At 72.2% G+C, this 113991-nt stretch carries 95 protein-coding genes, 1 tRNA gene and 1 pseudogene (2 of these 97 running past the window's edge); 54 read left to right on the forward strand and 43 right to left on the reverse strand.

The genetic code is table 11. The features are described from left to right. The 5 genes from ACXNSR_RS29330 to ACXNSR_RS29350 all read left to right on the forward strand — a co-directional run. A protein-coding gene (locus tag ACXNSR_RS29330) for a dihydrodipicolinate synthase family protein (protein WP_458638361.1) crosses the window boundary here: on the forward strand, positions 1-662 show its 3' portion. It extends 253 nt beyond the left edge of the window; 662 of the gene's 915 nt are visible here — the last part of the coding sequence; its start codon lies off the left edge, out of view; its stop codon occupies positions 660-662. 19 nt (positions 663-681) lie between these two features. Further along, positions 682-1686: a proline racemase family protein gene (locus ACXNSR_RS29335; RefSeq protein ID WP_458638362.1), complete on the forward strand. Its 1005-nt coding sequence runs from the start codon at positions 682-684 to the stop codon at positions 1684-1686. After that, positions 1686-2702: a proline racemase family protein gene (locus ACXNSR_RS29340; RefSeq protein WP_458638363.1), complete on the forward strand. Its 1017-nt coding sequence runs from the start codon at positions 1686-1688 to the stop codon at positions 2700-2702. Before ACXNSR_RS29335 ends, ACXNSR_RS29340 begins: the two co-directional genes overlap by 1 nt. Positions 2703-2731: 29 nt before the next feature. Next, a complete protein-coding gene (locus tag ACXNSR_RS29345; protein ID WP_458643427.1) occupies positions 2732-3640 on the forward strand; it encodes an ornithine cyclodeaminase family protein in 909 nt (302 codons plus the stop codon). Between the two features lie 71 nt (positions 3641-3711). Further along, positions 3712-4425, forward strand: a complete 714-nt coding sequence (locus ACXNSR_RS29350; RefSeq protein WP_030719658.1) for a GntR family transcriptional regulator — start codon at positions 3712-3714, stop codon at positions 4423-4425. Positions 4426-4455: 30 nt separating this feature from the next. Here the strand turns inward: ACXNSR_RS29350 and ACXNSR_RS29355 are convergent, their stop codons facing one another. After that, on the reverse strand, positions 4456-6378 hold the full coding sequence (locus tag ACXNSR_RS29355) for a bifunctional metallophosphatase/5'-nucleotidase (RefSeq protein WP_458643428.1): 1923 nt from the start codon (positions 6376-6378) through the stop codon (positions 4456-4458). A 255-nt stretch (positions 6379-6633) separates the two neighbouring features. On the opposite strand from ACXNSR_RS29355, the gene ACXNSR_RS29360 reads away from it, so the two are divergent. From ACXNSR_RS29360 to ACXNSR_RS29395, 8 genes are all read left to right on the forward strand, one after another. Next, positions 6634-8376: an ABC transporter substrate-binding protein gene (locus tag ACXNSR_RS29360; protein ID WP_458638364.1), complete on the forward strand. Its 1743-nt coding sequence runs from the start codon at positions 6634-6636 to the stop codon at positions 8374-8376. 23 nt (positions 8377-8399) lie between these two features. Beyond that, positions 8400-9404, forward strand: coding sequence for an ABC transporter permease (locus ACXNSR_RS29365; RefSeq protein ID WP_458638365.1), 1005 nt, complete (start codon positions 8400-8402; stop codon positions 9402-9404). Further along, positions 9401-10387 carry an ABC transporter permease gene (locus ACXNSR_RS29370; RefSeq protein WP_458638366.1) on the forward strand — a complete coding sequence of 329 codons (987 nt, stop codon included), beginning with the start codon at positions 9401-9403 and terminating at the stop codon, positions 10385-10387. Before ACXNSR_RS29365 ends, ACXNSR_RS29370 begins: the two co-directional genes overlap by 4 nt. After that, positions 10387-11448 carry an ABC transporter ATP-binding protein gene (locus tag ACXNSR_RS29375; protein ID WP_458638367.1) on the forward strand — a complete coding sequence of 354 codons (1062 nt, stop codon included), beginning with the start codon at positions 10387-10389 and terminating at the stop codon, positions 11446-11448. Before ACXNSR_RS29370 ends, ACXNSR_RS29375 begins: the two co-directional genes overlap by 1 nt. Before the next feature lie 107 nt (positions 11449-11555). Beyond that, the gene (locus ACXNSR_RS29380) at positions 11556-12491 is read left to right on the forward strand and encodes an ABC transporter ATP-binding protein (protein WP_458643429.1); all 936 of its coding nucleotides are present in this window, start codon (positions 11556-11558) and stop codon (positions 12489-12491) included. Between the two features lie 126 nt (positions 12492-12617). Next, complete coding sequence (locus ACXNSR_RS29385; RefSeq protein ID WP_458638368.1) at positions 12618-12959, forward strand: hypothetical protein; 342 nt, start codon at positions 12618-12620, stop codon at positions 12957-12959. A 5-nt stretch (positions 12960-12964) separates the two neighbouring features. Continuing rightward, positions 12965-14347, forward strand: coding sequence for a hypothetical protein (locus ACXNSR_RS29390; protein WP_458638369.1), 1383 nt, complete (start codon positions 12965-12967; stop codon positions 14345-14347). Then, positions 14340-14663, forward strand: a complete 324-nt coding sequence (locus tag ACXNSR_RS29395) for a hypothetical protein (RefSeq protein WP_458638370.1) — start codon at positions 14340-14342, stop codon at positions 14661-14663. The genes ACXNSR_RS29390 and ACXNSR_RS29395 overlap by 8 nt, the downstream gene beginning before the upstream one ends. A gap of 58 nt (positions 14664-14721) precedes the next feature. Here ACXNSR_RS29395 and ACXNSR_RS29400 read toward each other — a convergent pair whose 3' ends face one another. Beyond that, the gene (locus ACXNSR_RS29400; protein WP_458638371.1) at positions 14722-16797 is read right to left on the reverse strand and encodes a S9 family peptidase; all 2076 of its coding nucleotides are present in this window, start codon (positions 16795-16797) and stop codon (positions 14722-14724) included. Positions 16798-16880: 83 nt separating this feature from the next. Here ACXNSR_RS29400 and ACXNSR_RS29405 point away from each other — a divergent pair, with 83 nt between their 5' ends. Beyond that, a complete protein-coding gene (locus ACXNSR_RS29405) occupies positions 16881-18434 on the forward strand; it encodes an MFS transporter (protein WP_458638372.1) in 1554 nt (517 codons plus the stop codon). A 26-nt stretch (positions 18435-18460) separates the two neighbouring features. Here the strand turns inward: ACXNSR_RS29405 and ACXNSR_RS29410 are convergent, their stop codons facing one another. Beyond that, complete coding sequence (locus ACXNSR_RS29410) at positions 18461-18970, reverse strand: FBP domain-containing protein (protein WP_458638373.1); 510 nt, start codon at positions 18968-18970, stop codon at positions 18461-18463. Between the two features lie 228 nt (positions 18971-19198). Next, positions 19199-20614 carry a cytochrome P450 gene (locus ACXNSR_RS29415; protein WP_458638374.1) on the reverse strand — a complete coding sequence of 472 codons (1416 nt, stop codon included), beginning with the start codon at positions 20612-20614 and terminating at the stop codon, positions 19199-19201. Between the two features lie 196 nt (positions 20615-20810). On the opposite strand from ACXNSR_RS29415, the gene ACXNSR_RS29420 reads away from it, so the two are divergent. Continuing rightward, the gene (locus ACXNSR_RS29420) at positions 20811-21647 is read left to right on the forward strand and encodes a class II glutamine amidotransferase (RefSeq protein WP_458638375.1); all 837 of its coding nucleotides are present in this window, start codon (positions 20811-20813) and stop codon (positions 21645-21647) included. Between the two features lie 17 nt (positions 21648-21664). Here the strand turns inward: ACXNSR_RS29420 and ACXNSR_RS29425 are convergent, their stop codons facing one another. Continuing rightward, entirely contained in the window at positions 21665-22198 is a 534-nt protein-coding gene (locus ACXNSR_RS29425) for a hypothetical protein (protein WP_458638376.1), read from the reverse strand. Positions 22199-22460: 262 nt separating this feature from the next. On the opposite strand from ACXNSR_RS29425, the gene hisS reads away from it, so the two are divergent. Further along, the gene (gene hisS / locus ACXNSR_RS29430; protein ID WP_458638377.1) at positions 22461-23819 is read left to right on the forward strand and encodes a histidine--tRNA ligase; all 1359 of its coding nucleotides are present in this window, start codon (positions 22461-22463) and stop codon (positions 23817-23819) included. Between the two features lie 133 nt (positions 23820-23952). On the opposite strand, the gene ACXNSR_RS29435 is transcribed toward hisS, so the two are convergent. Beyond that, entirely contained in the window at positions 23953-24903 is a 951-nt protein-coding gene (locus ACXNSR_RS29435) for a hypothetical protein (protein ID WP_458638378.1), read from the reverse strand. Then, positions 24900-25238 (reverse strand): PadR family transcriptional regulator, encoded by a 339-nt coding sequence (locus ACXNSR_RS29440; protein WP_458638379.1) that lies wholly within the window; start codon positions 25236-25238, stop codon positions 24900-24902. The genes ACXNSR_RS29435 and ACXNSR_RS29440 overlap by 4 nt, the downstream gene beginning before the upstream one ends. A gap of 181 nt (positions 25239-25419) precedes the next feature. Between ACXNSR_RS29440 and ACXNSR_RS29445 the strand changes: the two genes are divergently transcribed. From ACXNSR_RS29445 to ACXNSR_RS29455, 3 genes are all read left to right on the forward strand, one after another. After that, positions 25420-26235 carry a S1 family peptidase gene (locus ACXNSR_RS29445; protein ID WP_458638380.1) on the forward strand — a complete coding sequence of 272 codons (816 nt, stop codon included), beginning with the start codon at positions 25420-25422 and terminating at the stop codon, positions 26233-26235. Positions 26236-26432: 197 nt separating this feature from the next. Beyond that, positions 26433-26783 carry a trypco2 family protein gene (locus tag ACXNSR_RS29450; protein WP_458638381.1) on the forward strand — a complete coding sequence of 117 codons (351 nt, stop codon included), beginning with the start codon at positions 26433-26435 and terminating at the stop codon, positions 26781-26783. Then, entirely contained in the window at positions 26780-29950 is a 3171-nt protein-coding gene (locus ACXNSR_RS29455; RefSeq protein ID WP_458638382.1) for a trypsin-like peptidase domain-containing protein, read from the forward strand. Before ACXNSR_RS29450 ends, ACXNSR_RS29455 begins: the two co-directional genes overlap by 4 nt. A gap of 462 nt (positions 29951-30412) precedes the next feature. On the opposite strand, the gene ACXNSR_RS29460 is transcribed toward ACXNSR_RS29455, so the two are convergent. Continuing rightward, on the reverse strand, positions 30413-31942 hold the full coding sequence (locus tag ACXNSR_RS29460; RefSeq protein ID WP_030008959.1) for a helix-turn-helix domain-containing protein: 1530 nt from the start codon (positions 31940-31942) through the stop codon (positions 30413-30415). 70 nt (positions 31943-32012) lie between these two features. Beyond that, the gene (locus ACXNSR_RS29465; protein WP_458638383.1) at positions 32013-32498 is read right to left on the reverse strand and encodes a MarR family winged helix-turn-helix transcriptional regulator; all 486 of its coding nucleotides are present in this window, start codon (positions 32496-32498) and stop codon (positions 32013-32015) included. Positions 32499-32594: 96 nt separating this feature from the next. On the opposite strand from ACXNSR_RS29465, the gene ACXNSR_RS29470 reads away from it, so the two are divergent. Beyond that, on the forward strand, positions 32595-33479 hold the full coding sequence (locus ACXNSR_RS29470; protein WP_458638384.1) for a haloalkane dehalogenase: 885 nt from the start codon (positions 32595-32597) through the stop codon (positions 33477-33479). A gap of 79 nt (positions 33480-33558) precedes the next feature. Here ACXNSR_RS29470 and ACXNSR_RS29475 read toward each other — a convergent pair whose 3' ends face one another. Beyond that, positions 33559-35484 (reverse strand): amidohydrolase, encoded by a 1926-nt coding sequence (locus ACXNSR_RS29475; RefSeq protein ID WP_458638385.1) that lies wholly within the window; start codon positions 35482-35484, stop codon positions 33559-33561. Positions 35485-35576: 92 nt separating this feature from the next. On the opposite strand from ACXNSR_RS29475, the gene ACXNSR_RS29480 reads away from it, so the two are divergent. From ACXNSR_RS29480 to ACXNSR_RS29500, 5 genes are all read left to right on the forward strand, one after another. Then, positions 35577-36641 carry a LacI family DNA-binding transcriptional regulator gene (locus ACXNSR_RS29480; RefSeq protein ID WP_458638386.1) on the forward strand — a complete coding sequence of 355 codons (1065 nt, stop codon included), beginning with the start codon at positions 35577-35579 and terminating at the stop codon, positions 36639-36641. A gap of 155 nt (positions 36642-36796) precedes the next feature. Next, the gene (gene acnA / locus ACXNSR_RS29485; protein WP_458638387.1) at positions 36797-39511 is read left to right on the forward strand and encodes an aconitate hydratase AcnA; all 2715 of its coding nucleotides are present in this window, start codon (positions 36797-36799) and stop codon (positions 39509-39511) included. A 293-nt stretch (positions 39512-39804) separates the two neighbouring features. After that, a complete protein-coding gene (gene ngcE, locus ACXNSR_RS29490) occupies positions 39805-41238 on the forward strand; it encodes an N-acetylglucosamine/diacetylchitobiose ABC transporter substrate-binding protein (RefSeq protein ID WP_458638388.1) in 1434 nt (477 codons plus the stop codon). A gap of 20 nt (positions 41239-41258) precedes the next feature. Continuing rightward, on the forward strand, positions 41259-42203 hold the full coding sequence (locus ACXNSR_RS29495; protein ID WP_458638389.1) for a carbohydrate ABC transporter permease: 945 nt from the start codon (positions 41259-41261) through the stop codon (positions 42201-42203). A gap of 13 nt (positions 42204-42216) precedes the next feature. Continuing rightward, complete coding sequence (locus ACXNSR_RS29500) at positions 42217-43152, forward strand: carbohydrate ABC transporter permease (RefSeq protein ID WP_458638390.1); 936 nt, start codon at positions 42217-42219, stop codon at positions 43150-43152. A 4-nt stretch (positions 43153-43156) separates the two neighbouring features. Here ACXNSR_RS29500 and ACXNSR_RS29505 read toward each other — a convergent pair whose 3' ends face one another. After that, positions 43157-44038, reverse strand: coding sequence for a hypothetical protein (locus tag ACXNSR_RS29505; RefSeq protein WP_458638391.1), 882 nt, complete (start codon positions 44036-44038; stop codon positions 43157-43159). Between the two features lie 116 nt (positions 44039-44154). Beyond that, positions 44155-46875 (reverse strand): magnesium-translocating P-type ATPase, encoded by a 2721-nt coding sequence (mgtA, locus tag ACXNSR_RS29510; RefSeq protein ID WP_458638392.1) that lies wholly within the window; start codon positions 46873-46875, stop codon positions 44155-44157. 594 nt (positions 46876-47469) lie between these two features. Here mgtA and ACXNSR_RS29515 point away from each other — a divergent pair. From ACXNSR_RS29515 to ACXNSR_RS29545, 7 genes are all read left to right on the forward strand, one after another. Continuing rightward, positions 47470-48684: an ROK family transcriptional regulator gene (locus tag ACXNSR_RS29515; RefSeq protein ID WP_458638393.1), complete on the forward strand. Its 1215-nt coding sequence runs from the start codon at positions 47470-47472 to the stop codon at positions 48682-48684. Positions 48685-48801: 117 nt separating this feature from the next. Beyond that, on the forward strand, positions 48802-49914 hold the full coding sequence (locus tag ACXNSR_RS29520) for a sugar ABC transporter substrate-binding protein (protein WP_458638394.1): 1113 nt from the start codon (positions 48802-48804) through the stop codon (positions 49912-49914). Positions 49915-50072: 158 nt separating this feature from the next. Continuing rightward, complete coding sequence (locus tag ACXNSR_RS29525) at positions 50073-50861, forward strand: ATP-binding cassette domain-containing protein (protein WP_030847635.1); 789 nt, start codon at positions 50073-50075, stop codon at positions 50859-50861. Between the two features lie 14 nt (positions 50862-50875). Further along, positions 50876-52165: a sugar ABC transporter permease gene (locus ACXNSR_RS29530; protein WP_458643430.1), complete on the forward strand. Its 1290-nt coding sequence runs from the start codon at positions 50876-50878 to the stop codon at positions 52163-52165. Positions 52166-52428: 263 nt separating this feature from the next. Beyond that, a complete protein-coding gene (dxs, locus tag ACXNSR_RS29535; RefSeq protein ID WP_458638395.1) occupies positions 52429-54345 on the forward strand; it encodes a 1-deoxy-D-xylulose-5-phosphate synthase in 1917 nt (638 codons plus the stop codon). Between the two features lie 123 nt (positions 54346-54468). Next, positions 54469-55968 (forward strand): amino acid permease, encoded by a 1500-nt coding sequence (locus ACXNSR_RS29540; protein WP_458638396.1) that lies wholly within the window; start codon positions 54469-54471, stop codon positions 55966-55968. Between the two features lie 87 nt (positions 55969-56055). Beyond that, a complete protein-coding gene (locus ACXNSR_RS29545) occupies positions 56056-56865 on the forward strand; it encodes a class I SAM-dependent methyltransferase (protein WP_458638397.1) in 810 nt (269 codons plus the stop codon). 67 nt (positions 56866-56932) lie between these two features. Here ACXNSR_RS29545 and ACXNSR_RS29550 read toward each other — a convergent pair whose 3' ends face one another. The 3 genes from ACXNSR_RS29550 to ACXNSR_RS29560 form a co-directional block, all read right to left on the reverse strand. Then, on the reverse strand, positions 56933-57970 hold the full coding sequence (locus tag ACXNSR_RS29550; protein WP_458638398.1) for an LCP family protein: 1038 nt from the start codon (positions 57968-57970) through the stop codon (positions 56933-56935). Positions 57971-58061: 91 nt separating this feature from the next. After that, complete coding sequence (locus ACXNSR_RS29555; RefSeq protein WP_458638399.1) at positions 58062-60200, reverse strand: 3-hydroxyacyl-CoA dehydrogenase NAD-binding domain-containing protein; 2139 nt, start codon at positions 60198-60200, stop codon at positions 58062-58064. After that, complete coding sequence (locus ACXNSR_RS29560) at positions 60197-61423, reverse strand: thiolase family protein (RefSeq protein ID WP_189739315.1); 1227 nt, start codon at positions 61421-61423, stop codon at positions 60197-60199. The genes ACXNSR_RS29555 and ACXNSR_RS29560 overlap by 4 nt, the downstream gene beginning before the upstream one ends. A gap of 338 nt (positions 61424-61761) precedes the next feature. Here ACXNSR_RS29560 and ACXNSR_RS29565 point away from each other — a divergent pair, with 338 nt between their 5' ends. Next, a complete protein-coding gene (locus ACXNSR_RS29565; protein ID WP_458638400.1) occupies positions 61762-62934 on the forward strand; it encodes an alpha/beta hydrolase in 1173 nt (390 codons plus the stop codon). A 52-nt stretch (positions 62935-62986) separates the two neighbouring features. Here ACXNSR_RS29565 and ACXNSR_RS29570 read toward each other — a convergent pair whose 3' ends face one another. From ACXNSR_RS29570 to ACXNSR_RS29580, 3 genes are all read right to left on the reverse strand, one after another. Next, positions 62987-64270: an HRDC domain-containing protein gene (locus ACXNSR_RS29570; protein ID WP_458638401.1), complete on the reverse strand. Its 1284-nt coding sequence runs from the start codon at positions 64268-64270 to the stop codon at positions 62987-62989. A gap of 173 nt (positions 64271-64443) precedes the next feature. Next, positions 64444-65106, reverse strand: a complete 663-nt coding sequence (locus tag ACXNSR_RS29575) for a helix-turn-helix transcriptional regulator (RefSeq protein ID WP_007267191.1) — start codon at positions 65104-65106, stop codon at positions 64444-64446. Between the two features lie 272 nt (positions 65107-65378). Continuing rightward, on the reverse strand, positions 65379-66035 hold the full coding sequence (locus ACXNSR_RS29580) for a DUF3000 domain-containing protein (RefSeq protein ID WP_458638402.1): 657 nt from the start codon (positions 66033-66035) through the stop codon (positions 65379-65381). A 91-nt stretch (positions 66036-66126) separates the two neighbouring features. Between ACXNSR_RS29580 and hemE the strand changes: the two genes are divergently transcribed. Then, entirely contained in the window at positions 66127-67191 is a 1065-nt protein-coding gene (gene hemE, locus ACXNSR_RS29585; protein WP_458638403.1) for a uroporphyrinogen decarboxylase, read from the forward strand. Positions 67192-67306: 115 nt separating this feature from the next. On the opposite strand, the gene ACXNSR_RS29590 is transcribed toward hemE, so the two are convergent. Then, positions 67307-68689, reverse strand: a complete 1383-nt coding sequence (locus ACXNSR_RS29590; protein ID WP_458638404.1) for an FAD-dependent oxidoreductase — start codon at positions 68687-68689, stop codon at positions 67307-67309. A 59-nt stretch (positions 68690-68748) separates the two neighbouring features. Further along, on the reverse strand, positions 68749-69759 hold the full coding sequence (locus tag ACXNSR_RS29595; protein WP_458638405.1) for a DUF4349 domain-containing protein: 1011 nt from the start codon (positions 69757-69759) through the stop codon (positions 68749-68751). A 139-nt stretch (positions 69760-69898) separates the two neighbouring features. Here ACXNSR_RS29595 and hemG point away from each other — a divergent pair, with 139 nt between their 5' ends. Together hemG and hemQ are read left to right on the forward strand one after the other, a co-directional pair. Continuing rightward, complete coding sequence (gene hemG, locus ACXNSR_RS29600; RefSeq protein ID WP_458638406.1) at positions 69899-71398, forward strand: protoporphyrinogen oxidase; 1500 nt, start codon at positions 69899-69901, stop codon at positions 71396-71398. Between the two features lie 4 nt (positions 71399-71402). Continuing rightward, positions 71403-72116, forward strand: a complete 714-nt coding sequence (hemQ, locus tag ACXNSR_RS29605) for a hydrogen peroxide-dependent heme synthase (RefSeq protein WP_189739334.1) — start codon at positions 71403-71405, stop codon at positions 72114-72116. Positions 72117-72246: 130 nt separating this feature from the next. Here hemQ and ACXNSR_RS29610 read toward each other — a convergent pair whose 3' ends face one another. From ACXNSR_RS29610 to ACXNSR_RS29625, 4 genes are all read right to left on the reverse strand, one after another. Further along, positions 72247-73911 (reverse strand): alpha/beta hydrolase, encoded by a 1665-nt coding sequence (locus ACXNSR_RS29610; RefSeq protein WP_458638407.1) that lies wholly within the window; start codon positions 73909-73911, stop codon positions 72247-72249. Positions 73912-74044: 133 nt separating this feature from the next. Further along, positions 74045-75115 (reverse strand): TIGR04222 domain-containing membrane protein, encoded by a 1071-nt coding sequence (locus ACXNSR_RS29615; RefSeq protein WP_458638408.1) that lies wholly within the window; start codon positions 75113-75115, stop codon positions 74045-74047. Beyond that, on the reverse strand, positions 75112-76434 hold the full coding sequence (locus tag ACXNSR_RS29620) for a DUF692 domain-containing protein (RefSeq protein ID WP_458643431.1): 1323 nt from the start codon (positions 76432-76434) through the stop codon (positions 75112-75114). The genes ACXNSR_RS29615 and ACXNSR_RS29620 overlap by 4 nt, the downstream gene beginning before the upstream one ends. A 211-nt stretch (positions 76435-76645) precedes the next feature. After that, complete coding sequence (locus ACXNSR_RS29625) at positions 76646-77398, reverse strand: peptidyl-tRNA hydrolase (protein ID WP_458638409.1); 753 nt, start codon at positions 77396-77398, stop codon at positions 76646-76648. A 71-nt stretch (positions 77399-77469) separates the two neighbouring features. Here ACXNSR_RS29625 and ACXNSR_RS29630 point away from each other — a divergent pair, with 71 nt between their 5' ends. From ACXNSR_RS29630 to ACXNSR_RS29645, 4 genes are all read left to right on the forward strand, one after another. Then, positions 77470-78144 (forward strand): AIM24 family protein, encoded by a 675-nt coding sequence (locus tag ACXNSR_RS29630; protein ID WP_458638410.1) that lies wholly within the window; start codon positions 77470-77472, stop codon positions 78142-78144. Further along, the gene (locus ACXNSR_RS29635) at positions 78141-78950 is read left to right on the forward strand and encodes an ABC transporter ATP-binding protein (protein ID WP_458643432.1); all 810 of its coding nucleotides are present in this window, start codon (positions 78141-78143) and stop codon (positions 78948-78950) included. The genes ACXNSR_RS29630 and ACXNSR_RS29635 overlap by 4 nt, the downstream gene beginning before the upstream one ends. Further along, complete coding sequence (locus ACXNSR_RS29640) at positions 78947-79597, forward strand: ABC transporter (RefSeq protein ID WP_458638411.1); 651 nt, start codon at positions 78947-78949, stop codon at positions 79595-79597. Before ACXNSR_RS29635 ends, ACXNSR_RS29640 begins: the two co-directional genes overlap by 4 nt. A 175-nt stretch (positions 79598-79772) precedes the next feature. Next, complete coding sequence (locus ACXNSR_RS29645; protein WP_458638412.1) at positions 79773-80273, forward strand: hypothetical protein; 501 nt, start codon at positions 79773-79775, stop codon at positions 80271-80273. Positions 80274-80323: 50 nt separating this feature from the next. Here ACXNSR_RS29645 and ACXNSR_RS29650 read toward each other — a convergent pair whose 3' ends face one another. The 4 genes from ACXNSR_RS29650 to ACXNSR_RS29665 form a co-directional block, all read right to left on the reverse strand. Continuing rightward, positions 80324-81310: a TolB family protein gene (locus tag ACXNSR_RS29650; protein WP_458638413.1), complete on the reverse strand. Its 987-nt coding sequence runs from the start codon at positions 81308-81310 to the stop codon at positions 80324-80326. Next, positions 81307-82593, reverse strand: coding sequence for an MFS transporter (locus ACXNSR_RS29655; protein ID WP_458638414.1), 1287 nt, complete (start codon positions 82591-82593; stop codon positions 81307-81309). The genes ACXNSR_RS29650 and ACXNSR_RS29655 overlap by 4 nt, the downstream gene beginning before the upstream one ends. Then, positions 82593-83960, reverse strand: a complete 1368-nt coding sequence (locus tag ACXNSR_RS29660; RefSeq protein WP_458638415.1) for a discoidin domain-containing protein — start codon at positions 83958-83960, stop codon at positions 82593-82595. The genes ACXNSR_RS29655 and ACXNSR_RS29660 overlap by 1 nt, the downstream gene beginning before the upstream one ends. Before the next feature lie 220 nt (positions 83961-84180). Next, entirely contained in the window at positions 84181-85047 is an 867-nt protein-coding gene (locus ACXNSR_RS29665) for a polysaccharide deacetylase family protein (protein WP_458643433.1), read from the reverse strand. A 260-nt stretch (positions 85048-85307) separates the two neighbouring features. Between ACXNSR_RS29665 and ACXNSR_RS29670 the strand changes: the two genes are divergently transcribed. After that, a complete protein-coding gene (locus ACXNSR_RS29670; RefSeq protein WP_458638416.1) occupies positions 85308-86117 on the forward strand; it encodes a hypothetical protein in 810 nt (269 codons plus the stop codon). Between the two features lie 19 nt (positions 86118-86136). On the opposite strand, the gene ACXNSR_RS29675 is transcribed toward ACXNSR_RS29670, so the two are convergent. Then, complete coding sequence (locus ACXNSR_RS29675; RefSeq protein ID WP_458638417.1) at positions 86137-87543, reverse strand: alkaline phosphatase PhoX; 1407 nt, start codon at positions 87541-87543, stop codon at positions 86137-86139. Further along, positions 87543-88103, reverse strand: coding sequence for a hypothetical protein (locus tag ACXNSR_RS29680; protein ID WP_458638418.1), 561 nt, complete (start codon positions 88101-88103; stop codon positions 87543-87545). The genes ACXNSR_RS29675 and ACXNSR_RS29680 overlap by 1 nt, the downstream gene beginning before the upstream one ends. A gap of 248 nt (positions 88104-88351) precedes the next feature. Here ACXNSR_RS29680 and ACXNSR_RS29685 point away from each other — a divergent pair, with 248 nt between their 5' ends. After that, entirely contained in the window at positions 88352-89665 is a 1314-nt protein-coding gene (locus ACXNSR_RS29685) for a cytochrome P450 family protein (RefSeq protein WP_458638419.1), read from the forward strand. Positions 89666-89704: 39 nt separating this feature from the next. Beyond that, positions 89705-90796 (forward strand): amidohydrolase family protein, encoded by a 1092-nt coding sequence (locus ACXNSR_RS29690; protein ID WP_458638420.1) that lies wholly within the window; start codon positions 89705-89707, stop codon positions 90794-90796. 70 nt (positions 90797-90866) lie between these two features. On the opposite strand, the gene ACXNSR_RS29695 is transcribed toward ACXNSR_RS29690, so the two are convergent. Beyond that, entirely contained in the window at positions 90867-91292 is a 426-nt protein-coding gene (locus tag ACXNSR_RS29695) for an OsmC family protein (protein WP_458638421.1), read from the reverse strand. Between the two features lie 62 nt (positions 91293-91354). Beyond that, on the reverse strand, positions 91355-92410 hold the full coding sequence (zapE, locus tag ACXNSR_RS29700; RefSeq protein WP_373038751.1) for a cell division protein ZapE: 1056 nt from the start codon (positions 92408-92410) through the stop codon (positions 91355-91357). A gap of 84 nt (positions 92411-92494) precedes the next feature. Between zapE and ACXNSR_RS29705 the strand changes: the two genes are divergently transcribed. The 4 genes from ACXNSR_RS29705 to msrB all read left to right on the forward strand — a co-directional run bounded on the left by ACXNSR_RS29705 (position 92495) and on the right by msrB (position 95784). Next, the gene (locus tag ACXNSR_RS29705) at positions 92495-93277 is read left to right on the forward strand and encodes a pyrimidine reductase family protein (protein WP_458638422.1); all 783 of its coding nucleotides are present in this window, start codon (positions 92495-92497) and stop codon (positions 93275-93277) included. Between the two features lie 148 nt (positions 93278-93425). After that, positions 93426-93893 (forward strand): indole-3-glycerol phosphate synthase, encoded by a 468-nt coding sequence (locus ACXNSR_RS29710; protein WP_458638423.1) that lies wholly within the window; start codon positions 93426-93428, stop codon positions 93891-93893. 62 nt (positions 93894-93955) lie between these two features. Further along, entirely contained in the window at positions 93956-95353 is a 1398-nt protein-coding gene (murC, locus tag ACXNSR_RS29715) for a UDP-N-acetylmuramate--L-alanine ligase (protein WP_458638424.1), read from the forward strand. A gap of 23 nt (positions 95354-95376) precedes the next feature. Continuing rightward, positions 95377-95784 carry a peptide-methionine (R)-S-oxide reductase MsrB gene (msrB, locus tag ACXNSR_RS29720; protein ID WP_458638425.1) on the forward strand — a complete coding sequence of 136 codons (408 nt, stop codon included), beginning with the start codon at positions 95377-95379 and terminating at the stop codon, positions 95782-95784. A gap of 61 nt (positions 95785-95845) precedes the next feature. Here msrB and ACXNSR_RS29725 read toward each other — a convergent pair. The 3 genes and pseudogenes from ACXNSR_RS29725 to ACXNSR_RS29735 all read right to left on the reverse strand — a co-directional run. Continuing rightward, positions 95846-96274 (reverse strand): annotated as a pseudogene (locus ACXNSR_RS29725) (nuclear transport factor 2 family protein); the annotation flags it as partial. Positions 96275-96387: 113 nt separating this feature from the next. Further along, on the reverse strand, positions 96388-97122 hold the full coding sequence (locus ACXNSR_RS29730) for a hypothetical protein (RefSeq protein WP_458638426.1): 735 nt from the start codon (positions 97120-97122) through the stop codon (positions 96388-96390). Between the two features lie 68 nt (positions 97123-97190). Next, a complete protein-coding gene (locus ACXNSR_RS29735; protein ID WP_458638427.1) occupies positions 97191-97739 on the reverse strand; it encodes a DUF1062 domain-containing protein in 549 nt (182 codons plus the stop codon). A 482-nt stretch (positions 97740-98221) separates the two neighbouring features. Here ACXNSR_RS29735 and ACXNSR_RS29740 point away from each other — a divergent pair, with 482 nt between their 5' ends. The 4 genes from ACXNSR_RS29740 to ACXNSR_RS29755 are packed head-to-tail and all read left to right on the forward strand — an operon-like array spanning position 98222 to position 101937. Then, positions 98222-100564, forward strand: a complete 2343-nt coding sequence (locus ACXNSR_RS29740) for a sensor histidine kinase (protein WP_458638428.1) — start codon at positions 98222-98224, stop codon at positions 100562-100564. Then, complete coding sequence (locus ACXNSR_RS29745; protein ID WP_202199133.1) at positions 100561-100977, forward strand: roadblock/LC7 domain-containing protein; 417 nt, start codon at positions 100561-100563, stop codon at positions 100975-100977. Before ACXNSR_RS29740 ends, ACXNSR_RS29745 begins: the two co-directional genes overlap by 4 nt. Then, the gene (locus ACXNSR_RS29750) at positions 100977-101351 is read left to right on the forward strand and encodes a DUF742 domain-containing protein (protein ID WP_458638429.1); all 375 of its coding nucleotides are present in this window, start codon (positions 100977-100979) and stop codon (positions 101349-101351) included. Before ACXNSR_RS29745 ends, ACXNSR_RS29750 begins: the two co-directional genes overlap by 1 nt. Then, the gene (locus ACXNSR_RS29755; protein ID WP_458638430.1) at positions 101338-101937 is read left to right on the forward strand and encodes a GTP-binding protein; all 600 of its coding nucleotides are present in this window, start codon (positions 101338-101340) and stop codon (positions 101935-101937) included. Before ACXNSR_RS29750 ends, ACXNSR_RS29755 begins: the two co-directional genes overlap by 14 nt. Here the strand turns inward: ACXNSR_RS29755 and ACXNSR_RS29760 are convergent. The 5 genes from ACXNSR_RS29760 to ACXNSR_RS29780 all read right to left on the reverse strand — a co-directional run bounded on the left by ACXNSR_RS29760 (position 101927) and on the right by ACXNSR_RS29780 (position 107391). Further along, positions 101927-102847 carry an NAD-dependent epimerase/dehydratase family protein gene (locus ACXNSR_RS29760; protein ID WP_458638431.1) on the reverse strand — a complete coding sequence of 307 codons (921 nt, stop codon included), beginning with the start codon at positions 102845-102847 and terminating at the stop codon, positions 101927-101929. The genes ACXNSR_RS29755 and ACXNSR_RS29760 overlap by 11 nt on opposite strands. After that, positions 102844-103977, reverse strand: a complete 1134-nt coding sequence (locus tag ACXNSR_RS29765; protein ID WP_458638432.1) for a cytochrome P450 — start codon at positions 103975-103977, stop codon at positions 102844-102846. The genes ACXNSR_RS29760 and ACXNSR_RS29765 overlap by 4 nt, the downstream gene beginning before the upstream one ends. 116 nt (positions 103978-104093) lie before the next feature. Then, positions 104094-105593, reverse strand: coding sequence for an AMP-binding protein (locus tag ACXNSR_RS29770; protein WP_458638433.1), 1500 nt, complete (start codon positions 105591-105593; stop codon positions 104094-104096). After that, on the reverse strand, positions 105593-106348 hold the full coding sequence (locus ACXNSR_RS29775) for a glycosyltransferase family 2 protein (RefSeq protein WP_458638434.1): 756 nt from the start codon (positions 106346-106348) through the stop codon (positions 105593-105595). Before ACXNSR_RS29775 ends, ACXNSR_RS29770 begins: the two co-directional genes overlap by 1 nt. After that, entirely contained in the window at positions 106345-107391 is a 1047-nt protein-coding gene (locus tag ACXNSR_RS29780) for a 3-oxoacyl-ACP synthase III family protein (RefSeq protein ID WP_458638435.1), read from the reverse strand. Before ACXNSR_RS29780 ends, ACXNSR_RS29775 begins: the two co-directional genes overlap by 4 nt. A 249-nt stretch (positions 107392-107640) precedes the next feature. On the opposite strand from ACXNSR_RS29780, the gene ACXNSR_RS29785 reads away from it, so the two are divergent. Further along, complete coding sequence (locus tag ACXNSR_RS29785; protein ID WP_458638436.1) at positions 107641-109701, forward strand: phosphocholine-specific phospholipase C; 2061 nt, start codon at positions 107641-107643, stop codon at positions 109699-109701. Here ACXNSR_RS29785 and ACXNSR_RS29790 read toward each other — a convergent pair. After that, entirely contained in the window at positions 109688-110392 is a 705-nt protein-coding gene (locus ACXNSR_RS29790; protein ID WP_458638437.1) for a hypothetical protein, read from the reverse strand. The two genes, ACXNSR_RS29785 and ACXNSR_RS29790, sit on opposite strands and share 14 nt — an antisense overlap. 72 nt (positions 110393-110464) lie before the next feature. On the opposite strand from ACXNSR_RS29790, the gene ACXNSR_RS29795 reads away from it, so the two are divergent. Next, positions 110465-111220: an alpha/beta fold hydrolase gene (locus ACXNSR_RS29795; RefSeq protein ID WP_458638438.1), complete on the forward strand. Its 756-nt coding sequence runs from the start codon at positions 110465-110467 to the stop codon at positions 111218-111220. A 71-nt stretch (positions 111221-111291) separates the two neighbouring features. On the opposite strand, the gene ACXNSR_RS29800 is transcribed toward ACXNSR_RS29795, so the two are convergent. After that, positions 111292-111364: transfer RNA gene (locus tag ACXNSR_RS29800), tRNA-His, on the reverse strand. Positions 111365-111569: 205 nt separating this feature from the next. Here ACXNSR_RS29800 and ACXNSR_RS29805 point away from each other — a divergent pair. Then, positions 111570-112694: a M24 family metallopeptidase gene (locus ACXNSR_RS29805; RefSeq protein ID WP_458638439.1), complete on the forward strand. Its 1125-nt coding sequence runs from the start codon at positions 111570-111572 to the stop codon at positions 112692-112694. 3 nt (positions 112695-112697) lie between these two features. Here the strand turns inward: ACXNSR_RS29805 and treZ are convergent, their stop codons facing one another. Further along, positions 112698-113991: the 3' portion of a malto-oligosyltrehalose trehalohydrolase gene (gene treZ / locus ACXNSR_RS29810; protein WP_458638440.1), read on the reverse strand. It continues 452 nt past the right edge of the window; 1294 of the gene's 1746 nt are visible here — the last part of the coding sequence; the start codon falls outside the window, past its right edge — the gene reads right to left on this strand; its stop codon occupies positions 112698-112700.

Below are 113991 nucleotides of genomic sequence, written 5' to 3' on the forward strand. Positions count from 1 at the left end.
TCATGCCCGGCGTCGCCGCCTACGGCAGCGCCGAGGCCCGCCGCTGGGCCGACCAGGCCGCCGAGGCCGGCGCCGGCTCCGTGCTCCTGCTGCCCCCCAACGCCTTCCGGGCCGACGAGGACGCCGTACGCGCCCACTACGCCGAGGTCGCCCGCGCCGGGCTGCCCGTGGTCGCGTACAACAACCCCATCGACACCAAGGTGGACCTGACCCCGGACCTGCTCGCCCGGCTGTACGCCGACGGGTCCATCGTCGCGGTCAAGGAGTTCAGCGGCGACGTGCGCCGCGCCTACGAGATCGCCGAGCTCGCCCCCGGCCTCGACCTGCTCATCGGCGCCGACGACGTCCTCCTCGAACTCGCCCTCGCGGGCGCCGTCGGCTGGATCGCCGGCTACCCCAACGCCCTGCCGCGCTCCTGCGCCCAGCTCTACCGGGCCGCCGTCGCCGGGGACCTCGACACCGCCCTGCCCCTCTACAAGTCCCTGCACTCGCTGCTGCGCTGGGACTCCAAGACCGAGTTCGTCCAGGCCATCAAGCTCTCCATGGACCTCGCCGGGCGCCCCGGCGGCGCCACCCGTCCGCCGCGCTTCCCGCTCACCGGCGAGACCGAGGCCGCCGTCCGCGCCGCCACCGAGAAGGCCCTCGCCGAGGGCCTCAACTAGTCATCCGGGGGAACCGCACATGCGCACGCGCCACGTCTACCACGCGGTGGACTCGCACACCGAGGGCATGCCGACCCGGGTCGTCACCGGGGGAGTCGGGGTGGTCCCCGGCGCCACCATGGCCGAGAAGCGGCTCCACTTCATCGAGCACATGGACCACGTCCGGACCCTGCTCATGTACGAGCCGCGCGGGCACTCCGCGATGAGCGGCGCCATCCTGCAGCCCCCGACCCGCCCGGACGCCGACTACGGGGTCCTCTACATCGAGGTGTCGGGCCTGCTCCCCATGTGCGGGCACGGCACCATCGGGGTCGCCACCGTCCTCGTCGAGACCGGCATGGTGCCGGTCGTCGAGCCGGTCACCACCGTCCGGCTCGACACCCCGGCCGGGCTGGTGAGCGTCGACGTCCGGGTCGAGGACGGGGCGGCGACCGCCGTCACCCTCACCAACGTGCCCTCCTTCAGCGTCGGTCTCGACCTCAAGGCCGAGGTCCCCGGCTTCGGCACGGTCACCTACGACCTGGCCTACGGCGGGAACTTCTACGCCTTCGTCGAACTCGACGCCCTGGGACTGCCCTTCGACCGGGCCCGCAAGGAGGACCTGCTCGCCGCCGGGCTGGCCGTGATGGACGCGATCAACGCGGGCCCGGACCGGCCCGTCCACCCCGAGAACCCCTCCATCGCCGGGGTCAAGCACGTCTACCTCGCCGCCCCCGGCTCCGACGCCCACCGCTCCCGGCACGCCATGGCCATCCACCCCGGCTGGTTCGACCGTTCGCCCTGCGGTACGGGCACCAGCGCGCGGATGGCCCAGCTGCACGCCCGTGGCCTGCTGGAACTCGACACGGACTTCGTCAACGAGTCCTTCATCGGTACCGAGTTCACCGGCCGGCTCGTCGGGCAGACCACCGTCGGCGGCCTCCCGGCCGTGGTCCCCACGGTCACCGGCCGGGCCTGGATCACCGGCACCGCCCAGTACTTCCTCGACCCGTCCGACCCCTTCCCCGGAGGCTTCCTCCTGTGATGACCGTCCGAACGGTGGACTACCACTCCGCCGGCGAGCCCTTCCGGATCGTCGACACCGCCGGCGCGGGCATGCCCTCCGTCCCGGGGGACACCGTCGCCGAGCGCTGCGCCACCGTCATCGGCCCGGGCGGATCGGGGACCGCGCCGCGCCGGGGCGAGCTGGACGACGTACGGCGCCTGCTCGTGCAGGAGCCGCGCGGCCACGCCGGGATGTACGGCGGGTTCGTGGTCCCGGCCGACGACGACGGCGCCCACTTCGGCGTGCTGTTCTGGCACAAGGACGGCTACTCCACCGCCTGCGGCCACGGCACCATGGCCCTCGGGGTCTGGGCGGTGGACACCGGCCGGGTCGCCGCCCCCGACGACGGGGACGCCACGGTGCGCATCGACGTGCCGTCCGGACGGGTCACCGCCACCGTCCACCGCGGCGGGGGCCGCACCACCGGGGTCACCTTCCGCAACGTCCCGGCCCGGGTCGGGGCCCGGAAGGTGCCCGTCGCCACCTCGTTCGGGCTCGCCGAGGTGGACATCGCGCACGCCGGGGCCTGTTACGCCGCCGTCCGCGCGCGCGACCTCGGACTGGACGTCACCCGGGCGGCGCTGCCCGCCCTGGTGCGGGCCGGACAGGAGATCCGGGCGGCGCTGGCCACCCACCCCGCCACCTGGCACCCGGACGGCGCGCTGCTCTCCGGGGTCTACGGGGTGATCCTCCACGAGGAGCTGCCCGACACCCCCTTCGGGCCGCACCAGCGCAACGTCACCGTCTTCGCCGACGGGCAGATCGACCGCTCGCCCTGCGGCTCCGGCACCTCGGCGCGGCTCGCGCTGCTCGCCGAGGACGGGAGGCTCGGCCCGGGCGAGGACCTGCTGCACGAGTCGGTCACGGGCACGGTGTTCACCGGGCGGATGCTGGACGGCGGGGTCACCGAGGTGACCGGCACCGCCCACCGCACCGGCGAACACGCCTTCGTGGTGGACCCGCACGACGCGCTCGGCACCGGATTCCTCCTGTGACGGACATCCCCCGGCTCACCGCCGGAGCGATGGCCGCCCTGCTCGGTCCGGCGGCGGCCGCCGATGCCGTGGCCGCCGCCCTGCTCGGCGGCCTCGACCCGGAGAGCTGCCCGCCGCGTTCCGCGATCGACGTGCCGGGCGGGGGCGAGCTGCTGCTGATGCCGGCCGCGTCCGGCTCGTACGCCGGGGTGAAGATCGCCGGGGTCGCGCCGGGGAACCCGGCCCGCGGGCTGCCCCGGATCACGGGCTCCTACCTCCTGCTGGACGGGCCCACCCTGTGCCCGCTGGCCCTGCTCGACGGCGCGGCGCTGACCGCCCTGCGCACCCCGGCGGTCTCCGCGCTCGCGCTGCGCCACCTGGCGCCCGCCGGGCGGCCGCTGCGCCTGGTGCTCTTCGGTTCGGGGCCGCAGGCGTACGGGCATCTGGAAGCGGCCCTGGCGGTGCGGGAGTTGGCCGAGGTGGTGGTGGTCGCCCGTGACCCGGGGGGCGCGGAGCGGCTCGCCGCGTACGCCCGCACCCTGGGCCCGGCCGCCCGGACCGGCACCCCGAAGGCGGTGGCCGACGCCGATCTGGTCATCTGCTGCACCACGGCCCGGGAACCCCTCTTCGACGGGGGCCTCGTCCGGCCGGACGCCACCGTCGTCGCCGTCGGCTCGCACGAGCCGACGGCCCGGGAGACGGACACCGCCCTCGTGCGACGGGCGGCGGTGTACGTGGAGTCCCGGGCGGCGGCCCTGCGCGAGGCGGGGGACCTCCTGGTGCCGGAGGCCGAGGGGGCCATCGGGCCCGGTCATATCACCGGCACCCTCGCCGACCTGGTGGGCGGCCGGACGCCGGCGGGCGGGCCGCGGAGTTGTCCACAGCTCTTCAAGAGTGTGGGCATGGCCTGGGAAGATCTCGCTGTGGCGGTCGCGCTGTTCGAGGCCGCCGGAGTGTGAGCAGCGCAACGTGACATTGTACGCTGTTCCTCTCCTCGTCGGTGGTGTACGGGGGTCTCGGAGGAAAAGCAATGGGTGACCTGAAGCAGCACAGTCTCATCAAGGCCCAGGAACGCCTCCGCGACCAGGTCGGCCACGCACTGCGAGCCGCGCTGATAGCGGGTGAACTGCGCCCCGGGAGCGTCTACTCCGCACCGGGCCTCGCGGCCGAACTCGGCGTCTCGGCCACCCCGGTGCGCGAGGCCATGCTCGACCTGGCCCGGGAAGGACTGGTCGAGCCGGTCCGCAACAAGGGCTTCCGGATCACCGAGGTCAGCGAGCGCGACCTGGACCAGTTCACCGAGCTGCGCACGATGATCGAGGTGCCGACCATCGGCCGGATCACGAAGATCGCCACGGCCGAGCAGCTGGAGGCGCTGCGCCCCGTCGCCGAGGAGATCGTCACCAGCGCGCGCGAGCACAACCTCATCGGCTACCTGGAGGCCGACCGCCGCTTCCACCTCTCCCTGCTGGCCCTCGCGGGCAACGACCGGCTGGTGGAGACGGTCGGCGACCTGCGCAAGCGGTCCCGGCTCTACGGCCTGACCGGCCTGGACGAGGCCGGCAAGCTGGTCTCCTCCGCGGAGGAGCACATCGAGCTGCTCGACCTGATGCTGAGCGGCGACGCCGAGGCGGCGCAGGAGTGCATGCTCCGCCACCTCGGCCACGTCCGCTCCCTGTGGGCCCAGGGCCGCGACGAACCGGTCGGCCGCGTCCCCGGAGGCCTCGGCTCCGGCCTCCAGTAGCCTCCCGCCGGCCGGCGGCCCCCGGGAGCGTCAGCAGGGCGGGCGGCCGCCGCCGCGGGCCGGCAGCGGCCGGTCCGCCGAGATGATCGCCGCCTCCGGGCGCGGTACCGGGGTGCCGTCGGGCAGGAGCAGCGGCGGCGGGTCCACCACGGTGCCCGGGTCGGCCGCGGCGGCGCTCGCGTTCGCCGCCGTGACCCGCCCCCGGGGCTGCGGGGACAGCATCGCGGTCTCCCGCACGTACGCCACGAAGCTCTCGAAGTCCCGCTGGTGCCGGTAGGGCTCCTGGAACTCGGAGAGGGCGGGATATCCGTCGCTCGCGAGGAGCGTGTAGGAGGGGGCCGCGAGCCGGTAGCTGCGGGCGGGCTCCAGCCGGACCCCGTCGATGAGGACGTCCGCGGGATCCACCCGGTCCCCGACCGGCCCGCGCGCGTCGAAGCTGTAGCGCACGTTCCGGGAGACGGCGAGCGGGGCGAAGCGCAGTTCGCCGCTCTCCGTCGTCGTCCACTGCTCCTCCAGCGCGTCGTGGATCCGCTGCCCGGTCACCCACGCGCTGACGATCGGATCGCCGAACCCGATGGCCCGCCAGGCGCTGCCGAAGGTGACGGTGCCACCCGACGCCGTGTCGAGGACGAGGTCCCCGGCGATGACCGCCTGGCCGATCCGGGGCGCCGCGGCGACCACGGCGAGCTGGGCCGGGACGTTGGGATGGATGTTGGCGTCGTTCTCGGGATCGGTGGGCCTGCCGCCCGCCCACAGCGCCCAGTCGGCCGCCAGGTTGCCCATCGTGCTCTCGCCCGCCGTGTTCCGGGCGCGCAGGAAGGAGCCGGTCTGGCGCCCGATCGGGGTCCGGTCGCGTGCGGCGGCCTGCCCCGCCCAGTAGGTGACGACCTCCTGCAGCTCCGGATGCGGTGCGATGTCACGGGTGTTGGGGTGGTTGGTGGAGACGGTCAGTTCCCGGACCACCCGGCCGGTGAGCGGGTCCAGCCGCAGGTTGATCTCGTTGATGACCTGGCCGTAGCAGCCGGCCTCGACGAACGGGCGGGGGACGCCGTCCGGGTCGGGGAGCATCATGTTGAACCGGGTGTGCCAGTGCCCGGTGACGATCGCGTCGATGTCGGGGGAGACCCGCAGTGCGAGGTCGAGGGCCGGCCCCGAGGGGTCGGCGCCGCTGTTGAAGTCGCCTCCCGCGACCGCCCCGTCGTGCAGGCTGAGCACGATCGCGTTCACGCCCTGGCTCTTGAGCAGGGCCGCGTAGTGGTCGGCGGTGGCGACCTCGTCGAGGGTGGCGAGGCCCGGCTGGTAGGAGCCGGGGAAGCGTTCGCTGCCCACGGCCGTGAGGTGGATGAAGCCGATGGGCAGCTGCCGGCCGTCGGCGGTGGGGACCCACTCGATGTTGTAGGCGGGCAGGACCGTCGTCCCGTCCTGGCCGCGGACGAGGTTGGCGCTGTAGTAGCGGAAGTCGGCGCCGTGGAAGCGCAGGCCGGAGGAGTCGGTGAAGGAGGTGTCGCGGCCCTCGACCGGGAACGGCACACCCTGCTCCATGTGGCGCCGGAGCATGGCGGGCGATTTGTCGAACTCGTGGTTGCCGGCCGTCGCGAAGTCGAGCCCCATGCGGTTGAGGGCCTCGATCGTCGGCTCGTCGGCGAAGGCCGCGGCGTCGAACTCCCAGCCGGAGAAGGCGTCTCCGGGGGTGAAGAACAGGGAATTGGGGTGCCCCTCGCGGAGCCGTTCGAGGTGTGCGGCCATGTACGCGACGCCGCCGACGGTGTAGCTGCGGCCGCCGTTGCCGACGATGACGGAGTTGCTGCCGGGTGCGCCCTGCAGATAGCCGTGCAGGTCGGTGATGTCGAGGAGCTGGACGTCGACGTACTCGGCGGCGGTGGCGGCGTCCCGGGCGTCGGCGGTGGCCCGTGCGGGGACCCCGAGCGCGAAGGTCGCGGCCACGGCCCCCATCGCGGTGAGGAAGTCCCGCCGCCCCGGTTCCCGCCGCCCCGGGTTCCGCCGTGAACTGCTGCTCCGCTGCGTGGCCTTGGCCTGCGTGATCACACCCGGCATGTTCCCGCCCCGCCGGGCCGGCTGTCGTGCCGACGCGCCGACCGCCGCTTTGGACACGGCTGGATAACGGCGGTACCAACCCCTTGTCAGTGCAATTTCACATTACTATGTTACCGGTCACATCCTAGAGCGCGGCCCTTCACTGGAGTGACCATGACCAAGCGCACCCAACTCGCCCTCGCCACCGCCCTGGTGGCAGCTCTCGCACTCGGCGCCTCGGGCTGCTCCGACACCAAGAAGGGCTCGTCCGGCGCGGGTGGCTCCAACCCCGCCGCGGCCAACGACGGCAAGATCCTCGGTGGGACCCCGGTCAAGGGCGGCACCCTCACCGTCCTGTCCAACCAGGACTTCGCGCACCTCGACCCCGCCCGCAACTGGACCATGCCGACGATGGACTTCGGCACCCGGCTGCTCTACCGCACGCTCGTCACCTTCAAGGCCGAGCCCGGCAAGGCCGGCAGCGAGCTGGTCCCCGACCTCGCCACCGACCTCGGCACCTCGTCCAACGGCGGCCGCACCTGGACCTTCACCCTCAAGGAGGGCGTGAAGTACGAGGACGGCACGCAGGTCAGGGCCCAGGACATCAAGTACAACGTCGAGCGCTCCTTCAGCCCCGACCTCACCGGCGGTCCCGACTACGCCGCCCAGTACCTGGCCGGGACCGAGGGCTACAAGGGTCCGCTCCAGGGGCAGCACCTGGACTCCGTCAAGACCCCCGACGACCGCACGATCGTCTTCGAACTGAAGCGTCCGGTGGCCGAGTTCTCCGCGACCGCCACCCTGCCGACCTTCGCCCCCGTGCCCCCGTCCCAGGAGAAGGGCACCCAGTACGACGCCCGCCCGTTCTCCTCCGGCCCGTACAAGATCGAGTCGTACGACCGCGACAAGAAGCTGGTCCTGGTCCGCAACGAGCACTGGGACCCGGGGACCGACACCGTCCGCAAGGCCTACCCGGACCGCTTCGTGGTGGTCATGGGCCTCAAGGGCGGCCAGATCGACGACCGGATCATCGCCGGCGAAGGCGCCGACGCCTCCACCGTCCAGTACGCCGACATGCGCCCCGAAAGCGCCCCCAAGGTGCTGCCCAAGCCCGAGATCAAGGCCCGGCTGCTCGCCGAGTCCCAGGGCTGTACGGAAATGCTGCACCTGAACAACTCCCGCGCCCCCTTCGACGACCCGAAGGTCCGCGAGGCCATGCAGTACGCCGTCGACAAGGAGGCCGTCATCACCGCGGGCGGCGGCCCGGCCCTCAACGAGATCGCCACCGCCTACCTGCCCCCGGCCCTCTCCGGGGGCAAGCAGGCCGACGTCCTGAAGATCGCCCCGTCCGGCGACCCGGCCAAGGCCAAGGAACTCCTCAAGGCCGCCGGCAAGGAGACCCTGAAGGTCTCCCTGTCCGTCTCCACCGGCGACAAGGGCAAGGCGGAGGCCATCCAGCAGGGCCTGTCCCGGGCCGGCATCGAGGTCGTCATCGACACCGTCGACCCGGGCGCCTATTACGACGTCATCGGCGACCTGTCCACCACCCCCGACATGACCCTCACCGGCTGGTGCCCCGACTACCCCTCCGGCTCCACCTGGATCCCGTTCGTCTTCGACGGCCGCACCATCAAGGAGAAGGGCAACCAGGGCAACTACAGCCAGTTCCGCGACGAGGCGACCATGAAGCGGATCGACGAGATCAACGCCATGGCCGACGCCAAGGAGGCCAACCGGGCCTGGATCGACCTCGACGCCGCCCTGATGGCCAAGTCCCCGAACGTCCCGCTCCTCCTGGAGCGCAAGCCGCTCCTCATCGGCACCAACATCGCGGGCGCCTTCGGCCACCCGGTGTGGACCGGCACCATCGACTACGGGACCGTCGGCCTCAAGGACCCGTCGAAGAGCCAGGGCTGAGGGCCCGAAGGGTCCCCGCAGCCATGACCACCACAGCACCGGTCCCGGACGACCGGGCCCCGGCCCCCGGCCCGGCCCCCGGCGCCACCGCGCCCCCCGACCCCGCCGAGGGCCGGCCCGCGGCAGCGCCCGGCAGCAGCCCCTGGCAGCTCGCCCGGCGCGAGCTCCGCCGCCGCCCCGCCGTCCGCGTCAGCCTCTGCCTCGTCCTGCTCTTCGTCCTCATGGCCGTGACCGCCCCCTGGCTGGGCGCCCTCGGCGGCTGGTCCCCGAACGAGTTCGACAAGACCGCCATCGACCCCTACCTCGGGGGACAGCCCCTCGGCACCCTCGGCGGGATCAGCCCCGAGCACTGGCTCGGCGTCGAACCCGTCACCGGCCGCGACCTGTTCGCCCGCGTGGTCAACGGCGCGCAGGTCTCGCTCCTGATCGCCTTCGCCGCCACCGCCATCGTGGTGGCCGCCGGAACCGCCGCCGGGATCGCCGCCGGCTACTTCGGCGGCCGCACCGACACGATCCTGTCCCGGCTCATGGACCTGACCATGTCCTTCCCCTCGCTGATCTTCATGATCGCGATGCTGTCCGTGGCCAAGGACGTCAACCGGATCGTCTTGATGACCACCGTCATCGGGGTCTTCGGCTGGCCCGGCGTCGCCCGCGTGGTCCGCGGCCAGACCCTCTCCCTCAAGCACCGCGAGTACGTCGACGCCGCCCGCGTCGGCGGCTCCGGCCCCTGGCGGATCCTGACCCGCGACATCCTCCCGGGCGTCTCGGGCCCGGTCATCGCCTACACCACCCTGCTGATCCCCGGGATGATCAGCACCGAGGCCGCCCTCAGCTACCTCGGCGTCGGCGTCCGCCCGCCCACCCCCTCCTGGGGCCAGATGATCGCCGAATCCGTGGCCTACTACGAGACCGACCCCATGTACTTCGTCATCCCCAGCGTCTTCCTCTTCCTCGCCGTGCTCGCCTTCACCCTGCTCGGCGACGCACTGCGCGACATCCTCGACCCGAGGGGCGGCCGCAGTTGATCCTCTACCTCGGCCGCCGGCTGCTCGCCCTCGCCGGCGTGCTCCTCGCCATCGCCGCCGTCACCTTCCTCATTTTCTACGTCCTGCCCGCCGACCCGGCCGCGGCCGCCTGCGGCAAGACCTGCAGCGCCGAACGCCTCGCCGACGTACGCACGTACCTGGGCCTCGACCAGCCCCTGTGGCGGCAGTTCGCCGACTTCCTCACCGGCATCTTCACCGGCCGCACCCTGGGCACCGGCCAGTACGCCGTCACCTGCGACTTCCCCTGCCTCGGCTACAGCTACGAGAACTCGCTGCCCGTGTGGGACCTGCTGATGGACCGGCTCCCGGTCTCCGCCTCCCTCGCCGTCGGCGCCGCCGCGCTGTGGCTGCTCCTCGGACTCGGCGCCGGGGTCACCGCCGCCCTGCGCAAGGACACCGTCACCGACAAGGCCCTGATGGTCGGCGCCGTCGCCGCCGCCTCCCTGCCCGTGTACTTCACCTCCGTGATGCTCATCCACGGAGTCATCCGCATCGCCGGCCTCCTGCCCTACCCCACCTACCGGGCCTTCACCGACGACCCGCTCGCCTGGGCCTCGAACCTGACCCTGCCCTGGATCGCGCTCGCCCTGCTCTACGCCGCCATGTACGCCCGCCAGAGCCGCGGCTCGATGATCGAGGCGATGGCCGAGCCGTACATCCGTACCGCCCGCGCCAAGGGCATGCCCGAGCGCACGGTCGTCGTCAAACACGGGCTGCGCTCCGGCATGACCCCGATCCTCACCATCTTCGGCATGGACCTCGGCGGACTGCTCGCCGGAGCCGTCATCACCGAGTCCATCTTCGGACTCCCCGGCATCGGACGGCTGTTCTACGGCGCCCTGGTCAACTCCGACCAGCCCGTGGTCCTCGGCGTCACCCTGCTCGCCGCCTTCTTCATCGTCGTCGCCAACCTCCTCGTCGACCTCCTGTACGCCGTCATCGACCCGAGGGTGAGGTACTGATGGCCACGGCCGCTCCGCTTCTCGAAGTGCGCGACCTGCGCGTCACCTTCACGACCGGGCGCGGGACCGTGCGGGCCGTCGACTCGATCGGCTTCACCGTCGAGGCCGGACGCACCCTCGGCATCGTCGGCGAGTCCGGCTCGGGCAAGTCCGTCACCTCGCTCGCCGTCATGGGGCTGCACCGCGGCCCGGTCGAGGTCGGCGGATCCGTGGCGCTGGCCGGGCGGGAGCTGACCGGGCTCCCCGAACGGGAACTGTCCAAGGTCCGCGGCCGCCGGATGGCCATGATCTTCCAGGACCCGCTCTCCAGCCTGCACCCCTACTACACGGTCGGCGAGCAGATCGCCGAGCACTACCGCGTGCACTTCGGGGCCGGCCGGGCCGCCGCCCGCAAACGCGCCGTCGACATGCTCGGCGAGGTCGGCATCCCGGAACCGGCCCGCCGCGCCGGGGAGTACCCGCACCAGTTCTCCGGCGGCATGCGCCAGCGCGCCATGATCGCCATGGCCCTGGCCTGCGAACCCGACCTGCTGATCGCCGACGAGCCGACCACCGCCCTGGATGTCACCGTGCAGGCCCAGATCCTGGAACTGATCGCCCGGCTCCAGCAGGACCGCGGACTCGGCGTCGTGATGATCACCCACGACCTGGGCGTCGTCGCCCGCGTCGCCCACGAGGTGCTCGTCATGTACGGCGGCCGGGCCGCCGAACAGGCCCCGGCGGACGAGCTGTTCGCCGACCCGGCCCACCCGTACACCCGGGGCCTGCTCGACTCGCTGCCCCGCCTCGACACCCCCGACGACGTCCCCCTCCCGTTCATCCCCGGCTCCCCGCCCTCCCTGCTGGCGCCCGCCCCCGGCTGCGCCTTCGCCCCGCGCTGCCCCGTGGCGGCCGCCGGCCCGGACGACCTGCGGGCGCGCTGCTCGGGCGAGCGGCCCGAACCCGCCCCGTACGGTGCGTCGGGGCGGCTGGCCGCGTGCCACTTCGCGGGATCCGCCGCGACCCCGCCGGGCGGCTCCGCGCCCGGGTTCCCTTCGACCGCCCCGGGGGTGTCCCGATGACCGTCGGAGCCGATCCTTCCGCGAACGCCGCAGCCGAGGCCGTAGCCGAGGCCGTCACCGGGCCCGGCCCGGCCGCCGCACCGCTGCTGTCCGTACGGGACCTCACCATGACCTTCCCCGGCCGGCGGTCCGTGACCGGGCGCCGGGGGGCGCCCGTGCGCGCCGTGGACGGGGTCTCCTTCGACCTGGCCGCCGGCCGGACCCTCGGCCTGGTCGGTGAGTCCGGCTGCGGGAAGTCCACCACGGGCCGGATGCTGGTGCGGCTGCTGGAGCCCACCTCGGGCCGGGTGTCCTTCGACGGCCGGGACATCAGCCACCTCTCCCCGTCCGCCATGCGCCCGCTGCGCAAGCACATACAGATGGTCTTCCAGGACCCGCACTCCTCCCTCAACCCCCGCCAGACCGTGGCCCGGATCATCTCGGACCCGCTGCTGGTGCAGGGCTGGGGCGCCGGGGACGCCCGGCGCCGCGCCGCCGAGCTGATGGAGCTCGTCGGGCTGATCCCCGAGCACATCGACCGCTACCCGCACGAGTTCTCCGGCGGCCAGGCCCAGCGCATCGGCATCGCCCGCGCGCTGTCCACGAGCCCCCGGCTGATCGTCGCCGACGAGCCGGTCTCCGCGCTGGACGTCTCCGTCCAGGCCCAGATCGTCAACCTGATGGAACGGCTGCGCGCGGAGCTCGGCCTCGCCTACGTGTTCATCGCGCACGACCTGTCGGTGGTCAAACGGGTCAGCGACCGGGTCGCCGTCATGTACCTCGGCAGGATCGTCGAGATCGGGGACAAACAGTCCCTCTACGAGGACCCGCAGCACCCGTACACCCGGGCGCTGCTGTCCGCCGTACCGCTGCCCGACCCGGCGGCGGAGCGGCGGCGGGAGCGGATCGTGCTGCTCGGCGACCCGCCGAGCCCGGCCGCTCCACCCCCGGGCTGCACCTTCCACCCGCGCTGCCCCAAGGCCCAGCCGATCTGCCGCACCGAACGCCCGCTGCTGCGCCCCGCCGCCTCCCGCGAGGTGGCCTGCCACTTCCCTGGTGACTGACGGGGACCCATGGGAAGAAAGGGAAGGACCCGGACCCGACACCACCGGTGCCGGGTCCTTCTCGTTCCCGGGTGTTTCGTGCAGCGTCCCGTAGCATCATTCACCGCAAATGATCTAGGGGCGGACATGACATCGAGCAGTGACGGATATGTGGCGAACGCCGCGTCCATCAACGGAAGTTCACACCTTCTCGTGGAACTGGCGGGGCTCTTGTACGCCGGGCGGCCCGACGGCGAGATGACGGTCATGGCCAGGGTGCCCCGCTCGCACCAGGAGGTGTCCACCGCTCTGGACTCCTTCGCGCGGTTCGGCAACGACCAGTACCTGGACACCGTGTCGCTCCTGGCCGCGTTGGCCACCAAGCTGAAAGTGGCGGGCGGCGACTACGCGCAGACCGACCTCGCCGCGGAAGGCGCGTTCCGCGCGGTTCTCGACAACGGGCGGTTCATACCGGCCGAGGACAGGTGACCGGCATGACCTACCGCACCGAGGTCGAGTTCCTCGAACTGTGCAGTCCTCCCCTCATCGAACGCACCGCCCAGGAGTACCGCAGGCTCCACCTGCTGCTGGACTCCGCCGACTCGGCCTTCCTCAAGGCGACGCGCACCCACTGGGTGAGTGATGCCGAGGAGCTCTACGTCAAGCGGCTGGGCGAGGCCGAGAAGCTGGCCACCGCCCTGTCGGGAGCCTTCCGCAGCGTCCACGCCGCGCTCGTGGACTACGCCGACGCCGTAGGCCGGGCCAAAGGGCGCTACGAGAGCGGCCTGTCGTGCGAGCGCGCCCTGTCCAGGGTCATGGCGCGGGTGGCCAGCCCGGTGACCGAAACCGCGCAGCGGGCCGAGCCGATGAAGCAGTGGGAGGACCTCCGCAAGCGCACCGGAGTCCTCGACTGGCTGGCGGAGATCACGGTCGACGTCGACGAGATCCGTGAAGAGGCGGAGCAGCAGTACGACGGGGCGAAGCACGCCTTCGGCGACGCCGAACGCATCGAGCACGAGGCGCGCACCACGTGCGTAGCCCAACTCGGAAAGGCCCAGCGCGACTTGCCGGACTTCCGGGGTGACCTTCCGCACCCTTCGGTGCTCCTCGCCGGGATGCCCGCGCTGAGGCAGGAGGTGGGAGAGGCCGCGCACGACCCCAACGCCGCGCTCCCCGGCGCCGGCCCCCGGGTCGACGGCATCGCCCCGAACGTCGGCAGCGAGACGGTGTCCCCCAAGCTCCGGGAGATCCGGTCCCGGCTGGACGGAATGCCGCCCGCCATGGACCAGAACCAGTGGCTGCCGTCGAACTCGGACGAGGACCGGCGCGAGTGGATCCGGGCCAACCGCGCGCACATCCGCGACGCGGCCGCGTACACCGGCCTGCCCGCCGACATGGTCGCGGGCATCGCCTGGCAGGAGGTGCAGGGCGACCCCAAGTGGGCCGACAACATGGCGGTCAACTACCGGCGGAGCCAGTACGAGGTCTGGCCCGAGTTCCAGTGGGTGGCGGAGAAGGTCGGACTGTCCGGTGAGGCGGACCAGACGTCCATGGGGCCGATCGCCATCCAGCTGCGCCGCTCCGCGGAGGTGCTCGGCTACGATCCCGAGAACCTCACGCGGGACCAGCGGGACGAGATCCAGAAGGCCACGCAGAACCCGTCGACGAACATCTACATCGCGTCCGAGTACCTCGCCCAGCTCAAGGCGGAGAGCTCGTTCGCGAACGTACCGGCCGACCAGATGACCCCTGCGCAGTACCAGGAACTGGCGGCCCGGTACAACGGCGGCCCGGGCTGGCGCACGGACGACGCCCAGGCCTACGGTCGTGGCTTCGGCATGAACATCGAGGACGCGAGGCGGGCGCTGAATGACTGAGCAGCAGGTACCGGGGCTCACCCGACGCCACCGGGTGGCCGCGGCCGCGGGGGCCGTCGTCCTGCTGGCGCTGCACACCGCGGCGGGCTTCTTCGTGCTGAGCGCGCTGCTCACCGCCTCCGAGGGGCCCTGGGACCGGTCCGTGACGCAGACCGCCCGTCTGATGGCCGGGCTCGGCCTGGCGGTGGAGCTCCTGGCCGTCGCGGTCACGGCGGTCTGCGTGAACACGGGCCGCCTGAGCCGTTGGTGGTACGCGCCCGTGACGGCCCTGGTCCTCACCGCGCTGCTCCGGATGGTCTTCGCCCCGCAGCCCTGACCGGCCGGCCGGGCACGCCCCGCCGGCGAGCGCCGGCGGGGCGGTCAGGGGGCAGTGTTCAGGCCAGTTCGCGGCGGAAGAACTCCAGCTCCAGGGCCATCAGCTTCTCCCGGGTGCCGCCCGGGGTCATGTGGGTGACGCCGGGGAGGGCCAGCAGCTGGTGCGGGCGGCCCGCGTCCGTGAGGGCCTGGGACAGGCGCAGGGTGTGGGACGGGTGCACGTTGTCGTCGGCCAGGCCCGTGATCAGCAGCAGCGGGCGGGACAGCTTCGGGGCGTCGGGGATGAGGGAGTCCCGCTCGTACACCTCCGGCCGGTCCTGCGGCAGGCCCAGGTACCGCTCGGTGTACGCCGTGTCGTAGTGCCGGAAATCGGTCGGGGCGGCCCCGGCGGCCGCCGCGTGGAAGACGTCCGGGCGGCGCAGCACCGCCAGGGCCGAGAGGTAGCCGCCGTACGACCAGCCGCGCACCCCGACCCGGCCGAGGTCGAGGTCGCCGTGGCGGGCGGCGAGCGCGTGCAGGGCCGCGACCTGGTCGTCGAGGGTCACGTCGGAGAAGCCGCGGTACATGGCGTGCGTGTAGGCGGGGGAGACGTACGGGGTCCCGCGGTTGTCGACGGTGACCACCGCGAAGCCCTGGTCGGCCCACCACTGGCGGTGCTGGCGGCGGCGCTGGTCGGCGCTGACGTCCTGCATGCCGGGGCCGCCGTAGCCGTCGACCAGGACGGGCAGCCGCCGGCCGGGAACGTGGTCGCGGGGCAGGACGAGGGCGGTGGGGATACCGCGCTCGGTGACCCGCTCCAGGATCGCGGCCACCCGGTAGGGCAGCGGCTCGGACAGGTCGGCCGGGGTGAACTCCCGCCCGTCGGGGGTGCGCACGGTGCGCCGTACCCCGTCGGCGTCGGCGGTGGTCAGCAGCAGGGTCCCGGCGGACGCGGACACGGTGTGCACGCCGGGCCCGTCGGCGACCGGAGTCAGCTCCCCGGTGGCCGGGTCCAGCAGCAGCACCTGCTGCTCGGACGGGTCGCGCAGGCCCGCCTCGATCAGCAGCAGGCCCTCGTGGACCCCGGCCACGGCGCGGATCTGGATCCCGTCCCCGGTGAGCAGTTCGCCGTCGACCGCGAGGGCGCGGGCCGCGCCCCCCGGGGTGTCGGCGGAGGTCAGCATCCGCCCGTCGGCGAGGCGGGCCGGCGTGCCGGGGACCAGCGGGTCCACCCACTGCGGGTGCGTGGTGCGGGACAGCTCCCGGGTGCGGCCGGTGGCCGGGTCGGCGGAGAGCAGCAGGACGCACTGCTGGAGCCGGTCCTGGACGGTCAGCAGGATCTCCTCGGCCGACTCCCAGCCGACGTCGGAGACGTACGGGTAGGTGCCGGCGTCCCAGTCGAGCCGTATCCGGGTGCCGTCGGCGCCGAGCACCCACAGCTGGACGTCGGCGTTGGGGCCGCCCGCCTCGGGGTAGGCGAAGTCCTCGGCCGGCAGCTCCGGGTGCGCCGGGTCGGCGAACCAGCGCCGCTGGAGGGCTGATTCGTCGACCCGGGCGGCCAGCAGGGTGACCCCGTCCGGGGACCACCAGTGGCCCCGGTGGCGGCCCAGCTCCTCGGCGGCGGCGAACTCCGCGAGGCCCCAGCGGGCCCCGTCGTCCGGGCTGATCCGGCCGCCCGGGGCGACGTACAGGACGTCGTCGGCGACGTACGCGGTGCGCGAGCCGTCGGCGTTCGGCCGCGGGTCCAGCGCGGGTCCTGCGGCCGGGATCTCCTTGGGGGCTACGGCGCCGCCCGTGCCGCCCGCGGCGCCCGCGGCGACCTCGAAGAGCCGCCCGTACAGCGCGAAGACGGCGTGCAGGCCGTTGCCGGAGAGGGCGTAGGAGCCGATTCCGGCGGCGACGAGCCGAGTCCGCTCGCGCAGGCCGCGCTCGGCCACGGGGAGGGGACCGGGCTCGGGGCACAGTTCGCGGGGATCGGCGAGCCGGGTCTCGGTGCCGGTGGCGGTGTCCAGTACCCAGAGCGAGTCGAAGGCGTCGGTGGGGCCCGTCGACCGGAGGAACCACACCAGCCGGCCGTCGTCCCCGAAGGAGAAGGCGCGCGGGGCGCCGTGGGTGAAGCGGGCCGTGCTCGCGGAGAGCCTGAGGAAGTCATCCATGATCGTAGTGTGACATGTGAAATGTCACCATCACTAGGCTGTTCGAGTGGTGACCCCGAAGACGCGGGCTTAGCGTCGAAAAGGTGGATCCGAACGCATCGCCGAGCAACAGTGGGACCGAAGGCAAGGTCCAGGGAAGCGGCAGCGGAATCGCCCTGTTCGTCATCGCCTCCTGCCAACTCATGGTGGTTCTCGACATCACGATCGTGAACATCGCCCTGCCGCACATCCAGACCGCTCTCGACTTCTCGACCGAGAGCCTTTCCTGGGTCGTCAACGCCTACACCCTCGCCTTCGGCGGACTCCTGCTCCTCGGCGGTCGCACCGGCGACATCCTCGGCCGCAAACGCGTCTTCATCTTCGGCGTCCTGCTCTTCGGGCTCGCCTCGCTCCTCGGCGGACTCGCTCAGAACGAGGGCCAGTTGATGGGCGCTCGCGCCCTCCAGGGCGTCGGCGGCGCCATCGCCTCCCCGACCTCCCTCGCGCTGATCACCACCACCTTCCGCGAAGGCCCGGCCCGCAACCGGGCCTTCGGCGTGTTCGCGGGCGTCTCGGCCGCCGGCGGCGCGATCGGGCTCCTCGCCGGCGGCATCCTCGTCGAATGGCTCGACTGGCGCTGGGTGCTCTTCGTCAACGTCCCCATCGCCATCGTGATCGCGGTGCTGGCCACGAAGGTCCTGCACGAATCCGAACGCCACCCGGGACACTTCGACTTCGCGGGCGCGCTGCTGTCCACCCTGGGCATGGTCTCGCTCGTCTACGGCTTCATCAGGGCGTCCCAGGAGGGCTGGCGCGACCCGGTCACCCTCGGCTCCTTCGGCGCCGCCGTCGTCCTGCTGACCCTCTTCATCCTCAACGAACGGCGCTCCCCGCAGCCGATCACCCCGCTGCACATGTTCGCCGACCGCAACCGGGCCGGGACCTACGGCATCATGCTCATGCTCGCCTGCGCGATCTTCGGCATGTTCTTCTTCCTGACCCTCTTCGTGCAGATCGTGCTGGGCTTCAGCCCGATCCAGGCCGGCCTGGCCTTCCTGCCGGTCAGCGCGGTGATCGCGGTGGGCGCCGCGACCACCGCGAAACTGCTGCCGAAGTTCGGCCCCAAGCCCTTCATGGTCACCGGCGCGCTGTCCTCGGCCGCCGGACTCGCCTGGCTGACCCAGACCGACGTCGACTCGACGTACCTCGGCAGCATCCTGGGCCCGATGCTGCTCTTCGCCCTCGGCATGGGCCTGCAGTTCGTCTCGCTGACGCTGATGGCCCTGTCCAACGTCACCGACCGGGAGTCGGGAGCGGCGTCCGGCCTGCTGAACACGATGCAGCAGGTGGGCGGCTCGCTGGGCCTGTCGATCCTGGTGACCGTCTACGGCACGGCGAGCCGCAACGAGGCCAAGCAGCAGGTACCCGACTTCCTCAGCACCGCCGGCCCGGTGCAGAAGGCCTTCTTCCAGCGCACCGGGCAGCTCCCGAAACCGTGGAGCGACCAGGTCCTCACCTCCGGCATCAGCTCGGCCTTCGTCGTGGCGGCCCTGTTCACCCTGGTCGGAGCGCTCATCGCGCTATTCGTCATCCAGGTCCGCCCCTCGGACCTCGCGCGGCTCCAGGGAAACCACAAGCCGACGGCCGACCGGGCCTGAGGAGCCGGTTCCGCCGGGCGGTGCCGCTACGCCGCGGTGACGCGGGCCGCGAAGGCGTCCAGGTTGTGGGACATCCGGGCGAGCCGCTCGTCCAGGGTGAGTGACTCCTCGTGCTGCCCGGCGCGCAGCTTCGCCCGGCGCTTGCCGCGTACGTACAGGGGGCAGGCGAGGTCCGCGCAGATGTACGTGCCGACCGTGTTGCCCTCGCGGCCCCGGGCGCCCGCCAGCGGCGCGGCGAGCAGGGTGACCCCGGAGGAGGCGTGACCCGTCAGGCAGATCTGGCACAGGCTGGACTTCACCACGCTGGTTCGGCCGACGGCCGGCACGCGCAGCGAGATCCCCAGCGGGCCGTCACCGTCCGTCCGGGGGAGTACGAGATGGGCCCGCAGGGGCGCTCCCGGATCCACCCACCCCAGGAAGTCCAGGTCTTCCCAGGGCAGTTCGGCGAAGTCGAGCGGCAGGCGCAGCCGCGCCGCCTCGCCCTTCGTGCAGTTCACGAAGGACGAGCGGATCTGTTTCTCGGTGAGTGGTTCCACGGGCATCGACCCTAGGGCCTGCGCTGACCTGCCCGCATCCCGTATTTCCGTGACAAGGCGCCCGCCAGGCCGTCTCTTTCGGATCTTGCCGGCCGAGCCCGCGGCGTCCGGTGCTGTACATGGCAAGGCGGAGGTGCGCTCTGCGCATGGACGTACTCGGGCGCCCCGACAACGCGGCCAGGTGCGGTGCCGGGCGTCGCGGGCCCGGCAAGATCCGGAAGAGACGGCCTAAGGGATGTCCAGGCGGCGGATCCGGCAGCGCACCGGGCCGTTCGTCTGCAGGGTGATCCCGGCGGCGACCGGGATCTCGGTGTCCACGGCCTCGAACGCGTGGGCCCGCAGGATCATCGCCAGCGCGATCACCGACTCCAGCATCGAGAAGTGCTGCCCGATGCAGGCACGCGGACCACCGCCGAAGGGGAACCAGGCGTAGCGCGGCCGGCCAGCCTCCGCCTCGGGTGTGAAGCGGTCGGGGTCGAAGCGGTCCGGGTCCGGCCAGTGGGCGGGGTGGCGGTGCGTCACCCAGGGCGCCAGGATCACGTCCGCGCCCGCGGGGACGGTGTGCTCGCCGATCCGGGTGTCGGCGACGGCCTTGCGCCCGATGACCGGCGCGGCCGGATACAGCCGCATGGCCTCCTTGAGGACCCGGGTGAGGTACGGAAGCCGGTCCAGGTCGGCGGCGCCGGGCCTGCGGCCGCCCAGTACGCGGGAGACCTCCTCGCGGGCCCGGTCCTGCAGCTCGGGGTGGCGGGCCAGCAGGTGCAGGGCGAAGCAGAGGGAAGTGGCGGTCGTCTCGTGCCCGGCGAGGAGGAAGATCAGCACCTGGTCGCGCAGCTCGGCGGCGTCGAACTCCCCGTCGTCCGAACTCCGGGCGGCGGCGAGCAGCGTGAGCAGATCCTCGCCGGGAGTCCCGGTCCCGGTCCGGGTCCCGGCCCCGGCCCCGGCGCGCCGGCGCTCCGCGATGATCCGGTCGCAGACCCCGTACAGCTCGTCCATCGCGGCGGCCGCCCGCCGGTTGCCCGGGGTGGGCCACTGGCGCGGGACGTTGGCGGGGGAGTAGCCGCGGCGCAGCACGTAGTCGGTGACCACCGGGAAGCACTCGGCCACGACGCCGGCGGCGGCCTCGACGTCGGTGCCGAACAGGATGCGGGCGACGGCGCGCAGGGCGAGGTGCATCATCTCGTCGGAGACGTCCACGACGCCGCCCGGGGCCCGGTCCCAGGACGCGATGACCGCGTCGGTCTCGGCGGCTATCGCCTCGGCGTAGCCGTCCACGCGGCGCCGGGTGAACAGCGGCTGCACGAGCCGGCGCTGGCGCAGGTAGTCCTCGTCCTGACTGGTCAGCAGCCCGTTGCCGAAGGACTCCCGCACCTCCTGGTAGAAGTGGTTGTCCTTGCGGAAACGGGCCGCGTCGGACGCGAGCACCTGCTGGGCGCCCGCGGGGGAGAAGACGCAGTACAGCTCGGCACGCATCCCGGGCGGACCGGCCGTGATCCGTACCAGGTCACCGTGCTGGTGCTGGGCCCGCAGATAGGTACCGAGGGAGTCGGACCTCAGGTCGAGCAGCGATCCGAGCAACGGCACCCCTGCGAGGGCGGGCACCGCCTTACCCGTGTCCGCTCCGGAGTTCGTTCCCACTGCCATGGCCGCCCCTTCGTCCTACGGAAGCCCGATTCTGCCGCCCCCGCGCGCACCTGGCGAGGACGGTGTCCCATCAGGCCGAAGAGTGGCCTGATGACCACCTCGCCGCCGGCGGCCCGGCCTGTTCCGCGTGGCGGTCGGCAGGGGGCGCGGCCACAATGGAGGAGTTGTCTGCGTTGCACCCCCGAGGTGATGGCTCATGTGCCGATGGCTCGCGTATTCGGGAACACCCCTGCTGCTCGAAACCATCCTCTACAAACCGGCCCACTCGCTGATCGACCAGAGCCTGCACTCCAGGCTGGGCGTGGAGACGACGAACGGCGACGGATTCGGCGTCGGCTGGTACACGCAGGAGGCCAACGCCACCCCGGCGACCTTCAGGGACATCGGCCCCGCCTGGAACAACCGCAACCTGCGGGAGATCGCCGACCACGTGCGCTCCCCGCTGTTCTTCGCCCACATCCGGGCGTCGACCGGAACGGCGGTGCAGCAGACGAACTGTCACCCGTTCCGGCACGGCCGCTGGCTGTTCATGCACAACGGGGCCATCACCGATTTCCACCGGATGCGGCGCGACCTCACCCTGCTCGTCGACCCCGCGCTGTACCCCGACGTGGAGGGGACGACGGACTCCGAGGTGATGTTCCACCTGGCGCTCACCTTCGGGCTGGAGGCCGACCCGCCGGGCGCGGTGGCCCGGATGGCGGGCGTGGTGGAACGCGTCGGCCGCGAGCACGGGGTGGAGTACCCGCTCCAGATGACCCTCGCCATCAGCGACGGCCAACGCCTCTGGGCCTTCCGCTACTCCAGCCGGGGTGAGTCGAGGACGCTGTTCTACAGCAGCCGCGTGGACGCGCTGCGCAGGCTCCACCCCGACGTGGAGTTCCTCCAGGAAGTCTCCGACGAGACCCGCCTGGTGGTCTCCGAACCACTCGGTGACCTGCCCGGCGCCTGGAACGAAGTCCCGGAGAGCACCTACGGCATCGTCGAACCGGGCAGGGATTCCCTCCACCCCTTCACCCCGCAGGCGGCGTAGGGGCCGACGGCGGGCGGTCAGTAGCCCCAGCGCTGGCCGACGCTGTCGTCGTTCCGGCAGTGGATCGTGCGTCCGGCCGCGTCCCGCCCGGACGTACCGACATCGGCCTTCCTGCATATCTGACCGGCCTTGTAGCAGTTGCCGGCGTTCGAGCGGGGATAGCAGTCGGTGCTCGCCCTGCTGGGCTCCGGCGCGGGCGCCTGGGTACGGGTACGGGTCGGAGCCGGCGGGGCGGGGGCGGCCTTGGTGGCTGCGGGGGCCTTGGTGGTGGGCTCGGCGACCGGGACCTGAGGAGTCGGTGCCGCCGTGGTGGGCTCGGCGGTCGGGGTCGCGCTGGCGCTCGGACTCGGGTCGGCCGCGGCCGGCGTCGGGGAGGGACTCGGGCTGGGACTCGCACTGACGGTGACGGCGGCGCTGGTGCTCGGCGTGGTGGCCGGTGCGGCCGGGTCGCAGGCGGCCAGCGACAGAACGGCGGCTATGACGGTGAGGGTGAAAGTGCCTCTGAAGCGGTTCTTCACCGTCATCGACTTGCTGCGGGGCGGCATGTTCATCGGGAACTCCTGGATCGTGAGTGCTCGTTGAGCGGCGCTCAAGATACCCAGAAGGTTGAATTCGATACCAGTGTTGACGAGGGGTGAGATGGGGGCGCGAGCGGTTCGCCTTTTCGGAGGCCGTCCTACCGCTTCAACTCGGTTGATGGCGCGCAGGTCGACGTAAGACGCTGGTCACCGGCGTTCGCGCGAGGCCGCGGATGCGTCCCCGTCGGCGCAACACGAATGTCGAACGCCTCGGAGCGAAGAGAGAGTGCCACCGATGACCGAAACCCCGCTGGTCCGCCCTGTACCCGTCAGCGGATTTCCCGAATGGCTTCCTGAAATCCGCATGGTTGAGCAGACGTGGCTCGACCTCATTCGCTCGGGTTTCGAGAGGTATGGATTCTGCTCGATCGAGACGCCTTCGGTGGAGCCCCTTTCCGTACTCACTGCCAAGGGTGAGACCTCCAGCGAGGTGTATGCGCTGAGAAGGCTGCAGGAAGACGCCGATGACATAAGCGACTCCCGGATCGGCCTGCACTTCGATCTGACCGTGCCGTTCGCGCGCTACACGGCCCAGCACTTCAACGAGCTCGTCTTCCCGTTCAAGCGCTATCAGATGCAGCGAGTATGGCGCGGCGAGCGCGCCCAGGACGGGCGATTCCGTGAATTCACCCAGTGCGACATCGACGTGATCAACGTCGACCGCCTGCCGCTGCACTTCGACGCCGAGCTGCCACGCATGATCCACGAGGTCATGACCAGCCTGGATCTGCCCGCCTGGACGCTCAACATCAACAACCGGAAGGTCCTTCAGGGCTTCTACGAGGGGCTCGGGATCGGTGATCCACTGGCTGTGATCCGGGCCGTGGACAAGCTGGACAAGGTCGGCCCCGAGGGCGTCGCGAAGATCCTTTCCGGTGAGGTCGGTCTGTCCGCACGGACCGTCGACTCCTGCCTCGCGCTCGCTCGGGTGCGCGGCACCGGCCCGGCCGTCGTGGACGACATCAAGCGCCTGGGCGTGACGTCCGATCTGCTCACCGAAGGCCTCGGCGAGCTGAGCTACGTACTCGATTCCCTCGGCAACCTGCCGGCCGGCAGTGTCGTCGCCGACCTGTCGATCGCCCGTGGGCTCGACTACTACACGGGAACCGTCTACGAAGGGAAGTTCGTCGACTGGCCGGACTACGGCAGCATCTGCTCCGGCGGGCGCTACGAGAACCTGACCGGCTCCTTCATCCGGCGCAGCCTTCCGGGTGTGGGCATGTCGATCGGACTGACGCGCATCTTCGCCAAGCTCCTCGCGGAGGGGCTCCTGGAGACCCGGGCGAAGTGCCCCAGCGACGTCCTCGTGGTCGTCCCGCGGGCCGACCGATGGCACGAGGCCGAGACCACGGCCGCGCGCCTGCGCGGGCGGGGGATGAACGTCGAGCTGTACCACCAGGCCGACAAGGTGGCCAAGCAGGTCCGCTACGCATCCCGGAAGGGCATCCCGTTCGTCTGGTTCCCGCCCTTCGAGGACGGCGCGGCACACGAGGTGAAGGACCTGGCGACGGGCGAGCAGACGCAGTCCGACCCCACGAGCTGGGTCCCGGCCCCGCGCGAGCGCGGGGCCGGCCGGCGCCTCCGTGCGGGATGACTGCCGGGTTCAGGGGCGGGGCTTGCGGTGGCGTCCGGTGCCCGGAGCCAAGGGGTTGCGTCCGGTGACGGGGCCGGTCGTCCCGGGCCGGTCGGCGGGTGCGGCTTCGGGCGGCGGTCCGCGGTCATGCCGCTCAGGCGGTGCGGAGCCGCCTGCGTTGGGCGGTGACGGCCAGCAAGGGGATCGGCGTGAGCAGGCAGAGCAGTACGACCTGGCTGGGCAGGGAGTCCATGAGGTACGGCTGGGTCATGATCGCCGTGGTGCGCACGACCGAGAACGCGGCGACGGGGACGAGCCACCGGTGGTCGCCGGTGGCCGCGGTGACGCCCCACGCGGCGATCAGCGCGGCGATCTCGATGGCGAACTGGCCGCGCTGGAACCACGGATCGCCCGAGGTGAGGTGCAGGGAACCCGCCACGAACAGGGCACCCGCCAGCGGGACGAGCCAGCCGTAGGAGCGGCGGCGCAACCGGCCCGGGCGACCGGCCACCAGTACGGCGCAGATCAGGAACAGGAGACCCGAGAGGACCAGGTCATGGGCCCGCAGCGGGGCGCCCAGCCCGTAGTAGCCGATGCCCACCACTCCCTCGTCGCCGAAGAGCGTCGTGCCGGCGAGCCCGGACCCGACACAGAACATCGCGGCCGAGGCGGGCAGTGCGATCCAGGCCTTCCCGCGCAGCAGCGCGATCAGGCCGACGAGGGGGAGCAGACCGTAGGGCAGGAGCCTCGTGCGGGTGTCGGGACCCTGCGTCCAGGGGAACCAGCCCGTGTGCTCGAAACCGGTGGTGTGGCCGCCGGGATCGATGCGCAGGGCCCAGTGCCACACGTCCTGGAGGTACGGCACCAGCGCCAGGGCGGCGAGGGCGAGGGCGGCCAGGTGGAAGCCGTCGAGCCACCACGGCCGCGCCGTGTCCTCGGACACGGCGCGGGCACGGGCCCGCACCCCACCGCGCGCCAGGGCGAGGACCTCCCGCGGCGGCGGCCAGGAGCGGCCCGGGTACGCCTCGTTCAAACAGTCGAGGATCTCCTCCCCCTGCTGGGCGCGGTACTGCTTGGGGTAGGCGACGAGCAGTACTCGGTTCATGCCTGGACCGCCTTGAGGGAGTGACGTCCGATGACGACCGCCGCCGCCTTCTGCATGCGCAGGGCCTCCTGGCGCAGCGCGCCCGCGCCGTCGTCGGTGAGCCGGTAGTAGCGCCGTGCCCGCCCGTCCACGATCTCCTCGTGGTCGGCCGCGACCCACCCGGAGCGTTCCATCCGGTCCAGCGCGCCGTAGAGGGTGCCGACGGCGAGGGTGAGCCGTCCGTCCGTGACCCGCTCGGCGGCCTTGATGATGCCGTAGCCGTGCAGGGGGCCCTCCTGGAGGGCGGCCAGGATGAAGTACTGCGATTCCGTCAGCGACGGTGATCGTTTCGTCATGCCGCCGAGCATATATCGGCTGCCGATATATATGTGACGGAGGGTCGGTTCCGGTGCCGGACCCGCGCCGAAGGGGCCCGGGGGATGTCCCCACCGGGCTCGGGCCCGCTGGCCGGATGGCCGGGCGGATCGAGGCCGAACAGGGTGGATACGTCCGGATCTACGAGCGAAGGGACCCTGGATGTTCAGCTTGAAGTCGGTACGCCGCAGCGCGACGCGCACGGCCGCCGTCGGCGCTCTCGCCGTCGCGGTGTGCGCCACCGCGATGACCGGCAGCGCCGGCGCGATCGTCAACGGGACCGATCCCACGGAGCGTTACCCGTTCATGGCGACGATCCCGGAATCGGCGCCGGAGCACGGTGTGTACGACGGCACGTGCGGGGCGTCGCTGGTCGATCCGCAGTGGGTGCTGACGGCGGCCCACTGCGTGCAGGGCGACGGCCTCGAACTGGAAGGGACCGTCCGGATCGGCAGCGAGCGGCGCAAGTCCGGGGGAACCGTCCGTGCCATCGAGCGGACCGTCGTCCACCCCGGCTACGCGAACGGTGAAGGGAAGGCCGCCAACCGGGACGACCTCGCGCTGGTCCGCCTGGACCGGCCGGTCACCGAGAAGCCCGTCCGGATCGCGGAGCGGCCCGGACGGCCCGGCACCCCGACCCGGATCCTGGGGTTCGGCACCACCCTCGACACCGAACTGAAGTTCGCGGAGCGGCTGCGGGAGCTCGCGACGCGCACGGGCGCCGACACCGAGTGCGCCCCCGGCTACGCGGACCGGACCCGGCTGTGCACGATCAGCCGCGTGCCCGGAGCCATGGCGTGCTTCGGGGACTCCGGCGGCCCGCAACTGCGCCGGGGCCGGCACGGGCGGTGGGAACTCATCGGGGTCACTTCGGGCCCGGGCGCCCCGGGTCTCGCGTGCTCGGCGGGGCCGGGCCTCTACACCGACGTACCGGCCTACGCGGACTGGATCCGGAGCACCATCAGGCGCAACGCCTGACCCGAAGGGCCGCCGCCGGGGTCCTCCGCGGGGGCGGAGACACCGGCGACGGCCCACAGAGGCCCGGGAGGAGGGGAATCGGCCCCGGCCTGCGGCGTACTCAAATCTCGCGGGAGTGTCCGGAACGCCGTTTCATGCCAGGGGCAATGTGATAGTGGTAATGCTTGACGGTGGGCCGAACAGGGGGAGTCGGAGACGTGCGCGATCCGTTGGAGAACGTGGAACTCACCGAGGCCGTACAGGGCTTGCGGGACCAGCTGATGGCCTCCGTGCACGCCGCGGACGGCCGACGCATCAGGTTCGAGGTCGACGAGATCACTCTGGACTTCTCGGTCGAGTTGCGGCGCGACGCGACGGTCAAGGCGGGGTTCAAGGCATGGGTGGTCTCGGGCGGCGCCCAGGCGGGGGCGGCGCAGAACGCCGTCCACAAGGTGTCCGTGAAGCTGAAGCCGAAGGACTCCGCCAACGGCGGCCCGATCGAGATCGGAAATCAAGCCGAGGTCGACATGGGTGACTTCGAGCACCCGTCCGGACTGCGCGGCGGATGAGCGCCCGGTCCGTCGAACGCATCGCCGTCGTCCAGGGAGCGCGGCAGGGCAGCGGCTTCTTGCTGGACTCCCGCCTGGTGCTCACCTCGGCGCATCTGTTCGAAGGGGAGGGTGGGTCTGCTCGCGTCGCCGTCCCCGGAGGGACGGGGATACGTAGCTGCCGCCTCGTGTGGCGCCGCTACGACGAGTCGTGCGATGCGGCCCTGCTCGAAGCGGACGAAGACCTGGTCACGGAGGCCGCGACGTGCCGGATGTCCGATGTTCGGTGGGGTCGTGTTTCCGGCCTGGCCGCCTGGGAGAACTGCGAAGCGGTGGGCTACCCGCGGATCTCGCTCCGGGACGGGATGCGGCCGGACACCGAGCAAATCGTGGGCACGCTGAAGCCGGGATCATCCGTCCTGCGCGGCCGCTATGTCCTGGACAGTTCCCACGCCCCGCCACCAGCGGTAGGCACTTCCGGCGTATCGCCGTGGCAGGGGATGTCGGGCGCTGCGCTCTTCCTCGGCGAATACCTGATCGGCGTGGTTTCCGGGGATCCTGCGCAGTGGGGTCACGCGAGGGTGGAAGCCGTTCCTGTCTCCGTCCTGGTGGCCGATGCCGGCTTCCGGCGGGCGGTGGAGGCCGCTGCACGGCTCTGTCCCAAGGTGGTGGAGATCGGCAGGCCGGCGCCGCAGGTGGTGCACGAGGCTGACGTCTCCAGCGAAGGCGACTGGCTCCCTGTCGCCGATGCCGACCCGGTTTCCTTCGGCGTCCATCGCGCGCCGGATGCCTCCGGCCATCCGGACGTCGTGCAATACGTGTCACGCTGCGTCGATGCGCAGGTGGACGCCAGGCTCGAAGCGCTGGCGGAATCGGGCGGCATGCTGCTGCTGACAGGGGATTCGGCCGCGGGTAAGTCGAGGGTCCTGTTCGAAGCCATGGTCCGCAATCTCGGGGACCGGTCGGTCTGCAAACCGGACCCCGACGCCGACCTGTCCTCCCTGCATTCCTCCCCTGGGAGTGATCACGAGAAGGTCGTATGGCTCGACGATCTGCACAACTACCTGCGATCAGACGGGCTGACGCCGTCCCTGCTCGACCGGCTCGTGCGCCGCGGCGCGGTCGTGCTTGCCACACTGCGCACCGAGTTCCACGAGCATTACACGGACGAGGACGACGGCCCGTCGCTCTCGCGGAGCACCGGGCCGCGCCTGCCGTCCTCGCCGGGCAGGGTGATCCGTGCAGCGCATCACATCACCCTGGACCGGATCTGGACCGATGACGAGCGGCGGGCTGCGTCGTCGAGCGAGGATCCGCGCGTCGTTGCGGCACTGAACGCCGACAGGGCTCATGGGGTGGCGGAGTACCTTGCGGCGGGACCGCAGGTCCTCAAACGCTGGAAGGCCGCTTCCCGGGTGAAAGGCAACCCCCGTGGTGCCGCGCTCGTCGCGGCCGCCGTCGCCCTCGCCCGCACCGGCGTGGACACTGCGCTGGCGCCGGAGTCCCTGGAACGCCTCCACGCGTACTTCCTCGATCGGGCGGGCGGCCCGGCGCTGCGGCCGGAAGGCATGGAGGAAGCGTGGGACTGGGCGTCCAGGATCGTGCTGGGCGTCACCAGCCCGCTGGTACCGGGCCGGGGAGGAACGTGGAAGCCGTTCGACTACCTCGTGTCCGACGCTGCGCGCCGGTCCCGTCCGAGTGAGCTCCCGGGACAAGTGTGGGACGAGGCCCTGCGCATCGTGGACGATACCCGCCGTGTGCTGGTGTCGACCGTCGCCAAGGTAGCGGGCCGGCCAGACGTGGCCAAGGAGGTGCTCCGCCCCCTCGCGGAGGCGGACGATCCCGACGGCCTGATCAACCTGGGGTCGCTGATGGCCGCGGAGAAGGACTACGACGGTGCCAGCCGCTGCTTCGAGCGGGCCGCCTGCCTGGGTGACTCCACCGGGGCTCACAACATGGGTGCCCTGTCCTTCGCGAGGGGGGATCTGGAAGCGGCACGGGAGTGGTACGAGCGTGCGATCGAGGGCGGGGAACGGGAGTCGATCGGAGCTCTTGGCCTGGTCCACGAAAAGCTGGGGAACCAGGACGAGGCGGTAGCGCTCTGGAAGCGCGGTACCGAGGCCGGCGATCCCGGGAGTGCACTGAACTACTCGGACTGGCTGAGGTCGAAGTGGCAGTCGGACGAAGCCGTCGAGGCCCTGAGAGTTGCCGCGGACGGTGAGATCCCGCTCGCTGCGCTCTCCTACGCCGGCGTCCTCCTGCGCAGGGAAGACCATGAAACGGCGAACGCCTATGTCTCGCGTGCCTACGACGCGGCGGTCAATCAGGGGAATCTGGGCGACCCGATTGGCTGCTTGATGGCCGGCGTGACCGCTTACTCCTTCGGCAACGTCCGGCTGGGGGAGGAGTGGTGGAGCCGAGCGCGGGAGCACGGCCACCCATCGGACTGGGTGGTCCTGGAAGCCGAGGACGGCTCGGTGGGGCTCCCGCACCTGGCCTTCAGCCACGATTGCCTGGACAGGCTCGGGCACGAGGAAGCCCGTTCCCTCATGCAGTTGCTTTGGGCCGGCGACTGCCAGGACTGCGGGTACCCGTTGGGCGACGGCGTTCCGGCACTCCATGTGGACGAACATTTCAGCTGGGCGGACGCACGGCTCTTCCACTTCGGACTGTGCCGGTATCCGCACTGGAACGATTCGGCCCTGATCAATGTGGCCAAAGAGGCGGGTATCAGTTGGACGGCCTTCACCGCGGGAGTGCCTGTGAGGGAGCGAAACGGCCTGCTCGTACCCGCCTTCGTGGTCAACCCCTCTCTCGAGGCGGCGCAGTTGGTCCAGAGTGGGAACCGCTGGACTGCCACGGCTGCTCTCGGGCCCCGGTCGGCTCGCGCTGAAGCGCTCGACCTCCAACCGCTGTGGTCCGGATTGCCGCCCAGGTCGTCCGACGGGCCCGCTTGGGCATTCGCCGGTCCCGGCGAGGTCGCGGTGGCAACGTTCGGCCAGCTCTGGACCGCTCCTGCGACCGAGGAGTTCATCGCACTGGTGCAGGAGCACGGAGGAATGCTGCTCATCACGGCGAGCACCCTCGGACCTGCTTCCCCGGCCACCGTGGAACTCCTGAAAGACGCTCTGGAAGCCTGGGACTCGATGACGAGGTGGGTCCCTCTGAAACCCGATGCCTCGGACTAGGACTGCCGAACCACCCTGCGATGCCGAGCCGTTCGGAAGGCCCCGGGCTGCGGAAGTGCACGCCGATGCCCCGCGTCCGCCGGGACCGCCGTGAGCGCTTGGCGGTCGGCCGGCTCGTTGGGGCAAGACCCTCCAGGCGGGTGCCCGGGGCGTGGATCCGGGCGAGGCGGCCGTACGGGAAGTGGGCCGTGACGATGCCGGGCGGCAGCGCGGGGCTGGCTCAGCGGTCCGGGCAGCCCTGGTGGGTCCAGACGGTCATCTGTTTGTCGAGGGCGGCGAAGGCCCACAGTCGGCCGGGGGTGCTGCAGAAACACTGAGACCCCATGACCCTCCTTGGAGAGTGACGGGGCTCAGGTGTGTGATCGCGCCTGTCGAGCCGCCAGTTAGACGCCATCGCCTTGCACCGTACTTGTACAAGGCGATGGGAAGTCTGGTGGAGGCGGTGCCTGATTATCCGAGTCCTCAGATGTCGCGGAAGATCTCGATCTGGGCGCCCACCGAGTTGAGGCGTTCGGCCAGTTCCTCGTAGCCGCGGTTGATCACGTAGACGTTGCGCAGCACCGAGGTGCCCTCGGCCGCCATCATCGCCAGGAGGACGACCACCGCAGGGCGCAGGGCCGGCGGGCACATCATTTCCGCCGCGCGCCAGCGCGTGGGGCCCTCGACCAGGACGCGGTGCGGGTCGAGGAGCTGGAGGCGGCCGCCGAGTCGGTTCAGGTCCGTCAGGTAGATGGCCCGGTTGTCGTACACCCAGTCGTGGATCAGGGTCTGACCCTGTGCCACGGCGGCGATGGCCGCGAAGAAGGGGACGTTGTCGATGTTCAGCCCGGGGAACGGCATGGGGTGGATCTTGTCGATCGGGGCTTCGAGCTTCGAGGGGCGGACCGTGAGGTCGACCAGGCGGGTGCGGCCGTTGTCGGCCGTGTACTCCGCCGAGCGGTCGTGGTCCAGGCCCATCTCCTCGAGGACCGCGAGCTCGATCTCCATGAACTCGATCGGCACCCGGCGGATGGTGAGTTCCGACTCCGTGACGACCGCGGCGGCGAGCAGGCTCATCGCCTCGACCGGGTCCTCGGAGGGGGAGTAGTCCACGTCCACGTCGATGCTCGGGACGCCGTGGACGGTGAGCGTGGTGGTGCCGACGCCGTCGACCCGGACGCCCAGGGCCTCCAGGAAGAAGCACAGGTCCTGGACCATGTAGTTGGAGGAGGCGTTGCGGATGACGGTCACGCCGTCGTGCCGGGCCGCGGCCAGCAGCGCGTTCTCGGTGACGGTGTCCCCGCGCTCGGTCAGCACGATCGGGCGGTCCGGGGAGATCCCGGGTACGACCTTCGCGTGGTAGATGCCCTCGGTCGCGGTGATGTCCAGGCCGAAGCGGCGCAGGGCGATCATGTGCGGCTCGATGGTGCGGGTGCCGAGGTCGCAGCCGCCCGCGTAGGGCAGGCGGAAGGTCTCCATCCGGTGCAGCAGCGGGCCCAGGAACATGATGATGCTCCGGGTCCGGCGGGCCGCGTCCGCGTCCATGGCCTCCATGTCGAGGCGGGCCGGCGGGATCAGTTCCAGGTCCACGCCGTCGTTGATCCAGCGGGTGCGCACACCGATGGAGTTCAGGACCTCCAGGAGGCGGTAGACCTCCTCGATGCGGGCCACTCGCCTCAGCACCGTGCGGCCCTTGTTGAGCAGCGAGGCGCAGAGCAGTGCCACGCACGCGTTCTTGCTCGTCTTGACGTCGATGGCGCCGGACAGCCGGCGGCCGCCCACCACGCGCAGGTGCATCGGGCCGGCGTAGCCCAGGGAGACGATCTCGCTGTCGAGCGCTTCACCGATTCGCGCGATCATCTCAAGGCTGATGTTCTGGTTGCCGCGCTCGATCCGGTTCACTGCGCTCTGGCTGGTGCCGAGGGCGTCGGCGAGCTGACTCTGTGTCCAGCCCCGGTGCTGCCGGGCGTCACGGATGAGCTTGCCGATGCGTACGAGGTAGTCGTCTGCCATGGGTGCACGCTATCTCAGATATGAGATGCCCCCTGCGCTGGGTGCGGCAAATGGGTGAATTGAGTGGAAGTTACCGGCCATCAGATCCCATGGCGGGGTCTCCGTGCGTGTGATGGTCGACGACGCGGCCCAGCAGGTGGACGAGCTGCTCCCGCTCCTGCCCGGACAGCGGGGCCAGCAGTTCGTCCTGGGCCGCGGCGAGGATCTGCTCCAGTGTGCGCAGTTGCCGCCGGCCGGACGGTGTGAGCGTGATGACGTTGCGCCGGCGGTCCTCGGGGTCGGGGGTCCGCTCCACCATGTCGCGTGCGGCGAGTTCGTTGATGACGGCGACCAGGTCGCTGCGGTGGATGCCGGTGCGGGCGCTGAGGGTGGCCTGGCTCGCCGGGCCGGACTCCTCCAGGGCGACCAGGGCTGCGTAGTGCCATTTGCGGGCATCTGCCCCGCTCAGTCCCTCGGTCACGAGTCGCTGCGCATGGGTGGAGGCCTGCCCCAGTAGCCGGCTGGGCAGTTCGCGCAGTCGGGCGGGGACGAGCGGGCCGTTCTCTTCCGTGGTCATGGGGCGATGTTACCCATTGCGTTAGTGACACTAACGATATAACTTCGTTCGCGAGGAAAACGTTAGTCAGGCCAACGATTCCTGGAAGGGGTCTCCATGCCCACGATCGACGTACTCGACTCGACGATGTACTACGAGGACCACGGTGCCGCCCGTGCTCGGACCGGCGGCGTCCCCTTCGTGTTCCTGCACGGAAATCCGACCTCCTCCCACCTCTGGCGGGGCGTCCTGCCCCGGATCGGGGGCGGGGTCCGCGTCCTGGCCCCGGACCTCATCGGGATGGGCCGCTCCGGAAAGCCGGGCGGGGAGTACCGCTTCGAGGACCACGTCCGCTACCTGGACGCGTGGTTCGACGCCCTCGGGATCGACGAGGCGGTGCTGGTCGGACAGGACTGGGGCGGGGCGCTCGCCTTCGACCGGGCCGCCCGCCACCCCGGGCGGGTCCGCGGCATCGCCTTCATGGAGACGATCGTGCGGCCGCTGAGCTGGGCGCAGTACCCGCCCGCCGCGCGGGCCCGGTTCGAGGCGATCCGCACCCCGGGCGTGGGGGAGGAGATGGTCCTGGACCGGAACATCTTCATCGAGGACAGCATCGGGCAGACGGTGCTGAACCCGATGAGCGAGGCGGACCACGCCGCCTACGCCGCCCCCTACCCGACCCGCGAGAGCCGGCTGCCCATGCTGCGCTGGGCGCGCTCGCTGCCGATCGACGGCGATCCGGCCGATGTGCACGCCGTCGTCGAGAAGTACGACGCCTGGCTGGCCGACAGCCCGGACGTGCCCAAGCTGCTGCTCACCTTCGACGGCTCGCCGGCCCTGATGGTCGGCCCCGAGACGGTCGCCTGGTGCGAGGAGAACGTGTCCGCGCTGGAGACCGAGTACTGCGGCCCGGCCGCCCACCTCTGCCCCGAGGACCGGCCCGAGGAGATCGCCGCCGCCGTCAACTCCTGGGCCGCCCGCCACGGGCTCGCGGCGGGCTGAGCCCGAGCCTGAGCCGGGGCCCGAGCCCGAGCCGGGGCCGGGCCCGAGCCGGGGCCCGAATCCGGCGCCGACGCCCCGCTCAGTGCTTGCAGGCGTGGTGGCGCCCCCCGGCGTGCACCGTCGCGTACGAGGCCGGCCGCGGGCCCGCGGCGGCGGCGGCGCCCGCCACCCGTGCCGAGGCGGCCCTGCCCGACGCCGAATCCGCGTCGTGCACCACGCGGCCGCCGACCAGGGTCAGCCGTACCCCCGTCCCGCTGATGTCGGCCACCGGGCAGCGCGTCACGTCCCGGTCCAGCACCACCAGGTCCGCCGCCCGGCCCGGCTCCACCGTGCCCGTCAGCTCCTCCTGGCGCAGCTGCCACGCGGTCCCCGACGTGTGCATCCGCAGGACCGCCTCCCGGCCGAGTCCCTCCAGTTCGCGGTACAGCGGGCCCGCCCCGAAAGCGCCCTGGCGGTCGATCGCCGTCCGCAGCTGGTTCCACACCTGGAGGGCGTCCACCGGCCAGTCGGAGCCGCCCGACAGCCGCGCCCCCGCCTTCTCCAGGCTCCGCGCCGGGTACATCCACCGGTGCCGCTCGGGTCCGATGTACGGAAGGAGCGCCTCCATGGTCCAGGTGTCCTTCGCCGCCCACTGGAGCTGCATGCACGCCGTGACCCCCAGCTGCGCGAAACGCCGCAGGTCCGCCGGGTCCACGAGCTGCAGGTGCGCCACGGCGTTGCGGGCGTCCCGCAGGCCCGTCACCCGCTTGGCGTACGCGTACCCGTCCAGCGCGGTGCGTACCGCCCGGTCGCCGAGTCCGTGCGCGTGCATCTGCCAGCCCGCCTTGTTGAAGGCGGCACTGAGCCGGCCGTAGTCCGCCGCCGAGGTGTACAGCTCGCCCCGGTTGGCGGTCGGCCTGCCCTGCCCGTCGAGATAGGGCTGCAGCAGCGCGGCGGTCTGCGCCGGGTACTCGATGACCCCGTCCAGGAACACCTTGACCATCCCGAAGCGCAGCCCCCGCACGCCCGCGAACTCCCGCCGCAGGCCCCGCGCGTACGCCAGCGACCCCGCCGGGTCCTTGGTCTGCTCCGCCTCCAGCCGGATCGCCGGGACGATCCGCTGCGGCAGCTTCCCCGCCGCCGACAGCGCCTGGTACAGCTCCAGTTCGTGCCGCCCCACCAGCGCGTCCATCATCGTCGTGACCCCGGACGCGGCCGCCAGCGCCAGCACCTCGGCGCACGCCGCGACCAGGTCGGCCCGGGTGGGCTCCGGCACGTGCCGCCGCACCAGGCCCTGGGCGTCGTCCTTGAGGACGCCCGTCGGCCGCCCGTCCGCGCCCTTCACCACCTTGCCGCCGACCGGGTCGGGTGTGGCCGCCGTGATCCCGGCGATGTCCAGGGCCCGCTGGTTGGCCCACAGGTTGTGCCCGTCGCCGCCGACGAGGGCGATCGGCCGCCGGGTCGGGAGCGCGTCCAGCATCGTGTGGTGGGGGTTGGTGCCCACGGGGAGCAGCCCGACCGGGTTCCAGTCCTCGACCACCAGCCAGCGGTCGGGCTCCGCGCCCGCGCCGCCCGTGTCGGCGAGGAAGCCGGTCAGGATCTCCTGGAGCTCGGCCAGGGTGGTCTCCGCGCCCTCCAGCGAGGGGGACAGCGAGCGCTCGCCCGCGCCGAGCGGGTGGACGTGGCCGTCGTGGATGCCGCTCATGACCGTGTTGCCGCGGGCGTCGACGACCTCGGTGTCCCGGCCCGCGTACCGGCGCAGCGCCGCGTTCGTCCCGGTGGCCAGGATCCTGCCGTCCCGGCCGACCGCGACGGCCTCGACGGGAGCGCGGCCGCCGGTCCCGGTGAACACCGCGGCGTTGTGGACCACCAGGGCCGCCGAACCGCGCTCGGTGGTGGAAGGAGCCGCGGGCGCCGGCGAGGCCGCGGCCGGAGCGGCCCCGAGCAGGCCCGCGGCCCCGGCGACCCCGGTGACCCCCGCGGCGGCGAGCAGTCCCCGGCGGGAAAGGTGCGAAGAAGACGTCATGCCCACTCCAAATGTCGGTGTGGCCAGGACACTGTTTGATTAACCGCTTAACCAGAAGCCGCCTCCGGCGACGAAATCCGTACGATGGCCGCGTGCCAGAGCACCCACCCGCGCCGGGACCGACCCTCGCCGACATCGCACGTGCCGCCGAGGTCTCCACCGCGACCGTCTCGCACGCGCTCAACGGCACCGGCCGCCTCGGCGAGTCCACCCGGCGCCGGGTCCGCGAAGTGGCGGGCGCGCTCGGCTACGGGGCCCGCCGCGGCCCGCGCACCCGCACCCTCGGCGTCGCGGTGACCACGTACGCGGGGGACGCCTGGGACTTCGTGCGGATCGCCTATTTCTCCCGCTGGCTCACCGCCGCGACCTCGGCCGCGCACGCGCACGGGTACGCCCTGACCACCCTGCCCGCCGACCGCGGTGCCGAGCCGCTGTGGCACACCCTCGCCGTGGACGGGATGCTGCTGCTGGACAGCCCGGCCGGCGATCCGGTGCTGCGGGCCCTGCGGGCGCGGGGACTGCCGGTGGTCTTCGACGGGCGGCCGCCCGATCCCTGGCCGGGGGACGTGTGGGTGGACAACGACCACACCGCCACCACGCGGGAGGTGCTCGACCACCTGGCGGCGTCCGGGGCCCGGCGCATCGCCCTGCAATCGGGCCACGGCCGGGATTTCTACACGGGGGCCGTCACCTCGGCCTACGAACAGTGGTGCGCGGAGCGCGGCCTGGCTCCCCTCCTGGTCCGCTTCGACCCGGACGACGCGGCGGGGCACGCCTTCGACGCCGCCTTCACCGGGCCGGACCGTCCCGACGCCGTCTACTGCGTGTACGACCCGGGGGGCCGGCAGGTGCTGGCCGCGGCCGCGCGCCGAGGTCTGCGCATACCCGGCGTGCCCGGCGCGCCCGGATTGTCCGGCACGCCCGGCAATCCGGGCGAAGACGGGCTGCTGCTGGTCTGCGCCAGCGAGGATCCGGCGTACGCCGAGACCGAACCCGCCGTGACCACCGTCACCCTCGATCCCGAGCGGATCGCCGCTTCCGCGGTGTCTGTCCTGGTCAACCTGATCGAATCCGGGCATGCGGAATCGCCTGGTCAGCTGACGGTCCCGGCGGGACTGCGGGTGCGCGCCTCGTCCCTCCCCCCGGACATGTACTAGAGTTATCTCGACATCGAGATATCTGCCGAAGGCGTACCGCAGCCGCCCCCGCTGGTAAGGGTTACCTAACTTAGCCCTACCTTAGCGGATTGGCCAAGGGGCGTGGCGGCAGGATTGCGGTAATACGCGCGAATTCATGCATGAAGGAGACTGTCGTGTCGGCGAACAGCTTCGACGCCCGCAGCACGCTGCAGGTGGGCGACGAGTCGTACGAGATCTTCCGGCTGGACAAGGTCGAGGGCTCCGCCCGCCTGCCCTACAGCCTGAAGGTGCTGCTGGAGAACCTGCTCCGCACCGAGGACGGCGCGAACATCACCGCCGACCACATCCGGGCGCTCGGCGGCTGGGACTCGCAGGCCCAGCCCAGCCAGGAGATCCAGTTCACGCCGGCCCGCGTGATCATGCAGGACTTCACCGGCGTCCCCTGCGTCGTGGACCTCGCCACGATGCGCGAGGCCGTGAAGGCCCTCGGCGGCGACCCGGCGAAGATCAACCCGCTCTCGCCCGCCGAGATGGTCATCGACCACTCGGTCATCGCCGACAAGTTCGGCACGAAGGACGCCTTCGCGCAGAACGTCGAGCTGGAGTACGGCCGCAACAAGGAGCGCTACCAGTTCCTGCGCTGGGGCCAGACCGCCTTCGACGACTTCAAGGTCGTCCCCCCGGGCACCGGCATCGTCCACCAGGTCAACATCGAGCACCTGGCCCGCACGGTCATGGTCCGCAACGGTCAGGCCTACCCCGACACCCTCGTCGGCACCGACTCGCACACCACCATGGTCAACGGCCTCGGCGTGCTGGGCTGGGGCGTCGGCGGCATCGAGGCCGAGGCCGCGATGCTCGGCCAGCCGGTCTCCATGCTGATCCCGCGCGTCGTCGGCTTCAAGCTGACCGGCGAGCTGCCCACCGGCACCACCGCCACCGACCTCGTGCTGACCATCACCGAGATGCTGCGCAAGCACGGTGTCGTCGGCAAGTTCGTCGAGTTCTACGGTGAGGGCGTCGCCGCCACCTCCCTCGCGAACCGCGCCACCATCGGCAACATGTCGCCGGAGTTCGGCTCCACCGCCGCGACCTTCCCGATCGACGGCGAGACCCTGAAGTACCTGCGCCTGACCGGCCGCTCCGAGCAGCAGGTCGCGCTCGTCGAGGCGTACGCCAAGGAGCAGGGCCTGTGGCTGGACCCGGCCGCCGAGCCGGACTTCTCCGAGAAGCTGGAGCTCGACCTCTCCACGGTCGTCCCCTCCATCGCCGGCCCGAAGCGCCCGCAGGACCGCATCGTCCTCGCCAACGCCGCCGAGCAGTTCGCCGTCGACGTGCGCAACTACGTCAGCGACGACGAGGAGGCCGGCAAGGAGTCCTTCCCGGCGTCCGACGCCCCGGCGTCCTCCAACGGTGTGCCCACCAAGCCCACCCTGGTGACCCTGTCCGACGGCACCTCCTTCGAGATCGACCACGGCGCCGTCACCGTCGCCGCGATCACCTCCTGCACCAACACCTCGAACCCCTACGTCATGGTCGCCGCGGCGCTCGTGGCCAAGAAGGCGGCCGAGAAGGGTCTGACCCGCAAGCCCTGGGTCAAGACCACCCTGGCCCCCGGCTCGAAGGTCGTCACCGACTACTTCGACAAGGCCGGCCTGACCCCGTACCTGGACAAGCTGGGCTTCAACCTGGTCGGTTACGGCTGCACCACCTGCATCGGCAACTCCGGTCCGCTGGACGAGGAGATCTCGAAGGCGATCAACGAGGCCGACCTCGCGGTCACCTCGGTGCTCTCGGGCAACCGCAACTTCGAGGGTCGCATCAACCCCGACGTCAAGATGAACTACCTGGCCTCCCCGCCGCTGGTCGTCGCGTACGCCATCGCGGGCTCCATGAAGGTGGACATCACCAAGGACGCCATCGGCACCGACACCGACGGCAAGCCGGTCTTCCTCGCGGACATCTGGCCCTCCGAGGCCGAGGTCAACGACGTCGTGGCGAACGCCATCGGCGAGGACATGTTCAGCAAGTCCTACAGCGACGTCTTCGCGGGCGACGCCCAGTGGCAGGCGCTGTCGATCCCGACCGGCAACACCTTCGAGTGGGACCCGCAGTCCACCTACGTGCGCAAGCCCCCCTACTTCGAGGGCATGACGATGGAGACCACCCCGGTCTCCGACATCGCTGGCGCGCGCGTGCTGGCGAAGCTGGGCGACTCGGTCACCACCGACCACATCTCCCCGGCCGGTGCGATCAAGGCCGACACCCCGGCCGGCAAGTACCTCACCGAGCACGGCGTCGAGCGCCGCGACTTCAACTCGTACGGTTCCCGCCGCGGCAACCACGAGGTCATGATCCGCGGTACCTTCGCCAACATCCGCCTGCGCAACCAGATCGCGCCGGGCACCGAGGGCGGCTTCACCCGCGACTTCACCGTCGAGGGCGCGCCGGTCTCCTTCATCTACGACGCCTCGCAGAACTACCAGGCCGCCGGCATCCCGCTGGTCATCCTGGCCGGCAAGGAGTACGGCTCCGGCTCGTCCCGCGACTGGGCCGCCAAGGGCACCGCGCTGCTCGGCGTCAAGGCCGTCATCGCCGAGTCCTACGAACGCATCCACCGCTCCAACCTGATCGGCATGGGCGTGCTCCCGCTCCAGTTCCCGGAGGGCGCCTCGGCCGCCTCCCTGGGTCTGACCGGCGAGGAGACCTTCTCCTTCACCGGTGTGGAGGAGCTGAACAACGGCACCACCCCGCGCACCGTCAAGGTGACCACCGACACCGGTGTGGAGTTCGACGCGGTCGTCCGCATCGACACGCCGGGTGAGGCGGACTACTACCGCAACGGCGGCATCATGCAGTACGTGCTCCGGAACCTCATCCGCGGCTGAGTCACGGCATAGGCGCCGAAGGGCCGTACCCCCGTCCAGGGGGTACGGCCCTTCCGTTCGTCCGGCGGCGTGTCCATGTGACGGACAGGTCTCAACTCGGAAAAACTGGTGGCCATAAATGTGCATGATCTTGCTCACACGAGCGCAAGTGGACTATACCTGTGCCCGTCCGGATCACCGCGAGACCAGTGGTTCCGGGCCGGAGGACGGGCGGGGACCTGTGGTGATGTCCGCATGCACGGCCACCACCGTGAATCTCCGGCCTCCTTCACACTTCTGACGAAGGCGAGGACATGAGCATGGGATCCATTGGTGAGGGCCTCGGACGCCGCGACCTGATCAAGCGCTCCGCAGCACTCGGACTGATCACGGTACCGACGATGAGCTTCCTGTCCGCCTGCGCCTCCGGCGGTGCGGAGAACTCCACGAAGGGCCCGGCCAAGGCGGCGGTGACCAAGGAGAACCCCTTCGGCGTCGCCAAGGGCGGCAAGCTGGACGTCGTCGTCTTCAAGGGCGGGTTCGGCGACGACTACGCCAAGGCCTGGGAGGCCGCCTTCGACAAGAAGTGGGGCACCACCAGCTCCCACCTGGGCACCCAGGAGATCACCGCCAAGCTGCAGCCCCGCTTCAACGCCGGGAACCCGCCGGACGTCATCGACGACTCCGGCGCCCAGCAGATCAAGCTGGACGTGCTCGCCAAGGGCGACCAGCTCGCCGACCTCACCGCCGTGCTCGACGCGCCCTCGCTCGACGACCCGAGCAAGAAGGTGCGCGACACCCTGGTCGACGGTGCCTACGAACAGGGCTTGCAGGGCGGCAAGTTCGTCGTGCTGAAGTACGTCTACGCCGTGTTCGGCCTCTGGTACTCCGGCAAGCTCTTCAAGGAGAAGGGCTGGGCGCCCCCGAAGACCTGGGACGAGTTCCTGGCCGTCTGCGCCAAGGCCAAGGAAGCCGGCATCGGCGGCCTCGCCCACCAGGGCAAGTTCCCGTACTACATCAACGTCGTCATCATGGACCTGATCGCCAAGAAGGGCGGCCTCGACGCGGTCAAGGCGATCGACAACCTCGAACCGAACGCCTTCGAGGGCAATCCGGCCGCCCTCGCCGCGGTCGAGGCGGTCTACGAGGTGGTCGAGAAGGGCCTGCTGATGCCGGGCACCAACGGCCTCACCCACACGGAGTCCCAGACGGCCTGGAACCAGTACAAGGCAGCCTTCATCCCCTCCGGCTCCTGGCTGGAGAACGAGCAGCTCAAGCAGACCCCGGAGGACTTCGACATGAAGTTCCTCCCGATGCCCCTGCTCGCCGACAGCAAGATGCCCCTGGAAGCCATCCGGGCCGGCGTCGACGAGCCCTTCATCGTCCCGGAGAAGGCCGCCAACAAGGCCGCGGGCCTGGAGTTCCTCCGCTCGATGCTGTCCCGGGAATGGTCGACGATCTTCGCCCAGCAGGCCAACTCGCTCACGGTGGTCAAGGACGGCGTGGACCCGAGCGTCAAGCTGCGGCCCGGTACCCAGTCGGCGGTCGAGGCGCTCAAGGCCGCGGGCACCAACACCTTCAGCTACCGCTACCCCGACTGGTACAGCGAGATGGACACGGAGATCCAGAACGCGTCCAATGAGCTCATGGCACAGCGGATCCAGCCCAAGGAGTGGATCAAGCGGGCCCAGGCCGCGGTGAACAAGGCCGCGCAGGACCCGAACGCCAAGAACAACAAGCGCAGCTGACCACTGCGGGGACGGACACCATGAGCCACGTAGCCCAAGGGAGAGGGAAGTACGGCTTCATCGCCGGCTTCCTCTTCGCGCCACTCGCGCTGTACCTGACCTTCGTCATCTGGCCGTACGTGCAGACGTTCGGCTACTCCTTCACCAACTGGACCGGGCAGTCACCGACGTTCGACTTCGTCGGCACGGACAACTACGCGGCCCTGCTGAAGGACGAGGTCTTCCGCGGCGCGCTCTGGCACAACCTGCTGCTCCTGGTGTTCGTCCCGCTCGTCACCATCCTGCTGGCCCTCTTCTTCGCCTTCATGGTGAACGCGGGCGGGCGCGGCGGGGCCGGGGGAGTGCAGGGGGTCGGCGGATCGCGCTTCTACAAGGTCGTCTACTTCTTCCCGCAGGTCCTCTCCCTCGCCATCCTCTCCGTGCTCTTCGGCGCGGTCTACCGCAGCGACGAGGGCGGCCTGCTCAACGGCTTCCTGACCTGGCTCGGCCTGATCGACGCGAACCACCCGGTCGAATGGCTCAACGAGCCGGACCTCGTCCTGTGGTGCCTGCTCCTCGTCGTCGTCTGGCACGGCGTCGGCTTCTACCTGGTCCTCTTCTCCGCGGCCATGCAGTCCGTCCCCAGGGACATCTACGAGGCCGCGCTGCTCGACGGCGCCGGGCGCGCCCAGACCTTCTTCAAGGTCACCCTGCCCCTGCTGTGGGACTCCGTGCAGACCTCCGCGGTCTATCTGGGCATCGCCGCGATGGACATGTTCGTGCTGGTGTCGACCATGACCTCGGGCCAGTTCGGCGGCGGCCCCGACCACCACAGCGAGGTCATGTCGACGGTGCTGATGCGCAACTTCCTCTACTTCGGCAAGAGCGGATACGCCTGCGCCATGGGCGTGGTCATGCTCGCCCTGACCATGATCCTCTCCGTCGTCACGCTGCGGGCCACCCGCCGCGAGCGCATCGAGTTCTGAGCGGAGTGCCACGATGACCGCACAGTCCACAGTGATCAAGACTCCGGGCGAGCGGGCCCCGGAGAGGCCCGGCGGCGCCGGGCGGGCGGGCAGGCGCGAGGGGCGCCGCTCCGAGGGCACGGCCCTGAACGTCTTCTCGCACGGCTTCCTCGTCCTCTGGGCGATAATGATCGTGCTGCCCCTGATCTGGCTCGCGCTCGGCGCCTTCAAGACCGACGCGCAGATCGGCGGCTCGGCCCTGAGCTGGCCCTCCAACTGGCACTTCGACGCCTTCGGGCGGGCCTGGACGAAGGGCATCGGAGGCTATTTCGCGAACACCCTCATCGTGCTGGTGTTCTCGGTCCCGCTGACGATGCTGTTCGGCTCCATGGCCGCCTACGTGCTGGCCCGCTACCCCTTCACGGGCAACCGGCTCATCTACTACTTCTTCGTCGGCGGGGCGATGTTCCCGGTGTTCCTGGCGCTCGTACCGCTCTTCTTCATGGTCAAGCGCTTCGACATGCTGAACACCTACCAGGGCCTGATCCTGGTGTACGTCGCCTACTCGATGCCCTTCACCGTCTTCTTCATGCACTCCTTCTTCCGGACGCTGCCCCATGCGATCCACGAGGCGGCGGTCATCGACGGGGCCTCCGACACCCGGATCTTCTTCCAGGTGATGCTGCCGATGGCCAAGCCCGGCCTGATCAGCGTCGGGATCTTCAACGTCCTGGGCCAGTGGAACCAGTACATCCTGCCCGCCGTGCTGATGCAGCCGCAGAGCAGCGCCGACCCCGAGCGGTACATGCTCACCCAGGGGCTCATCCAGCTCCAGTACCAGATGGGCTACGAGACGGACCTGCCGGTGCTGTTCGCCGGTGCCACCATCGCGATGGTCCCGATGCTGGTGGTCTACCTCTCCTTCCAGCGCCAGATCCAGGCGGGCCTCACCTCGGCGACGTTGAAGTAGGGCCTCAGGGCCAGGATCCGTCAGGAGCCTTGTTCAGCCTGTAGAGGTAGCCGGGACCCGGCTCGCCGATCTGCCGGACGATCCGGGGCTCCTCGGCGGTGCCGCCGACGTCCCACACGGGCAAGGTGCACCCGGGGATGTCTATGCGCACCTTCTGCGCCCGGACGTCCCGGCCGCCCTCGTAGACCCAGGTCCCGGAGCCCCAGCAGCCCGGGTACGGGTCGTAGGGGTAGTCGAAGGCGAAGCGCCTGCCGACGCCGGTGGCGGTGACCCGGCCGTCCGAGGTGAAGACCAGGTCGTGGCCCATGCGGTCGTTCCAGAGGCCGACCATGGTCTGCGGCCCGATCCTCGGCGGCTCGTACGCCGGCAGCAGGCCGATGGCCAGCCCGAGCGCGCCGAACAGAGCCGTCCCCACCACCGCACCCGTGCCCCACCGCGCCACCCTCCCCAGCAGCCGGTCGCCCCGGGGCAGGGCGATCAGTGCGCCCGCAGAGAGCGAGGCCGTGGCCGAGACCCAGAAGAGCAGCGTGGCCCGCGTCTGCGTGTCGTTGTACGCCGCGTAGCCGAAGACGGGCGGCACCAGCAGGGCCGCCACGATCAGCGGCGCCGACCACCAGGCCGCATGCCTGCCGAGCCATCGGCCGAGGAGGTCGGCCAGCGCGACCGCCGGCAGGACGAAGACCAGCGACAGCAGGAACGAGATGAAGCCGATGAGGGGCACGGTGCCGACCAGGGCCGCCCCGATCTCGACGTAGTTCGGGTCCTTGTCCGGCGGCGGCTGCGTCCGCACGTACAGCAGGACCACCACGACGGTGAGCGCGACTTCCAGGAGTCCCACCAGCGTCGAGACCACCAGCACGACTGCGTACGACCGTTTCTGATGCACGATCAACCCCCCTCGTGGCACGGCGGACCCACGGTCCGCCCGGCCGGCGACGTCCTGGATCCATAGTGCCAGCCGGGCTGAACGTGTTCAATTAATTCTGCGCGTTCCGTCCTCTCCTACAGCCAGCTGTCGAACCGGCGGACGTACCAGGTCTTCACGAGCTGGGTGAGCGTGCAGTACGCGAGCAGTACGCCGATCAGCCACGGGAAGTAGCCCGCCGGCAGGGCCACGAAGCCCAGCGAGGGAGCCAGCGGCGAGAAGGGCAGCCAGAGCCCGGTCAGCACCGCGAGGACGGTCATCACCATCACCGGCCAGGAGGCGCGGGACTGGATGAAGGGGATCTTCCGGGTACGGATCATGTGGACGACCAGGGTCTGCGAGAGCAGGCCCTCGACGAACCAGCCGGACTGGAAGAGGGACTGGCTCGCCTCGCTGTCGGCGGCGAAGACGTGCCACATGATCAGGAACATCGCGATGTCGAAGATCGAGCTGATCGGACCGATGGTGACCATGAAGCGGCCGATGCCCCTGGCGTCCCAGTTGCGGGGCCTGCGCAGGTACTCCTCGTCCATCCGGTCCCACGGGGTGGCCAGCTGTGCGATGTCGTAGACCAGGTTCTGGACCAGGAGCATGATCGCGAGCATCGGCTGGAAGGGGATGAAGGCGCTCGCCACCAGGACCGAGAAGACGTTGCCGAAGTTCGACGACGCGGTCATCTTGATGTACTTGATCGTGTTGCCGAAGGTGGTCCGGCCCTGGACGACGCCCTGCTCCAGGACGGTCAGGTCCTTCTCCAGCAGGATGATGTCGGCCGACTCCTTGGCGATGTCCACCGCGGTGTCCACCGAGATGCCGACATCGGCGTCGCGCAGCGCGGCCGCGTCGTTGATGCCGTCGCCGAGGAATCCGACGGTGTGTCCGCCGGTCTGCAGGGCCCGGACGATCCGGGCCTTCTGGACCGGGTTGACCTTGGCGAAGACCGTCGTACGGGCGGCCAGCGCGCGCAGTTCGGTGTCGTCGAGGGCGTCGGTGTCGGGGCCGAGCACCACCTGCCCGACGTCGATGCCGACGTCGGCGCAGACCCGGGCGGCGACGAGCTCGTTGTCGCCGGTGACGACCTTGACCGCGATGCCCTTGTCGGCGAGGCCCGTCAGGGCCCGGGCGGCGTCGGCCTTCGGCGGGTCGAGGAAGGCGAGGAAGCCGACCAGCGTCAGCCCGTCCTCGTCCGCGACCGTGTACGTCTCGCGCGGGGCGTCCATCGTGCGGGTGGCGACGGCGAGGACGCGCAGGCCCCGCCGGTTGTTGTCCTCGGCGATCCGGGTGACGTGCCACCGCAGCTGCTCGGTCAGCTCGACCGTCTCCCCGCGGTCCCTCATGTGGGTGCAGAGGTCCAGGACCTCCTCCACCGCACCCTTGGTGATCATGATGTGCTCGTGGCGGCCGAAGTCGCCGACCACGGAGTTGCGGTCCAGGACCACGGACATCCGGCGCCGGGCGAAGTCGAAGGGGATCTCGTCGACCATCGAGAACCGTGCGTCGACGACAACCTCCTCGGCCTCGTCCACGCGGTCGACGACCGCCTGGTCCATCAGGTTCTTCAGGCCGGTCTGGAAGCGCGAGTTGAGGTAGCCGTACTCCAGGACCTCGCCGTCCTCGTTGCCGTGCACGTCCAGGTAGCGGTCCAGGACGATGCGGTCCTCGGTGAGGGTGCCCGTCTTGTCCGTGCAGAGCACGTCCATCGCGCCCAGGTTCTGGATCGCGTTCAGCCGCTTGACGACCACCTTCCGCCGGGACAGGGCGACCGCGCCGCGCGCCAGGTTGGCGGAGACGACCATCGGCAGCATCTCGGGGGTCAGTCCGACGGCGACGGCGATGCCGAAGAGGAAGGCCTCGTCCCAGTCTCCCTTGGTGAAGCCGTTGATCATGAAGACGACGGGGACCATCACCAGCATGAAGCGGATCAGCAGGAAGCTGACCCTGCGCACGCCGGTGTCGAAGTTGGTCTGGGGGCGCTCGCCGACGAGCGAGCCGGCCATCGAGCCGAAGTAGGTGTCGGCGCCGGTGGCGACGACGACCCCGGTGGCGGTACCGGAGGTGACCGAGGTGCCCATGAGGGCCAGGTTGTCGGCCTCCACGGGGTCGGTGGTCTCCTGCTGGCCGAGGTCCCGCGTACGGGTGTCGGCCTTGGCCACCGGCAGGGACTCGCCGGACAGCGCGGCCTGGCTGACGTTGAGGTCCTTGGCCGTGATGATGCGCAGGTCGGCCGGGATCAGGTCGCCGGCGGCCAGCTTGACCACGTCGCCCGGGACCACCTGGTCCATGGGCACCTCGAACGCGGCGGGCGCGGAGCCGCTGCCGGCCCGGCGCTGCACCGCGCACGTGGTCGTGACGAGCTTCTTCAGCGCGTCGGCGGCGCGGCCGGAGCGGTACTCCTGCCAGAAGCGCAGCAGCCCGCTGATCCCGACCATCACGGAGAGGATGACGACGCCCGGGTCCGCGGGGTCCTGCCAGTACATGACCGCAGCCAGGAAGACCAGGACGGCGATGAAGGGGTTGCGGAAGGCCTTCGCCAGCTGGAGGTACCAGCGGGGCGCGCGCTCGTGGGCGACGGTGTTGGCACCGTGCCGCTCCAGGCGCAGCGCGGCCTCCTCGTGGGTGAGGCCGGCCGGGGAGGTGTCCACCTCCTGAAGGGCCTGGACGCCCGAGCGGGCACTGATCGCGGCGAGGCGCTCCCCGACGAGCCGGGTCCGGGCCTCGAGCTCGGCTGCCTTGCGCTCGCGGCGGGAGGGGCCCGGCGGTGCGAGTTTGGCCGGGGTGCGGGGGGTGAGCATGGTCATGACGAATACCTCCCTCCACGGTGTCCGGGCAGCACGGAGCCGTCCGGTCACGTGGAGTGATCGGGGTGCGGCGTGCGTGGACCAGGATGGGCCGCGGGCACGCCGGCGGGCATGGATGACGCACGCCCGGCGGAGTTGGCAGGGCATGCGGAAGGAAGGGAGTGTGGAAGGAAGAACGCGCAGCAACGCGAGCGCGCACGGGGACAGCGGTCCGCCGCTGCCGTGCGTACGCAGGGAAAGGTCAGCCGGTCACAAGGTCAGCCGACGAGAGCGCTGCAAGGACTTCGATCGGGACTCATCCCGAACACCTCCTTGCGTAGCGCGGTCATTGCAAAACGCCCGATCCGGCCGGAAAGGCCACAGATGATCGGCGTCCCAGCGACCGTAACACGAACCAAGGAGCCGCTTCTCTCCCCCTTTAGGTCAGTAGTGGCCGTTTCATGCCGCGTCAGCCTCTTGACGTCTGGATGCGCAAAGGCTCGACTTAAGGTTCACAAGTTGGAGAGATGCCGGGTCTCGGAGCGTGAAGCCGTGACGTGCCCCGGCCGGGGGGCGACGGCTGGCCGTCGCTAATGGGCAGGAGTGGATGAGGTCGTGCAGACTCCCGGATCGCAGTCGTCACTGCACCGCGCGAATCTCGAACGGGTCGTGCGGGCGGTACGGCTCGCGGGATCGCTGACCCAGGCGGAGATCGCCCGCGCCACCGGACTGTCGGCGGCCACGGTCTCCAACATCGTCCGGGAGCTGAAGGACGGCGGGACCGTCGAGGTCACCGACACCTCGGCCGGCGGCCGCCGGGCGCGCAGCGTCTCGCTCAGCGGCGACGCGGGGATCGTCATCGGCGTCGACTTCGGCCACACCCACCTGCGGGTGGCGGTCGGCAACCTGGCCCACCAGGTGCTGGCCGAGGAGACCGAGCCGCTGGATGTCGACGCGTCCTGGGCGGACGGCTTCGACCGGGCGGAAGCCCTGGTCGGGCGGCTGATCGCGGACATCGGTGTGGAGCTGGAGAAGGTCATCGGCGTCGGGCTCGGCGTGCCCGGCCCGATCGACGTGGAGTCCGGGACCCTGGGCTCGACCGCGATCCTGCCGGGCTGGGCGGGCATCAACCCCCGTCAGGAGCTCTCGCAGCGCCTCGGCGTGCCCGTGTACGTGGACAACGACGCGAACCTCGGCGCCCTCGGTGAACTCGTCTGGGGGAGCGGGCGGGGAGTGAAGGACCTCGCCTACATCAAGGTGGCCAGCGGCGTCGGCGCGGGCCTCGTGATCAACGGCCAGATCTACCGCGGACCCGGCGGCACGGCGGGCGAGATCGGGCACATCACCCTGGATGAATCGGGCCCGGTCTGCCGCTGCGGCAACCGGGGCTGTCTGGAGACCTTCGCGGCCGCCCGGTACGTACTGCCGCTGCTCCAGGGCACGCACGGGCCCGAGTTGACGATGGAGCGGGTGGTCGAGCTGGCCCGCGAGGGGGACCCGGGCTGCCGCCGGGTGATCACGGACGTGGGCCGGCACGTCGGCAGTGGCGTGGCCAGCCTGTGCAACCTCCTGAACCCCAGCCGGGTGGTGCTGGGCGGCTCGCTGGCGGAGGCCGGCGAACTCGTCCTCGCGCCCATCCGCGAGTCGGTGGGAAGGTACGCGATCCCGAGTGCGGCCCGGCAGCTGTCGGTGCTGACGGGGAGCCTGGGCGGACGGGCCGAGGTGCTGGGCGCGCTGGCGCTCGTCCTCAGCGAGATGGGCGATTCGACACTTTTGTCAGATCATGGAAGTGGAGTGCGAGCTCCAGCCGTCTTGTCTTCAGGTAGATAACGAATGGCACCGTTGTCATCTCGTTAAGAATTCACTCCTTGACGGCAAAACGCGGCCGGGGTTGACTCACATCCACCTCGGCCGCGCCGCTGCGGCCTCGTCAGGGAGGTTCAAGTAATGAACACGCGTATGCGCAGAGCCGCCGTAGCTGTCGCCGCCGGTGCCATGGCCGTTTCGCTCGCCGCCTGTGGCAGTGCGAAGGAGGCCGGCGACACGACGAAGGCGTCCTCCGGCGCTGCCAAGGGCGACGAGATCAAGGTCGGTCTGCTCCTGCCGGAGAACCAGACCGCGCGTTACGAGAAGTTCGACAAGCCGCTGATCGAGAAGAAGGTCGCCGAGCTCACCGGCGGCAAGGGCAAGGTCGTCTACGCCAACGCCAAGCAGGACGCGACCACGCAGAACTCCCAGGTCGACACGATGATCACCAACAAGGTGGACGTCCTGATCATCGACGCGGTGGACTCCAAGGCCATCGCCGGCTCGGTCAAGAAGGCCAAGGACGCCGGTATCCCGGTCGTCGCCTACGACCGCCTGGCCGAGGGCCCGATCGACGCCTACACCTCGTTCGACAACGAAGAGGTCGGCAAGGTCCAGGGCAAGGCCCTGCTGGAGGCGCTGGGCGACAAGGCCAAGGACGGCCAGATCGTCATGATGAACGGTTCGGTCACCGACCCGAACGCCAAGCTCTTCAAGTCCGGCGCCCACTCCGAGCTCGACGGCAAGGTGAACGTCGGCAAGGAGTACGACACGGTCGAGTGGAAGCCGGAGAACGCCAACACCAACATGGCGGCCGCGCTCTCCGCGCTCGGCAAGGACAAGGTCATCGGCGTCTACTCCGCCAACGACGGCATGGCCGGCGGCATCATCACCGCCCTCAAGGCCGCCGGCGTCTCCCCCCTGCCGCCGGTCACCGGCCAGGACGCCGAACTCGCCGGTGTGCAGCGGATCGTCGCGGGCGAGCAGTTCATGAGCGTCTACAAGCCGTACGCCCCCGAGGCCGAGGCCGCCGCGAAGATGGCCGTCTCCCTGGCCAAGGGCGGGAAGGCCGACGGCTCCACGTCCACGGTCGACAGCCCGACCACCAAGGGCGTCGCAGCCGTCCTGATCCCGGTCGTCTCGCTCACCAAGGCCAACATCAAGGACACCGTCGTCAAGGACGGCGTCTACTCGCTGGACGAGATCTGCACCGACAAGTACGCGGCCGCCTGCGCCGCCGCCGGCCTGAAGTAGCGGCCCCCGTCGCCTCCCCGCGAGGCGGCCCCCGTGCCTGACCGGCGCCCCGCCCCTTCATCCCCGCCACCCGGCGGGGCGCCGGGCAGAAACGTTCCCCCATTCGCCCCGCTCCTGCTCTTCTGCACGACATCCCCGCCGGTCAGGCGGCGAAGGAGATGGTTCATGTGTCCGCTGCGCCCGTGCTGGCGTTGCGAGGGGTCTCGAAGCGGTTCGGCGCCGTTCAGGCCCTGACCGACGTAGAACTCGAGATCCACTCCGGTGAAGTGGTCGCCCTCGTCGGCGACAACGGTGCCGGCAAGTCCACGCTGGTCAAGACGATCGCCGGCGTGCACCCCATCGATGAAGGTGTCATCGAGTGGGAAGGGCGTCCGGTCTCCATCGGCAAGCCCCACGACGCCCAGAACCTGGGCATCGCGACGGTCTACCAGGACCTGGCGCTGTGCGACAACATCGATGTCGTCGGCAACCTCTTCCTCGGCCGCGAGCTCAAGAAGTTCGGCGTCCTCGACGAGGTGGAGATGGAGCGGCGCGCCCGCGAGCTCCTGACCACCCTGTCCATCCGGATCCCCAGTGTCCGGATCCCCATCGCGTCACTCTCCGGCGGTCAGCGCCAGACCGTGGCCATCGCCCGTTCCATGCTGGGCGAGCCCCAGCTCGTCATCCTCGACGAGCCCACCGCCGCCCTCGGTGTCGAGCAGACCGCACAGGTCCTCGACCTGGTGGAGCGGCTGCGCGAGCGCGGCCACGCCGTCATCCTCATCAGCCACAACATGGCCGATGTGAAGGCCGTCGCCGACAAGGTGGCGGTCCTGCGGCTGGGCCGCAACAACGGTGTCTTCAACGTCGCCGACACCTCGCAGGAAGAGATCATCTCCGCCATCACCGGTGCCACGGACAACGCCGTGACCCGCCGGGCGGCCCGCACCTCGGAGGCCGGCAAGTGAGCACCCAGAACCCCCTGGACAAGGGCTCCGTCGACCAGCAGGAGCACATCGACCCGGTCAACCCGGCGGCCGCGCACGACGCGATCCCGGCCGTGGACCCCCGCCTGCTCGTCAGGGAGGAGGGGCTCGCCGGGTACGTGGGCGAGTTCAAGCGCAAGATGAAGGCGGGCGACCTGGGCTCCCTCCCGGTCGTCATCGGCCTGATCGTGATCTGGTCGATCTTCCAGGGGCTGAACTCGAACTTCCTCTCCCCGGAGAACCTCACCAACATCGCGATCACGATGACCGGCACGGGCATGATCGCCATCGGCATCATCTTCGTGCTGCTGCTCGGCGAGATCGACCTCTCGGTCGGTTCCGTCAGCGGTGTGTCGGGCGCGATCGTCGCCGTCCTCGCCGTCACGCACGGCGTGAACGAATGGCTGGCCATCCTCGCGGCCATCGTCGGAGGCGCCCTGATCGGCTCCATCCACGGCTTCTTCTTCGCCAAGGTCGGCGCCCCGGCCTTCGCCGTCACCCTGTCGGGCCTGCTCTTCTGGCTCGGCGCGATGCTGCAGATCCTCGGCAGCAACGGCACGATCAACATCGACTCCGACGGCGTGGTCGGCCAGCTGACCACGTACTTCTTCTCGGACGTGGCCGTCGCCTACGGGCTGGCCGCGCTCGCGGTGGCCGGCTACTTCCTCGCGGCCTTCCTCGACGCGAGGCGCCGCGAGGCCGCCGGGATGCCCTCCCGGCCGCTCGCCGAGATCGTGCTGCGCACCGGCCTGCTGGCGCTGTGCACCTTCGGCCCCGCCGTGCTGTTCAACCAGTACAAGGGCCTGCCGCTCGCGGTGGTGCTCTTCCTGCTGGCCCTGGTCGTCACGGACTTCCTGCTGCGCCGCACGACCTTCGGGCGAAACGTTTTCGCACTGGGTGGCAGCGTCGAGGCCTCCCGCCGTGCGGGCATCAACGTCACCCGGATCCGGATCACGGTCTTCGCGATCTCCAGCACCTTCGCGGCGATCGGCGGCCTGTTCTGGGCCTCCAAGATCGCGGCGGCCAACCAGAGCGCCGGTGCCGGCGACCTGCTGATGAACGTGATCGCGGCGGCCGTCATCGGCGGCACCAGCCTCTTCGGCGGCCGGGGCCGGACCTGGAACGCCCTCCTCGGCGTCATGGTCATCGTCTCGATCCAGTACGGTCTGGCTCTGGAAGGCATTGCGACGCCGATCCAGTACATGATCACCGGCGCGGTGCTGCTGGCGACCGTGGTGATCGACTCGGTGACGCGCAAGACCCAGAAGACGGCCGGACGCGCCTGACCGCGCGCCCGACTTCGCGCCGGAGTGACGTCCGGCGGTAAGACCGGTCACAGTGCCCGGCGCCACTTCTCGTGGCGCCGGGCATCCGTGCGTGCATGTACGGGGTACTGATGTACGGGTATACGCCCGTATGCGATGTGTGGCCGTCAGGTCGTGCGTACATGTATGACAAAGGTGTGACTCCCCCGGGACGGCCCGATGACCGTGGCCGGGGACGGAACATTAGACTCGACAGACCAGCAAGCAACTGCAAGGAGGCACGGGTGCTGCTGACCCGCATCAAGGGACCGCGCGATCTGGACCGGCTCAGCCAGGAGGAGCTCGACCAGCTCGCGGCAGAGATCAGGTCCTTCCTCGTCGACGCCGTCTCCAAGACCGGCGGGCACCTCGGCCCCAACCTCGGCGTGGTCGAACTGACGATCGCCCTGCACCGGGTCTTCGAATCGCCCAAGGACAAGGTCCTCTTCGACACCGGCCACCAGGCCTACGTCCACAAGCTCCTCACGGGCCGCCAGGACTTCGCCGGCCTGCGCACCAAGAACGGCCTGTCCGGCTACCCCTCGCGCGCCGAGTCCGAGCACGACGTGATCGAGAACTCGCACGCCTCCACCGTGCTCGGCTGGGCCGACGGCCTGGCCAAGGCCAACGAGGTGCTGGGCCGCGAGGACCACCACGTCGCCGCCGTCATCGGCGACGGCGCGCTGACCGGTGGCATGGCCTGGGAGGCGCTGAACAACATCGCCGCCGCCAAGGACCGCCCGCTGGTCATCGTCGTCAACGACAACGAGCGCTCGTACGGCCCCACCATCGGCGGCCTCGCGAACCACCTGGCGACCCTGCGCACCACGGACGGCTACGAGCGCTTCCTGGCCCGCGGCAAGGAGATCCTGGAGCGCACCCCGGTCGTGGGGAAGCCGCTCTTCGAGACCCTGCACGGCGCCAAGAAGGGCCTCAAGGACTTCATCGCCCCGCAGGGCATGTTCGAGGACCTCGGGCTCAAGTACATCGGGCCCATCGACGGCCACGACATCGAGGCCCTGGAGTCCGCCCTGCAGCGCGCCAAGCGCTTCAGCGGCCCGGTCATCGTGCACTGCCTCACCCAGAAGGGCCGCGGCTACACCCCGGCCCTGGAGCACGAGGCGGACCGCTTCCACGCGGTCGGCGTGATCCACCCGGACACCGGCCTGCCGGTGAAGACCGCCGCGGCCAGCTGGACCTCCGTCTTCGCCGACGAGATGGTCAAGATCGGCCACGAGCGCGAGGACGTCGTCGGCATCACCGCGGCCATGCTCCACCCGGTCGGCCTCAACAAGTTCGCCGAGGCCTTCCCGAACCGCATCTACGACGTGGGCATCGCCGAGCAGCACGGCGCCACCTCGGCGGCGGGCCTCGCCACCGGCGGCGTCCACCCGGTCTTCGCGGTGTACGCGACCTTCCTCAACCGCGCCTTCGACCAGGTCCTGATGGACGTGGCCCTGCACAAGTGCGGTGTCACCTTCGTCCTGGACCGCGCCGGCGTCACCGGCGACGACGGCGCCTCCCACAACGGCATGTGGGACATGTCGATCCTCCAGGTCGTCCCCGGCCTGCGGCTCGCCGCGCCGCGCGACGCCGAGCAGCTGCGCGCCCAGCTCCGCGAGGCCGTCGAGGTCAAGGACGCCCCGACCGTGGTCCGGTTCTCCAAGGGCGTCGTCGGCCCGGCCGTCCCGGCCGTCGGCCGGATCGGCGGCATGGACCTGCTGCGCGCCCCGGCCCCCGAGGTCACCCGTCCGGACGTACTGCTCGTCTCGGTCGGTGCGCTCGCCCCGATGTGCCTGGAGATCGCCGACCTGCTGGACAAGCAGGGCATCTCCACGACCGTGGTCGACCCCCGCTGGGTCAAGCCCGTGGACGAGGCCCTGGCCCCGCTCGCGGACCGCCACCGCGTGGTCGTCACCGTCGAGGACAACGGCCGCACCGGTGGTGTGGGCGCCGCCGTCTCGCAGGCCCTGCGGGACGCGGGCGTCGACGTACCGCTGCGCGACTTCGGCATTCCGCAGCGCTTCCTCGACCACGCCCTCCGCAAGGAGATCATGGCCGAGATCGGTCTGACCGCGCCGGACATCGCCCGGCAGGTCACCGGCCTGGTCGCCAAGCTGGACGGCCGCTACGACAGCGAGCCGGCCGCCGCCGTCGACTAGCCGGAACCCACCGCGCGCGCCGTTCGTAGATCGACGCGCGGTTGCACGTCACGGGCCGGGAGATCACTCTTGAAGGGTGGGCCTCCCGGCCCGTTCGTACGTCGTCACCTCTCGGAGGCGTCGGTGAGCAATGATCTGAACAGCCCCTTCCGTACCAAGACGGTGGAGCAGTCCATCCGCGACACGGAGGAGCCGGAACACGCGCTCCGCAAGTCGCTCTCCGCCTGGGACCTCACGGTCTTCGGTGTGGGCGTCATCATCGGCACCGGCATCTTCGTCCTGACGGGCATCGCCGCCCGCAACAACGCCGGTCCCGCCACCGCCCTGGCCTTCGTGGCCGCGGGCATCGTCTGCGCCCTCGCGGCGCTGTGCTACGCCGAATTCGCGTCCACCGTCCCGGTGGCCGGGTCGGCGTACACGTTCTCGTACGCCTCGATCGGTGAGCTGCCCGCCTGGATCATCGGCTGGGACCTGGTGCTGGAGTTCGCACTCGGCACGGCGGTGGTCGCGGTCGGATGGTCCGGCTACGTGCGCCACCTCATGGACACCAACCTCGGCTGGACCCTGCCGACCTCCCTGTCCGGGCCCGATGCCGGCGGGCACTTCGACCTGCTGGCGTTCCTGCTGGTCCTGGTGCTGACGTGGATCCTGGTCGTCGGGACGAAGCTCTCGGCCCGCATCACCGCGGTCGTCGTCGCCATCAAGGTCACCGTCGTCCTGCTGGTCATCATCGCGGGTCTGTTCTTCATCAAGGCAGACAACTACTCGCCGTTCATCCCGCCGGCCCAGCCGCAGGCCGAGGGCGTCAGCGGCTGGCACTCACCGCTGGTGCAGCTGCTCTTCGGCTACGAGCCCACGAACTTCGGCGTCATGGGCATCTTCACGGCGGCCTCGCTCATCTTCTTCGCCTTCATCGGCTTCGACGTGGTGGCGACGGCGGCCGAGGAGACCAAGAACCCCCAGCGGGACATGCCGCGCGGCATCCTCGGCTCGCTGCTGATCTGCACCGTGCTCTACGTCGCCGTGACCCTGGTGGTCACGGGCATGCAGAAGTACTCGGAGATGTCCCCGACCGCGCCGCTCGCCGAAGCCTTCAAATCGGTGAACCAGCCGTTCTTCTCGGGTGCCATCAGCCTGGGCGCGGCGGTCGGTCTGATCACCGTGTGCATGATCCTGCTGCTCGGCCAGACCCGCGTGTTCTTCGCGATGAGCCGTGACGGGCTGCTGCCGCGGGTGTTCTCCGTGACGCACCCGACGTACCGCACGCCCTACCGGGCGACCCTGCTGCTCGGCGGGATCATCGCGGTCGTCGCGGGCTTCACCAGCCTGGAGACCCTCGCGGAACTGGTGAACATCGGCACCCTGTTCGCCTTCGTGGTGGTCGCGCTCGGCGTGATCGTCCTGCGCAAGACCCGCCCCGACCTGCACCGGTCCTTCCGCACCCCGTGGGTGCCCTTCATCCCGATCGTGTCGATCGCCGCCTCGCTCTGGCTGATGCTCAACCTGCCGGCCGAGACCTGGCTGCGCTTCGGCGTCTGGATGGTCATCGGCGTCATCGTCTACTTCGCCTACGGCTACCGCAACAGCCGCCTGCACAAGGTCGGCCAGAACGCGGAGTTCTGACGGCCGACCCGACCGCCGCGGCGGACCGGCGAGGGCCGTACGGGCCACCCGTACGGCCCTCGCCGGTCCGGACCCAGGAGACGGCCGATGTCGCACCACCAGGAGCACCGGTTCGACGTGTGGACGGCCGGTGCCGGCTACGAGCGCTACATGGGCCGGTGGAGCCGCCCCGTCGCGGAGCGGTTCACGCACTGGCTCGGCCGCCCCGAGCGGCTGCGGTGGCTCGACGTCGGCTGCGGCACCGGCGGGCTGTCGGCGGCGGTGGCCGCCGGGTGCCGGCCCCGCGAGGTCCTGGCGGTCGACCGGTCACCGGGGTACGCCGGCTGGGCGCGGGCGGCGGCCGCGGCGGGGACCCATGTCGTCGTGGCGGACGCGATGGCCCTGCCGGTGCGCGACGGGGCGTGCGACGCGGTGGTCAGCGGCCTGGCCCTGAACTTCCTCGAACCGTCCGCCGCGGCCGTCGCCGAGATGGTGCGCGCGGTCCGCGCGGGCGGCCTGGTCGCGGCATACGTGTGGGACTACGCGGAAGGCATGGACCTCCTGCGGCTCTTCTGGGGTGCGGCGGTCCTGGCGGACCCGTCCGCGGCCGCGGTGGACGAGCGCCGGCGCTTCCCGCTGTGCCGCCCGGACGCGCTCCGCGCGCTGTGGACCCGCGCGGGACTCGGCGAGGTGTCGGTCGCCCCGATCGAGGTGCCCATGGTGTTCGCCGGCTTCGCGGACCTGTGGGAGCCGTTCCTGACGGGACAGGGTCCGGCCCCCGGATACCTCGCCGTCCGGTCCGCGGCCGACCGGGAGAAGGTGTGCGACGCGCTCCGCGCGGCCGTCCCGTGCGGCCCGGACGGCTCCGTCGCGCTCACCGCCCGGGCCTGGGCGGTACGGGGCCGGCGCGCCGCGTGAGGGTGCCCCGCGGCCCGCGGCCGGGGCGCCGGCCGCGGGACCCTCGTCCCGCCGTCCCGCCGGGCGGCTAGCCCTTGGCGGGGGAGTTCTTCGCCGAGGCCGGGACCGGCTGGTCCCGGCGGATGGCGTCCCACAGCTGCGTCGCCTGCGGCTCGGCCACGATCACGCGGTTGGGGTCCACCTTGTCGTAGGCGACCGGGAGCATGATCGTCTCCATCGTCTCCGGGTTCACGCCCTTCATGCTCTGCGCGAAGTCGGCGAGCGCCGTGAGCGAGCCGAGGTCGGAGTCGGTGGTCAGCGACTTGGTGCCGGCGTCCGCGAGCTTGTAGAGCCGCGCCGGGTTGCCGAGGGCGTCCTGCTTCTTGATCTCGGACAGCATCGCCAGCATGAACTGCTGCTGCAGGCCTATGCGTCCGAGGTCGCTGCCGTCGCCGTAGCCGTAGCGGGTACGGACGAACTTCAGCGAGTCGGTGCCGTCCAGCCGGTGCGTGCCCGCGTCGAGCTTGAGGCCGCCCTTGGCGCCGCTCATCGGCTTGTCCAGGGTGACGGTCACCCCGCCCAGTGCGTCGACCAGGCCCTTGAAGCCGGCGAAGTCGACCTCGACGAAGTGGTCCACGCGGACGCCGGACAGCTGCTCCACCGTGTTGACCACGCAGGCCGGGCCGGCCAGCGAGTAGACGGAGTTGAACATGACCCGCTTGGCGGACGCCAGCGTCTTGCCGTCGCGGTCCTTGCACTCGGGCCGGGTGATCAGGGTGTCGCGGGGGATGCTCACCGCGGTGGCCTTGGCCCGGCCCTCGGGTATGTGCACCAGCATCGCGGTGTCCGAGCGGGCACCGCTGACATCGCCGTGGTCGAGATCGCCATTGGCCCCGGCGCGCGAGTCGGAACCGAGCACCAGGATGTTCTGGGCGTTCGCGACGACCTTCGCGGGCCGGTTGTCACCGATGGCGCGGTCCAGGTCCACACTGTCGATGTTGGAGTTGAGGTGGCTGTACGTCCACCAGCCGGCCCCGGCCGTGCCCAGGATCAGCACGGCGACCAGCAGCAGGGTGATCCGCAGAATGCGGCGGCGGCGTCTGGGCCGCCCGTGCTTTTCCGTCATGGGGGTGAATCTTAGACAGGTATTCGAACGGCGTTGGCCCGCCCCCCGGAAGGGGCGGGCCGAGCCGTCGAACAGCCGTCACGGACCCGGACTAGGCCGGGACGCTCGCGAGGCCGGGGGCGAGGAACTTCTTGCCGTTCACGCGCTCCGAGACGCCTTCACGGTCCAGGTACGGCGTCACGCCGCCCAGGTGGAAGGGCCAGCCGGCACCCGTGATCAGGCAGAGGTCGATGTCCTGGGCCTCGGCCACGACACCCTCCTCCAGCATCAGGCCGATCTCCTGCGCCACCGCGTCCAGGACGCGGTCGCGGACCTGCTCCTCCGTCAGGACGACGTCGCCCTGCACCAGGAGCGCGGCGACCTCGGGGTCCAGCTCCGGCTTGAAGCCGTTCTCCGCGGTGTAGACGTAGAAGCCGCGCTTGCCGGCCTCAACGACCCGCTTGAGGTTCGGGGAGACGGTGAAGCGCTCCGGGAAGGCGCGGTTCAGGGTCTCGGAGACGTGCAGACCGATCGCCGGGCCCACGAGCTCCAGGAGGACCAGCGGGGACATCGGCAGGCCGAGCGGCTCGATGGCCTTCTCCGCCGTGACGACCGGGGTGCCCTCGTCGATGACGTTCTGGATCTCGCCCATGAAGCGGGTCAGGATGCGGTTCACGACGAACGCCGGGGCGTCCTTGGTGAGGACCGCGGTCTTCTTCAGCTTCTTGGCGACACCGAAGGCCGTGGCCAGCGAGGCGTCGTCGGTCTGCTCACCGCGGACGATCTCCAGCAGCGGGAGGATCGCGACCGGGTTGAAGAAGTGGAAGCCGACCACGCGCTCCGGGTGCTGGAGCTTGGAGGCCATCTCCGACACCGACAGCGAGGAGGTGTTGGTGGCGAGGATCGCGTGCGCCGGGGCGACCGCCTCGACCTCCGCGAACACCTTCTGCTTGACGGACATCTCCTCGAACACGGCCTCGATGATGAAGTCCGCGTCCGCGAAGCCCTCGGCCTTGTCCAGGACACCGGTCACCAGGGCGGTCAGGCGGTTGGCCTTGTCCTGGTTGATGCGGCCCTTGCCGAGCAGCTTCTGGATCTCGGCGTGGACGTAGCCCACACCCTTGTCCACGCGCTCCTGGTCGATGTCGGTGAGGACCACCGGCACCTCCAGGCGGCGCAGGAAGAGCAGCGCCAGCTGCGAGGCCATCAGGCCCGCGCCGACGACGCCGACCTTGGTGACCGGACGGGCCAGGGACTTGTCCGGGGCACCGGCCGGGCGCTTGGCGCGCTTCTGCACCAGGTTGAAGGCGTAGATGCCCGAGCGCAGCTCGCCGCCCATGATGAGGTCGGCCAGCGCCGTGTCCTCGGCGTCGAAGCCGGCCTGGAGGTCGCCGGACTTGGCCGCGGCGATGATGTCCAGCGCGCGGTAGGCGGCCGGAGCGGCGCCGTGCACCTTGGAGTCCGCGATGGCGCGGCCCTTGGCGACGGCCGCGTCCCAGGCCTCGCCGCGGTCGATGTCCGCGCGGACGACCTCGGTGGTGCCGTTCAGGACGTTCGCGGTCCACAGGAGCGACTGCTCCAGGAAGTCCGCGCCCTCGAAGATCGCGTCGGCGATGCCCAGGTCGAAGACCTGCTTGCCGCGCAGCTGCTTGTTCTGGTTGAGCGAGTTCTCGATGATCACCGAGACCGCGCGCTCGGCGCCGATCAGGTTCGGCAGGATGGCGCAGCCGCCCCAGCCGGGAACCAGGCCGAGGAAGACCTCGGGCAGCGAGAAGGCCGGGATGGCCTTCGAGACGGTGCGGTAGGAGCAGTGCAGACCGACCTCGACGCCGCCGCCCATGGCCGCGCCGTTGTAGTACGCGAAGGTCGGGACCGCCAGCGCGGAGAGGCGCTTGAAGACGTCGTGGCCGCCCTTGCCGATGGCGAGCGCCTCGTCGTGCTTCTTCAGCAGCTCGACGCCCTTGAGGTCGGCGCCGACCGCGAAGATGAACGGCTTGCCGGTGATGCCCGCGCCGACGATGGAGCCGGCGATGGCCTCCTGCTCGACCTGGTCGATCGCCGCGTTCAGGTTGGCGAGCGACTGCGGGCCGAAGGTGGTCGGCTTGGTGTGGTCGAAGCCGTTGTCCAGCGTGATGAGCGCGAAGCGCCCGGCGCCGAACGGCAGGTCCAGGTGACGGACGTGCGCGGACGTGACGACCTCGTCCGGGAACAGCTCGGCCGCGCCCTTCAGGAGCTCAGCGGTGGTGCTCACTTGGAGTCTCCCTCGGCGTTGAAGTTCGGGTTCTCCCAGATGACCGTGGCGCCCATGCCGAAGCCGACGCACATGGTGGTCAGGCCGTAGCGGACGTGCGGCTGCTCCTCGAACTGACGGGCCAGCTGCGTCATCAGGCGCACGCCCGAGGAGGCGAGCGGGTGACCGAAGGCGATGGCGCCGCCGTACTGGTTGACGCGGGCGTCGTCGTCGGCGATGCCGTAGTGCTCCAGGAACGCGAGGACCTGGACCGCGAAGGCCTCGTTGATCTCGAAGAGACCGATGTCCTCGATCGTCAGGCCGGCCTGGGCCAGGGCCTTCTCGGTGGCCGGGATCGGGCCGTAGCCCATGACCTCGGGCTCGACACCCGCGAAGGAGTACGAGACCAGGCGCATCTTGACCGGGAGGTTGTTCTCCCGGGCGAAGTCCTCGGACGCGATGATCGCGGCGGTGGCACCGTCGTTGAGACCGGCGGCGTTGCCCGCGGTGACCCGGCCGTGCGTGCGGAACGGGGTCTTCAGGCCGGCCAGGTTCTCCAGCGTGGTGCCCGGGCGCATCGGCTCGTCGGTGGTGACCAGGCCCCAGCCCGTCTCACCGGCCGCCTCGTTGGTGTTGCGCACCGAGATCGGGACCAGGTCCTGCTGGATCTTGCCGTCGGCGTACGCCTTGGCGGCCTTCTCCTGCGAGCGCACGGCGTACTCGTCGGCGCGGAGCTTGGTGATCGTCGGGTACCGGTCGTGCAGGTTCTCGGCGGTCATGCCCATGAACAGGGCGGACTCGTCGACCAGCTTCTCGGAGACGAAGCGCGGGTTCGGGTCGACGCCCTCGCCCATGGGGTGGCGGCCCATGTGCTCGACACCGCCGGCGAGGGCGACGTCGTACGCACCGAAGGCCACGCCGCCCGCGACGGCGGTCACGGCGGTCAGCGCGCCGGCGCACATGCGGTCGATGGAGTAGCCCGGGACGGACTGCGGCAGGCCCGCGAGGATGCCGGCCGTGCGGCCCAGGGTGAGGCCCTGGTCGCCGATCTGCGTGGTCGCGGCGATGGCGACCTCGTCGATCTTCTTGGGGTCCAGGTCCGGGTTGCGGCGCAGCAGCTCCCGGATCGCCTTCACGACGAGGTCGTCGGCGCGGGTCTCGTGGTAGATGCCCTTCGGGCCCGCCTTGCCGAACGGGGTGCGGACGCCGTCGACGAAGACGACGTCCCTGACGGTACGAGGCACGTTGGCTCTCCTCCAGGTGCGGGTGTGCACTGCTGCGCGCGGGGGCGTTCGGCGTACGTTGCTGAGCGCCCGCTCACCCGACCATGCTACTTGCGGGTAACCAATGTGCACACCCCCTCCCCGAGGAGCGGCGAACGTCACACCCACCCCGCCGTGCCGGGCCGGTGCGCGCCCCCTCCTCGCGCCGTCCGATCGGAGCGCGCGGGGCTACCCGATCGGGTCGGCCGCCCGGTGGTCACGGTCACGTCAACGGCATCGGGCGCACGGCCTGTGCGAACCCTGGTCGCGCCCCCTGCGCGTCCGCCCCTGGGCACACCGAGCGAACGGAGACCGCGGCCATGCTGATCCCGGCGATCGACCACGAGGTCAAACACACCTCCACACTCCCCGTCAACGAGGGCGAGGTGATCAAGCTCTTCGTCCGGGAGCGCGACGGGACGAAGAATCCGACGAAGCGCAAGGCCGTCCTGATGCTGCACGGCCGCAGCGTCCCCGTGCTGCCCGGGGCGGACCTGGGCACCGGCGAGTACAACTGGATGCTCTTCCTCGCCAAGGCGGGCTTCGACGTCTTCGCCATGGACCTCCAGGGCCACGGCCGCTCGCCGCGCCCGGCCGTCATGAACGAACCCTGCAACACCAATGCCGCCCAGCAGGCGAAGCTACTGCTCGACGGTCACCCGCTGGCGGGCCCCTGCACCCCCTCCTACGCCAAGCACCTCGGCGACTCGGCCGGCGACTGGGCCGAGCTCCACACCGTCGTCGAATACATCAAGGCCGAGCGCGGTGTGGAGGACGTCGCCCTCTTCGGCTGGTCCGCCGCCGCGGTGGCGATGGGACCGTACGCGATCCAGCACCCGGAGAACGTCTCCAGCCTGTTCCTGCTCGCCCCGGTCTTCCGGCCGGACGGACCCGCCAGCAAGCCCGGCACCAAATGGGACCGGCCGGACGCGCTGCCGCCTCCGCCGTCCCTGTGGACCTACCCGATGAACCTCACCGGAAAGGACGGTTTCGGAGACGCCTGGGACAAGGAACTCGGCTGCGGCGACGAGCAGCGCGAGGAAGGCATGGTCGAGACCGTCTGGGCGGCGATCATGGAGAGCGACGTCGTGGGCCGCAACTGGGGGCCGCCGGTGTCCGGCGTGCCCTCGGGCGTGCTGCGCTACCGCAACCCCTTCTGGTGGGGCTGGAACAAGGCCGGCGCCAAGGTGGACAACATCCTCGGCCACAAGGTGCCGGTGCTCATCGTCGTCGGCGAGCACGACAAGACGGTGAACAGCGCTCCGGGTACCAATCCCTTCCTCTCGGTCACCGAGCTCTACAAGGCCATCCCGGGTTCCAGGAAGATGCACTTCGAGGTGGCCTGCGCGGGCCACCAGATCCCCTGGGAGCGAGTGGTCAAGCACGTCCACCACCTGTCCCGGAAGTGGCTCAAGCACACCGAGATCGACGGCCACACCAAGGGCACGTTCTACATGGACACGGACGGCGACTACACCGAGAAGCAGCTCTGATACGGCCGTGCCCCGGTCCGCAGTCCGCGGACCGGGGCACGACGGCGATCTCCTACGCCGTGGCGGCCAGGGCCGTGACCAGCACCGGGGTCACCAGTTCGATCTGCCAGGGGCGGGCGCCGTAGCCCGCCAGGGCCTCCGACACCGCGTCCGCGTGCAGCCGCTGCGGGGGCTCCCAGCACAGCCGGCGGACCGTGTCCGGGGTGATCAGGTTCTCCTGGGGCAGGTTCAGCGCCTCCGCCAGGGCCGAGACGGCGGTACGGGCCGCCGAGAGCCGGGCCGCGGCCGCCGGGTCCTTGTCCACCCAGGAGCGCGGCGGCGGGGGACCGGCCGGGGTCGCCCCGGGCTGCGGCAGCTCGTTCTCGGGCAGGGCCTTCGCCCGGTCCACGGCGGCCATCCACTGGTCCAGCTGGCGCCGGCCCATCCGCTGCCCGTAGCCGGGCAGGGCGGACAGGGTGTGCACGTTGGCCGGCAGGGCGAGGGCGGCCTCGACGATCGCGGCGTCGCCCAGCACCTTGCCCGGCGACACGTCACGCCGCTGCGCGATCCGGTCCCGGGACTCCCACAGCTCCCGTACGACCGCCATCTGCCGGCGCCGGCGCACCTTGTGCATGCCGGACGTACGGCGCCACGGGTCCTTGCGCGGCGGGGCGGGCGGGGCGGAGGCGATGGCGTCGAACTCCTGGTGGGCCCATTCGAGCTTGCCCTGCCGGTCCAGTTCCTTCTCCAGCGCGTCCCGCAGGTCCACCAGCAGCTCCACGTCCAGGGCGGCGTAGCGCAGCCACGGCTCGGGGAGCGGGCGGGTGGACCAGTCGACGGCGGAGTGGCCCTTCTCCAGCGCGTAGCCGAGCACGCTCTCGACCATCGCGCCGAGTCCGACCCGCGGGAAGCCGGCGAGGCGGCCGGCCAGCTCGGTGTCGAACAGGGAGGTGGGCACCATGCCTATTTCGCGCAGGCACGGCAGGTCCTGGGTGGCGGCGTGCAGGATCCATTCGGTGCCGGACAGGGCCTCGCCCAGCGCGGACAGGTCGGGGCAGCCCACCGGGTCGATCAGTGCGGACCCCGCACCCTCGCGGCGCAGCTGCACCAGATAGGCGCGCTGGCCGTACCGGTACCCGGAGGCGCGTTCGGCGTCGACGGCGACGGGGCCGGTGCCCGCGGCGAAGGCCGCGACCACTTCGGCGAGGGCGTCCGCGTCGGCGACCACCGGAGGAATCCCCTCACGGGGCTCCAGCAAGGGAGTCGGCAGCCCACCGGGCGGAACAACGACGTCGTCCGGGGGGCCGCCCCCGGTGGTGGTGCGCAGGTCTGCTGCGGGATCTTGGGCGTCGGTCACCGGTCAAGGGTATCCGTGTATACGACGCGCCCGTCGCCGGAACGTTCCGTCGACGGGCGCGAGCGGTATGCGGGGAGTTTCCCCGGGGTATTCCGGGGGTCTCCCGGCAGGTTCCCGGGCGAGTCCCCCGGCAGCGGCTCCCGAGGCGGATATCCGGGAGCTCCGGCCCGCGCTCAGTGGATGATCCCGGTGCGCAGCGCCACGGCGACCATGCCGGCGCGGTCGCCGGTGCCCAGCTTGCGGGCGATCCGGGCGAGGTGGGACTTGACGGTCAGGGCGGACAGGCCCATCGAGACGCCGATGGCCTTGTTGGACTGGCCCTCCGCGACGAGGCGCAGGACCTCGACCTCGCGGCCGGAGAGCTCCCGGTAGCCGCCCGGGTGGCTCGGGGCACCCGGGGGGCGGCGGTGCATACGGGCGGCGGCAGCGCCGATGGGGGCGGCGCCGGGCCGGGTGGGGAGCCCGATGTTGGTCCGCGTACCGGTGACGACGTAGCCCTTGACGCCGCCCGCGAGGGCGTTGCGCACGGCGCCGATGTCGTCGGCGGCGGACAGGGCCAGGCCGTTGGGCCAACCGGCGGCCCGGGTCTCGGAGAGCAGGGTGAGACCGGAGCCGTCGGGCAGGTGTACGTCGGCCACGCAGATGTCGCGCGGGCTGCCGACGCGGGGGCGGGCCTCCGCGATGGACGACGCCTCGATCACGTCACGTACTCCGAGGGCCCACAGATGGCGGGTCACGGTGGAACGCACGCGCGGGTCGGCCACGACGACCATGGCCGTCGGCTTGTTAGGGCGGTAGGCGACCAGGCTTGCGGGCTGCTCGAGAAGAACGGACACCTAGGCCTCCTGGGGGAGTGGCGGGACGGCCGGCTCGGGGAAGGAAGCCGGTGCGAACCGTGCGGATGGTCACCCACTCCTTCGGCACGTCACCCGCCCGGCTTTAGGGAATGATCACGATTTGGTGAGTAACAATTCGGGCAATTCGGACGCACGATCGATCATCGGTTGATCAGAAGCCCGCAAGGGACGCCGTCTTTCGACCGTCCGCCCCGTTCTTCGATCAGCCGTTCTGCGCCGCACGCCGAACCGGCGGCCGTCCGGCCCTGCGGCTACGGGTGGTGCGGACCGCGGCGCTGTGGCAGGGAGACCACACCCGTCGCCGTGTCCGTCGGACCCACCGGCGGCAGCCCGGCGATCTGGCACAGCAGTTCGCACCACGCGGACAGGTGGGCCGCGGTGTCCGGCACCCCGCCCACGCCCTCGCGCGGCGTCCACGAGGCCCTGATCTCGATCTGCGTGGCCGGCCGCCGCTCCGCGAGCCCGCCGAAGTAGTGCGAGCCCGCCATGGTCACGGTGCCGCTCGCCTCCCCGTACGCCAGCCCGCGCGCCTCCAGCGCCCCGGTCAGCCAGGACCAGCACACCTCGGGCAGCAGTGGGTCCGCGGCCATCTCCGGTTCCAGCTCCGCGCGCACCAGCGTCACCAGCCGGAAGGTGCCCTGCCAGGCCTCGTGCCCGGACGGATCGTGGAGCAGGATGAGCCGGCCGTCCGCCAGATCGTCCTCGCCGTCCACCACCGCGGCCTCCAGCGCGTAGGCGTGCGGCGCCAGTCTCTGGGGCGGTTTCGTGGGGTCGATCTCGATCCCCGGACGCAGCCGGGCCTTCTTCAAACCGTCGACCGCCCGCCGGAACGGGAGCGGGACGGAGCTCTCCTTCGCGCTGTCCGTACCCTCGGCGCCATCTGAAAATCGTCCCTGAGCCGCAGCCATGCGGGGAAGACTAGGCGGAACGAGCGCCCGTGCGGCGCAGGGACACCCTCGCCGGGTCGGACACTTCTTCGTACGTGCGAAGATTTGGGTCGTGAGCGCCAACACCCGCCCCACGGGCCAGCCGAGTCAGACGTACGATTCCGCCTTCCTGAAGGCGTGCCGGCGGGAGCCGGTGCCGCACACCCCGGTGTGGTTCATGCGGCAGGCCGGGCGCTCGCTTCCGGAGTACCGCAAGCTGCGCGAGGGCACGCAGATGCTGGAGTCCTGCATGCGCCCCGACCTGGTCACCGAGATCACGCTGCAGCCGGTGCGCCGCCACAACGTGGACGCGGCGATCTTCTTCTCCGACATCGTGGTCCCGCTGAAGGCCATCGGCGTCGACCTGGACATCAAGCCGGGCATCGGCCCGGTCGTCGCCCAGCCGATCCGCCGCCGCGAAGACCTCGCACAGCTGCGCGACCTCACTCCGGAGGACGTCTCGTACGTCACCGAGGCGATCGGCATGCTCACGGGTGAACTGGGTGCCACGCCGTTGATCGGATTCGCGGGTGCGCCTTTCACCCTCGCGAGCTACCTGGTCGAGGGCGGTCCTTCCAAGAACCACGAGCACACCAAGGCCCTCATGTACGGGGACCCCCAGCTGTGGGCCGAGCTCCTGGACCGCCTCGCGGAGATCACCTCCGCCTTCCTGAAGGTCCAGATCGAGGCCGGCGCCTCCGCCGTCCAGCTCTTCGACTCCTGGGTCGGCGCCCTGGCCCCCGCGGACTACCGCCGCTCGGTGATGCCCGCGTCCGCGAAGGTCCTGGAGTCCGTGGCCTCCTACGGAGTACCGCGGATCCACTTCGGCGTGGGCACGGGCGAGCTCCTCGGCCTGATGGGCGAGGCCGGCGCGGACGTCATGGGCGTCGACTACCGGGTCTCGCTGGACGAGGCCGCGCGCCGGGTCGGCCCCGGCAAGGCGCTCCAGGGCAACCTGGACCCGGCCGTGCTCTTCTCCACCCCGGAGGCGGTCGAGGCCAAGACGGACGAGGTCCTCGCGGCCGCCGCCGGCCTGGAGGGCCACGTCTTCAACCTGGGCCACGGCGTCCTCCCGACGACCGACCCGGACGCGCTGACCCGCCTGGTGGACTACGTCCACACCAGGACGCAGCGCTAGCGGTACGGGGCGGGGCGGTGGCGGTGCCTGCGGCGCTGCTCCCCGCCCCGCCCTCTCTCCGTTTCCCGGATCTCCGCCCCCGGACCCCGGTCCTGGGGGCGGAGGCCCCGCAGGGCTACACCCCCGCCGAGCGGACCGCCGCGACCGCCTTGCGGGCCGCCACCAGGATCGGGTCCCAGACCGGGGAGAACGGCGGGGCGTAGCCCAGGTCCAGGGACACCATCCGGTCCACCGTCATCCCCGCCGTGAGGGCCACCGCCGCGATGTCCACCCGCTTCGCGGACCCCGCGCCGCCGACGATCTGGACCCCGAGGAGGCGGCCCGTACGGCGTTCCGCCAGCATCTTCACCGTCATCTCCGCCGCGCCCGGGTAGTAGCCCGCCGTGTTGGTGGAGGTGATGGTGGCCGTCACGAACCGCAGGCCCGCCTCCAGGGCGTCCCGCTCGCGCAGCCCCGTACGGGCGATCTCCAGATCGCAGACCTTGCTGACCGCCGTCCCGACCACCCCGGGGAAGGTCGCGTAGCCACCGCCCACGCCCGAGCCGATGACCTGGCCGTGCTTGTTGGCGTGCGTGCCCAGCGGGATGTGCCGGGTGCGGCCCGCGACCAGGTCCAGGACCTCCACGCAGTCGCCGCCCGACCAGATGTTCTCGTGGCCCCGGACCCGCATCGAGAGGTCCGTGAGGAGGCCGCCCGAGGGGCCGAGCGGCAGGCCGGCCGCGCGGGCGAGCGCCGTACGGGGCTCCACGCCGATGCCGAGCACCACCACGTCCGCCTCGTACTCCTCGCCCGCCGAGGTGGCCACCGCCCGGGCCCGGCCCTCCTCGTCGGTGAGGATCTTCGTCACCTCGGCGCGGGAGACCGTACGGATCCCCATCCGGTTCATCGCGGTGTGCACCAGGCCGCCCATGTCCGGGTCCAGCGTCGCCATCGGCTGCTCGCCCCGGTGCAGGACGGTGACCTCGTACCCCCGCGCCACCAGGGCCTCCGCCATCTCCACGCCGATGTAGCCCGCGCCCACCACGACGGCCCGGCGGCCCTGCGTGCGCCGCAGGGTGTCCATCAGGCGCTGGCCGTCGTCCAGGCTCTGGATCCCGTGGACCCCGTGCGCGCCGATGCCGGGGAGCCGCGGGCGGACGGGGCGGGCGCCCGTCGCCAGGACCAGTTTGTCGTAGCCCGTCCAGGATTCGGATCCGGTGTCCAGATCGCGGGCGCGGACCCGGGATCCGGGGAGGTCGAGCTCCACGACCTCCGTGCGCGTGCGCAGATCGATGTCCCGGGCCCGGTGCTCCTCGGGGGTGCGGGCGATCAGGTCGTCGCGCTCGGCGACCCGGCCGCCGACCCAGTACGGGATCCCGCACGCCGAGTAGGAGGTGAAGTGCCCGCGCTCGAAGGCCACGATCTCCAGTTCCGCCGGGCCCTTCAGCCTGCGGGCCTGTGACGCGGCGGACATCCCCGCCGCGTCACCGCCCACCACCACCAGTCGTTCCGTCGCCATCGTCCGTACCGCCCCTTCACCACCGTCGGATGGTGAACACGCTACGGCCGAACGCGCGTTCAGTCCTGCACGTCGGCTTCGGCGTCCGGAGCCGTCCGGGCCGCCGGTACCGTCGCCCGCCACGGCACCGGGCCCGGCTTCGCCGGCGCCGGACGCCACCGCCGGTAGACCCGGAACAGCACCAGCACCACCGCGGCCGTCAGCGCGAACGGCAGCACCGCGCCCACCGCCACCGTCAGGTAGCGCACGACCTTGGTGAAGACGTCCCAGCCCCCGCCCAGGGCGCCCAGGAAGGTGGGCTCCTTCTTCTCCTTCTTCTCGGCCTCCGGCTTCGCGGCCGGCTCCGAGACCTCCAGCGAGATCGTGCCCAGCGAGGTCTGGTCCTTCAGCGCCGTCTGCTGCGCCAGCAGCGACTCCAGGTCGGACTGGCGGCGCGACAGCTCGCTCTCCAGCATCACCACCTCGCTCAGCGCCGAGGCCTTGCCCATCATTTCCCGCACCCGCGCCACGCTGGCCTGCTGCGAGGCCACGCGGCTGCCGATGTCGGCGACCTTCTCCGTGACGTCCTGCGCGTCGACCTTGCGGTGCAGGAGCTTCCCGCTGCCCTCCATGGCGCCGAGCACCGCGTCGTAGCGCTCGCCCGGCACACGCAGCGTCAGCGTCGAGGTCATCCGGCCGTCCTCGCCGCGCCTGGTGGACTCGTTGCCGACGTAGCCGCCCGCTTCGCCGGCGGCCGTGCGCGCCGAGGCGAGCGTCTTCTGGACGTCCGCCGTCTCGATGCCGAGCGTCGCCGTCCGGATCACGTTCGGGCGGACAGCGGCCGGCGTCCCGGCGTTCTTGTTCGCGGCGGAGCCGGCGGCGCCGGCCGAGCCCGCGGAGCCCGCGGACGCGGCCGGCGCCGGGGCCGCCGCTGCGCCCTCCGGCGCCTTGCCTTCGGCGGCGGGCGCCACCGCCGCCTTGTCGCTCGCGGTTCCCTGGCCGCTCGCGCCGCAACCGGTGAGCGCGAGCGCCCCGGTCAGTGCGAGGGCGGCCAGGGCCGCCGCGGAACGGTGTCTGTCGAAACTGCGCATCGCTGTAAACCCCCGAGGATCGGCTGGTGTTGCCGGTTCGACGTCCAGAGTCCCGTCGCGGGTTTCGTATCCACGGTCCCGGGGTGATCCCGATGCGGTCACGGTCCGGCCTCGGAGATCGGTCTGAGACGATGTGTCCATGCACGAAGCGGACATGCGTACGGATCGGCCGGGCTCCGCGCCCCGGTCCACCGGCTCCCCGGCCCACGCCGTCGTCATCGGCGGCGGTATCGCGGGCCTCGCGGCGGCCCACCGGCTGCTCGCCGAAGGCGTCCGCGTCACCCTGCTGGAGGCCGGACCCCGGCTCGGCGGCAAGCTGTACGCCGGTGAACTCGCCGGGGCCCCGGTCGACCTCGGCGCCGAATCCGTGCTCGCCCGCCGCCCCGAAGCCGTGGCCCTCGCCGAGGCCGTGGGCCTCGGCGAGGCCCTGCAGGCGCCCGCCACCGCCACCGCCCACCTGTGGACCCGCGGCGCGCTGCGGCCGATGCCGCGCGGCCACGTCATGGGCGTCCCCGGCGACCTGGGACCGCTCGCCGCCTCCGGGGTGCTCTCCGCCGAGGGACTGGCCCGCATCGAGGCCGAGCGGACGCTGCCGCCCACCGAGATCGGCGACGACGTCGCCGTCGGCGCGTACGTCGCGGCCCGCCTCGGCCGCGAGGTCGTCGACCGGCTGGTGGAACCGCTGCTCGGCGGGGTCTACGCGGGCGACGCCTACCGCATCTCCATGCGGGCCGCCGTCCCCCAGCTCTTCGAGGCCGCCCGCACGCACGCCCTCCTGGGCGACGGCGTACGGGAACTGCAGCGCCGGGCGGAGGCCTCGCCCCAGCAGGCCGGTCCGGTCTTCGCCGGCATCGACGGCGGCATCGGACGGCTCCCGGTCGCCGTGGCCGAGGCCTGCCGCGCCGCGGGGGCCCGGCTCGTCACCGACGCCCCCGTCCGCGAGGTCGTCCGTACGGCCGGGGGCTGGCGGGTGGTGGCCGGCCACGAGACCGTCGAGGCCGACGCCGTGGTCCTGGCCACCCCGGCCGGGGCCGCCGCACGGCTGCTGGACGGGCTCGCCCCGGCCGCCGCGACCGAGCTGCGCGGGGTCGAGTACGCCTCGATGGCCCTGGTCACGATGGCCTTCCGCCGCTCCGACCTGCCGGCCGCCGTCTCCGGCGGCGGCGCCAGCGGATTCCTCGTACCGCCCGTCGACGGCCGGACCATCAAGGCCTCCACCTTCTCCAGCAACAAGTGGGCCTGGGCCGGGGCGGACCCCGAGCTCTTCCTGCTGCGCACCTCGGTCGGCCGCTACGCCGACGAGAGCGACCTGCAGCGCGAGGACGGCGAGCTCGTCGACGTCTCCCTCGCCGACCTCGCCGAGGCCGTGGGCCTCGCGGCCCGGCCGGTCGCCTCCACCGTCACCCGGTGGGACGGCGGACTGCCCCAGTACCCCGTCGGCCACCTCGACCGGGTCGCCCGGATCCGCACCGCCGTCGCCGCCCTGCCGGGCCTCGCGGTGTGCGGCGCGGTCTACGACGGAGTCGGCATCCCGGCCTGCATCGCGAGCGCCGGCAAGGCCGCGGACGCGGTGATCGCCGCGCTCGGTGCGCGTACGGCACCCCTGGCACAGACCACTGATCAGCGCACGGGACAATAGGCACATGACTGCACCAGAGAAGATTCCCAACGCGGGGAAGAAGGCGAAGGACCTCAACGAGGTCATTCGCTACACCCTGTGGTCCGTCTTCAAGCTGAAGGACGTTCTTCCCGAGGACCGCACCGGCTACGCCGACGAGGTCCAGGAGCTCTTCGACCAGCTGGGCGCCAAGGACATCACCGTCCGCGGCACCTACGACGTGTCCGGCCTGCGCGCCGACGCCGACGTGATGATCTGGTGGCACGCCGAGACGGCGGACGAGCTGCAGACCGCCTACAACCTGTTCCGCCGCACCAAGCTGGGCCGCGCCCTGGAGCCGGTGTGGTCGAACATGGCCCTGCACCGCCCGGCCGAGTTCAACAAGTCGCACATCCCGGCCTTCCTGGCCGACGAGGTCGCGCGCGAGTACGTCAGCGTGTACCCCTTCGTGCGCAGCTACGACTGGTACCTGCTGCCCGACGAGGACCGCCGCCGCATGCTCGCCGACCACGGCAAGATGGCCCGCGGTTACCCGGACGTGCGCGCCAACACCGTCGCCTCCTTCTCGCTGGGCGACTACGAGTGGCTGCTGGCCTTCGAGGCGGACGAGCTGTACCGCATCGTCGACCTCATGCGTCACCTGCGCGCCTCCGAGGCCCGTATGCACGTCCGTGAAGAGGTGCCCTTCTACACCGGGCGCCGCAAGTCCGTCGCCGATCTGGTCGCCGGGCTCGCCTGATACCTCCCCTGGGGGGAAGGACCGGAGGACGACCACACCGTCAGGTGAGTTCCTCCGGTGGATCGGGAGGCTGGTCCGGAAGACGGCCCCTGCCCCCGAAACGACGCAGCCGGAGATCCCGCCCGGAAGTTCAGACGACCGGCGGCAGCAGTGCCCTGTGGGCACTCGCTGCCCGTTCGTCCAGCGACACCGGTGCGGGCTCCGGATGCGGCGCACACGCGACCCGCCACCCCGGGGTGGCGCCCGTCAGCAGATACCGCTCCACGTGCCGGTCCACGCAGTCGTTGCGTCCGCCGACCACACCGTGGGAGCCGGCTCCCTCCTCCGTCACCAGCGAAGCCCCGGCGCCGAGCCGCCGCTGAAGCTCCAGCGCGCCCGCGTACGGGGTCGCCCCGTCCCGCTCCGCCGCGACCACCAGGGTCCGGGGCAGCCGCTCCGGCTGGGCCCCGACCGCCACCGGACGCTGCCGCTCGCGCACCGGCCAGGAGGCGCACGGCAGGTTCAGGAAGGCATTGGCCCAGGCCTCGAAGGGGGCCCTGCGCGCCAGCTCGGTGTTGTCGCGGTCCCAGGTGCCCCAGTCCGCGGGCCAGGAGGCGTCGTTGCACAGCACCGCCGTGTACACCGCCGTCGCGTTCTCCGCCTCGGCCGCCGATTCCGGGTCGGGAGCGGCCTGGGCGGTCAGCCGTGCCGGATCGCCGCGCAGGAAGGCCGCCAGGGCCGCCGCCCGGTCCGGCCACACGTCGTCGTAGTAGGCGGCCTGGAGGTAGGCGGCCCGCAGCTCACCCGTACCGACGACGCCGCCCGCCGGTCTGCGGGCCACCGCGTCCCGCACGCGCGCGTAGCTCGCCTGCACGGCCGCCGGGGTGGCGCCGAGGCCGTACGTGTCGTGGTGCCGGGCCGCCCAGGCGCGGAAGTCGTACCAGCGGCGCTCGAAGCCGGGTGACTGGTCGAGCTGGTTGCGGTACCAGACGCGGCGCGGGTCGGGGTCGACCGCCGAGTCCAGGACCATCCGGCGGACCCGGCCCGGGTACAGGGTGGCGTACACGGCACCGAGGTAGGTGCCGTACGAGGCGCCCATGAAGCTCAGCCTCCGCTCGCCGAGCGCGGCCCGCAGGACGTCCAGGTCCCGGGCGTTGTCGAGCGTCGAGTAGTGCGGCAGGGCCGCGCCGGCCCGCCGCGCGCAGCCGCGGGCGTAGGCCCGGGCGGCCGCGAGGCGCTGCCTCTTGTACGCCGCCGAGGGCTCGGCCGGGACCTGGGTGGGGGCCTTGGTCCCCGTGGCGGGGTCCTGGCAGGACAGCGGGGCGGATCCGCCGACGCCGCGCGGGGCGTAGCCGACGAGGTCGTAGGCGGCGGCGATCCGCTGCCAGCCGGGCAGGTCGGCGAGGAGCGGGAAGTACGTGCCGGAGGCTCCGGGGCCGCCGGGGTTGTGGACCAGCGCGCCCTGGCGGACGGCGCCGCGGGCCCCGGTGGCGGCGAGCCGGCTGACGGTGAGGGAGATCTGCGGGCCGTCGGGCCGGGCGTAGTCGAGCGGGACGCGCAGGGTGGCGCACCGGACCGGGCCGGGCAGCTCCTCGGCGTCGGGGCAGCGGCGGAAGTCGAGCCCGCCGCTGCCGTCGGCCGTGGCCCGGGCCGCCGCGCGGCGGGCGGCGAGGGCGGCGCCGGCGGCCTCGGCGGCCTCGGCCGCCGTCCCGCCGAGGGGGCCGGGCGCGGTCGGCGGCGCGGCGTGGGCCGGGACGCACAGCAGGAGGGAGAGCGCCGCCAGGGCGGCCGCACGGCCTGCGAGTCCCGTCCGCATGGCGGCCCCTTCCTCTCATCGGATGAACCGATGAGAGGGCCGGGCGGCGGCCTTGTAAAGGATCACCGGCCGGTGTCGGCGCCGATGGCCCCGATGCCGCGGATTCCGCCCCCGGTTGCCGTACGCCCGGCGGTCAGGAGCTGCTGCCGCAACTGGAGCTGGACGAGCTGCCGCAGCTGGACGAACTGCCGCAGCTGGAGCTGCTGCTGCCACAGCTGGAGCTGCTGGTGGAACAGCCGGAGCCGCCGCCGGAGCAGCTGGAGCCCCCGCCCGAGGACCCGCAGCCGCCGTTCGAGGACCCGCAGCCCGAACCGCCGCCGCAGCCCGAAGCTCCGCCACCGCCCCCGTCGCTCCCGGCGCACCAGACGATCGGGAGCACCTCGGCCCCCGACGTGTGCGAGGAGCCGTCCGTGCCGTGGGGGCGCGTACGCGACTGGGCCGCGGCCAGCCGGGTACCGCGCACGGCGGGCACCAACTGCCGGCGCAGGTGCGGGTCCCGCAGACCGCGCAGCCCGAACAGCGCGGTCTGCACGTGCGGGGTCCGGTCGTTCAGGTAGGCGGAGCGGATCGCGCGCAGCGCCCGCGCCCCGGCCCCGGTGACCCGGCTCTTGGCCCGGGACGCGCAGACCAGGCCCACGACGATGCCGCCCACCAGGACGAGCGCCACCTTGGCGACGAACGGCACCCCGGAGCGGGGATCGAGGGCGAGCGACACGACGGTCACCACCAGCGACACCGGGAACAGCAGCAGCGCGCACACGACGGCCTGGACCAGCCCCCAGCGGCGCAGGCGGCGCAGCCCGGATCCGGGCGGGGTGATCAGCCCGCGGTCGGCGAGCCCGTCCCCGATCTCCTGGACGGCCGGGTCGCACATGGCGGCGTAGCGCACCTGGTAGAGCCATCCCGAGGGCGCCCCCTGGTGGGCCTGGAGGACGGCCCGCTCGGCGGGGTCGGTGGCCCGCGCCCCGGGGCGTACCTGGACGATGCCCGGACCGCCCGCCACCAGTCGGCCGTCGCCGAGCATCGAGACGAGCGCGGCGTCCACGACGGTGCCGGGGCCGCCCACCACGAAGGCGGCCTCGGACAGGTCGTGCAGGACGGGAGCGGGGCCCGCGGACGAGGACCGGGCCCTGCGGAGCCCGCCCATCAGCAGGACGGAGGAGAGGAGGACGGCGATCCAGATCGCCGATGCGAGGAGGTTCATGCCGCTCTCCCCGCCAGCGTCCGGGCCCAGCGCACGATCCGGCGGGGCGGTTTGGCCCCGGCCCGGTCCCGCCACCAGGCGGTGAGCCGGCGCCGGGCGGCCGGATCGGCCGGCAGGTCCCGGATCAGCAGGTCCTCGGCGAAGTCCAGCGCGTCCCGGCGGTATCCGGAGGTCATGGGGCGGCCCTTGGCGTAGGAGAGGAAGGCCTCGCGGTACGGGTCCGGGCCGCCCAGGATCACGGGCAGCTCGGGAGCCAGCTTCGCCACCACGTCGGCCCGCTTGGCGGCCAGCGCCCGGGCCTGTACCCGGATGCGCCGGCGGTCGAAGCCCTCGGGGACGGGGGTCCCGGCCACCAGCGCCGACAGCAGCGCGGCCTGGCCGAGCGCCACCCGGGTCCGGGCAGACTCCTCGACCGGGCCCTGGTCGGTGCCGTGTTCGGTGCCGGGGCCGGCCTCCTGCCCGGTGCCCGCCGGGCCGGACCCGGCGGTGGCCGTCTCCCGGGGCGCGGCCGGTCCGGCCGTCACCACGGCGCGGATCGCGGCCAGCTCGCCCGCGAGCTCGGCCTCCGGCGGGAAGTCGTCGTCCCGCTCCAGCAGCACGCCCGCCGGTGCCACCCGGGAGCGCAGCTCGGCCAGCAGGTCGAGCACGACCGGCGGCACCGGGTGCGCGTGGGTGTCGTGCCAGACGCCGCCCCGCTCCACGCCGCCCGCCACGTGCACGTACGCCAGCGCCTCCAGCGGGATCGCGTCCAGCACGGCGGCCGGGTCCTCGCCCCGGTTGACCCGGTTGGTGTGCAGGTTGGCCACGTCGATGAGCAGCCGGACACCGGTCCGTTCGACGAGCTCCGTGAGGAACTGCCCTTCCGTCAGCTCCTCGCCCGGCCACGAGAACAGCGCGGCGATGTTCTCCAGCGCCAGCGGGACCGGCAGGGCGTCCTGCGCGATCCGCACGTTCTCGCACAGCACGTCCAGCGCGTCGCGCGTGCGCGGCACCGGCAGCAGGTGACCGGCCTCCAGCACCGGGGAGGAGGTCCGTACGAAGGCGATGTGCTCGGTGACGAGCGGCGCCCCCAGCGCCACCGCCCGTTCGCCGAGCGCCGCCAGCTTCGCCGGATCGGGGCGGTCCGCGCCGCCGAGGCCGAGCGAGACCCCGTGCGGAACGACGCGCGTGCCCCGCTCGCGCAGCCGCAGCAGGGACTCGGGCAGGTGGCCCGGGCATACGTTCTCGGCCACCACCTCGACCCAGTCCAGGCCGGAAAGCCGCTCGACGGCGTCCGCGATCTCCGGCCGCCAGCCGATGCCCACCCCCAGGTGTGCCATGGGTTCCATGTCCCCTCGCCCCCTCTCTTCGCACCGTGTGCCGATGTCATGGCCCCGACGCAGTCGCGCCAATCGCAGGAGGGGACGTTCAGAGGAACATTTGAGGTTCCCGCCGACCGGGAAGCGCGCCAGGGCCGCTCCGTCAGGGCCGGTCCGTCGGGGCCGCTCCATCGGGGCCGCTCCGGCGGGGCCGCACCGTCGGGCCGAACCGTCAGAGCCGGGCCCGCAGCGCCGGGTGGTCGGCGACCACCGTCGCGCTGCCCGGCGCGATCTCGGTGAACCCCGCGTCCCGCACCAGCGGCAGCCCGCTCCCGCCCAGCTCGGCCCACCGCTCGCGCGGTGCCGTCCGTACCGCCAGCCGGAATCCGGAATCCTGCCAGGCGGTCCGTTCCGCCTCCGTCAGCTCCCACCACGCCAGCTGCGCCGCGTGCCCGGCCTGGGCCATGGCCTTGCCGGCCGACATGGCGAGGCCGGGGTTGAGCCACAGCACCGGCAGCCCCGGCTCCACGGTCGCGGCGACCGGCTCCGGGTCGTCCAGATCGGTGCCCGACACCTGGAGCTTGGCCAGTTCCTTCGGCCAGCCGTCGAGGGGCACCGGCGGGAAGACCCGTACCTGCGCGCCGTCCCCGTGCACCGTGACGCCCGGCAGGGTCTCCGCCTTGCGCCACTCCGCCCCGCGCGCCCGCCGGACCACCTTGCGGATCCGGGCGTCCTGCCAGTCGCGGACGGCCTCGGCCCACTCGCCCTCGCCCCGCGCCCGCTCGTCGGTGAGCAGGACCAGCACGGCACGGGCCGCCGTCTCCAGGGCGTCCGTCCGGGCGGGCGGCTCGGCCTTCTCGATCCGCACCACCAGCGGCAGCACGAACTGCGGGGCCTCGTCGCGCAGTACGTGCTCCTGCCGGAAGGGGCTGTCCGCCCCGACCGCGGGGACGTCGGAGATGTCGTTGGTGTGCTGGCTGCTCATCCTGCCAAGGATGCCAGCCTCCGCCTTCAGGATGATGCCCCGGGTGGCCGGACCGGGTGAGGATCGAGGCCATGAAGAGTGATCTTTTCGCGTCCGAGAACCTGGCCCGGGCGGCCGCCGCCCCCGGCATGACCCTGCAGAACGCCAAGTCCGTGAAGTACACCGTCAACGGTGAAATGCTGGCCCGTCAGGGCTCGATGATCGCCTTCCGGGGCAACCTCCAGTTCGAGCGCAAGGGACAGGGCATAGGCGGCATGCTCAAGCGCGCCGTGACGGGCGAGGGCCTCGCGCTCATGTCCGTACGGGGCCAGGGCGAGGCCTGGTTCGCCCACCGGGCGGACAACTGCTTCATCATCGACCTCGAGCCGGGTGACGCACTCACCATCAGCGGCCGCAACGTGCTCTGCTTCGACCCGACCCTGTCCTACGAGATCAAGATGGTGAAGGGCGCCGGCATGACCGGCGGCGGCCTCTTCAACAGCCTTTTCACCGGCACCGGCAAGCTCGCCGTCGTCTGCGACGGCCACCCGATCATCATCCCGGTCACCGCCCAGGCCCCGGTCTACGTGGACACGGACGCGGTGGTCGGCTGGAGCGCACAGCTGGAGACCGGCCTGCACCGCTCCCAGTCGGTCGGCTCGATGATCCGAGGCGGCTCCGGCGAGGCCGTCCAGCTGAAGCTGAGCGGCGAGGGCTTCGTCATCGTCCGCCCGAGCGAGGCCGTCGAAACGGCGGCGGCGCACTGAACCTGACCGGTGTGGGCCGTCGCTACGGACGGCGCCGCCCCTGGGTACTGCGCGGGATCACGCTGGACCTCCCGCGCGGCGCCCTCGTCCGCGTCGAGGGCGGCAACGGCGGCGGCAAGTCCACCCTGCTGCGGCTCGTCGCCGGGATCGAGGCCCCGACCGAGGGGCGCGTCACCGGCCGCCCGGCCCGCACCGGCTACGTGCCCGAACGCTTCCCGGCGGCACTGCCGCTCACGGCCGCCGACTACCTGACCCGGCTGGGCCGGGTGCACGGACTGCCGCGCGCCGAGGCGGCCCGCCGGGCGGCCGGCCGGCTGGAGCGGTTCGGTGCCGCCGCGTACGCCCGCACCCCGATGGCCGAACTGTCCAAGGGCAGCAGCCAGAAGGTCGCCGTCGCACAGGCCCTGCTCGCCGACCCCGGGCTGCTCGTCCTCGACGAGGCGTGGACCGGCCTGGACGGCTCCGCCCGGGCGGAGCTGGACCGGGCCGTCGCCGAACGCACCGCCGCCGGGGGCACGGTGGTGTTCGTCGACCACGACCCGCGGCGGCTCGCGGGCGCGGCCGACGCCCACTACCGGGTCGAGGGCGGGGCCCTCGTACCGGTGTCCGCTGCGGCCGGGCCCCGCGTACGGATCCACGCGGTCGGCCCGCCCGACCGGGCGCTGCCTCCGGGCCTCGTCGCTTCGCCGGCCGCCGGCGGGGGAGTGCAGCTCACCGTGGAAGCCGCACGCTCCGACGCGGTCCTGCGCGACCTGCTCACCGCCCGGCCGCCCTGGCACATCCGCGCCGTGGAGGAACTCCCGTGACCGCCCTGATCCGTTACCAGGGCGCCCTGCTGCTGCGCTCCCAGCGCTGGCTCGCGCCCCTCGTCGCCTACGCCGCCCTCCTGGCCGTCGGCATCCGCCCCGGCGACCCGGTGCTCGACTCCCTCGGCCTCACCGCCGCCGGCCTGGTCCCGGTCTCCGCCTGGCTCGTCCGGATCTGCGTGAGCGTCGAACCGGACGCGGCCCGCGACTGCACGGCCGCCGCGGCCGGTCCCGTACGGGTCCACGCGGCGGCCCTGCTCACCGCCTCGGCCGGAGCGCTGCTCGTCGGAGCCGCGGCGGCCGCGGTGGCACTGCTGACCGGCGACCGGGCCGGCGCCGCCCCCGGCGCGGCCGCCCTCGCCGGGGCCCTCGCGGTGGCGGCCTGCGTGCTGACCGGCACGGCCGTGGGCGCCCTGTGCAGCCGGCCCCTGCTCCGCCGCCGGGGCCACTCGGTCCTGGCCGGGGCCCTCGGCTCCCTGCTCGCCCTGGTCCTCGCGGCCTCCCCGGCCCGCGGCGCGGTGTCCGCCCTGGTCACGGCGGGTCGCTCAGGAGCGGTGCCCCTGCCGCTCACGCCCCTGGCCGGCGCACTCCTCCTGGCCGCCGCAGCAGGCACGACGGCCGGCCTGGCCGCGGCGCGACGGCGCTAGCTCGGGTCCGCGGGGCAGATGGGTGCCCGGCCGCCGCCATTCGACACCTCCGGCTGTTCCAAAGAGTGATGGTGCGTAACCTTCCGTGATCGGCCCGTCGGGAACGGGGATGCCCGACCCGTAGCAGGGCCTCCGTGCACCTCACGGAGGCCCTCCCCTCCAGGAAAGGAAACCCATGAGGAAGCTGGCTTGGGCCGCGCGTGGCATGTCGGTCGTATCGGGAGCGGTACTGCTCGGGGCGCTGATGGTCCCGTCCGCGGTCGCCGACGGCACCCCGGGGAGCACCGCGTCGCCCAGCAGCTCCGTGATGGAGCAGGGCAAGAAGTGCGGTTCCCGCGACGTCAGCTCCGCCGCTCCGGACTACGTGAACTTCCCGACGGGCGTGATCTTCCGCGTCGCGACCGACGCGCAGGGGCACTCGTTCGTCAACGACAGCCGCAACGCGGGCGTGTGGATCAACCTCGGCCTCCTCGCCAACGCGCCGAAGTGCGTCACGGACAGCGCGCTCTCGGTGACCGAGGGCAACCCGGGCATCCTCTACATCACCCTGCTGACCCAGGACGGGGTGCTCCACGAGGCCCAGTGCACCACCAGCAACACGCCGTTCGATCCGTCGAACCTCGTGGCGGCCTGCGGCACCGGGTTCTCGATCCTTCCGAACACCCCCGTCGTCTGACATGAGTCATGGCTAGGGGTGTCCTGCTGGCTGCAGGCAGCAGGACACCCCTAGCTCACTCGGGCGGGGGAGGAGCCGCCCGGGACGAGGAGGGTGGGTTCGCCCGTGCCGTCCGCGGGGGTCGACCAGATGTCGCTCGCGCGGCCGCCCCGGCCCGGCAGGGCGTAGGCCAGGGTCGTGCCGTCCAGCCATGCGGCCTGGTCGTCGACGCTGTGCTGCTCGGCCAGCGGGTGTTCGCGCATCGTCGCCAGGTCGAGGACGTACAGCCGCCAGGGTGCCCGGGGGTCGTCGGAGACCTTCTTCTTGAAGGCGACGCGGGCGCCGTCCGGTGACAGCGAGGGGCATTCGGCGTTCTCCCGCAGCGCCTTCGCCGACCAGGCGCGCAGGTCGCCCTCGACGAGGTGGGTGGCGCCCCGGGTGGAGACGGTGGCGTAGAAGCGGTTGTCGTCGGCGGCGAAGGTCACGCCCCAGTAGTTGACGTCCGAGTCGTGGTGGCGGGCCCCGCCGAGGGTCAGCGGGATCTGCTCGATCGACTTGACCAGATAGCCGCTGCGCAGGTCCAGGATCGCCGTCCGGGTGGAGAACGCGGCGGTGTTGTAGGAGTCGCCGGTCGTGAACGTGGTCCAGGACAGCACCTGGCCCGAGGGTGATACCCGGGCCCGGTTCGGGATGCCGGGCACGGTCACCCTGCGGATCTCCCGCAGGCGCCGGTCGAGGACGAGGGCCTCCGTGCGGGCCGGGACCCCGGGCAGCCCGCGCAGGCACAGGGCGTGGTCCCCGGCGGTGTGGAAGCGGTCGCAGGACGGGCCGCCGGTCACCCGGGGCAGGCCCGGGCCGCCCTGGCGCGCGATCCGCCCGCCGGCCGCGTCCCGGAAGTACAGGCCCGGCTCCAGGGTGCCGAAGGAGGCGTCGGCCTGCTGCGCGGACGGCCGTTCGCGGTGCCGGGCGTGCAGGACGTAGCCCAGCGAGCCGCCCGCCAGCAGCAGGACCGCGGTGACGACGAGGGCGAGGCGCAGTCGGCCGGACGGGGGGTTCACGGGGCCTCCGGGGCGGCGGTCGGGGTGGTCGCGGCGGACGGGGGAGCGGCGGGCAGGATGCGCGAGGCGGCCGCGAGCGCCCCGGCCAGTGCGAGGGCGGCGGCCCAGAGGGCGGGCCGCTGCCCCCAGAGGGTCCACGCCGCCCCGAATCCGGCGGCGCCCAGCAGCCGGGCCAGTGCCTGGCCGGTCTGCAGGACCGCGAGCCCGCCCGCCCGGCCGGCCGCGGGCAGCGCGGGGGCGGCGAGCGCCATCAGGACCCCGTCGGTGGCCGCGTAGAAGACGCCCAGCAGGACGAGCACCCCCACGACGGTCGGCGGGGAGACGGGGGCGAGCAGCAGGGCGTACGCCCCGAGCAGGGCGCAGTGCCCGAGCAGGAAGGCCGTCCGGCGTCCGGTCCGGTCGGCGGCCCGGTCGGCGAGCCGGCCCACGGGCACGGCGAGCAGCAGGTAGACGGCGGCGGCCCCGAGCGGCAGCAGCGTGAACAGGGCGGGCGGCAGGTCGAGTCCGCGCAGGAGCAGCAGGTAGAGGAAGGCGTCGCCGATGGTGGTGGCGCCCAGCAGGGCCGCGGCGCAGAGCACGCGGCGGAACGCGGGGTCGCGCAGGGCAGGCCGGCGCGGCGCGGGAGCCGGGGCCGGGGCCGGATGCGGAGCCGCCGGACCGGGCGCCGCCGGGACGTACACGACGAGCAGCAGCACACCGAGCAGGCCGGTGCAGAAACTGACGGCGAACACCGCGTCGTAGGCATCGGCGGTGGCCCCGAGCACGGCGAACGCGGCGAGCGGCCCGAGCAGTGCGCCCGTGGTGTCCATGGCGCGGTGCACGCCGAAGGACCGGCCGAGGCTCTCCGGCGGCCCGCTCAGCGAGATGAGGGCGTCGCGCGGGGCGGTACGGATGCCCTTGCCCAGCCGGTCGGCGGCGAGCGAGGCGGCGATCCCGCCGGTGGCGCCCCCGGCGAGGAGCAGTCCCAGCCGGGAGAGCGCGGAGAGCAGGTAGCCGGCGCCGGCGATCCGCTTGTGGTGGCCGCGGCGGTCGGCGAGCCGCCCGCCGAGCAGCCGGACCAGGGCGGTGGCCCCGTTGAACATCCCGTCCAGGAAGCCGAACTGGAGGGGTGTCAGGCCGAGGCCCAGGACGAGGTAGAGCGGCAGCACCGCCGTGACCATCTCGGAGGAGACGTCGGTGACGAGGCTGACCGCGCCGAGCGCGAGGACGGCTGCGGGGACGCGCCGCCGGGCCCCTCGGGGGCGGGGCGGCGCGTCCGGGCGGCCGTTGGCGGCCAGGTACATCAGTGGCAGCTGTACTTCGGGCTGGTGTCCTTGACCTTGCCGTCGGTGGCCACGTAGGTCCATCCGTAGCCGGAGTCGGTGAAGTCGAGCTTCACCACGCCGTACGGCCCGCTGATCCGCTTCTGGCTGTTGGGCTGGACCTCCTCGATGGGGTAGGGCTCGGCGCCGCCCATTCCGCCGACGATCTCCACGATCCCGTCGGCGGTCGCCCGGCCCTCGGGGTCCTGCGGGGCGAACCGCTCGTAGTGGTGGTCGTGCCCGTTGAGGACCAGGTCGGCCTTGGCGGCGTAGAGGATCTTCCAGACGGGCTTGGAGACGGGGTCGTTGCCGTGCCCGCCGGAGGAGTACAGCGGGTGGTGCCAGTAGGCGGCGATGCACGGCCTGGTGTTGGCGGCGAGGTCGGCCTTCAGCCAGTTGAGCTGGGCGGCCTGGTCGAAGGAGTTGGAGTCGAGGGCGACGAAGTGCCAGTTTCCCTCGTCGAAGCTGTAGTAGCTCCTGCCCTGCGGGTAGGCGATGCTCCCGAAGTACGACTTGTACCCGGCGAGCGGGCCGGCCGGGTCGTACGTCTCGTGGTTGCCGGGGACCGGGCGGGTCTTGGCCTTGAAGGCTCCCCAGCTCTTGTCGTAGTAGGCGCGGTAGTCGGACAGCCGGGCGTCGTCGTACTGGTTGTCGCCCATCGTCAGGTAGAACTTCGGGTCGATCCGCTGGGCGAGCGCGGCGGTCTTCGGGTGCGCGCAGCCGCTGTCGGACGCCGTGCACTGCGCGGCGATGTCACCGGCGGCGACGACAGTGAAGGAGCCGCCGGGCGGCGGCCCGTCCCCGGCGGTGCCGTACACCTCGGCCTCGAAGAGCGAGTAGCCGTACGAGGTGCCGCGCGCGGTGCCCTGGACGCGGAGGTAGCGGCCCTTGCCGGACAGGCCGGTCCAGTCGTCGACGCCGCCGTTGCCGGCGTTCTCGGCGGCGAGCGCGGTCCAGGCGGCGCCGTCGGCGGAGATCTCGATGCGGTACGCCGTGGCGTGGGCCGCCTCCCAGGTGAGGCGTACCCGGGAGACGGTGGCTCCGGCGCCGAGGTCCACCCGGATCCACTGGGGGTCCTTGCCCTCGGCGCTGGCCCAGCGGGTGGCCGGGTCGCCGTCGAAGGCGTTCTTCGCGGCCAGCGAGGAGGACTCGGTGGAGGAGGCGGTGGCGGGCCTCCCGCGGGATATGAGGGGGTCGGCGGCTGCCCCGGCCCGTCCGGGCCAGGCGAGGAGGAGGCCGCCGACGAGGGTGAGCGCGGCGAGGCCGCTGAGGGCGGTGAGGAGGAGGGTGCGGAGTCTGCCGTGTAACAGGGGGCGATGAGCGGAGGCGTTCAGGCGGTTCGGGCGCATACCTGGAACTCCCTGCCATGAGGGGGCGGCGAGAGCTGGACACTGGCGCGGGGCGCCGCACCCGCCCGCGCGGGGCGGACCGGGGACGGCGCCACGGCGGCCGGGTCAGAGCTCTCGCTGAGCGCGTCATGCCCATGGGGGTGGGCACCGCGCCAAGCCGCCGCCCGGGACACTAACAGGAAGGAAAGTTTCCTACCAGTGTTCCGGCGGCAGTTGTCCGCTACGTGCCGATCAGCTCTGAGACCTTCACGAAGCGGTAGCCGCGCTTGCGCAGTTCGGGGACGATCCGCTGGACGGCCTCCTCGGTGACCGGTGCGGCGCTGCGCGTGCAGTGCATGACCACCACCGAGCCGGGCTTCACACCGGCGAGCACCTGCTCGGCCACCGCGGCCGGGTCCTTGGCGAAGGCGTCCCCGCTGACCACGTCCCACTGGATGGCCGTGACCTTGGCCGTGGACAGGGCCCGCAGTGCCTGGTCGTCGTAGCAGCCGCCGGGGAAGCGGAAGTACGGGACGGTGTTGACCGCGCCCGCCTGCCGGAAGGCGGCGAAGGCCCGGTCCACGTCGGCGCGGCCGGCGGCGGCGTCGAGTGCGGGCAGCCCGTAGCAGGGGGACTTGAAGGCGTGGTGGCTGTACGAGTGGTTCGCGATCTCGAAGTTCGGGTCGGTGCCGATCGACTTGGCCTGGTCCGGGTACTCCTCGGCCCAGCGGCCCGTCATGAAGATCGTCGAGGGCACCTTGAGGGTGCGCAGGGTCGAGATCAGCGCGGGGTTGTCGAAGTGTTCCCCGTCCGCGGCGCGCGGCCCCTGGTCGGAGGTCATGTCGGCGTCGAAGGTCAGCGCCACGGTCTTGTCCGTCCGCTGCTTCGCCCGTTCGAAGACCGGGGTCAGGCCGTTCGGGCCCGGCGCCATGGTCGGGGGCTTGGCGGGCGCACCGGGCCGCGGGGACGCGGCGGGTGCTCCGGACGAGGCGGGTGCTCCGGGGGCGGCGGCCGAGGCCGAGGCGGCGGGGGTGCCCATACGGGCCTCGCGTCCGGCGTCCGGCGCCCCGGCGCCGCCCCCGCATCCCGCGAGGGCGGCGCCGAGCACCGCCGTGGCAGCTGCGACAGCTACTTTTCGTACGGAATTGGTCACGTACGCAAACTATATGACTAACTGATGAGAAGAATGCGCGACAGGCGGTCGGGCGTTTTCCGGCGCCCGCGCAACGGTGCTGCCCGCGACACCCGCGACACCCGCGACCCCCGCGCCACTGCCGAGCGGGACGCGCATGAAGTCCCACGGACGGGGGGAGGGACAGGGGGACCGCAGGGGGGACCATGGACAGCACGTCACCCGAATCTCGCACCTTGCTGAGCAGATTCCGCATCACCCTGGCGATCTGCGTTCTCCTGGGAGGACTGAGCCTGGCCCTGGTCTCCAACGGCCGTGACGGGTTCGGCTGGTCCGTGCTCAACGAGCTCGCCGTCTTCGCCGCCGCCGGTGTTGCCATCCCCTTCTACTACGACCTGTTCCTGCGGGACGCCGAACGGCAGCGGTTCCTCGCGGAGATGAACCAGCTGCTCGATGACCGGCTGCCCGTCCGTGAGGGCGACCGCGGCCTGACCGTTCATGCCCAGGGACGTCCTTCGCCGACCGAGAAGGCGGCGTTCATCGCCGGCGCGAACTCCGAGATCATCGAAGTCGGAATTTCGCTGCGCAGCCTGGCGAGCCTGTTCGTCTCGCGCCCCGAGCGGGACTTCACCGGACCGGTACGCCGGCTCCTGAGCCAGGGCGTGAACATCACCTACGTCATGGCGGACCCCGAATCGGTGCTGCTCGGGGAGTACGGCCGGAGCATCGGCGACCCCCACCTGCCGCAACGGGCGGCCGACTCCGCCCGCCAGCTGCTGGAGATCGCCCGGGGGTTCGAGTCCGAAGGGCACCCCGGAGGGCTGAGGGTGCGCTTCACCCGGCAGCTGCCCACCGCCTACATCAGCATCGTGGACCCCGAATCGGAGACCGGCCGCTGCCGGACCTCCCCCTATCTGGCGGGCGTGCGCAGGTCCGACTCGCCCGTGCTCGACATCGCGCGGAGCACACAGCCCGAGCTGTTCGAACGCTATGCGACCTACGCGCGGACCGCCCTGGGCGACAGCACTCCCGTGGACTTCCCCTGAGCGGCCGCACGGTCCTCCCCTACGCGCCGGACGGTGCCCGGTGCCAGGGACCCGTCACCGCGAACGTGGTCCCCGGCGCGTAGGCGTTCACGTACATCGTCCGCCCGTCGGGGGAGAAGGTGACACCGGCGAACTCCCCCCACTCCGGGGCCCCCGGCGCTCCGATGTCCTCGGCGTTGCGGGCCATCGGGTAGACCTCGCCGCCCACCGTCACCCCGAAGACGTACTGCGCGCCGCCGCCGTCCTCGCACACCATCAGTCCGCCGTCCGGGGCCAGGCAGATGTTGTCGGGGGAGTCCCCGGGCAGCGCGACGTCGGCGGCCGGGCCGAAGCGCACGTCGAGGCGGATCGTGGAGCGCCGCGGGTCGTGGAACCACACCTGCCCGTGGTGGTCGGCGGCCGCGCCCTCGCCGCTGCGCGCGAAGCTGGACACGAAGTGCACCCCGCCGTCGCCCCAGTAGCAGCCCTCCAGCTTCTGCGCGTGGGTGATCCCGCCCGGCCCGAAGTCCTGGAACCGGATCGGCGTTGCGGCCGCCGACGGGTCCGGCACGGGCACCCACTCCACCGGGAACACCGCCCCGGGCTCGTCCACCACCGCCAGGTCCGCGACCCCCGGCACCCGCATGGCCTCCAGCCGGCCCCCGGCCCGCAGCGAGCCGGGCCCGCCGAGGGGCCGCTCCGGCAGGAACCGGTAGAACAGCCCGAACGGCCGGACGAAGGCGTCCTCGGTCTCGTAGACGATCCCGCGGTACGGGTCCACGGCGACGGCCTCGTGCGCGAAGCGGCCCATCGCGGTGAGCGGGACCGCGCCCGAGCGGTGCGGGTCGGCCGGGTCCACCTCGAAGACGTAGCCGTGGTCGCGGGTGTAACCGGAGGTGCCCGCCCGGTCCTCGGTCTCCTCGCAGCTCAGCCAGGTGTTCCAGGGGGTGCGGCCGCCCGCGCAGTTGACGGCGGTACCGGCGAGGGCGACGCGTTCACCGGTGACCCGCCCGGCCGCGTCCAGCTCCAGGGCGGTACAGCCGCCGAGGCCCTGGGGATCGTAGGTCAGTCCCGGGACGGCGGGGACGCGCAGGGCGGCGGTCGTGCGGTTCTCGTGGTTGCGCACGAGGCGCACGCGGCCGCCGCCGGCCCCGAAGGCGGCCATGCCGTCGCAGTTGGCGGGCACCGGCCCCTCGCCGGAGCGCAGCGGCTCGCCCGCCCGGGAGAGCACCCGGTAGGTGAACCCGGCGGGCAGGTCGAGCAGCCCGCGTGGATCGGCCACCAGCGGTCCGTACCCGCGCTCGGTGCGCGGGGTCCGCGGGGCCCGGGCGGCGGCCGGGGCCCCGCCACCGGCGAACAGCGCGCCGAGCGCCCCGCTGAAGACGATCCCGCCCGCGGCGAGCAGGCCGCGCCGGGTGACGGACACCGGCCGCTCCCGGGGCGGCATCAGAGGGACGGCTTGGGACGGGTGGTGCCCGGAAGGCAGGTCACCGCCCGGTTGAAGGTCTCGAACAGGCCGTCGGGGTTCTTCTTCCAGAGCCACAGGTGCAGGGCGTAGTGCACCGGCTGACCGGGGAAGTTGCCGGGCTTGGGACCCTTGAAGGGGATGCCGAACATCGTCGGGCGGTCGTCGTCCGTCGTCAGCTTCTGGTCGCGGTCGTAGCGCAGCCACTGGACCGCGACGAGCCGCTTGCCACCGCGCCCGTCGTCCTCGTAGAACAGTGCGGCGGGCTTCGCCGGGTCGAGGGAGTTGTCGTACTTGTGGTTGAAGTGCGGGTAACCGAGGGCGCCCGGGCCCGCCTTGTCGACGACGCAGTACTGGTCGGGCTTGTAGCCGTCCGCCACCGCGTTGGCGTGCACCTGATACCTGGCGGTCGCGGCGTACGTCCGGGCCAGGTCGCCCTGGGCCCGGCCGGGGCCCGAGTCCGCGGCGGCGAGCGGAGCGGCGGCGGCCGCCAGGGTGAGCGAGGCGGCTGCGGTGAGGGCCAGGGCGAGACGGCGGGCCATGCGCGGGCTCCTTGGGACGGGCTGGCTGGGGGCACCTGCAGCCCTTCCCCGGCCCGCCGGGCCCGCCACACACTCGGCCCGGACGGCCGACCGCCGATCGGCTGACGGTCGGCCGGACCCGCACCCGGCCCCGCCCCGGGACCCGGCGCCGCCGGCTCACTCGAACGGGAAGGGCGCCGTTTCACGACGCATCCGGGCGGGGAACCGCTGTTGTCCCCAGCAGGCGAGCGCGACGGAGGGTACGGACCATGGCGCAGCAGGATGCGGCACCGGACGGCGGCGGCGAGCTGCACGAGATCGTGTCGGCCGTGTCCCGGGGCGCGCCCGAGTACCGGCAGTGTCCCCATCCGATGTACGCAGCCCTGCGCGAGCAGGACCCGGTGTGCCGGCTGACCCCTCCCCACGGGATCGAGACGTACCTCATCACCCGTTACGACGACGCCCGCGACGCGCTGTCGGACCCCCGGTTCAGCAAGAACATGCACGGCGCCATCGACACGTACCACGCCGTGTACGGCAGCTTCTTCGACGCGCTCGACGACAACGTGCTCTTCTCCGACCCGCCCCGCCACACGCGGCTGCGCCGGGTCCTGCGGAGCGCCTTCACCCCCCGGCGGGTGGAGCAGATGCGTCCGCGGATCACCGCGATCGCCGAGGACATCCTGCGCGAATGCCGCAGGGCGGGCACGGTCGACCTCATGGCCTCGTTCGCGTTCCCGCTGCCCGTGGCGGTCCTGTGCGAACTGATGGGCATCCCGCAGGAGGACCGCCCGGAGATCCTGGAGCAGTTCGCCGAGGTGACCCGCTCCCGGTTCGACCCCAGCCGGAAGGCACAGCTCAAGGCGGCCGAGGAACGCCTGCAGCACCGGCTGGAGCGGCTCATCTCGGACACGCGCGCGCAGCCGTCGGACTCGTTCCTCAGCGACCTCCTCCAGGCGGAGGAACGGCTGGAGGACCCCGAACTGGTCGCGTCGCTGTGGGTCCTGTTCTTCGCCGGCCACAAGACCACCGCCTACCAGATCGGCAACTGCGTCCTCAACCTGCTGCTCCGCCCCGATCAGGCGGCGTTGCTGCGCGCGGACCCGGCCCTCGTCCCGCGGGCGGTCGAGGAGATGCTGCGCTTCGAGGGATCGGTGGAGACGTCGACGTTCCGGTACGCGGCGCGGGACGCCGAGATCGGGGGCACGGCGATCCCCGAGGGCTCCCTCGTTCAGATCGCGCTCTCCTCGGCCAACCGGGACCCCGAGAAGTTCGACCTCCCCGACGAACTGGACGTGACGCGCGAGGGACTCCAGGGCACGCACCTGGGCTTCGGGCACGGGACCCACTACTGCCTGGGGGCGCCGCTGGCGCGGCTCGAACTCGAGATCGCGCTCGCCACCCTCCTGCGGGAGTTCCCGGACATGGAGCTCGCGGACCCGCCGGGGACCGGGCGGGCGTGGCTCAAGGGCCCGGTGCCGGCGTTCCGGGGCCTCGAACACCTCCGGCTCGTCCTGGAGCCGCCCCGCCCCGGCGCGGACCCGGGCGAGTCGTCCCTGGCCTCCGTGGCTTCCGGCAGGTAACCCAGACCCGATGGGCGGTGGATCGGCATGACGGATTCCGTGAGTAATTCCGCACTGCGCCTCCTGGGGACGCCGGCGGACGAACTGCGGATCGCCGCGGTGGGCACCAGCGCGGCGATCCGCATCGCGCGGGGCTTCTCCGCGCCGGGCCCGGGCACGGCGCACGCGGCCCATACGAAGATCGACATGCACCAGCACTTCTGTGCGCCGCAGTGGCGCGACTGGGCCGCGCACCACGGACTGATCGACCCGGAACGGCTGCCCCCGTGGAGCCGGCTGGACATCGACGCGGCGATCCGCTTCATGGACGGCGCGGGCATCACGACCGCCGTCCTCAAGCCGATGCTGCCGGCGCGCTACCGGTCGTCGGCCCAGCTGCGCGAAGCCATCAACATCACGCTGCAGTCGATGACCGAGGTGGCGCAGTCGCACCCGGGACGGTTCTCGTACTACGTCCCGCTGTTCCTGGACGACCCGGAGGCCTCGTCCTGGGCCGTGCGCCGCGGGCTCGGCCAACTGGGGGCCGTCGGGGTGAACGTGACGGCCAACTACGGGGGTGTCTACCTCGGCGACCCCGCCTACGACCGGCTGTTCCACGAGCTGAACGAGTTCTCCGCCGTGGTGGACACCCACCCGCACAACCTTCCGGACGGCCCGCCCGGCCCGCCCGGCGGGTCGACGGTGCCGGGTATCCCGAACTTCATGTGCGACTTCCTGCTGGACACCACCCGGGCCGCCGTGAACATGATCAGCCACAGGACGCTGGACCGCTTCCCGGACATCTCCGTCGTGCTGCCGCACGCCGGAGGCTTCCTGCCGTACATCGCGACGCGGCTGCAGGCCCTCGGGCGGTTCTGCGAGCCGCGCGTCGAACCCGCCGCCGTCCGTGACCACCTGAGCCGCTTCTACTACGACACGGCAGGCCCCATGGCGCCCGCCGCGACCCTGCTGGAGCACGTGCCGGCCGACCACGTCCTCTTCGGCACCGACTGGCCCGCCGCCCCCGCCGACACGGTCACGGACCTGGCGCTGCCCGCCCTGGAAGCCGACCCGGCCTTCACCCCGGAGCAGCTGCGGGGGATCTACCACGACAACGCGATGCGCCTGATCCCGCAGTTGGCGAACGCCTGAGGGGACGGGGCACGGAAGGGGGCGCGGGCCGCACGCGCGGCCCGCGCCCCCCTCGTCGCAGCGGCGCCGATCAGGCGAGCTTGGCACTCAGCGTGATCGTCGTACCGGTCAGCGCCTGGCTGACCGGGCAGTTCTTCTTGGCGTCCTCGGCGGCGGCGACGAAGCCGTCGTTGTCCAGACCCGGGACCTCGCCCTCCACCGTGAGGTGGATGCCGGTGATGCCCTCACCGGGCTGGAAGGTGACGTCCGCCTTGGTCTCCAGCCGGGTGGGCGGGGTGCCCGCGCCCGCGAGGCCGTGGGACAGCGCCATCGAGAAGCAGCTGGAGTGGGCGGCGGCGATCAGCTCTTCCGGGCTGGTCTTGCCGTTCGCGGCCTCGGCACGGGAGGGCCAGGAGACGTCGAAGGTGCCCCTGCCGGAGGAGTCGAGGGTCACCTGCCCCTTGCCCTCCAGCAGGTTGCCTTCCCAGACGGTGTGCGCGTGACGCGTGGTGGCCATGGTGGTCCCTTCGAAGATGTGGGAAACGGCCGGGCCCCCGAAGGTCCCCGGCGCCCCCAAACCTACTGGGAGACCAGGGGTTTCGCGTCGCGCGCCAGCGCGGTGAGCCGCGATATGGCGCGGAAGTACTTCTTCCGATAGCCGCCGTTCAGCATGTCCTCACTGAACAGCCGGTCGAAGGGGACCCCGGAGGCCAGCACCGGGATCTCGCGGTCGTACAGCCGGTCGGCCAGTACCACCAGGCGCAGCGCCGTCGACTGGTCGGGCACCGGGCCGACGTCGGTCAGGCAGACCGCCGTGAGGCCGTCGGTCAGCGCGCCGTAGCGGCTGGGGTGCACCCGGGCCAGGTGTTCGAGCAGGCCGGGGAAGTCGTCCAGGCTCGCGCCCTCGGTCGCGTACGCGGCCTTGGTGACCTGCTCGTCCGAGAACGGCGCCGGTGCCTCCGGCAGACCGCGGTGGCGATAGTCCTGGCCGTCGATCCGCAGCGGCCGGAAGTGCGCCGACAGCCCCTGGATCTCGCGCAGGAAGTCGGCGGCGGCGAACCGGCCCTCGCCGAGCTTGCCGGGGAGCGTGTTGGAGGTGGCGGCCAGCGCCACACCCTGCTCGACCAGGCGGCTGAGCAGCGAGGACACCAGTACGGTGTCGCCCGGGTCGTCCAGCTCGAACTCGTCGATGCACAGCAGCCGGTGTCCGCCGAGGGTCTGCACGGTCTGCTGGAAGCCGAGCGCGCCGACCAGGTTGGTCAGCTCCACGAAGGTGCCGAAGGCCTTGAGCGCGGGTTCCGCCGGGGTGGCATGCCACAGCGAGGCCAGCAGGTGGGTCTTGCCGACGCCGTAGCCGCCGTCGAGATAGACCCCGCGCGGGGCGGCGGGGGCGGCCGGCTTCTTCGAGAACCAGCGCTTCTTGCCGGCGCCACTGGCGTGCGCGCCGCCCAGACCGGCGGCGAAGCCGCTCAGCACGGTGACGGCCTCGGACTGGCTGGGCTGCGTCGGGTCCGGGTTGTACGTGTCGAAGCGCACCGAGTCGAACCGCGGCGGCGGCACCATCTCGGCCACCAGCCGTTCGGCGGGCACCCGCGGCTCGCGCGCACAGAGGGCCTGGGGCCCCGCGTCGGCTATGGGGGGTCGGCCGGAGGTGTAACCGGAGGTGGAGAGAGATGTCGACACAGCTCTCAACTCTACGGGGCGTGGCACACTGCACCGATGCGACGCCTGTTCCCTGTGACCGATCAGACATCAGCCTCGCCCCGGGACCGGGCCGACCGGGAGTGGTCGCTCGACGAGCTGGCGGAGGCCTACGCGTATCCCGCGCTGAAGGCGGACGGCCACTGGCTCCGGGCCAACATGGTCTCCACCCTGGACGGGGGCGCCCAGCACGAGGGCCGCTCGCAGCCCATCTCGGGCGAGAGCGACATGCGGATCTTCGGCACCCTGCGGGCGCTGGCCGACGTGGTGGTCGTCGGCGCGGAAACGGTTCGCCAGGAGGGTTACCGCCCGGCCCGCGCCCGGGAGGCCTTCGCGGCCCGCCGTGCCGCCTCCGGACAGGGCCCGGCCCCCGCCATCGCCGTGGTCACCGCCAGCATGGACCTGGACTTCTCGCTGCCCCTGTTCACCTCCCCGCTGGTGCCGACCCTGGTGGTCACCGGGGCCGCGGCGCCCGCCGCCCGGGTGGCCGAGGCCGCGCGGGCCGGGGCCGAGGTCGTGGTGGCCGGTGACGGGGCGGGCGTGGACGCCGCCCGGGTGGTGCGGGAACTCGCCGGGCGGGGGCTGCGCCGCCAGCTCACCGAGGGCGGGCCCCGGCTCCTGGGTCAGTTCGTGGCCGCCGACGCCCTGGACGAGCTGTGCCTGACGATCTCCCCGATGCTCGTGGCGGGAGGCGCCCAGCGGATCGCCGGCGGCCCCTCCGTCACGGTTCCGCACCGGCTCGCGCCCGCCTGTGTACTGGAGGAGGCCGGGTTCCTCTTCACGAGCTACCGTCGGATCTGACAAGGCGCGGAATTTGTCGTTCCGCTTTGCTTCCGCTGGGCACATAACTGGGCAGGTATGTCTGCGCAGGGCCCCGTGCGACAGCGGGGCAGGATGGTTTCCGCAGGGGTCGGCCGGCCGGCCTCGGCCCATGAAGGAGAGGGCGTCCGTGTTCACGAGCGTATTGATGATCGAGCAGCCTCTGACCGGGGTGGACGTGGACTTCGTCACCAACCTGCACGGGGACGACCCGGTCTCCTTCATCGTCCTCATGCAACCCCGGGGCGACCAGGACCGACTGCTGCGCGCCATCGACGACGTAGCGCTCGGTGAGATTCCGGAAGCCATCCGTGAGGGTGACGAGCCCGAGGGCGAGGCCGCCCTCGGCCCCGCCGCGCATGCCCTCGCGCACTCCCTGAACGCGCTGCGCGCCAAGGGCGCCAAGGCCGTCGGTCAACTCGTCGAGGACCACCCGCTCGACAAGCTGAAGTCCGTCGTGGACGAGCACGGCGCCGACGAGGTGATCGTCCTGACCGCCCCGCACTTCGTGGAGGAGTTCTTCCACCGGGACTGGGCCTCGCGCGCCCGCCACAAGGTCGGCGTTCCCGTGCTCAAGCTCTTCGCCCACAACGAATAGGCTTGGGGCCAGTCAGAGCCTCACGCGCACCCCGCAAGACACACGATCCTGGAGCGACCTGAATGAAGCCCGGCCTGCCGACCGCCATGGAACGGCCCCACTTCATCGGCATCGGCGGCGCCGGCATGTCCGGCATCGCGAAGATCCTGGCCCAGCGCGGAGCGCAGGTGGCCGGCAGCGACAGCCGCGGCGACTCCGAGACCGCCGAGGCGCTGCGGGCCCACGGCGCCACGGTCCACGGCGGACACGCGGCAGACAACCTCACCGCCGACTCCACCTGCGTGGTCGTCTCCAGCGCGATCCGCGCCGACAACCCCGAGCTGGCCCGGGCCGCCGAGCTCGGCATCCCCGTCGTGCACCGCTCCGACGCGCTGGCCGCCCTGATGGACGGGCTGCGGCCGATCGCCGTCGCCGGCACCCACGGCAAGACCACCACCACCTCGATGCTGGCGGTGTCCCTCTCGGCCCTGGGCCTGGACCCCTCGTACGCCATCGGCGGCGACCTGGACGCCCCCGGCTCCAACGCCCACCACGGCGAGGGCGACATCTTCGTCGCCGAGGCGGACGAGAGCGACCGCACCTTCCACAAGTACACCCCGCAGGTCGCGATCATCCTCAACGCGGAGCTCGACCACCACGCGAACTACGCCTCCATCGACGAGATCTACGAGTCCTTCGAGACCTTCGTCGGCAAGATCGTGCCCGGCGGCACCCTCGTCGTCGCCCACGGCCAGGAGGGCGCGGCCGAGATCGCCCGCCGCGTCGCGGGCCGGGAGGGCCTCACCGTCGTCACGTACGGCGAGGAGGAGGGCGCCGACGTCCGCATCACCAAGATCACCCCGCGCGGCCTGACCAGCGAGGTCACCGTGATCCTGGACGGCCGGATGCTCACCTTCACCGTTTCGGTCCCCGGCCGCCACTACGCCCACAACGCCGTCGCGGCCCTGGCCGCGGGCGTGGCGCTCGGCATCCCGGCGCACAACCTGGCGAGCGCGCTCGGCAAGTACACCGGCGTCAAGCGCCGCCTCCAGCTCAAGGGCGAGGCCGCGGGCGTCCAGGTGATCGACTCCTACGCGCACCACCCCACCGAGATGACCGCCGACCTGGAGGCCATCCGCGGAGCCGCCGGCGACTCCCGGATCCTGGTCGTCTTCCAGCCGCACCTCTTCTCCCGCACCCAGGAGCTCGGCAAGGAGATGGGCGCCGCCCTGGCCCTCGCCGACGCCTCCCTGGTCCTGGACATCTACCCGGCCCGTGAGGACCCGATCCCCGGCGTCACCAGCGAGCTGATCATCGCGGCCGCCCGGGCGGCGGGCGCCGACGTCGGCGCCGAGCACGACAAGGCGGCCGTCGCCGACGCCATCGCGGGAATGGCGAAGCCCGGTGATCTCGTTCTCACCATGGGCGCGGGCGACGTCACGGACCTCGGTCCGGCGATCCTCGCCCGGCTGTCGAGCTGAAGGTACGAGGGAGCGGGAGAGTCATGTCCTACGAGGTCGAGAAGACGGACGAGCAGTGGCAGGCGGAGCTGACCCCGTCCGAGTACCAGGTACTGCGCCTGGCGGGCACCGAGCCGGCCTTCCGCGGTGAATACACGGACACCAAGACGGAGGGCGTGTACTCCTGCCGCGGCTGCGGGGCCGAGCTGTTCCGCTCATCGGAGAAGTTCGAATCGCACTGCGGCTGGCCGTCCTTCTTCGACCCGAAGGACACCGACGCCGTCGAACTGATCGCGGACACCTCGCACGGGATGGTCCGCACGGAGGTCCGCTGCGCGAAGTGCGGCTCCCACCTGGGCCACGTCTTCGAGGGCGAGGGCTACCCGACCCCGACGGACCAGCGGTACTGCATCAACAGCATCTCCCTGCGCCTGACCCCGACGGAGGGCTGACAGGCCCGCGCACCGGCAGCCCCGGACCCCCGTGGGGTCCGGGGCTCCCGCATGCCCCGGGCTCGAAGGCCCGGGCGACGGCGAGGCTGTCCTCGTAGACGTGGTGCCGGGTGACCAGGCCGTTCTCGACGGTGAGGTGCAGGGCGAACCGCGCGCGGTAGGCGCGTCCGGTGGGCCGGGCGGTCCGGCGGATCTCACCGAGCACGACCGCGTCGCCCCCGTCGACGAGGACGCGCTCGATCTCGGTCCCCGCGTCCCCGGGCACGTGGTACTCGGCGAGCTCGCGATAGTGGGCCGCCGCGTCGGCCCGGGTGGACCGGTGCCGGATCCACGGCGTGGCACCGCGGCCGTGCTCGTCCTGCGGCCAGTCGAGCTTCCAGTCGCCCCGCTCGGCGTACAGCTCGGCGATCCGCTCGGGGTCGCCCCCGCCGATCCTGCGCAGCAACTCCTCCACGACGGCGCGCGTGTCCGTCGGTGCGGCTGTGGACATGGCTGACCCCTCCGTCCCCGGTTCCGCGCCCTTCGGCGCGGCGAGAGCGCCCATCCTGCCCGCGCGGGCACGCCGCGACGATTACCTCCGGGGTAAGGAGGGACGAGCCGGGCTCAGCCCCCCTGGTGCCCGCCGAGGGCGGCGGCCAGGGCCAGGGCCCGGTCCGGGGAGATGCCGAGGGCGAGCGGCACGCGGCGGGGGCTGTACGGGGACGAGCAGACGGCGATCGGGCTGTCGTCGGTCACGGTCCACCGGGGGCCGCCGGCCGGGTCCGGCTCGCCGAGCAGCATGGCGGCCAGCGGGCCGGCCGCCTCCGGGCGGATCCCGCAGTCGCGGAGCGCGCGGGCCACGGTGTCGTACGCCTCGCCGGGCATGTCGGCGTCGCCGAGCACGGGCAGCAGCAGGAGGAGGCGCTCGGACGGATCGCTCAGCCCCTCACCGCCTTCCCGCGTGCCCGCTGCGAGCGCGAGCAGCTCCGGCCAGGACAGACCGGGGCGGGCTTCGTCGGCACCGCACTGGCCGAGATGCCCGAGGCGCCCCCACCCGGGATGGCTTACGAAGAACTCGACGTCGTTCCGGTCCTCCCAGTTGGCGTAGACGGCGTGGGCCGTGTGCCCGCCGTCGAAGCGCACCCGAAGGACGGGCCAGGGCCGCTCGGGGTCACCGAGCCGCTCCACCATCGCGTCGTAGGCCGCCGCGTCCACCCCGTACGGTTCGGCCGGTTCACCGGGATCGCCCATCGTCAGCAGGACATGGGCCAGCCAGAACGCGGGATCCTTCGCGAGGTCCTCACCCGCGACCAGCTCGCAGTCCTGCGGGTACTCCGGGATGTGTATGCCGATGCTCATGCGAGGAGGTTAGGCCCGGGGCCTGTCCGGCGGATCCTGCCGGACAGGCCCCTGGTCCCGGGGAGGGCTCAGCGCTTGAGCGTGAAGGTGAAGTCGCCGGAGAGCTTGCCGCCCAGCCGGACCGCCGACACGAGTTTGCCCTCCGCGATCAGCCTCTCGACCTCGGCACGCGAAAGACCGCACCCTTCGGCGATCAGTCGCACCGGCCGGACGGGTATTCGCGCCGCGAAACGGACCGAGACGTCGATCGCCTCGCGGTCCGGGCGATCCGATCCGCCGGTGTCGAGGCGCCAGGCGTCGTCCCAGTCGAGGGCGATGCGATTGCGGCGCCGCAGGACCGGATCCTGGAGCAACTCGGCCGCCAGGGCGGCGTCGTTGTTGTGCATCCGGTCCAGCAGCTCGGGTCGCACGGAGCGCACGTTCATCCGCTCCAGGACCGTGAGCTTCGCCGTGTCCCCGCAAGCGGTGCAGAGCGCGAGGAGCCAGGCGTCGAGGAGCTTGTGGTTCGCATTGACACGGAATTTGCCGTTCGCCCGGAAGCGGCCGGACCCGCAGGCGGGGCAACGGCGGAGGACGGTCGGCAGGCAGGTGGGCATGACCACCCAGACATTGAGCACAGAAGTACACCTGTTCCAGTGAGAAGTCCGCAGCAAGAAGCAGCGCGGCGCACAGGCGCGACGCGCGGCAGATCAGCACTCGGGAGGTCTCACAGGGTGTACAACGGCACGTCCTTGCCTAGGCGATGACTCGGCAGCACGGTAAGGGCGCACAGCGGCGCTGCTCCACTGGTTTTCGAGCCCCCGGCAGATGGTGGAGCCGAGCCGGGCGCTCCTGCGGGGCCCTGCGAGGCGTGCAACTGACGGACCACCCGCTCGGCACGGTGCGACGGCACGGGGCCCACTCGCCACCGGTTGACCGGCGGCCGGAACCCAAGGGGCCCGGCTTGGTGTCGAGTACGTCGCGGTTCGATTCCGATCCGATCTCTGGCCTGCGATGATTTCCCGTAACTAGCAGGCTTCGGCCCCTGAAGACACCTATCCGAAACTCCGCCATGTCTGGTTATGATCGGCCTCCCGCCGTCCCCCGCTCGCGAGGACCGATGTCTCCCACAGAACCCGAAGGCATACGACGGCAGTCGACGACCCGTCGGCGGCGCACCGTGCGTCTGCGCACCCTGCTGATCTGGCTGGCGGTGGTCCCCACCCTCGCCATGGGCACCCAGGTGACGGTGAGCGCCCAGCGCTTGCTGGCCCAGTCGGACAAGCTGCGGTCCGACGTGGCGGCCGCCGAACAGGTCGGCGCCCCGCTCTACACGCTCATGGTCGACATGCAGGCCGAACGGACGGCCACCGCCGCCCGGTGGGCGGGCAAGGACGGCGCCGACGGTGAACTGCGCGCCCGCCGCGACGCCACGGACCTGGCAGCGGCCGAGTTCCGCCGGCTGGCGGTCGATCCCTCGCGGTCCTTCGCCGAGGTGACCCGGCAGCTGGAGAAGCTGGCGGTCCACCGGCAGCGCGCGGACCTCCGCAGCGGCGCCGCCGACAGCACGCTGGCCTACTACTCCGAGGTGATCGGCAAGGTCATCCAGGTGTACCAGCAGGAGTTCAGCCACGCCGAGGACGCCGAACTCGCCCAGGCGAGCCGTCCCGTGGTGTCGATGCTCCAGGCCACCGAGATGGTGGCGCGCGAGGACACCGTCCTGGCCCTGGCCGGCCCGTCCGGGGAACTGACCTTCGCCGGCTACGACCAGTTCGTCAGTGCCCTGGGCGCCCAGCGGTACCTGCACGAGGCGCTGATCGTGCCGCACCTGACGGCCCGGGACCAGCGCTACTACGACCGGGTCGTCGGCTCCTCCGACTGGCAGACCAAGACGCGCATCGAGAGCGCGGTCCTCTCCGGGCACAAGGACATTCCCTCGGGCATCAAGCTGCCCGCCGACATCAACGGCTGGTCCTCCGCGCACTCCAACTTCTCGGTGCAGATGACCACGCTCAACATCGACCTGGCGCGCTCGGTGCTCGCCCGCGGCGAGGCCAAGGCCGACGAGCTGCAGACCGAGGTCGCCTGGCTGATCGGGGGCAGCGCCGGAGGGCTGCTGGCCGTCGTGATCGTGGTCGTCCTCACCACCCGCTCGGTGCTCCGCCGCCTGAAGAACCTGCACGAACGCACCGTGACCGTCGCCGAGGAGACCCTTCCCGAGGTCGTCGCCCGGCTCCGGCGCGGGCAGACCGTGGACCCCGACGCCCTGCCGGCCGTGAGCGGGGACCGGGACGAGGTCGGACGCATCAGCGACGCCTTCGCCCGGGCCGTCGCGGTGTCCGTCGACGGACACCGCGAGCTCGCCGCCGAGCGCCACGGATTCGGCCTGTTCGCCTCCGGTATCGCCTCCCGCACCGGAAACCTGGTCAGCCGCCAGCTGAGCCTCACCGAGGAGCTCCAGGACACCTTCGGCCACGACGAGGCACTGCTCGCCGAGCTGATGCGGGCGGACCAGCTGACGGTCGGCATGCGGCGGCAGATCGAGAACCTCCTCATCCTGGCGGGCGGCGAGGTCCCCGACCCGCACACCGAGCCCATGCGCGTCGCCGACCTGCTGCGCGAAGCGGCCGCGGAGGTCGAGGACTTCCGGCGCATCGAGCGGCAGGCCCTGGACGAGACCAGCGTGGAACCCAGCGCCATCAGCCAGATCAGCCACCTGCTCGCGGAGCTGCTGGACAACGCCACCCGGTTCTCCCCGCCGAAGTCCAAGGTGGTCATCCGCGCCGAACTGGTGACGGACGGGCTGTCGGTCGAGATCGAGGACCGCGGACCGCGCGTGAGCCCGGAGCGCTACGAGGAGATGAACGGGCGCCTGCACGAGGCCCCGCCGTACTCCGTGCTGGCGCAGAACGCGCACCGGCTCGGCCTCTTCGTGGTCGGGCACCTCGCCGACCAGCTCCGCGCGACGGTGACCCTGCGCCGCTCGGTGTACGGGGGCACGTCGGCGGTGGTGATCCTGCCCAGGCAGCTGCTGGTGACGACCGACCCGCAGGCCCCGCGCGAGATCGAGCCGCAGCCCCGGGTCCTGGAGCTGCTCCCGGCGCCGGCGCCGGCCGCCTCCGCGGCAGGCGAGCCCGAGCCCGCCGTCGCGCCCGCACCGGAGCCCGAGCCCGTCGTGCACACGAGCGCCGGGCTGCCGAGCCGCCGTACGAAGACGCCCGCACCCGCGGCCGCACCCGCGCCCGCGGCCGTGCCCGCGCTCGTACCCGCGCTCGCGGTCCGCCCGGCCCTCCCCGAGCGCGTCCCGCAGACCCACATCGCCGAACAGCTGCGCGAGCCCCGCGCGCAGGAAACCGTCGTCCGGCCCGACACCGCGACACCCGAAGAGGTGGCCGATGCCTGGGCGGACTACGAACAGGGGACCCAGACAGTGGAAGAAGAGCTCCGACGGGATCAGCCATGACCACCTCACCGAACACCACGGCAGCCAACGACGCGATCTACAGCGTCCTCGACAACAACCTGAGCAGGATCGCCGGCGTCCAGGGAGCCGTGCTGCTCTCCAACGACGGCATCAAGCTCAGCGCCTACCTGCTCGACGAGCCCCAGGCCGAGCGCATGGCGGCCGCGGCCTCCGGCATCGCGTCCACGATGAAGGCGATATCCCGCGAGATCGACGGCGGCCGCGTCATCCGCCAACTGGTCGAGATGGACGACCGGTACCTCTGCATCGTCGGATGCGGCGAGGGCAGCACGCTCATCGTGGTGACCTCCCGCAAGGCACGGCTCGGGGAGCTGGGCGGCGAGGCCGTACGGACCGCCCAGGCACTCGGCGAGTGGCTCGGCACGCCCGAGCGCGGCCAGCCGTCCGCGTAATGCCGCAGGACGAGCCACAGCCGCAGCCCCCGGGCCGCCGCCGCACGCGGCTGTACGCCCTGACCGACGGGCGTACGGCCGCCGCGCACGCCGTCCTCACCATGGACACCACCATCACGGCGGCGGCCGACGGCGAGGTGGACGGGACCCTGCCCACCGAGTGGCAGGAGATCCTCGCCATGTGCGCGCCGCCGGGCGGGCGGGCGGTCGCCGAGATCGCGGCGCGGATGCACATCCGCCTCACCCCGATGACGCTGCTCCTCGGCGAGCTCGCCGACCGCGGGCTGATCCACCACCGGCCGCCCCTGGCGGTCGCCGAGACCACCGACGTCCACCTGCTCATGAGAATCAGGGACAGCCTTGCCCGGATATGACAAGAACGCCCCGCAGGAACCGGCCCCGGTCAAGATCCTCGTCGCCGGTGGGTTCGGGGTCGGGAAGACGACCCTGGTGGAGACGATCTCCGAGATCGAGCCGCTGCGCACGGAGGAGCGGCTGACGGCCGCCGGCATCGGCGTCGACGATCTCGGCGGCATCGAGTCCAAGACGGTGACCACCGTGGCGATGGACTTCGGCCGGCTCACCCTCACCGACGCCGGGGTGGTCCTCTACCTCTTCGGCACGCCCGGCCAGGAACGCTTCTGGTTCATGTGGGACGACCTGCTGAACGGGGCGCTCGGCGCGATCGTGCTGGTCGACACCCGGCGCCTGGACCGCAGCTTCCCGGCCGTGGACTTCTTCGAGAGCCGCGGACTGCCCTTCGTGGTCGGCGCGAACTGCTTCCACGGCGAACAGCCCTACACGGCCGAGGAGATCGGAGCGGCGCTGCACCTGCGCGATCCGAACACGCCCGTCCTCATGCTCGACGCCCGCTCCCGCACGGACGTCCGCGGCTCCCTGCTCGCGCTGCTCGACCTGCTCATCGCCAAGGCGCAGGCCCCGGCGGGCGTCAGCGGCTGAGCCCCGACCGGGCCGCCGTCACCGAGGCCAGGTGGTCCGCCAGGTTCCGGTGCGGGACCCAGCCCTGGGCCCGGGCCCGCGTGAGGTCCAGGACCACCGGGTGCGCCAGCTGGTCCACCGCGTAGCGGCTGAGGGCCGGTTCGGTCCCGGCCACCGTCGCCACCGCTTCCGCGAGCCGGGCCGCCGCGGCCGCCACGGGCAGCGGGAGGTGCCGGATCCGGGCCCGGACGCCGTGCGCGCGCAGGACCGCGCCGATCGCGGCGTCGCGGCCGTAGGGCTCCCCGTCGGCGATGTTGTACGCGCCCGGCGCCCAGGCCCCCGCCGCCAGGCAGGCCCGCGCCAGGTTCTCCACCGCGGTGAGGCTGAGCGTCACGTCCGCGCCGGGCAGCAGCAGGGTGCCCGCCCGGACCCGGGAGAGCAGCCGGGGCAGCAGCGTGGTGTCGCCCGGCCCGTAGACGGCCCGGGGCCGCAGTACGACCGCCCCGGCGGCCAGCGCCAGGGCCTCGCCCGCCGCCTTCGTCCGGCCGTAGGCGTTCAACTGCCCCGCGAGCGGGTGGTCCTCGCCGACCAGGCCGCGGTCCGGCCGCGGATCGTAGACGCTCGCGCTGCTCACCCACACCACGGGCCGCCCGCCCGCCGCTTCGAGCAGCCGCCCGGTGCCGTCCACGTTGACCGCTCGCATCAGCGCGGCGGCGCGTGAGCCGGGGGCCGGATCGCCGACGGCCGCCGCGCAGTGCACCACCAGGTCCACGCCCGCCAGGTCCGGCGACTGCGCGGCGGCGTCCCAGAAGCGGTGCGTGCCCACCGGGCCCGGCCTGCGGCCCAGGCACACCACCTCGGCCCCGGCCGCCGCGGCGGCCCGCGCGACGTGCCCGCCGCAGAAGCCGCTCGCGCCCGTGACCGCGATCACGCCCCGGCCCCGCAGACCCCGGCCCGTACGGTCAGTACGCGCCAGCCCGGCAGCGCCGCCCCCCGGTCCACCCGGGCCCGCGTCACCACCGGCCGGTACGGGGCCAACGCGGCCAGGACATCGGCCAGTTGGGCCCGGGCCAGCCGGGCCCCGGGACACGCGTGCGGTCCGGCGCCGAACACCAGCCGGTCCACGGCCGGGCCGGCGGGCCGCAGCGCGTCCGGGTCGCGCCGGTGCGCGTCGGCCGCGTGCCGGGCGACCAGCAGCAGCCGGTCGCCGCCGCGCACCGGGCAGCCGCCGACGGCCCCGTCCGCCGCGGCCACCCGGGGCAGCAGCGGCGAGGCCGCGGTCACCCGCAGCAGCTCGTCGGCGAGCACCGGCCGCAGGGCTTCGTCCGCCGCCTGCTCCCACAGTCCCGCGTCGGCGCACCAGGCCACCGCCCGGGGCAGCGCGGCGACGGTGGTGTTGACGGCGGCCACCGCCACCATCGCCGGCAGGGCGGCGCCGGCGGGCCCCAGGAGCAGGCGGAGCCGGTCGGCGGCGCGGGCCGCGGCGGCCTCGGCGCGCGGGCGGCGCGGCCCCGGCAGATGGCTGCGCACGGAGGCGGCCGCCGCCTCGGCGGCGGCCCCGGCGACCGCCCGCGGGTCGGCGCCGGACCCCAGCAGGGCGCACACCACCGACCCGGAGAGCTCCCGCGCGAGGTCGACGAGGTCCACCTCGCCGTCCCGGTCCAGCGGCGCGAGACGGCGGACGAGCAACGGCCGCCAGAGCGACCGGAGATCCTCGACCCCGGCACCGCCCAGAGCGGCCGCGAGGCCCCGCCGGTCCGCCCGGTGCCCGCCGCCCTCCTGGTCGAAGAGCACACCCCCGTGCGCGCCCCCGGACCCCGCCCCGCCGTCGCGCAGGGCCGTCCGCGCGGCCGCGCCCGTCGTACCGGCCGCCGTCCGGTCGAGCGGCAGCCGGGTCAGCGCCTGGCGGTAGGCCTCCGGACCGTGCACCAGCAGGGTCCGGCCGAGCCGGCGCACCGGACGCCCGCGGGTGGCGGCGAGCAGCCCGAACAGCAGGGGATGGCTGCGCAGATAGACCAGGCGGTCCCGGCGGCGGGCAAGGGCGTGGGAGGTGGTGCTCATCGGGGGGTGTACCTCCGTGGAATCGGCGGACCGGGCGGGAGCGGCCGTGGAGGGCTCCGGGCGGGCGGCTGCGGAACCGGCCGTGACGCGGAGCCCCGGCCCGGCGGTGCGGGCCGTCATCGCGCGGGGCCCAGCCGGCGCGCCGCCAGTGCGGCCGTCGCCGCCCGGTCCGGTTTGCGCGAGCGTCCCGACAGCGGGATCCGCGCGAGCAGCAGGGCGTCGGGCCGGGCCGTGCCCATCCGCCGGACCGGCTCCGACAGGGCCGCGCGCAGGGCCCGTTCGTCCGTGCCGCGCCGCGGCTGTACGACGGCGACGAGCCGTTCGTCGCCGTCGCCGGCCGGGATCCCGACGAGTACGGCCAGCTCCACACCCGGCACGTGCAGGGCGGGCTCGTACAGCCCCGGGTAGATGTTCTCCGCCCGGCGCAGGACCATGTCCTTGCTCCGGCCTTCGAGGACGATGCGGCCCGCGCCGTCCAGCCGTGCCCGGTCGCCCGTACGCACCCACGGGTCGGGCTCCTCCCCGAGGTAGCGGTGGCGGGCCGCGGGGCCCGCCAGCAGCAGCTGCCCGCTCCCGTCCGGCTCGGCGCGCACGCCGGGCAGCGGCGCACCGACCAGGTCCCCGCTCTCCCCGGCCTCCTCGAACGCGGACTTCTCCCGCGCCTCGACCGCTGCGGCCGGGAACAGCTCGGTCAGCGCGTACACCCCCCAGGCCTCGGCCGCGCCCGCCGCGCGTACGCGTTCCAGCAGCCCGGCGCCGGCCGGCGCCGAGCCCGTCCACACCCGGCCGTGGAAGCGGGCGCCCTCGGCCAGCGCGTCCCGCAGCCGGGGCGGGGTCAGATAGGTGTCCTCGGGCCGCAGCCGGTCCAGCTGGCGGGCCAGCACCCGGGAGTTGCCCGCCGGCAGGGCGACGGCGGCGCCGCGCGCCAGCGAGGGGACGAGTACGAAGAAGGTGCCGCCGAGCACCGGCCGGTCCCCGCACGCGTCGAAGAGGGCGGAGACCGTGGCCATGCCGGCGGCCAGGCTCGCCCGGGTGTGGACGACGGCCCGCGGCAGCGAGGTGGTCCCGGAGGTGAACACGATCACCGCGTCGGCGTCCCCATCCAGGCCGTCGCCGTTACCGGGCGCGGGCACGCCCCGGCGGGTCGCGCCCAGGTCCAGGGCGGGCGCGCAGCCCGGCAGCCGGGGCCCCACCGTGGCCACCGGCCCCAGCTCGGCCAGGTCCGGCAGCGCGAGCCGGGCCCGGCGGGCCAGCGGCCGGGCCCAGCCCGCCACCGCCTGCGCGGCCGCGTCCGCCAGCACCAGCGCGGGCCGGGCCAGCGCGAGGCGGGCGCGCAGCACGTCGGGTCCGGCACCCGGATCCAGTACCGCCCCGCGCAGCCCGAGCCGCCACAGCGCGAGCAGGACGGCCAGGGCGCGCGGCCCGGGGCGTACGGCGACGCCGACGGTGTCCCCGGCGCGCAGTCCGCGCGCGTGCAGGGCGGCGGCGAAGGCGTCGGCCAGCTCGGCGAGTTCGCCGCGGGTGGCGCGCACCCGGGGCGCGCCGCCGCGGGTGGTGGTGAGTACGGCGGGCCGCTCGGGGCGGCTGCGCAGCGTGTGGTCGAGGAGGTCCAGCATCAGCGGGGGTCGTCCGTTCCGTGCGTGCCGCTGCCCTGGTCGAGGTACCAGCGGGCGGTGCCGGCGATCCCGTAGGCCCGCAGCCGCCGCGTCGAGTTCTCCACGACCATGTCCCGGCAGTGCGTGATCCGGTCGGTGTGGCGGCGTACCGCGTTGAGGAAGAGCCGGTCGGTCGGTGAGGGGCGCCGGGGCATCCCGCCGACGCCCAGGTACAGCTCGGCCGTGATGGCCATGTTGTTCCCGGCGTGCATGCGGTACGGCGCCCGGTAGCCGCGGCGCCGGGCGTGCCCGGGCCGCAGCCGGCCGAAGAGCGCGGCGAGGGCCACCAGCGCGACGAACCCGGCCCGGCCCAGCGGGCCGTGCTCGTCGCGGCGGGCCACGATCCGCCCGCACACCAGCCCGGGGCTGCGGTGCAGGGCGCTGCGGGCGGCGCCGGTCCAGCCGGGCCGGGGCAGGCAGTCGGCGTCCGTGCGGGCGAGCAGGGCCGCGCCGCGGCCGATCGCGTACCGGAAGCCGGTGTCCACCGCGGAGCCGACCCCCTTCTCCGGCTCCTCGATCACCTCCACCGGGAAGGGCGCGCCGGCCGCGAACGCGCGGGCGACGGCGCCCGTACCGTCCGTCGAGGCGTTGTCGACGACCAGCAGGGTGAAGTCCCGGTCCCGCTGCGCGGCGAGCGCCCGCAGGGTGCCGGCCAGCCGGGCCTCCTCCTCGTGCGCGGGCACGACCACCCACATCGCCGGGGCCGCGGCGCTCACGACTTCTCCCAGACCATCGTCATGATGCTGATGCCGCCGCCGAGACCCACGAACAGCACCCGTTCCCCCGTGGTCAGTTCGTCGAAGACCCGGTCCAGCTGGAGCCCGATGCTCGCACTCGCCACATTGCCGAGCTCGGGCACCGTCACCACCAGCTTCCCGGCGGGCACCCCGGTCAGTTCCGCGAACCGCTCCAGGTACGGCACCGTCACCTGGTGCACCAGCACCTTGGCGAAACCGTCCCAGTCCATGCCCGTGCGGTGCAGCGTCCGGTCGATGACGGCGGTGCCCACCTTCTCGAAGACGCCCCGCAGTTCGTGCCCGTCGCCGCGGAAGTACGTGTACGCGTCCCCGCGCGGGTGCCGCGATCCGCCGCCCGGGATGCCCCCGACCTCCCAGTGCTCCGAATGGGTCTCGGTGTCCACGTCGACGATCCCGCCGCGCTCCACGGCCTCCACGACCACCGCCGCCCCCGCGTCGCCGAAGGTGTACCCGGCGAAGCCGTCGCGCAGTTCGGCGAGATCGGCCGGGTCCTTGCGCACGGCCCTGCTCGGCGTCTCGCCGGTGACCACCAGGGCCCGCCGTGCCCGTCCGGCGAGGATCATGGAGCGGGCGAGGTCGATCCCGTTGACGAAGCTGTTGCAGGCGTTGGTGACGTCCAGGGCGTGGGCGCGCGAGCCCAGTTCGGCCTGCACGATGTGCGCGGTGGCGGGCTCGACCAGGTCGCGGGAGGCGGACGCGAACAGCAGCAGGTCGACGTCGAGCGGACCGAGTCCGGCGGCGGCCAGGGCCCGGCGGGCGGCGCCCACCGCGAGGGTGGAGGCGTACACGCCCTCGCCCGCGACACGGCGGGAGACGATTCCGGTGGCCTGGGTCAGCAGCCTCGGCGGCAGCGCCAGCCCACTGCGGTGCGCCACCTCCCGCTGAAGGGCGTCGGAGGACAGCACCTCGTCGGGCAGCAGGCTGCCGACGGCGGTTATCCCGGCACGTATCGCGGCGGGCGCCCCGGCGTGCGGCAGCGGATCACATGGCTCGATGAACATGCACACACGATGACAAGCCGGCCGCGCCGGAGCCTGAGTACGGATGCTCAGTCCGGCGCCGCCCGCGGCACGGTCCGCCTGAGTACGGGGACCGCCCGGATCGCGTCCGCGGGGTACGCGGGTCGTCCGGGAGGCTTTCGTTCTCCAGGTGTACGGCGCAGTGTCACGAGGTGATCCCCGTCCGGTACCGGGGGGCCGCTGTCCTTGGGGCGCCCCTCGACTCCCCCCTCACCCGCAGAGGTCTCTCCCATGGCAGAACTCAACCGTCGCAGGTTCCTGCAGATAGCCGGTGGCACCGCCGCCCTCACGATGCTGAACGACAGCATCGCGCGGGCCGCCGCCATCCCGGCGCAGGGCACCACCGGAACGATCCAGGACATCGAGCACGTCGTCGTCCTGATGCAGGAGAACCGGTCCTTCGACCACTACTTCGGCGCGATGAAGGGCGTCCGGGGCTTCGGCGACCCGCGGCCGGTCCTCCAGGACAACGGCAAGCCGGTCTTCTTCCAGTCGAACGGGACGAAGGACGTCCTGCCCTTCAACCCGCAGGTCCAGGACCTCGGCATGCAGTTCCTGGAAGGGCTCGACCACGACTGGGCCGGCGGACACCAGGCCTACAACAATGGTAAGTACGACAAGTGGGTCCCGGCCAAGACGGCCACGACCATGTCGTACATGACCCGGAACGACATCCCGTTCCACTACGCCCTCGCCGACGCCTTCACGGTGTGCGACGCCTACCACTGCTCCTTCATCGGCGCCACGGACCCGAACCGCTACTACATGTGGACGGGCCACACGGGCAACGACGGGGTCGGCGGCGGCCCGGTCCTCGGCAACCAGGAGGCCGGCTACGGCTGGAAGACCTACCCGGAGCGCCTGGAGTCCGCCGGGGTCTCCTGGAAGGTCTACCAGGACATCGGCGACGGCCTGAACGCCGCCGGTTCCTGGGGCTGGATCAACGACGCCTTCCGCGGCAACTACGGCGACAACTCGCTTCTGTACTTCAACGCCTACCGCAACGCCCAGCCCGGCAGCGCCCTGTACGAGAAGGCCCGCACGGGCACGAACGTCAAGGCGGGCGGCGGCTACTTCGACCGGCTGCGCGCCGACGTGACGGCCGGCACGCTGCCCCAGGTCTCCTGGATCGCCGCCCCCGAGGCGTTCAGCGAGCACGCGAACTGGCCGACGAACTTCGGCGCCTGGTACATCTCGCAGGTCCTGGACGCGCTGACCGCGAACCCGGCGGTCTGGGCGAAGACCGCCCTGTTCATCACCTACGACGAGAACGACGGCTTCTTCGACCACGTGGTCCCGCCGTACCCGCCCGCCTCCTCGGCCTGGGGCCTGTCCACCGCGGACGTCTCGAAGGACCTCTACGCCGGTGGCGGTGGCTACGCGGCCGGACCGTACGGGCTCGGCCCGCGCGTCCCGATGATCGTGGTCTCCCCGTGGAGCAAGGGCGGATACGTCTGCTCCGAGACCTTCGACCACACCTCCGTGATCCGCTTCATGGAGAAGCGCTTCGGGGTGCAGGAGCCCAACATCTCCCCGTGGCGCCGCGCCGTCTGCGGCGACCTGACCTCGGCCTTCGACTTCACCCGGGCCGACGCCGCGCCCGCCGCGCTGCCGTCCACGGCCGGGTACGTCCCGCCGGACAAGAACCGCCACCCCTCCTACCACCCGACCCCGCCGGCGACCGGCGCCCTGCCCCCGCAGGAGGCCGGCTCCAAGCCGACCCGCGCGCTCGGCTACAACCCCTACGTGGACGGCGCCCGCACCGTCTCCACCGGCAAGTTCACCCTCACCTTCGCCTCCGGACCCACTCTGGGAGCCCACTTCCACAGCACCTCGGGCAACCGCACGGACGGCCCCTGGCCCTACACGGTCGAGGCGGGCAAGACCCTCTCCGACACCTGGTCCACCAGCAGCTCCACCGGCAACCAGATCAACCTCACGGTGTGGGGCCCGAACGGCTTCCTGCGCACCTGGAAGGGCCCGGCGAAGAAGGCCGGCCCCGAGGTCACGGCCCGCCACGCGGCGGCCACCGGAAACCTGGCCCTGACCCTGACCAACTCCGGGACGGCGGCCGTCAACCTCACGGTGACCAACACCTACGGCGGCGCGACCCAGACCCTCAGGGTGGCGGCCGGCGCGACGGTCTCCCACACGGTGGACCTCGCCGCCTCCGGCAGCTGGTACGACGTGAAGGTCGTCTCCGACGCCGACACCACCTTCCTGCGCCGCTTCGCGGGACACGTGGAGACCGGCGCGCCGGGCGTCTCGGACCCGGCGATCAGGACCGTCTGATCCGGTCCTCCGGTGCGCGCAGCAGCCGCCGTTCCAGGACCGGGAGGTCCGCGGGACGGTGGCTGCGGGCGTGCCGCAGCAGGAGGTCCCGCGCGGTGTCGGGCACCCGGCGCCGCTTCGGGTGCCGGGTGGTGAACTCCTCGCTCGCGAAGAACCGCACGGCCCCGTCCAGGCCGGCCCGGTCCGTCTCCCGCACTCCCCAGGCGAGTTGCTCCGTCGGGGTTCCGGCGAGCAGCCGCCCGGGGGCCCGCTCCGCGAGCAGCCACGCCGCGTCCCGGGGCTCGTCCCGTACGGCGCCCAGCCAGCCGAACAGCGTCCCCGGCGGCACCCCGTGCGGCGCCCGGGGCTCCTCCTCGCCCGCGGCGAGGGCCCCGGCGTACTCCCGCAGTTCCGCGGGCGCGGCGGCCACCCACCGCGCGCGGTGCCGGGCGGGGATGCCCTCGGGGGACAGCGGGTCGAGCAGGCGCCGCACCTGCGGCACGTGGTGATCCGCGCGCAGGTCTTCGTGGCACATGCATTCGAACGTGTCGTCCACGGGACGGTCGCCGACCGGTCGCCGCGCCGACTCCACCGCGCCGATCTCGGCCGGATCGCTGATCACGTACGTCCCGGGGTGATGCGGGTGGCGCGCTCCGTCGGAGCGCGAGAAGTCACCGATGACCAGGGGCTGCGGGCGTGGTGTCGGGTTCACGGTGTGATGGTAGATCCGGTGGGCAGAACCCTCGGCGTCGGAATTCTTCGCCACGTCACCGAGGGAGAACGCATGGCCATCGCCCACCGCCGGATCGGCACCGGACCCGTCCGTGTCATCGTGCTGCACGACTGGTTCGGCACCTCCGCGAACTGGGGTTCCGTACTGGACCACCTGGACCCCGAGGGCTTCAGTTACGTCTTCCTCGACTACCGCGGCTACGGCGACCGCCGCGACGTCCCCGGCCGCCACACCCTGGCCGAGATCGCCGACGACGTCCTCGAACTCGCCGACCAGCTCGGCTGGGACACCTTCTCCCTCCTCGGCCACTCCATGGGGGGCAAGGCGGTCCAGCAGGTCCTCGTCCGCGCCCCCGAGCGGGTGGAGAAGCTGATCGGCCTCGCCCCGGTCCCGGCCGCGCCCTACGCGATGGACGACGCGACCCACGCCCTCTTCCACGGCGCCGCGACCGATCCCGAGAAGCGCCGCGTGATCCTCGACCTGGTCACGGGCAACCGGGCGAGCCGGCACTGGCTCGACGGGATGGTCGCCCACTCGCTGGCCGTCTCCCGTCCCGAGGCCTTCGCCGGCTACCTCGCGAGCTGGCAGCCGCTCGACCTGTCCGCCGCCGTGAAGGGCAACACCGTCCCGGTGCTCGTACTCGTCGGGGAGTACGACCTCGCGATCACCGCGGATGTGATGAGGGACACCTGGCAGGCCTCCTACCCGGACTGCCGGGTCGTGACGGTCCCGGGCTCCGGCCACTACCCGCCGCACGAGACCCCGGTGACCTTCGTCACCGAGGTGGAGGCCTTCCTGCGGATCTAGCCGGGCGGCGCGCCGGGCACACGAAAAATCCCGTGGGGTACGAGGAACCTCGTACCCCACGGGATCATCAGGGTGAGTGACGGGACTTGAACCCGCGGCCACCTGGACCACAACCAGGTGCTCTACCAGCTGAGCTACACCCACCACGAAGGGCGGCGTACCGCCCGTTCGATGTGCAAGCACAGCATAGCCGATCAGAGGGGTGCTCCGGCGACGCCTTATCGGGTGGTGGACCCGCTTCCGGCCCGGCCGGAGGCGGGGGCGACGGCGGCCCCGGCGGCGGCCGGCCGGCCGGCCCGACCGGCGTGGCCGCTGCGCTCGCGGCGCGGCTCGCGGGAGGATCACCCGTATGACTCGTGAACCCGCACCCTTCACGGCCGATGACTACGCCGCCCGGATGGCCGCCGCCGCCCAGACCGCTGCCGACGCGGGACTCGCCGGGCTGCTGATCGCCCCCGGACCCGATCTCACGCACCTCACGGGATACCGGCCCACCGCCGAGACCGAGCGGCTGACCCTGCTCGTGCTGGCCGCCGGGCAGGACCCCGTGCTCATCGTGCCCGCACTGGAGGCCCCCGACGCGCAGAAGGCACCGGGCGCCACCGCGCTGACCTTGCGGGACTGGGCCGACGGGTCGGACCCGTACGCCGTCGCCGCCCCGCTGCTGGACTTCCGCGGGCGCTTCGGGGTGAGCGACAACACCTGGTCCCTGCATCTCCTCGGCCTCCAGAGGGAGTTGCCGAACACCTCCTACGCGGCGCTCACCGACTGCCTGCCCATGCTCCGCGCGGTCAAGGACGAGCGCGAGCTGGAGCGCCTCGCCGCGGCCGGGGCCGCCGCCGACGCCGCCTACGCGCAGATCCTCCACCTCCCCTTCGCCGACCGGCGCGAGACCGACGTCGCCGAGGACCTCGCGGCCCTGCTGCGCGCGCACGGCCACTCCCAGGTCGACTTCACGGTCGTCGGCTCCGGCCCCAACGGGGCCAACCCGCACCACGAGGCGGGCGACCGCGTCATCCGCCACGGCGACATGGTGGTCCTCGACTTCGGCGGCCTGCGCTTCGGCTACGGCTCCGACATCTCCCGCACCGTGCACGTCGGCGAGCCCACCGCCGAGGAGCAGCGGGTCCACGACATCGTCCGCGAAGCCCAGCAGGCCGGCGTCGCCGCGGTCCGGCCGGGGGTCTCCTGCCAGGAGATCGACCGGGCCGCCCGCGCCGTGATCACCGAGTTCGGCTACGGGGACCGCTTCATCCACCGCACCGGCCACGGCATCGGGGTCACCACCCACGAGCCCCCGTACATGGTCGAGGGCGAGGAGCAGCCGCTGGTCCCCGGCATGTGCTTCTCCGTGGAACCGGGCGTCTACCTGCCGGGCCGCTTCGGCGTCCGCATCGAAGACATCGTGACCGTCACCGAGGACGGCGGGCGCCGCCTCAACAACGCCCCGCGCGAGCTGGCCGTCGTGCAGTGACCCTCACGGGGCCAGGACGACCGCCGTCTCGCCCGGTACGTGGATCCGCCCGTCGGGACCGGGGTGACCGACCGGCTCCCAGGAGGCCAGCACCCGTACCCCGTTGCGGCCGAGCGCGATCGTCACCGGCTCCGGGGAGAGGTTCACCGCCACCCGGACGTCGCCCCGCCGGAAGGTGAGCCAGCGACGCTCCTCGTCGTGGGCGACCCGGACCGCCGCCAGGTCCGGGTCGCGCAGGTCGTGATGGGTGCGGCGGAGCGCGATCAGGGTCCGGTACCAGTCCAGCAGGCGGGCGTGGTCGGCCTGTTCGGGCTCCGTCCAGTCCAGGCGGGAGCGGTCCCGGGTGGCCGGGTCCTGCGGGTCCGGGATCTCCTCGGCCTTCCAGCCGTGCGCCGCGAACTCCCGGCGCCGGCCGGCCCGTACCGCCTCGGCGAGGTCCGGGTCCGGGTGGTCGGTGAAGTACTGCCAGGGTGTCCTCGCCCCCCACTCCTCGCCCATGAACAGCATCGGCACGAACGGCCCGGTCAGGGCCACGGTCGCGGCGCACGCCAGCAGTCCGGGGGAGAGCGAGGCGGAGAGCCGGTCGCCGAGCGCCCGGTTGCCGATCTGGTCGTGGGTCTGGGTGTAGCCGAGGAACCGGTGGGCCGGGGTCCGGCGGTGGTCCACCGGGCGGCCGTGGGTACGGCCGCGGAAGGAGGACCAGGTCCCGTCGTGGAAGAAGACCCGCGTCATGGTCTTGGCGAGGGCGGCGAGCGGGGCCTCGGCGAAGTCGGCGTAGTACGCCTGGGACTCGCCCGTCAGCGCGCAGTGCAGGGCGTGGTGGAAGTCGTCGTTCCACTGGGCGTGCAGGCCCAGGCCCCCGGCGGCGCGCGGGGTGGTGGTGCGCGGGTCGCAGCGGTCGGACTCGGCGATCAGGAACAACGGGCGGCCGGTGGCCACGGCCAGTTCGTCGACGGCCGCGGACAGTTGCTCCAGGAAGGTCAGTGCCCGGTCGTCGGCCAGCGCGTGCACGGCGTCGAGCCGCAGCCCGTCGATCCCGTAGTCGCGCAGCCAGGCCAGCGCGCTGCCGAGCAGGTAGGCGCGCACCTCGTCGGAGCCGGCCGCGTCCAGGTTCACCGCGGAGCCCCACGGGGTGTGGTGGGTGTCTGTGAAGTACGGGCCGAAGGCGGGCAGGTGGTTCCCGGACGGGCCCAGGTGGTTGTGGACCACGTCCAGCACCACGCCCAGCCCCGCCTCGTGGGCCGCGGCCGTGAAGCGGGCCAGGCCGGCCGGGCCGCCGTACGGTTCGTGCACCGCC

It is taken from the genome of Streptomyces sp. NC-S4 (assembly GCF_054353315.1).

Bases quoted from the DNA above. Each gene is read 5' to 3' on its own strand.
- ACXNSR_RS29335 (WP_458638362.1), top strand. From the start codon at position 682: ATGCGCACGCGCCACGTCTACCACGCGGTGGACTCGCACACCGAGGGC.
- ACXNSR_RS29340 (WP_458638363.1), top strand. From the start codon at position 1,686: ATGACCGTCCGAACGGTGGACTACCACTCCGCCGGCGAGCCCTTCCGG.
- ACXNSR_RS29345 (WP_458643427.1), top strand. From the start codon at position 2,732: ATGGCCGCCCTGCTCGGTCCGGCGGCGGCCGCCGATGCCGTGGCCGCC.
- ACXNSR_RS29350 (WP_030719658.1), top strand. From the start codon at position 3,712: ATGGGTGACCTGAAGCAGCACAGTCTCATCAAGGCCCAGGAACGCCTC.
- ACXNSR_RS29355 (WP_458643428.1), bottom strand. From the start codon at position 6,378: ATGGGGGCCGTGGCCGCGACCTTCGCGCTCGGGGTCCCCGCACGGGCC.
- ACXNSR_RS29360 (WP_458638364.1), top strand. From the start codon at position 6,634: ATGACCAAGCGCACCCAACTCGCCCTCGCCACCGCCCTGGTGGCAGCT.
- ACXNSR_RS29365 (WP_458638365.1), top strand. From the start codon at position 8,400: ATGACCACCACAGCACCGGTCCCGGACGACCGGGCCCCGGCCCCCGGC.
- ACXNSR_RS29375 (WP_458638367.1), top strand. From the start codon at position 10,387: ATGGCCACGGCCGCTCCGCTTCTCGAAGTGCGCGACCTGCGCGTCACC.
- ACXNSR_RS29380 (WP_458643429.1), top strand. From the start codon at position 11,556: ATGACCTTCCCCGGCCGGCGGTCCGTGACCGGGCGCCGGGGGGCGCCC.
- ACXNSR_RS29385 (WP_458638368.1), top strand. From the start codon at position 12,618: ATGACATCGAGCAGTGACGGATATGTGGCGAACGCCGCGTCCATCAAC.
- ACXNSR_RS29390 (WP_458638369.1), top strand. From the start codon at position 12,965: ATGACCTACCGCACCGAGGTCGAGTTCCTCGAACTGTGCAGTCCTCCC.
- ACXNSR_RS29395 (WP_458638370.1), top strand. From the start codon at position 14,340: ATGACTGAGCAGCAGGTACCGGGGCTCACCCGACGCCACCGGGTGGCC.
- ACXNSR_RS29400 (WP_458638371.1), bottom strand. From the start codon at position 16,797: ATGGATGACTTCCTCAGGCTCTCCGCGAGCACGGCCCGCTTCACCCAC.
- ACXNSR_RS29415 (WP_458638374.1), bottom strand. From the start codon at position 20,614: ATGGCAGTGGGAACGAACTCCGGAGCGGACACGGGTAAGGCGGTGCCC.
- ACXNSR_RS29420 (WP_458638375.1), top strand. From the start codon at position 20,811: ATGTGCCGATGGCTCGCGTATTCGGGAACACCCCTGCTGCTCGAAACC.
- ACXNSR_RS29425 (WP_458638376.1), bottom strand. From the start codon at position 22,198: ATGAACATGCCGCCCCGCAGCAAGTCGATGACGGTGAAGAACCGCTTC.
- hisS (WP_458638377.1), top strand. From the start codon at position 22,461: ATGACCGAAACCCCGCTGGTCCGCCCTGTACCCGTCAGCGGATTTCCC.
- ACXNSR_RS29435 (WP_458638378.1), bottom strand. From the start codon at position 24,903: ATGAACCGAGTACTGCTCGTCGCCTACCCCAAGCAGTACCGCGCCCAG.
- ACXNSR_RS29440 (WP_458638379.1), bottom strand. From the start codon at position 25,238: ATGACGAAACGATCACCGTCGCTGACGGAATCGCAGTACTTCATCCTG.
- ACXNSR_RS29445 (WP_458638380.1), top strand. From the start codon at position 25,420: ATGTTCAGCTTGAAGTCGGTACGCCGCAGCGCGACGCGCACGGCCGCC.
- ACXNSR_RS29455 (WP_458638382.1), top strand. From the start codon at position 26,780: ATGAGCGCCCGGTCCGTCGAACGCATCGCCGTCGTCCAGGGAGCGCGG.
- ACXNSR_RS29460 (WP_030008959.1), bottom strand. From the start codon at position 31,942: ATGGCAGACGACTACCTCGTACGCATCGGCAAGCTCATCCGTGACGCC.
- ACXNSR_RS29465 (WP_458638383.1), bottom strand. From the start codon at position 32,498: ATGACCACGGAAGAGAACGGCCCGCTCGTCCCCGCCCGACTGCGCGAA.
- ACXNSR_RS29470 (WP_458638384.1), top strand. From the start codon at position 32,595: ATGCCCACGATCGACGTACTCGACTCGACGATGTACTACGAGGACCAC.
- ACXNSR_RS29475 (WP_458638385.1), bottom strand. From the start codon at position 35,484: ATGACGTCTTCTTCGCACCTTTCCCGCCGGGGACTGCTCGCCGCCGCG.
- ngcE (WP_458638388.1), top strand. From the start codon at position 39,805: ATGAGCATGGGATCCATTGGTGAGGGCCTCGGACGCCGCGACCTGATC.
- ACXNSR_RS29495 (WP_458638389.1), top strand. From the start codon at position 41,259: ATGAGCCACGTAGCCCAAGGGAGAGGGAAGTACGGCTTCATCGCCGGC.
- ACXNSR_RS29500 (WP_458638390.1), top strand. From the start codon at position 42,217: ATGACCGCACAGTCCACAGTGATCAAGACTCCGGGCGAGCGGGCCCCG.
- mgtA (WP_458638392.1), bottom strand. From the start codon at position 46,875: ATGACCATGCTCACCCCCCGCACCCCGGCCAAACTCGCACCGCCGGGC.
- ACXNSR_RS29520 (WP_458638394.1), top strand. From the start codon at position 48,802: ATGAACACGCGTATGCGCAGAGCCGCCGTAGCTGTCGCCGCCGGTGCC.
- ACXNSR_RS29525 (WP_030847635.1), top strand. From the start codon at position 50,073: ATGGTTCATGTGTCCGCTGCGCCCGTGCTGGCGTTGCGAGGGGTCTCG.
- ACXNSR_RS29545 (WP_458638397.1), top strand. From the start codon at position 56,056: ATGTCGCACCACCAGGAGCACCGGTTCGACGTGTGGACGGCCGGTGCC.
- ACXNSR_RS29550 (WP_458638398.1), bottom strand. From the start codon at position 57,970: ATGACGGAAAAGCACGGGCGGCCCAGACGCCGCCGCCGCATTCTGCGG.
- ACXNSR_RS29565 (WP_458638400.1), top strand. From the start codon at position 61,762: ATGCTGATCCCGGCGATCGACCACGAGGTCAAACACACCTCCACACTC.
- ACXNSR_RS29580 (WP_458638402.1), bottom strand. From the start codon at position 66,035: ATGGCTGCGGCTCAGGGACGATTTTCAGATGGCGCCGAGGGTACGGAC.
- ACXNSR_RS29590 (WP_458638404.1), bottom strand. From the start codon at position 68,689: ATGGCGACGGAACGACTGGTGGTGGTGGGCGGTGACGCGGCGGGGATG.
- ACXNSR_RS29595 (WP_458638405.1), bottom strand. From the start codon at position 69,759: ATGCGCAGTTTCGACAGACACCGTTCCGCGGCGGCCCTGGCCGCCCTC.
- hemG (WP_458638406.1), top strand. From the start codon at position 69,899: ATGCACGAAGCGGACATGCGTACGGATCGGCCGGGCTCCGCGCCCCGG.
- hemQ (WP_189739334.1), top strand. From the start codon at position 71,403: ATGACTGCACCAGAGAAGATTCCCAACGCGGGGAAGAAGGCGAAGGAC.
- ACXNSR_RS29610 (WP_458638407.1), bottom strand. From the start codon at position 73,911: ATGCGGACGGGACTCGCAGGCCGTGCGGCCGCCCTGGCGGCGCTCTCC.
- ACXNSR_RS29615 (WP_458638408.1), bottom strand. From the start codon at position 75,115: ATGAACCTCCTCGCATCGGCGATCTGGATCGCCGTCCTCCTCTCCTCC.
- ACXNSR_RS29620 (WP_458643431.1), bottom strand. From the start codon at position 76,434: ATGGCACACCTGGGGGTGGGCATCGGCTGGCGGCCGGAGATCGCGGAC.
- ACXNSR_RS29625 (WP_458638409.1), bottom strand. From the start codon at position 77,398: ATGAGCAGCCAGCACACCAACGACATCTCCGACGTCCCCGCGGTCGGG.
- ACXNSR_RS29630 (WP_458638410.1), top strand. From the start codon at position 77,470: ATGAAGAGTGATCTTTTCGCGTCCGAGAACCTGGCCCGGGCGGCCGCC.
- ACXNSR_RS29645 (WP_458638412.1), top strand. From the start codon at position 79,773: ATGAGGAAGCTGGCTTGGGCCGCGCGTGGCATGTCGGTCGTATCGGGA.
- ACXNSR_RS29655 (WP_458638414.1), bottom strand. From the start codon at position 82,593: ATGTACCTGGCCGCCAACGGCCGCCCGGACGCGCCGCCCCGCCCCCGA.
- ACXNSR_RS29660 (WP_458638415.1), bottom strand. From the start codon at position 83,960: ATGCGCCCGAACCGCCTGAACGCCTCCGCTCATCGCCCCCTGTTACAC.
- ACXNSR_RS29675 (WP_458638417.1), bottom strand. From the start codon at position 87,543: ATGCCGCCCCGGGAGCGGCCGGTGTCCGTCACCCGGCGCGGCCTGCTC.
- ACXNSR_RS29680 (WP_458638418.1), bottom strand. From the start codon at position 88,103: ATGGCCCGCCGTCTCGCCCTGGCCCTCACCGCAGCCGCCTCGCTCACC.
- ACXNSR_RS29685 (WP_458638419.1), top strand. From the start codon at position 88,352: ATGGCGCAGCAGGATGCGGCACCGGACGGCGGCGGCGAGCTGCACGAG.
- ACXNSR_RS29695 (WP_458638421.1), bottom strand. From the start codon at position 91,292: ATGGCCACCACGCGTCACGCGCACACCGTCTGGGAAGGCAACCTGCTG.
- ACXNSR_RS29705 (WP_458638422.1), top strand. From the start codon at position 92,495: ATGCGACGCCTGTTCCCTGTGACCGATCAGACATCAGCCTCGCCCCGG.
- murC (WP_458638424.1), top strand. From the start codon at position 93,956: ATGAAGCCCGGCCTGCCGACCGCCATGGAACGGCCCCACTTCATCGGC.
- msrB (WP_458638425.1), top strand. From the start codon at position 95,377: ATGTCCTACGAGGTCGAGAAGACGGACGAGCAGTGGCAGGCGGAGCTG.
- ACXNSR_RS29730 (WP_458638426.1), bottom strand. From the start codon at position 97,122: ATGAGCATCGGCATACACATCCCGGAGTACCCGCAGGACTGCGAGCTG.
- ACXNSR_RS29740 (WP_458638428.1), top strand. From the start codon at position 98,222: ATGTCTCCCACAGAACCCGAAGGCATACGACGGCAGTCGACGACCCGT.
- ACXNSR_RS29745 (WP_202199133.1), top strand. From the start codon at position 100,561: ATGACCACCTCACCGAACACCACGGCAGCCAACGACGCGATCTACAGC.
- ACXNSR_RS29750 (WP_458638429.1), top strand. From the start codon at position 100,977: ATGCCGCAGGACGAGCCACAGCCGCAGCCCCCGGGCCGCCGCCGCACG.
- ACXNSR_RS29765 (WP_458638432.1), bottom strand. From the start codon at position 103,977: ATGAGCACCACCTCCCACGCCCTTGCCCGCCGCCGGGACCGCCTGGTC.
- ACXNSR_RS29770 (WP_458638433.1), bottom strand. From the start codon at position 105,593: ATGCTGGACCTCCTCGACCACACGCTGCGCAGCCGCCCCGAGCGGCCC.
- ACXNSR_RS29780 (WP_458638435.1), bottom strand. From the start codon at position 107,391: ATGTTCATCGAGCCATGTGATCCGCTGCCGCACGCCGGGGCGCCCGCC.
- ACXNSR_RS29785 (WP_458638436.1), top strand. From the start codon at position 107,641: ATGGCAGAACTCAACCGTCGCAGGTTCCTGCAGATAGCCGGTGGCACC.
- ACXNSR_RS29795 (WP_458638438.1), top strand. From the start codon at position 110,465: ATGGCCATCGCCCACCGCCGGATCGGCACCGGACCCGTCCGTGTCATC.
- ACXNSR_RS29805 (WP_458638439.1), top strand. From the start codon at position 111,570: ATGACTCGTGAACCCGCACCCTTCACGGCCGATGACTACGCCGCCCGG.